Below are 115343 nucleotides of genomic sequence, written 5' to 3'. Positions count from 1 at the left end.
CGATCGCCATGGCATTCGGGTCGTGCTCGAACTGCGTAAAGATGCGGTTCCGAAGGTGGTCGAGAACCTGCTCTACAAACATACCCGCCTGCAAACCACCTTCGGGGCGATTTTTCTCGCCATCGTCGCCGGTCGACCGCGGGTGCTCGATCTCAAGAGCATGCTCAGTTTCTACCTCACGCACCGTCGTGAGGTGGTGGTGCGGCGGACCCAGTACCTGCTCGAGCAGGCCGAGGCCCGGGCCCATATTCTCGAAGGCCTGAAAAAGGCTCTCGATCACCTCGACGCCGTTATCGCCCTGATCCGCGCCTCGAAGACACCAGCCGAGGCCAAGCAGGGCTTGATCGACCGCTTCGAGTTCACCGCGATCCAGGCCCAGGCGATTCTCGACATGCGCTTGCAGCGGCTGACCCAGCTCGAGCGGGACAAGTTGCTCGAGGAACTTGCCGAGTTGCTGGCCAAAATCGAGCACTACCGGCAGATTCTCGCCTCGACGAGCATGGTCGACGAGATCGTCCTCGAGGAGCTGGAAGAAGTACGCCGCCGTTTTGGCGACGAGCGAAGGACGGAAATCGTCGAAGACGAGGGAGAAATCAGAACCCTCGACATGATCACCGAAGAGGACATGGTCGTCACCCTCTCTCACCGTGGTTATGTCAAGCGGACGGCGTTGGCCGAGTACCGCACCCAAGGCCGGGGAGGGAAGGGCATCCGCTTGATGGAAGTCCGTGACGAGGATTTCCTCTCCCGGGTGAGGATCGTCTCGACTCACGACACCAGCCTCTGGTTCACTTCCGCCGGCAAGGTCCATTCGTTGCCGGTCTACCGGCTGCCGGAGGCCGGTCGGGCGTCACGCGGCAAGCCGATCGTCAACCAGCTCGGCCTGGCCCCCGACGAGAAGATCCAGGGGCTTCTCGCCCTGAGAGACTTCAAGCAGCCGGGGCTGTTCGTCGTCACGGTCACCCGGCGCGGCATGGTCAAGCGCACACCTCTCGAAGCCTATGCCAACATCCGGGCGGGAGGCATCATCGCGCTCTCGCTGGTCGAGGGTGACAGTCTGATTTCGGTGAGGCTGGTCGGCGAAGACGACCATCTCCTCATCGCCACGCGGAAGGGGATGGCGATTCGCTTCCCCGCGAAGGAAGTGCGGTCGATGGGCCGGACGGCCCGGGGCGTCCGCGGGATCACGCTCAGGGAGGGAGACGAGGTCGTGCAGGCGTCCGTCCTCAAGGGCGGAGAGGACCTGTTGACCGTGACCGAAAAGGGCTATGGCAAACGCACTGCGGAGACCGAGTACCGTTCCCAGGGGCGCGGGGGCATGGGACTGATCAACCTCAAGGTCTCGGAAAAGACCGGCACCGTCGTATCGGCGATTCCGGTCCGGAACGACGACGAAATCATCGTCGCCACGCGACTCGGGCAGGTGATCCGTACGCCCGTCGAGCAGGATGGGCACAGCAAGATCAGCAGGCTGGGTCGATCGACCCAGGGTGTGAGAATCATCCGACTCAAGGAAGGGGACAGCGTTGTCGCCTTCACCCGCGCCAGCCAGGTCGCTGACGTGGAAGACGAAAAGGAATAGGGCGCGATCGGCCCGGTGAGGTGGCTGCGATGAAGTTCTTTATCGATACGGCGGATATCGGAGAAATCCGTGAGGCGCTCGACCTGGGTGTCCTCGACGGTGTGACGACCAACCCCTCCCTGGTGGCGAAGACCGGGCGGCCCTTCCGGGAAGTTCTGGAGGAAATCCTCGAAGTGGTCGACGGCCCGGTCAGCGCGGAGGTGACTTCCACCGACCTCGAAGGGATGAAGCGCGAGGCGACGGAACTGAGCGGGATCCACGAAAACATCGTGGTCAAGATTCCCATCATCCGCGAGGGTCTCAAGGCGGTGCGCTGGTGTTCGAGCCAGGGCATCCGAACCAACGTGACGCTCTGCTTCCACCCGCTGCAGGCGCTGATGGCGGCCAAGGCGGGGGCGACCTACATCTCCCCTTTCGTGGGACGGCTCGACGATATCTCCACCGACGGGATGGAACTGATCGAGCAGATCCGCAGGATCTACGACAACTATGGTTTCGACACCGAGATTCTGGTCGCCAGCGTGCGTCACCCGATGCACGTGGTGCAAGCCGGCCTGATCGGTGCCGATGTGGCCACGATTCCTTTCAAGGTCATCGCCCAGCTCGTCCAACATCCGTTGACGGATTTGGGTCTCGAGCGTTTTCTCGAAGATTGGAAGAAGGTACCTGGGAACTGATCGCGGCGGCGGATCAGCGCGATGAAGGACCAAATCCGCGCCATCGTGCTCGAGTGCCTGGCCGGAGGCGCGCCCGTACCCCGGGGCGTGCTGCTGAGGGCCGTGGCCGGGCAGGTCGGCGTGGAAGCCGCCAAGCGGCAACTCCGAGCCCGCGTTGCGGGAGTGCTGCGGGAGATGGAGCGGGAAGGGTTGATCGTCGATGGCGGGCCGGAGGTGTGGATGGCGCCTTCAACGGCCCCGGAGGACGGGTGAGTGGACAGGATTGAAGAGCTGCGTGAGCGACTGGCAGCCGCACGTCAAGGTGGTGGTAGCGCGAGAATCGAAAAGCAGCACGACGCCGGTAAGCTGACGGCTCGAGAGAGAATCGAGATTCTCGTCGATCCCGGTTCTTTCGAAGAAACCGACGCCATGGTGGTGCATCGCTGTACCGATTTCGGGATGGAGAAGCAGCGCATCCCGGGTGACGGCGTCGTGACGGGCTTCGCCCGCATCGAAGGCCGTCCCGTGGCTCTCTTCTCACAGGACTTCACGGTCTTCGGAGGGAGCCTCTCGGAGACCTACGCCCAGAAAATCTGCAAGGTGATGGACATGGCCCTCAAGATGGGCTGCCCGATGATCGGTTTGAACGACTCCGGCGGGGCCAGGATCCAGGAAGGAGCGGCCTCGCTGGCGGGCTATGCCGACATCTTCCTGCGCAATACCCTGGTTTCGGGCGTGATTCCCCAGATTTCCGCGATCATGGGGCCTTGCGCCGGGGGTGCCGTCTATTCTCCGGCGATTACCGATTTCACGGTGATGGTCAAGGACAGTTCCTACATGTTCATCACCGGTCCCGACGTGATCCGGGCCGTGACCCATGAGGAGGTGACCAAGGAGGAACTCGGTGGGGCGCTGACCCATTCTTCCCAGAGCGGCGTCTCGCACTTCGCGGCCAACGATGATCCACACGCCCTCGGGCTGATTCGACGCTTACTTTCCTTCCTGCCCCAGAACAACCACGAGGATCCGCCGCGTGTGGCCAGCGAGGATCCGGCGGACCGCCGGGAGGAATCGCTCAACGGCCTGGTACCCGACAATCCCAACAAGCCGTACGATATCAAGCAGGTGATCACGGCCATCGCGGACGAAGGCGACTTTTTCGAAGTCCACGAGAACTACGCGCGCAACATCGTCATCGGTTTCGCCCGCCTCGACGGTCGCAGCGTCGGCATCGTGGCCAACCAGCCGGCGGCCCTCGCCGGTGTGCTCGATATCGACGCCTCGAAGAAGGGGGCGCGGTTCGTGCGCTTCTGCGACGCCTTCAATATTCCGCTGATTGTCTTCGAGGACGTCCCGGGGTTCCTGCCCGGTGTGGCTCAAGAGCACGGCGGCATCATCGTCCACGGGGCCAAGCTGCTCTATGCCTTTGCCGAGGCCACCGTCCCCAAGTTGACGGTGATCACCCGCAAGGCCTACGGCGGCGCCTATTGCGTGATGGCCAGCAAGCATTTGCGCACCGATCTCAACCTCGCCTGGCCCACGGCCGAAATCGCCGTGATGGGCGCGGAAGGAGCGGTGGAGATTCTCTACCGTAAGGGTCTGCGTGAGGCGGACGACGCCGAGACGTTCAAAAAGCAGCGGGCGGACGAGTACCGCAAGGCCTTCGCCAACCCCTACATTGCAGCGCAGCGGGGCTACGTGGACGCGGTGATCGAACCGGCGGACACACGGTTGCGCCTGATCCAGGCCCTGAGGCGCTTGGAGACGAAGGTCGATCCCTCTCCGCCGAAGAAGCACGGCAACATTCCCCTCTAGCGACCCGTCGGCGAGGTCTTTTCGATGCGAGAGGAAGCTCGACGCCTCGTGCGGAAGAGGCTTTTTCAACGGGTTGCCAGCCCACCCCATGTCCTCGCGGCGGGAGTTCCAGGGCCCGCCGGTTAGGAGCCGCCCAGTGTTTCGGAAGATTCTCATCGCCAATCGCGGGGAAATTGCCGTACGGGTGATCAGGGCCTGTTGGGACCTGGACATCGGGACGGTCGCTGTCTATTCGAGTGCCGACCGCGGGGCTCCCCATGTCAGGCAGGCCGACGAGGCCTGGGCCATCGGGCCGGCCCCCGCCGCCGAGTCCTACCTGCGAATCGACAAGATCATCGACGTGGCCCGCGCCTCGGGGGCCGAGGCGATCCATCCGGGTTACGGCTTTCTGGCGGAGAACCCCGAGTTTGCCGACGCCTGCGCGGAGGCCGGCCTGGTCTTCATCGGGCCACCGGCTTCCGCCATGCGCGCGATGGGTGACAAAGTCGAGGCGCGGCGGCGGATGATCGAGGCCGGTGTACCCGTCGTACCGGGCACGGAAGGCGCCTTCGACGGGAACACCGAGCAGGCCCTGGCGGAGGCCGAGCGAATCGGCTATCCGGTCATCATCAAGGCCGCGGCCGGCGGCGGCGGCAAGGGCATGCGTGTTGTCGATGGCCCGGAAGACATGGCCGGGGCTCTCGAGCGGGCACGTTCCGAGGCGCAGGCGAGTTTCGCCAATCCCACGGTCTACATCGAGCGTTACATTCGCCGACCGCGGCACATCGAGGTGCAGGTTCTCTTCGACAGCCACGGCAACGGCGTTTCCTTCGGTGAACGGGAGTGTTCGATTCAGCGGCGGCATCAGAAGATCATCGAGGAATCGCCCTCCCCGGTGATCGACGCCGAGACACGCGAAAAGATCGGTTCGATGGCCCTGGCGGCGGCGCGCGCCGCGGACTACGTGGGTGCCGGCACCGTCGAATTCCTGAGAGACGATGATGGCTCGTTCTACTTCATGGAGGTCAACGCCCGCCTCCAGGTGGAGCACCCGGTGACCGAGGAGGTCTACGGCCGGGACCTGGTCAAGGCCCAGATCCGCGTCGCGGCCGGAGAGAAGCTGCGCTGGAGGCAGGACGAGTTGGTGCCTCGAGGCCATGCCATCGAGTGCCGAATCACCGCCGAGGACCCGGATCGCAATTTCATGCCCTGCCCCGGACGCATCGATGCGGTGCGCGTTCCGTCCGGTCCCGGCATTCGAGACGATTCGGCGATCAGCGCCGGCTACACGATTCCGATTCAGTACGATCCCATGATCGGAAAGTTGATCGCCCGCGGGGCGAGCCGCGGTGAAGCCATTCGGCGGATGCGTCGCGCCCTCGAGGAGTACCGCCTCGAAGGTATCACGACCAACATCCCCTTCCTGCGGCGGGTCATGGACCACCCTGATTTCGTCGCCGGCAACCTGCACACCGGTTTCATCGCGGAGCACGAAGAAGAGTTGCGGAGTGCCGGCGACCGCGGCGCGGACGAGATCACTCTCTGTGCCGCGGCGATTCACGCCTACCGCAGCCAGATCAAGCGCAGTCTGGAGCAGGACGCCGGCTCCACTACCGCCGGCACTTCCAACTGGCTCCGGCTCGGTCGGGCCAGGTCCCTGGGGAGACTCTCATGAGATTCAAGGCCTTCGACGGTGATCGGGAGTTGGACGTTGAGATCGAGCCTCTCGACGGGGGCTACGCCGTGACCATCGACGGTCAGCGCCGGGAAATCGACGCCGCCAAGCTCGAGGGATCCCACTACTCTCTGATTGTCGATCACCGGTCCTATGACGTGTCGGTCACGGCCGGAGAGGGGGGGACGTACACGGTGCGGCACAGCGGGCGGCAGCGTTCCGTGCGGCTGGTCGATCCCCTCGTGGCGGCCGCCGGGGCTCATCTCGATCGCAGCGGCCCGGCCCCGATCACGGCCGTCATGCCGGGGCGGGTGGTCAAGGTGATGGTGGAAGAAGGTCAGGAGGTCGCCGAAGGCCAGGGCCTGATCATTCTCGAAGCGATGAAGATGGAGAACGAGGTGGAGGCTCCCCGGGCGGGCAGGGTCACCACCCTGAAAGTGACTCCGGGGCAAAATCTGGAGTCGGGAGAGCTCATCGCCTTGATCGAGTAGCGCTCCACGCCCTTCGCCATGTGATCGTTCCGGCCCGCCCCCGGTGGGCAGGCACGACGCCCGTCTCCCGTCCTGCCGACAAAAGTTGCTTTATTTGGTAAGATTTCGTATCCTATTCCATATTCCTGTCTCGGGTTCCCCGATCGGCCGGGGAGGAATCGATGTCCGGAGGATCGCAGCACCCGGCGCGCGCCGTTCGCGAACTGCTCCGCGAACGGCGCGTCCTGCTGGGTCTGACCCAGGCGGAAGCCGCCCGGCGCGCCTCCGGCGACCGCCGGATCCAGCAACAATTCGTGGCCAACCTCGAATCGCGGGGCATCCCCAGTACGGCCCGCAAGGTCATCTCCTACGCCATGAGCCTGGGCATAGACCTGGCCGAGTTTCAGGCCCTCGCAGGCATGGATCTGCGCTGGTCCGACCACCTGGTCGGCCTGGACTGGTCCCAGGTCCAAGAGAACATCACCGCTGCTTTCACCGCTGGTGACGTCCGGCAGGCGATCGGGATGACTTACGCGGCCCTCGAGCGCGCCCGCGCGGAGCGCAATGCCCTGCAGGAGGGGCGGCACCTGTGGCTGCTCGGGATCTTCCTCGATCAAGGCGACAGGCCGTGGCTGGCCCGTACTTTCTTCGAAAAGGCGCTCCAGACCGGAGCCTTCGAAGGCCTCGAGCGCAACAAACTGCTCTGCGCACTGGCCAAGATCCACGCTGAACTCGCTTTGCCGGAAATCGCCATGGCGATCATCGGCATGGTCGACGAAACGGTCCACGAGCCGGGATCCCTCGACGAACTCTTCTACCTCTCCACCCGATCCACGCTGGAGTTCATCGCCGGTCGGTTCGACCAGGCCGTCGAGATCGACAGCGTGATCGACCAGCGCCTGAACGAACTCCACGACGAGTTGACCGGTGGGGACGGCGAGTACCCGGCGGAAATCTACGACTGGGCCTGGGGGCAGCAAGCCCGGTTCCTGCGGGCTCTGGCCTGGACCGGTGACCTCGGCCGGGCCGCAGGGGTGGCTCGACGGCTGGAAGCGCGGCGGGAGGAAGTCCCTGAGCGTCGAGCCCGGTTCCTGCTCGCCCTCGGCGAGTACTCCCTTGCCGCAGACCGGCTTTTCGCCGCCGATCGACAATTCACAGAGGCTCTCGACTTGAGCCGGCAAATCGACGATCGAGACTGGATCTTCCTGGCCAAGCTGGGCCAGGCGCGAGTCGCGCAGCGGCAGGGGCGTACAGCGCTGGTCCGAGAACTCTACCGCGACCTGCGACGGCATGAGCGGGACCGACCCCGCAAGCCGTACCAGAGGTCGTTGCTCGAACAACTCGCAGCAGGAATCGAGAAGACGAGGGGAACGCCATGAGGCGCTGGTTGCTCGTAAGCCTTCTGCTGGCCTGGTGCTGCATACCCTGGCATCACGCCTCGGCCGACTGCGGCAGCATCACCGTCAGTAACCCCGTCACCGGGAACCTGGAAAAGGTCTGGGCTGAAAACGACGGGCACGATTACGAGATCCACTGGGCCGAGCAGGTCAGTGGCGTCTGGACCCACGAGACCACGCTGACGTCCAACACCACGGACGACACCTGTCCGGGGTTGGCGATCAACGGCGATGGGGCGTCGGCCGTGGTTTGGCGCGAGTCGGGTACGAACGGCCGGGTCTACTACCGGGCCCGCCAGAAAGTCGGCTCCGATTGGGTCTGGCAGTCCTCCGCCGTGGCTGTCAGCGACGGCACCGCGGATGCTTCCCGTCCCTGGGTCGCCTGGGAGACCACAACCCCCTGGGTGGGCTGGCACGAGGTGGACGGGGCGGGGTCGATCTACCTGCGGGCGGGAGAAGGCCCCTCTCCCTGGCCTACGGGTTTCACCGTCGACGAGGTCGCCACGACCAGTTTCAACGGCGAACTGGCGGTGCAGATACACGCCGAGTCCGGTCACGTGTGGATTGACTGGATCGACTCGTCGACCCGGTTGGGGTGGTCGGAGTGGGATGCTTCCAGCGGCCTGTGGGGCGCCGTGCAACACGAAGACTATAGCGGCAGCAGTCAGATTCCCGTGGCCCGTCAGGCGATCCGTTCGACAGTGCTGGGAAGCTAGCGCGACAGCGACCGAGTCTTTTCGATGCGGGGAACCAAGCTTGCGAGGCCAGTACACCCGGCGCCAAGAAATCGCACGAGGCCTACTCTGGATTCGTTGGAAGCCTGCACCCGAGGGGAACACGACATAAAAAGGGGAGTGCACCGATGGGCAGCAGACAGTATTTCGTGGTTGGTGAGGGGGACGGCCGGAGGATCTATCTCGTAGGAGAGACCTACTGGGTCGTGTTCTCCGTCCGCGGCGTGGAACAGGAGAGGCTCGGCAGCCCGCCTCCCGCGGTGGCGGACGAAGCCACGCCGATCACCTTGGCACAGGCTCGGGCCCTGCTCGGCTATGAGCCCGTCGAGGCGTTGCTCCACTGATTCGGCGCGGGTCTTCCGAAGCCCTCAGCCCGATCCCTGCGAAATCGCCTGCCAGAAGTCCGGCCGGTGACGGCGGACCCACTGCTGTCCCTCGCGCAGCAGGTCCTCTTCGGTTTTTCCCCCTTGGGTCGAAGCCCGCTGGCCGATGTGGTGGACATAGGCCCTGCTGATGAAGATCGAGTACCCCTTCTGCGCCAGATCCCAGCACATCAGGTCGTCGCTGAACCAGTTGATCGGGGGGAAACCGCCGATGGCCTCCAGGGCGGCCCGGGGAATGTAGGCGCAGACCGGGGAGATACGGTTGACACCAATGATCTTGTCTTCCGAGTCGTAGCGCATGCAGTTCGCGGCCAGCGCGCCGCCGTTGGAGGCGCGAATGTTCTGCGGTCCCGCGATGAAGTTGGAGCGGCAGGCGACGAATCCGATCTTGGGATCCTGGGGCATCTTGCGCAGGATCTGGACGTCTTCGAGCAGGATCCCGATGGTGTCGGGGGTCAGTACGGCGTCGTCGTTGAGCAGGATCAGATCGTCTTCGGAGGCCTGGGCCGCGGCGAAGGCGAAGGCCTCCCCGTAGCTGTCGGCGCTTTCCGGCTGCCGGACGAGACGCAGGCGCGGGTTGGGCAGAAAGCCCTCGGGAGCGCAGGGGCCTTTCCAGGCCACTACCACTTCGTGTTCTTCCGCGTAGAGCGTGCAGGAGTTGATGCACATCAGAACGTCGGCCCAGAACCGGGGGCGACTGACCACCTCGCCCTGGCGCGCCGTACCGATGACGATGCTGGCCACGGGTTACACCTCGCTGCCCGCCCGGGTGCCGGAAGTTGGCGTGGACAGGCGGTCCAGCGCGATTGTAACCTCCCGCGGTGAGCACCGTTGGGCTTCCCCGGGAGAAGTCATGAAGCTTCTGTTTTGGATCGAGCCCCTGGTGGAGATGGGCCGGCCGCTGTGGAAGAGTGCCTGGATCACCGAGTTCGCCGCGGGCATGGCCCAGGCCCTGGGCCGGAGTGGATCTTCAGGGAGCGACGAGATCGTCGTGGCGGCCGGCGCCCACTTGCTGGAGGCGGTGGAGGTTCCAGCGGGCACGCGCGCGGTCGCCTTCGAGGAGCGGGACATGCGATCCGGGCTCGAGCGGCTGGACGCTCTCGAGATCACCAGCGGCTGGTACCTGGGCGCCTTCGACGAAGGTCAACTCGACCTGAGCGCCGACGTCGTGCGAGACCGCCTGGGCGGATTCGAGCCGGAGGTCGTCATCACTCAAAGCCCGGCTCCCTACCTGGGCCGGGCCTTCCCCCGGGCGCTGATCCTGCACCGCGAATACGGGCCCTTCTCCCGCAAGCCCTTCACCAAGACCTGGTACCTGGATCCCGCAGGCATGTATCGCCAGGGCTTTCCCCAACGTTTCGCCGGGGAAATCGCCGGCCAGCCGGCTCCCACCGAGGAGGAGCGCGCGTCGCTCGAGGCGTTTCGTCGCGGTTGTTTCGACCTCCTCGCGCGGCGCAATCCCTTTCGCTGGTGGCTCCAGCGACAACGGGACCGCTTCCAGCACCTGGTGCTGCTTCCCCTGCAGTTTTTCGGCTACTACGCCATCGATGCCAACTGTCCGTGGACCACTCCCTGGCATCAGCTCGTGGACATACTCGAGCGCGTACCACGGGAGATCGGCGTGGTGGTCACGACCCACCCGGAGTACAACCTGCTCGACGACGAGACGGTGGCCTGCCTGCGTCGGCGCTATCCTCACTTCCTCTTTCACGAGTACTTCGAAAACACCTATGCCTGCTCTCAGTACCTGCTGCCGGAAACCGACGCCCTGCTCACCGTCTCTTCGGCCCTGGGTTGGCAGGCCCTGGTGTGGAAGATTCCCCTGATCGCGCTGGGGCCTTGCTACCAGGCTCTGGCTCGAGGCGGTCTCGACGATCTGGAGTCCATCCTGGCTTCGCCCGTGGACCCTGGTGAGTGCTGGCCCCGCTGGTTGTTGGGCCACTACGCGATTCCTGAGGCCTATTTCCACGATGGAGCTTGGTTGCGCGGATTTCTCGAGCGCAGTCGCGCCCGTCATCGGCAAGACGCGCTGACGGCGACCTTCTTCGACCCCATCGCCCCCCTGCAAGAGATCCTCGAGCACCATCTCGCCCAGCTCGATACAACGATTCCCCACCCCGGCTATGCGCCCTCCCGCGATCGACTGCTCGAGCGCTATGCACGACTCCGTGCCCTCCACGCCGATCCCCCACCGAACCGTGTGGCCATCGAGCATGCTGTGGAGGAAACGCTGGCTTCGGCCCTGACATGGGCGCGCAGCGGTCGCTGGACCAGGGCTTCCGACAGCCTGGCCGGGAGCCGGTCCCATCTTCAGCGCATGCTCCAGTGGGTCGAGGCCAATCTCGCCCTGGTCGGGCAGGCCTCCGCCGCCCAGCCCGCCGCGGAAGCCGTCGAGCAATGGCTCGAGCAGGCCGAGAGCCTGGAGGATCCGGCGGCCGCGGCCCAGATCGTCGGGAAGGTCCTGTCGCTTCCCTCCCTGGGGGGGACCTGGCGAGCCCGGGGAGAGCGTCTGCTCAGTCGGCTGAATCGGCGGGCCGGTCGTTTCGCCGACTCCCTGGATCATCTGCTCAGGGCGCTGGCTGCCGATCCTTTTCAAGAAGTCGCCGAGGAGGCGATCGCCGAACTTCTGGTGCATCCCCAGGTCCAGGCCCGGGGCCGGATGGCGCTGCACGATCTGGGGCTTGACGAGCCTTTCTGCCTGCATCTGGCCCTCGCCCCACCGCCCGCGGATCAGCGCTGGCCGGGCTGGGCCGAGGCCCTGGGCCGGGTCGAGGCGCTCGTACTCTACGCCGGGCCTGCCGCGGCGGCTCCCGCCGTCGAGGGGCTGCGGGTGCTGGACTCGCCGGGAGGGGCCCTCACGGCTGCCCTGCTCGAAAGGGCGCTCGTGGTCTTCGTCGAAGACCCGGCCTCCGCAGGGGTCTGTCGCGCGGCCGGCGCTCCTGCCCTCTTCCTCGTTCGGGAGGGGTGGGACCGGGGCGCGGGCCGGTCCTGCTCCGTGGAGAGCCTGACCGGTCCCTGGGGGCGACTGCGGGATCTGGAGCCCGTAGATCTCCTTCAGCGGGTCGAGGAGCGTCTGCCGGGCCTGACCCGCCCTCCGACCCGGGACTGACGACCGCCGGTCGCGCAACATTCGGCCGCCTGGGGCGTGAGGGCTGTTTTCGATCCAGGAGGTCGACATGAGTGTCCAGCGTGGAGTCCGGCTCCGGGCACGCCTGCTGCTGCTGGTCGCCGTGCTCTTCGGCGCGGTGTCTCCAGCCCTCGCGGCGTCCGGCGGCGCCCGGGGCGAACGGCGCGAGTTCAAGATCTTGATGGATTCGAGGAAGATCGGGTACGAAACCTATACCCGGGTCCTCGATGCCCGGAAAGGGATCGAGCGCATCGAGGCCCAGGGCTCCGCCTTCATCGCCGGCAGACAGTTGCGCTCCCGCCAGACCTTGATCATGGAGGCGGGCACATTGCGGCTGCAGGAGTACCGGCTGAAGGTTTCCGTCATGGGGGTCGAGCAGAAGATCTGCATCTGTGGTGTGGATGACAAGGTGCACTTCGAGGTCCGCGTGGCCGGCCAGGAAAAACGCGCCTCCCCACCCACGCCGGAGGGGCTGGTGGTGCTCGACAATCTGGTGGTCAATCACTACGAGATCCTGCTCGACCGCTACGACTGGAAGAAAGGCGGCCTCCAGGCCTTCCACGCCGCCGTTCCCCAGGTGATGCAGATCATTCCCCTCACGGCCCGTGCCGTGGCGGCTCCCCGTGGCCGTTACCGGGGAAAGGACCTGGCCTTGCGGCAGTTGCGGGTGACGGTGGCGGGTCTGGTGGTCAACGTGTTGGCCAGTCCTGAAGTTCCCGGGCAGTTGTTGGCCGTGGAAGTGCCGCTCCAGAAGATCGAGTTTCGCCGCGACGGTTTCCAGGTGGTCGTTGCCGAGACCTCGGCGGCGGCCGGCGGGTTCGAAGAGCGCGAGCTTGCGCTGAAGAACGGCGAGATCACCCTCGGGGGCACCCTCACCTTGCCCGATCCCCGGCCCTCCGAAGAGCATGCACTCCCGGCTGTGGTACTGGTCCACGGCTCCGGGCCCAACGACCGAGACGAGACCCTGGGCCCCAACAAGCCCTTCCGCGACCTGGCCCACGGTCTGGCCCGTCACGGCATTGCCGTCTATCGCTATGACAAGCGCACCTTCGCCGCGCGGGAGGCCCTCGACACCGCCACCCTGACCCTGGAAGACGAGACGATCTCCGACGCGGTGGTCGCGCTGGGTCGGGTGCGGGATCAAAAGGAAATCGACCCCGGCCGGGTCTACCTGGCCGGGCACTCGTTGGGGGGGCTGGCCGCGCCCTGGATCGCTCAGCGTGATCCGCAAGTGGCGGGGATCATTCTGCTGGCCGGGGCGAACCTTCCCCTGGACGAGATGATCCTCGAGCAGACCGGGTTTCTCGCGCGCCGGCGGGGCGTCGCCGAGCCGGCGCGCGAAGAGATCGAGACGATGCGGGAGAGTTTTCGCCGGTTGCGCGCCGGGGAACTGCCCCCCGACGAGGTGATCATGGGGGCCGGAGTCCGTTACTGGCAAGACATCCTCGCTCGGGATCCGCTGGCCGCGCTGGCCAAGGTGTCGAAACCGGTTCTCGTCCTTGCCGGGGACAAGGACTACCAGGTCGGTCCGCGACACTACGAACGCTGGCTGGAAGCGTGCCGCGCGGCGAAGAACGACCGGTGCCGTGGCAGGCTCTTTACCGGCCTGAACCACCTTTTCATGCCCGTGACGGGGGAGTCGGACGGCACCGAATACCAGCTCCCCTCCCGGGTCGCCCCCGAGGTGATCGAGCACATGGCAGCCTGGATTCTCAGCGGCGGTGGGCGCCCTTAGGCCTCTGGCTTTATGAGTGAGCCGCCGTTATGATCGATCCACTGGCGGGAAGACCATCCGCAAGAGGCCGGAATGAAAGCGACGACTTGGGCATCGCTGTTGATCATGTTCCTGGCTTTCGCCGGGCTCTGGGCCCAGCCGGCCGGGGAAAAGCGGCGCGGCAAGCTCAAGGTCGGTGAGATCGCCCCCGATTTCCAGCTTCCAGGCTCCGATGGCAAGGTCCACTCTCTCAGCGAGTACCGGGGCCGGAAGGCGGTGGTGATCGCCTGGTTTCCCCGGGCCTTTACAGGGGGGTGAACCCTTCAGTGCAAGGCCCTCCGTGAGAGCGGCCGAAAGATCGGTGAATTCGAGGTGGCGCTTTTTGCGGCGAGCGTGGATGCGCCCGAGAAGAATGCCCGCTTCGCCCGGGAGCTCGAGCTGACCTACCCGATTCTCAGCGATCCGGGGAAGAAGGTCGCCAAGGCGTACGGGGTACTGCATCCCATCGCCCGTTTCGCCACGCGCACCACGATCTATATCGGCATCGACGGCAAGGTGCTCTACATCGACAGGAAGGTCGAGCCCGCCACCGCCGGCGCCGACATGATTCGCCGCCTCGAGGAACTGGGTATCCCCCGGCGTTCAGGGTCGGGGGCCTAGCAGCCCGCTCCAAGAGCCTCGTTCGCGCGCGGAACCGAGCTTCCGCCGGGTGTGCCGGCCTCGGTGTCCCGTCCCCTGGCCTCGAAAAGGCTGGATCGGTCGACTGCCGGGGTCCGCCGGATCGGAGTGCCTCCCTGCTGTTCGCAGGTTGTCGCCGCTGTTTGCAGCACCCATATTCTTCCCGAGGCCTGTCCGCCCCCGTAGGGAGGGGTGCGCAGGGACCGAGGGAGACCCCATGTGCGGGATTTGCGGGATCGTCGACCGAGAAGGAGGCGTCAGCGAGTCACTGGTGCTCGAGATGCGGGACCGCCTGGTGCATCGTGGGCCCGATGACGCGGGGCTTTACCTCTCCGCCGATCGGCAGGTGGCCCTCGGCCATCGTCGTCTGAGCATCATCGATCTCTCTCCCGCCGGACGCCAGCCCCTGGCCAACGAGGATGGCTCCGTGCAGGTGGTGTTCAACGGTGAGATCTACAACTATCGCCGGCTGCGGCGCGAACTCCAGCGCCAGGGGCACAGCTTCCGCTCTCACACGGATACCGAAGTTCTCGTGCACCTCTACGAGGAGATGGGCGACGATCTGTTGCGCCGCCTCGAAGGGCAATTCGCTCTCGCCTTGTGGGACGAGTCGCGACGGCGGCTGCTGCTCGCCCGGGATCACTTCGGCAAGAAACCCCTCTACTATCGTTTGACGGACACCGGTATCGCCTTCGCCTCGGAACTCAAGGCCCTGCTCGTCGATCCCCGCTGCCCGCGGCGCGTCGATCGCGAGTCCTTCTTCGACTACCTGACCTTCCAATACGTTCCCGAGCCGCGCACGATCTTCGAAGGGATTCACAAACTTCCCGCCGGACATGCTCTGAGTCTCGATGCGGGGGGAGCGCGTATCGAGCCCTACTGGAGCCTGACGGTGCCCGAATCCCGAAAGGACACGGGGCAGGGGATTCCCACCGAGACCCTGCGGCGGCTGCTCGAGCAGTCGGTGCGTGACCGGTTGGTGGCTGACGTTCCGGTAGGGGTGTTTCTCAGCGGCGGTGTCGATTCCAGTGCGATCGTGGCCACCATGGCCCGTCTCGGCGTCGGCGATATTCGCACCTTTTCCGTGGGTTTCGAAGACAAGGATTACGACGAGACGGAATACGCGGAGGAAGTCGCTCGACGTTTCGGGACGCGTCACGAGCGGATCGAGCTGGCCCCCTCATCGGCGGTGGAGCTGATTCCCGCCATTGCGGCCCAGTTCGACGAACCCCTGGCGGACCAGGCCGCCGTACCCACCTACCTGATGTGCCGCGAGGCCCGCAGGCAGGTCAAGGTTTGCCTCTCCGGTGAAGGGGGTGATGAGGCTTTCGGCGGCTATCCCCGTTACATGCTGGCGGCCGAGCACGCGAGTTATCTCGACAGCGTGGCCCGTGGGGAAAGCGCGTTTCGGCAGCTTCTCGAGCCGCCCCTCGCGCCCCACCCCGACAGCTACGTGCCTCTCCTGAGTTCGTTCACCCATCAAGAGAAGCGCGAGCTGTTGGACGAGTCGCTCTGGAGCGCCCTCGATCGGCGGCGGAAGTCTCCCTACCCGCACTTGGAGTCCCGTTTCGAGGACGGCGGCGGGATGGACTACCTTCAGCGCCTGCAGTACGTCGACCTGAAGACCTATCTGCCGGACAACCTGCTGGTCAAGGTGGACCGGGCCAGCATGCTGGCCTCGCTCGAAGTACGGGCACCGATGCTCGATCCCCGGCTTGTGAGTTTCGGCCTGGGGCTCTCGCGGTCGGCAAAGATCAGTGGCGAGATCTCGAAGCTGGCACTGAAGACGGCCTTTCGAGACGAACTGCCGGCGCGCGTGCTCTGGCGCCCGAAGATGGGCTTTTCGATGCCTCTCGAAAAGTGGTTCCGCGGTGATCTCGAGGAGTACACGCGGCAGTCTCTACTCGATGACCTGGAGCCCGGTGTCTTCCGCCGCGAGACCGTCGAGGCTCTTGCGAGCGGGGGCTGGACCCGTTCGCCCGCCCGGGCGTTGAAAGTTTGGACCCTGCTGATGTACCAGGAGTGGCGGAGGGCGATCCTGTGAGTGCCATCAGACCTTCCTCCTGTCCTGTTTGCGCCGGCGCCGGTGGCCTCGAAGTGCTTTCCGACCATCTGCACTGTCGAGCCTGCGGGGCTTACAGTCTCTTCCCCTCACCCGGGCAGGGACGCATCGAGCAGGCCGCGCGCCGCTACCAGATCCGCATGGCTGACACCGACGAAGGATTCGACTGGCGGCTCTTCTTCCTCGATTTGCTGCTCGAAGGAAGGGGAAAGATCGAAACTCTAGGTGCCCGGGACAGCCGTTTCGAGGGTGTTGCGGCGGCCCGAGGCTACGACCTGCAGGCCGAGGGAGAGAGGAAGGATGCCGCCCGTGCGCTGATCGCCTGGGACCTTCTGGACTACGATCCCCGACCGCTTGAAACCCTGGAAGCGTGCCGGAAGCGGCTGGGAGACGACGGTCTGCTGTTACTCCGCGTGCGGGACCGCGGAGCCGATGCGGCCCGGCGCCACGTCCCCGAGCGCCGGTCCTGGGGGTGCCTCAACTACTTCGAGCGGGGCACCCTCGAGAACCTGGTGTTGCAGGTTTTCGGGCAGGTGCCGTGGATCGTTCAGTGTCCGGGACCGGAAGGAGACATGCTGGTGGCGGTGGTCGACCGTCGGCGCCGGGTTTCTCCCGATGGCCGGAGAGTCCTGTTGATCGCCCATCCGGACGCCTTCGGTAACATCGATGATGCTCCCGGTCCCCGCCTGCGGATCGCCAAGACGATCCTCGGATTGAGAAACGAGGGGTGGGTCGCCGATTTGGCGATCACGGCCCATCCCCATTGCGAGGGTTACGATCTGGCCCATCTCTACCACCACGCGTGGCGAAGCCAGGACGGTCTGGCCCAGGCGAGCCGGGTGCTCTATGCGGGCATCCCGCTGGTCGTCTCCACGATCTACATGGAGCTTTCCGAATCGAACTTTGCCGTAGAGGTGCTTCCTCGCATTTTCCAGGCCTGGTCGGTTGAGGAAAGGGAAGCGCTGCTCGACAACCTGGCCCGCGGAGAGCTGGTCACCCGTGGATCCGACCAACCCGGCCGCATTCCCGTGGCCGAACCGGTGGTGGAAGCCCAGCGAGCCCTCTTCGACCTGGCGGATCACCTGGTGGGTTTGAGTCTCTCGGAGATTCGCACCATAGCCCACAGACTGGGGATCCACCGGCCCTTCACCATCGTGCCCAACTGCGCGGATACGTCCCTCTTCACCCGTGGATCCCGGGAGCGTTTCGTCGAAAAGTACGGGGTCGATGATTTTGTCATCTCCGTCGGACATCTCGAACCGCGCAAGAACCAGTTGATGCTGCTCTACGCCCTGGCCGACGCGGGGCTGCCGCTGGTCATCGTGGGGGCGGCCAACGAGATCACTCGAGACTACCAGGATCTCTGCCGCTACTATGCTCCGAGGGACACGCTTTTCATCTCCCAGCTTCCCCAGCACGAGCTGGCGGACGCCTTTGCCGCGGCGCGGGTCCACGCCCTGCCGAGCTGGAACGAAGGAGCGAGCCTGGCCAGTATCGAGGCGGCCATGTCCGGCTGCCGCATCGTGGTGGGCGACCGCGCCGGCGAATGGGAGTACTACCGGGGAGACGCTTTCTACTGTTCACCGGCATCTCTCGCATCGATTCGGCGGGCGGTGCTGGCGGCCTGGAACGACACGGACTCGAATCGCAGCCGCAGGCTCTGCGAGCGTTTTGCCGCCGAGCACTCCTTCGAGGCCCACGTCAAGGCTACCCTGGAGGCCTACGACGACGTGCTCTGCGGTAGGCGGCAGGAGGTCACCGCGGAAGGAGCCCACCGATGAGTCGGACGCGCCCCCATGTGCTGCTGACCTACCATGGATCCACACCGGCGACCCATATTCGCCAGTTGCTCCCTTTCGAGCGCCTTGCCGCCGAGGGACGGATCACCTTCGAGCAGCGTCCAGTCGCCCGTGTCGGCGAACGCTGCGTGGCTTCCGCCGATGTGATCGTCGCGCAGCGGCTCGAGCATCCGCGGGCGATGGAAATGGTCCGCATGGCCCGGCTTCGCGGTCGTCCCGTGATCTACGACACGGACGACAACTGGGTCAACGGCCCGCCCGAATATCATCCGGCCTACGAGTCCTATCGCTCGGTTCTCGTGCGATCGACCGTCGAACGCTACCTGCGCCTGGCGGACATGGTGACCGTATCCACCGAAGCCCTGGCGGAGACGTTCGGCCGCTACAACCCGGCGATCCGTGTCGTCCACAACACGATCGACCTCAAGCAGGTACCGGCCCGGCGCTCCGCTCCCGCGGAACGGGTCACTCTCGGCTATTCCGGAACGCGCACCCACGAGGGTGACTTCGAGATGATCGCGGGAGTGCTCCAGCGACTGCACGCCAAGTACGGCCAACGCCTGCGACTGGTCTTTCTCGGCTTCGTTCCCGAGTGCCTCCGGCGGGCCGGTTTGCCGCTCGAGGAACTCGGCTTTCAGGACGATTACCCGGCCTATTTGAAGACCCTGGCGGGTTGCGGGATCGATATCGCTCTCGCTCCCTTGCTGGTTCATCCCTTCAACGATTGCAAGTCCGCGATCAAGTACCTGGAATATGGCTCCGTAGCGGCGGCCGGGGTCTATTCTCATGTGCGGGCCTACCGGGACACGGTGCGCCATGGTGAGACGGGCATGCTCGTCGATGAAGATCCCGAGGCCTGGTATCGGGTCCTCGAGGACTTGATCGAGGATCCCGCACGTTGTCGAAGCATGGGCGCCGAAGCCCGGAAAGATGTCGAGGAACACCACGACATGGCGCAGGCCTGCGAGAAGTGGATGGCAGTCTTCGACGAGGTGCTCGCCCGCAAATCCCTTCCAGGCCGGAACGCGACCCCGGCGGCGAAGAAAGTGTTCTATATCGGGGCGGGGATGCTTTGGCCGCATACCTACTTCGACGAGATGCTGGTACGAGCTTTTTCCGATGCGGGCTTCGAAGTGGTGTACTGGCCCCTTCAGCCGCCCAAGCTCTTCGCCGGCCATGCGGTGCTCTGGGAGCGCTACGAGGAGGGTCACCGGCGCCGGTTGGCGGAGGAAGGCTACCCGGTGGATCGGACTTTGCTGGCGCTGCGCGAGGAAAAGCCCGACCTGGTTTTCGCCATCCAGGGCTACGCGCTGCCCCGTGACATCCTGCGTGAGATCAAGGCCCAGGGCGTGCCCAGTGCGGTCTGGATGATGGACGAACCGTACGAAACTGTGCGCAGCCGGCGGATCGGTGAGTTTTTCGATCATGTTTTCGTGCAGGATGCGGCCACGGTGGAACATCATCGCCGGCATGGCAATCCCAACACTCATTTCCTGGCCCACGGCTGTGACGCGGTCGGTGTTCATCGGTCGCAGCCCGTCGTCGCACCGCGATGGGATCTTTCGCTGGTCGGTTCGGCGTTTCCGCACCGGGTCGATCTGGTTCGCTCGCTGGAAGCGTCGCTGAAGGTTCTGCTCGTTGGTTCCGGATGGGAAGAGGTGGCGCGGGAGAAGGGTTGGGAACACCTGGAAGGCGCTGCGCCGGAGAAGGTGGCCGCGATCTACCGCGAGAGTCGTATCAACCTGGTGATTCACAGGCGGGAGGAGGAGTGTGCTTTCGGAGGGCCGGTCACCGCCGCTCGCTCTCCCAACGGTTCGCTCTTCCACATCGCAGGCTGTGGCGGCTTCGTCCTGGTGGATGACAGCCGCGAGACATTGAGCGAGTTCTTCCGTCCGGGCCGGGAAGTGGCCACGTTCCACGGGGCGGAAGATCTCCGAGCCAAGGTGGCGCGATACCTGCGTGATGACGAGCAGCGCCGGGCGATCGCCGCCGCCGGGCAGGCCAGGGCTCACGCGGAGCACAGCTACACCGATCGGATTCGCCGGGCGGTGCAGGTCATGGACGCCGATTACGTCGAGCATCAGCCGGAGGTGAGTGTTCAAACGATGCTGACCACGGGCCCGCTCGACCGGCGGATCCGGGCCGGACTGGTGCGGTGCAGGGTTCTGGAAGTCGGCGGCGGGGCACCGGGCGAGCCTCGGGGCGGCGCCTTGCTGACGGCCGCCGCCATGCAGGCGGACTCTCCCTACCTGGCCGTGGTCTCGCCTGGAACGAGAGAGCTTCCCCGGGTGCTCGAGCGGTTGCGCGACGAACTGGGCCGCAGCCCGGACCATGCGGCCGCCGTCGCTTTCGGTGCCGAGGGTTGGCTGGCGGTGAACTTCTCGCTGCGGTTGCTGTGGCGGCTCGGCGGGTTCGACGAGCGTTTCAGGACTCTCGACGCGGCGCTTCGGGACCGGGTCTATGCCCTCGAGCGCCAGGGACTGCGCTGGGCGGAGGTGGCATGGGAGGGCCGGCCGATCGCCGCGCTGGAGGGTTCCGATCCATCGGACCGGCAGGCGGACGACCGGCTGATGGAGAGGAAGTGGGGCGCGGATCCGGGCCGACGCCTGACAGCCGGGCGGTTGTTCGAGGCCAGCCGCGTCTTCGAGGAGTGGGAGCACGTGGGCACCGCTCATCGCCTGGTGTTGGCGGCGGTGGAACTCGACCCGGGCTGGGCGGAGAGCCGCAAGCGTCTGGCTCAATCCCTCTTCCGTCTCGGCCAGGGGCGGCAGGCCGTGGCCGAGGTGGAGCGGGCCTGGGCCGACGGGGAGGACGATCCGGAGGCCGGTCTGTTGCTCGCGCTGGCCCGCTTCGCCGTCGGACGCGTCGACCAGGCCCTGGCCATCTACCGGAAGTGCGAGAACCTGGAGGCACCGTGGCCCATTCGCGCGAGCATTCAGGCCGGGATCGCTCGTTGTCTGCGGCGGCAGGGGCTGCCGGAGCAAGCCCTCGAGCGCCTGGAACGCGCGCTGGTCTTCGACCCGATCTATGTCGACGCTTTCCGGGAGAAGGCCGCCTGCCTGCTCGAAACGGGGCGCGGTGCCGACGCTCTCGAGGCTATCGAGCGGGCCGTCGCTCTGCGTCCCCGCGATCCCGCTCTGCAGGCCGAGCGCGCCCGGGTCCTTCAGCAGATGGGACGGATCGCCGAGGCTCGCCGGGTTCTCGACGACGCCCGATCGTTGCTCGCCCCCGCGGAGGCCCGATGACCCGGCCCCTCGTCTCGATCGTGATTCCCGTTTTCAACCGCTGGTCCCTGACCCGCCATTGCCTCGAATCGCTGGCCCACGCGCTGCCGGCCGTTGACGAGGCGGAGGTCGTGGTGGTCGACAACGCTTCGCGGGACGCCACCGCAGCCAGCCTCGAGCCGGAGTTCGGTGAACGCCTGCGGCTGGTCGCCCTGCATAACCAGGAGAACCTCGGCTTCGCGCGGGCCTGCAACCAGGGAGCGGAGGCCGCCACCGGTCGCCACCTGCTCTTTCTGAACAACGACACGGAGATCTCCCGGGGCTGGCTCGAACCACTGATCGAGGTGCTCGAAAGCGACGACCGTGTGGCGAGCGTGGGAGCGCGACTGCTCTATCCCGATCGTACGATCCAGCATGCCGGTGTCCTGCTGGCCCGGATCGAGGGAGGCGACCCGCTGCAAGGGGTCCATGTCTATTGCCGCCAGCCTGCCAACCTGCCGGAGGCCAACCAGGCGCGGACGTACCAGGCCCTCTCGGCGGCATGCCTGGCGGTGCGTCGATCGGCTTTCGAGGCTCTCTCCGGCTTCGACGAGGCCTTCTGGAACGGCTATGAAGACGTGGATCTCTGCCTGCGATTCGGCCAGGCCGGCTGGCTCAACGTCTACCAGCCCCGGAGCGTGGCGATCCACTACGAGTCGATGAGTGGTCCCGAGCGCTTCAGCCGGGTGAAGGAGAATATCGAACTCTTTCACCGCCGATGGCTGGGGGTGGTCGATCCCGATGTGATCGTCGACGGTGCGGGCCGCTGCACCGACAGCGGGGCGGGCCGCGTCCGAAGCTACGAGCCGACAGCGGCTCTCTCGACCGGCTGTACCACGACCCGCCTCCCGCAATGATCGCCCAGGCCGTCATCTTCGACATGGACGGAGTCCTCGTCGATTCCGAACCCCTGAAGTTTCAGGCCTACAGGGAAGTCTTTCGGCGCCGCTACCAGGTGGAGATCACCGTCGACGACCCGTCCTGGCACGGGGTGGGGGAGGCTGCCGCCGTCGCCGCTTTCGCCCGGTCGACCGGCGTGAGCGTGGACGATCCGCAGGCTGTCATCGCCGATAAAAGGGCGGTTTACCTGGAACGACTCGCCAGGGAGGGCGTGCCCTATCGAGCCGGCGCCGTGACCCTGATCGAACGTCTCGCGGCGAAGGGTGTGCCCCTGGGGCTGGCCACAGGGTCCGACCGGCGGCAGCTCGCGGCCGTGCTCGGACCACGACGCCTGGAACGTCATTTCGCAGCCCTGCTGACCCGGGACGACGTGGCGCGCGGGAAGCCCGATCCGGAGATCTATCTGGAGACAGCCGCGCGGCTGGGCCGAGCACCGGGCCGTTGCGTGGTGATCGAGGACACCCACGCGGGCATCGCGGCCGCACGGGCCGCAGGCATGGCATGCATCGCTCTGACCGGTACCCAGCCGCGGGATCTGCTCGGGGAGGCCGACAGGATCGTCGACCACCTCGATCAGGTCGCGGCCCTGCTGGCCGTCTCTTGAAAAGGCCCTCGCGGGAGAAAGACGGCATTGACGGACTGCGGTCTCAATCCGCAGCGTCCCGGGCCTCCGCAAGTCGAAGATGAACCACTTCACAGAGCCTGTCCGCCGTAAAGGGTTTTTCCAGTACGCACTCGTTGCCGGCACTGTCCGGTCCGGGCGCGTAGCCCGTGACGAGTACGCCGGCCAGTCCGGGCTTGATCCGGCGCATTTCTTCGAGGGCCTGGGGACCCCCCAGGCGCGGCATCACCTGGTCCAGGATCGCCAGATCGATCTCGCTCGCGTGATTGCGGAACAGCTCTACGGCCTGGTGGCCGTCACGGGCACACAGCACCCGGTGGCCTGCGCTCTCCAGCACTTCGACCATCAGGGCGGAGACCAGCGGCTCGTCTTCCGCGACGAGGATCGTCGAACTCACCGTTCCATCGAACGCGGCGCTCGGTTCCCGGGCCTCGGCCTCGTCGTGTCCGGAAGCCGGAAGGTACAGGTCGAAGCGGCTGCCCGCCCCCGGCTTGCTGGAGGCGTGAATCGCTCCTCCGTGCTGTCGCAGCGTACCGTAGACCATGGACAGGCCGAGGCCCGTTCCCGCCCCCGGGGGCTTGGTGGTGAAAAAAGGTTCATAGATTCGGCCCAGCACTTCCCGGGGCATGCCTGTCCCGGTATCGGTGATCGTCAGTCGTAGATAGGGTCCGGGAGAGTCGAGACCGAGGCCGCCGCAGCGGGAGGCGGAAACCTCCTCCCGAGCCAACTCGACGGAGATGGTACCGCCTTCCGGCATCGCGTCCCGGGCGTTGACCAGGAGATTGAAGAGAATCTGCTCGATCTGGGACGGATCCGCTTCGATTCCCGGAACATCTTCGCTGCATGAGAATTCGATATGGATCGTCTCGCCCAGCACGCGTTGCAGCAGGTCCAGTGATTCTCGGATCAGGATCTCGGGCCGTATGGGCTCACGCTGCAGCAATTGTCGGCGGCTGTAGGCCAGCAGGTGCCGGGTCAGACGCGCCGCCCGTTCGGCGGCGAGCTGGACCTTTTCCATGTGCTCCGCGGCATGCGAACCTGGATCCAGAGCGCCGAGAGCCAGGGTCGTGTGGCCCAGGATCGCCTGCAGCAAGTTGTTGAAATCGTGGGCCACGCCGCCGGCAAGCTGGCCGATGGCCTCCATTTTCTGGGCCTGCAGGAACTCTTGCTCGAGAAGCTTGCGCTGCGTGATATCGAACCTCACGCCCTCCATCCCGGTGCAGTGGCCCCGGTCGTCGAACAGGCCCTGGCCCTTGTCCTGGATGTGGATCAGCGAACCGTCTCTCCGGCGGACGCGGTACTCGATCAGGTAGGGCTGGCGCTGCGCGATGGAGGCCGTAATCCCATCGAGATAAAGACGGCGGTCCTCCGGGACGACCAGGTCGAGGAAGGTGGGATCCTCGCCGTCGAGGAAGTGCTCTGCCGGGTAGCCGCAAAGCGTTTCGATGCCGGCACTGATGAAAGTCGGCCGCCACCCGGGAGGCGGGTCGTAGCGGTAGACGGCACCTGGAATGTGGCTGAGGATCGAGGCGAACTCCGCTTCGCGGCGACGCAGTGCTCGCTGGGCGGCAACGCGTCGAGTGATGTCGCGAACCAGCAGGATCAGCCTTCCGCTAGGGAGCTTCCCCAGCCGCCCCTCGTAGTGTCTCGTCTCGTCGCCGAAAGGGAGGGCGTACTCGAAGGTTCGAAAAACGCCGTCTTTGCTGGTGGCGCGGATGTGATCTCCGATCACCGCCACGGTGGACGGGGGCAGAATCTCTTGCATGCGCCGGCCGAGGAAAGTCTCGGGTGGTACGTAGGTGGGTATCTCTCGAGACGCCTTGTAATCGACGATGGTGCCGCCGGGTTCCAGCCAGAACACCAGGTCGGGGAGGTTTTCCAGCAGAGATTCGAGTTCTCTGGAATCTTTTCGAGTCATCGCGCTGGGGATCCGCCGATCGGGGCTCGATGGGGCGGGCAGGCTCTTTCCGCGTCGCCGGCGGGAGACAGCCCGAGAGCGTCATCGACTATCTTGCGGAGCATCGCCATCTGTTCCGCCCCCAGGCGCTGGCCGATGAGACTGGCCAGGTAGACTCCCACCATACCACCCGTCGCGACGGGGATGACGCCCAGGGCCCAGGGGGTGCGGCCGAGGGTCCACTGGGAGAAGCCGTAGAGCGAGCCGACGAAGAGCAGGAAGGCGAAGAAGAAATGGAGAAACATGAAGAAGGTCCAGACGCTGGGACTGGGGGAAAAGCGCCCCCGCAGATGGCAGCCCTCCTCTCGCGCTTCGATCGTCAGGCTCAGCCAGGGAGACCAGATCTTCCGCCGGGCGTCATCGACCCAGATCTCGGCATGTCGCGCCAGCGAACGGCCGTGACAGGGGCAGTCCGTGCGGGCGATGCTCAGCTCGAGTCGACGCATGACCTCGTCGCAGGCCAGGGGAAGGTCGAGGTGGAAGGTCGGTCGCATGGCGGCTGAATCTACCGCAAAAGGGGGGCTGCCGACCACTGGAATCGCGGCGGCTCAGGACTCGATGTCGATCACCCTGCCGACGATTTCCTGGGCTTCGCGCTGGATCCACTCGAGATGGTCCCGGCCCCGAAACGACTCGGCATAGATCTTGTAGATGTCTTCCGTACCGGAAGGCCGCGCCGCAAACCAGCCGTTCTCGGTGACGACTTTCAGCCCGCCGATCGGGGTCTTACCCTCGGGTGAATGGGTCAGGCGGGCGATGATCTTCTCGCCGGCCAGGCTCTCTGCCGCCACGTCCTGGGCCCTCAGGGCCGCCAGGCGCCTTTTCTGCGCCGGCGTGGCCGGAGCATCCGTTCTTTCGTAGACGGGTTCTCCAAAGCGGCTCGTCAGGCGCTTGTAGTGTTCGCCGGGATCGGCCCCCGTGACGGCGATGATTTCCGCGGCAAGCAGGCCGGCCGCCAGGCCGTCCTTGTCCGTGGTCCATACCGAACCGTCGCGGCAGAGGAAACTGGCACCCGCGCTTTCCTCGCCGCCGAAGCCGTATTCTCCGCTCAGCAGGCCGCTGACGAACCATTTGAAGCCCACGGGAACCTCGGCCAGGCGTCGGCCCAGGTCCGCTGCCACCCTGTCGATCAGGCTCGAGGAAACCAGGGTCTTACCCACGGCGGCGGAGCGGGGCCATCGTTCCCGGTGCCGGAACAGATAGTCCACCGCCACGGAGAGATAGTGGTTGGGATTCATCAAGCCCGTGCCCGGGGTGACGATGCCGTGGCGGTCGGCATCCGCGTCGTTACCGAAAGCGATGTCGAACCGGTCGCGCAGATCCACCAGGGAAGCCATGGCATAGGGAGACGAACAGTCCATGCGGATCTTGCCGTCGTGGTCGATACGCATGAAAGCGAAGGCCGGATCGACGCGTGGGTTGACCACCTCGAGCGACAGGCCGTAACGCTCGGCGATGCGTGGCCAGAATTCTCTGCCGGCGCCTCCCATGGGGTCGACGCCGATGCGTACGCCGGAGGCGGCGATGGCTTCCATGTCGAGGACCTTGTGCAGGTCGGCGACGAAGGGCTCGATGAAGTCACGCTCGTGCACGTGGGGAGAACCCAGCGCCTTGTCCCAGCACAGGCGGGGGATCTCCGCGACGCCCTCTTCGAGGGTCGCGTTGGCCTGGTCCTGGATCCAGCCGGTGATCCGGCCCTCGGCAGGACCTCCATGGGGCGGGTTGTACTTGAAGCCGCCGTCTTCCGGTGGGTTGTGGGAGGGGGTGATCACGACTCCATCGGCCCGCGCCGCCCGGGGGTCGCGGTTGTGGACCAAGATCGCCCGGGAGATCACGGGGGTCGGTGTAGCGCCCCCGCCGGCCTGGATGACGACTTCCACGCCATGGGCCGCGAAGACCTCGACAGCGGTGATCAGCGCGGGGTCCGACAGGGCGTGGGTGTCCTTGCCGATGAAGAGGGGGCCCTCGATGCCCTGGGATTGTCTGTGTAGGCAGATCGCCCTGCAAATGGCCAGAATATGGTCTTCGTTGAAACTCCGACGCAGTGACGACCCCCGGTGCCCGGAAGTGCCGAAGCTCACCTTCTGGGTGTCTTCGGCGGGATCGGGGTGCGCAACGTAGTAGGTGCTGACCAGGCGCGGAATGTCGCTGACGTTCTCCGGCGGGACCGGCTTGCCGGCCAGGGGATGGAGCTTCATCTTCTCGCCTCGCAAAAGCTGGGACCAGGCTGTGGGGTCAGAATTCCCGGACCTGGTCGAGTAGGCTCTCGATGGTCGTTCCTCCATCGATCAAGCGGATGATACGTTCTTCGTCTTCGAGTTTGGCCGCGGCGCGCCGGAAAACTTCTTCCTCCGCCTGGCGGGGGATGACCACGAGACCGTCGTCGTCCCCGAAGAGATAGTCACCGGGCACGACGCCGACACCGGAGATACTGACCTTGACTTCCGTGGCGGCCACCCGTCCTCGGCCCTTGATGTCTCGTGGTGAGGTGCCGCGGGCAAAGATCGGCAGCTCGGCGTTGCGTGTGAAAGCCGCATCCCGGGTCAGGCCTCCAATCACCACGCCGGCCAGGCCCTGGCGTAGGGAGAGGCGGGTCATCAGCTCGCCGAAGTAGGCGAACGTGTCGCTTCCCTCGACGACGAGGACATCCCGGCCGCCGAGGCGATTGAGAAAGCCGAGGCCGACGCGAATCCGCTCGTCCGTCGTGTCCACCGTCTCCAGCCGCAGGGTGCGGGCGCGGCCGAAGAGACGCGCGCCGGGGCGATTGGCCGTCAGCCCGTCGATCACCTGCTGCCGATAGCCGAGTTCATCGAGGACGTCCGAGAAGATGCCGCTGCAATAGCGCGAAGGATCGATCATGGGGCTGTCTCGGCGCGCTGGCAGAAGGCGGCCAGGCGGTGGGTGTGCTTGACGTACTCGGAATCGGGATCGAGCCCGGTCGCCACCGCGCGAGCCAGCTCCAGGTCTTCGACTTCGTCGATGTCGATTTGCTCGAAGCGATCCAGCTCGAGGATCTCGGGGCGCTCACCGACGCGTGTGCCGCGGGAGAGAATCACATCCCGGCGGGTGACGTACAGTCCCATCCCTTCCACCAGCAGGCGTGGGAGCGTGAAGCTGTTGGGGATGTGTTCGAGATCGTATTGCGGCCTGAGGGGCTGGCGATGCCAGAGGTAGAGCGCCTGGTCAGAGGCACCGAAAGCCGAGTCCGCCCGGCCGGAGAGTACCGCCTCGATACCCTTCCGCAGTGTCGCCTCGCGGCAGAAAGGCATCGGTGGCAGGTGCTGGACGAGCACTTCGGCCTCGATGGCGGACGCTTCCCAGGTCAGCAGCGCGTTGCCGTCCGTCGCGTTGGTGGCCAGTTCGGCGGGTCGCAACAGCGCGCGAAAGCCGGCCGCCCGGGCCCGCGCGGCCATTTCCGGAGAGTCGGTGTCGACGTAGATCGAGGAGGGTTCGAGGACCTTGCCCAGGTTGGCTGCGGCCACCAGGAAGAGTGGAACACCGAGCAGGAGCCGATTGTTCTTGCCCTCCACCCTTCGACTGGAGGACTTGGCCGGTATGACGCCGGCGACCTGGGGGAGAGACCATTTCATCTCACTTCAGCTCCCGGCCCACCGCCCGGCAGATCGTGATCAATTCGTCCTGGAGAGCCGCGAAGGTCGCGTGGTCCAGGGCCTGGGCCCGGTCGCAGCGGGCCTCTTGGACGGCCGGATGAACCTCCACCATGATCGCGTCGGCGCCGAAGGCGGCGGCGGCTCGCGCCAGGGCGCCGACCCCGGAAGCGCGGCCGATGGCGTGGGATGGATCGAGCAGCAAGGGCAGGTGGCTGTTTTCCTGGATGTAGACCGCGGAATTGAGGTCGAAGACGAAGCGGCTGCGGGGTTCAAAGGTGCGGATGCCCCGCTCGCCCAGGATCACGTTGGGGTTCCCGGCCGCAAGAATGACATCGGCCGCCTGTAACCACTCCCGGGTGGAAGCCGAAAAAAAACGCTTGAGCAGGACAGGTTTCGAGCTGCGGCCGCAGCGACGTAGCAGCGCCAGGTTGAACATCGCTTTCGAGCCGACCTGGATCACGTCTGCGATTTCCTCCACGGCGTCGAAATGGGAGGTGTCGTAGACCTCGGTGATCAGCTTCAGGCCGAATTCCCTGCGGATCGAAGCGAGCACTTCGAGTCCTTCGAATTCCAGGCCTGGAAAGCTGTAAGCCGATGTACGGGGCTTGAACAAGCCGGCCCTGAAGAGGCGAATCCCGCGGTCCACCAGGAAGGAAGCCGACGCGCGGAGTTGAGCTTCCGATTCGGCGGCGCAGGGGCCGGCGATCAGGAGGGTCGAACCGTCCCCGATGCGCAGGCCCCCGCCGATTTCGATGATCGTTTTTTCGGGGCACACCTTGCGGGATGCCAGGGGCCAGTCTTCGTGGAAGTCGATGACCTCACCCAGGTCCTCGTCGGCGGGTAGAGGACTGCCCGGACCCTGGGAGGGGAAGATCAACAGCCGTCGGCCGCGGAAGACCACCAGTTGTCCATCGGTGAGTTGCGCGAGCCGGGCGGCCCGTTCCGGAGAGACGGTTTCCTTCAACTGCAGGATCATCGGTGCTCCACATCCACTCACAAAAGGCGGAGCAGATTATGCAGCGAAATGCAGCCTGCGTAACGCCGGCTTTCCGTTTCGGTGACCGGGACCACGAGGATCGGTCGTCCGGAGGACTCCACGGCCCGCACCAGCTGGCGCAAACTCTGGCCACGGTCGAGGGTCAGCGGTCGTGGGTTCATGATCTGCGAGGCGGTCAGCGAGTCGAGGTCTCCAGAGTGGCGGAGGAGGGCTTCTCGCAGATCGCCGTCGGTAATCAGGCCCACCAGCAGTCCCTCGGAATTCAGAACGAGGGTCGCTCCGACCCGGCCCCGGGCCATGCTGCGAACGACTTCATCGACGGGAGCGTGGCGATCGACGAGAGGCACGGCCGCTTCGGGCATCATGAAGAATTCCACACCCAGGTCTGCATTGGCCCGGAGCAGGTCCATCTTGCGGTGGATCACGCTCTGCCCGCGGAAGAGAAAGGAGCCGGAGACGATCACGTCCACGCCCAGAACGCGCAGCGCCGAGGACACATCGGCGTCCACGCCGCCATCGACATGCAGGGGCATCCTCGGGTGGCGCAGGCGAAAGTCGCGAATCCTGTCGAAGACCGCGGGGTCGAAGCGGCCACCGGAGCGGCCGGGCGTGGTGGTCATCAGCAGCACGTAGTCCACGCCGTGGATCAGGGGTTCGATTCGACGAATCGGGGTTGTTGTCTGCACCGCCAGGCCCAGCCGGCCGGGAAAGGCTCGCAGGCGCCGCAGGTCGAAATGCTCGGCGGTCTCGAGCTGCACCGCGCAGTAGTCGACCCCGGCTTCGGCAAGCAGGGGCAGGCACTGTTCCGGCCGGCGGGTGACCAGGTGAACCTCGAGGGGCAGTCCGGTCATGCGCCGCAGCCGGGAAACCGTCGAAAGTTCCAGCGGCGCCCGGTCCATGTGGTCGTAGTGAATGATCTCCACCGCGGCTTGTTCCAGTTGCCGGACCAGGCCGAACACCTGTTCGGGGTCCGAGCGTTCCGTGGCCAGTACCGATCCCGCGATCTGCATCGTGTCTCCTGCTCGGCGCGTGTCGCCGGGGAGGCGTTACCTGTTGGAAAACCTAGGTTTGGGATTCCCTGCGCGCAAGCGCGGAAGATCTCGGGCAACCCTGATCGAGACGAAACAGGCGCTTGCGGGAGCGAAAAGGAGGTGGACCGGCAAGTGAACGGGACTTATGCATTGGGAAGGGGCTTCTGAAGGCCACTGGATTCCCTCCCCCGGGGAAGGTGGAAAGAGCATGCCTGCTGGAGATTTCGAGCTACGACTGCCTGCCCTGATCGGCGCCTTGAGAAGTCTCGTCCGGGTGGCCCTCGAGGCGGAAGTGCGGGAGATGGGCGAGGATGCGGAGAGCCACTTCGTCGCCCACGCGGCCCAGGCGCGGCGGATCCTCGAGTCCGGAGGCGGCGTCTTGGCTTCCCTGCTGGAACTCTTCGACGCGCGTGCCGCCGAGGAGAGTGCCGAGCAGGTCGAGAAACTCGGTCCGGTGTCGGCCCACGCGGTGGCGGATCACCTCTTCGTCGTGCAGATGGAACTCCAGCACCTGGCCAGTCAACTGGCCAGCAGCGGCGATCACCACGCGGGCTGGGCGCTGCTCTCCCACTGCAACCATGCCCTGGGCTCGTTCATCAAGGCGGGTATCGCCACCGAGCAGCTCCTTTGTCGACGCCTGGGGCAGCGATCCGAACTGTCGGCCCTGACCGAGTCGCGGCAGGCCATCGATCTTCGCCGACTTTTCGCTTATTTTCGACGTCGCATCGCCGCCGACGGCCCCCCTGAAGCCACCTCCATCGTGGAAAGACTGCTGGACGGAGCGCAGGCCATCGCGGCGGTGCTCGAATCGGAGTCGGGCCCCTCCCTCAGGCTCGCGGACCGTCAGAACTTCCTCCGACTCCAGCGCCGGATCTGGCGCTGGGAAGAGCAGCGACCCCGCGACCCCGCCCGGGGCATGGAGATCTGGCAGGACCTCTACGGCCTGAGTGAACTGCTACTCCAGATCAACCAGCGCGAGGAACTGATCCAACATGATCGCCAGGTGGTCGCCGAAGCCCTCGACCGCATGGCGGACCGGGATCACCCGCCGGATCCGGTGGAGCTGGCGTCCCTGCTCAGGGACCTCTGCGGGCGCTGCCAGGAACTCGATCGGCTGCTCGAGCGTCCTGCGGGTCTGCAGGCCTACGAGCGACTTCGCCAGTTGCTCGGCCGCCTCGAGGAGGAACTGGCTCAGGCCGAGGGGGCCGGATCGTTCTCGTCGGAGGCGCCGCAGCCGGTCTGACGGCAAAGCCGGGCAGGCCCTCGTTTCGGCCCGCCGCACGCCGGAAAAAGGACCCTGCCGCTCCGGCATGTCCCCCACGTTCTTCGGCCGCGGGATTCTCGTGACTTCGATGTAAGATCGGCCTCGGTGCGGCGCCCACCCCGCCGCCGGAGAGACCCGACCGATGGCTGATTCGAGGCCGGCGGCATCAGCCGGCCCCCCCCAAGAGAGGATGCCTTCCTGGATCAGCGTCTCCCTGCGCCTGGGAGGGCTGCTCATCCTGCTCTACTCCTTCCTCGTGAGCATCTCGCTGCTGGGCAAAGGCTTCAAGCTCTTCGGCAGTGGATTCGTCGAGGACATGATCGCCTCGGCCGCCTTCCCGTTGGTGGGCCTGTTCACCGGTATTCTCGCCACCACCCTGGTCCAGTCCTCCTCCACCACGACCTCTGTCGTCGTGGCCCTGGTGGGAGGCGGCGTCATGCCTTTGCACACGGCGATCCCGGTGATCATGGGGGCCAACATCGGCACTTCCGTGACCAATACCCTGGTCAGCCTGGGGCACGTGGCCCGTGGGCGGGAGTTCTACCGAGCCTTCTCAGCCTCGGTGGTGCACGACTTCTTCAATATCTTCGCTGTTCTTGTGCTCTTTCCCCTGCAGTGGATGACGAATTTCCTCGAGGGCTTCGCGGTTTTCCTCACGAGGGCTTTCGAGCAGGTGGGCGGGCTGACGTTCAGCAGTCCACTCAAGGCGCTGACCCATCCCGCCGTCGCCGGTCTCGTGGAACTGCTCGGGCATCGCCCCTGGTTGCTGGTTCTCGTCTCCTTGGGGTTGATGTTCTTTGCCCTGCGTTATCTCGTGGTCATCCTGCGCTCACTGGTCCTGCGGAGGGTCGAGGCCTTCTTCGACCATGTCATTTTCCGCAGCGCTCTGCGGGCCATGGCCTTCGGCTGCCTGCTGACGACGGTCGTGCAATCCAGCAGCATCACCACTTCCCTGGTCGTGCCGTTGGCCGGTGCCGGTATTCTCAGTTTGCGCCAGATCTACCCCTATACCTTGGGAGCCAATGTCGGCACCACTTTCACAGCTCTGCTCGCGGCGCTCGCGGTGGGCAGTCCCGCGGCCTTGACGGTCGCTTTCTCGCACCTGTTCTTCAACGTGCTGGGGATTGCCATCATCTGGCCCGTCCCCGCCGTCAGAGAGTTGCCGATCAAGATGGCGCGACGCTTTTCGTGGCTCGCCCGTCGAAATCGCTGGATTCCCGTGGTCTACATCATCACGTTCTTCTACCTGCTACCCCTTGCCTTGCTGTGGATCTTGAGGTGATCTGATGTTCAAGAAACTGATCGAACTCCTTGGCCGGGAGAGTCAACTCAACCAGGCCTTCGAGCGCTCCCGCGAGATGCTTACCGAGGACCAGGAGATGTTCGAGGCGGCTGTGCGCTCACTGAGGGAAAGCGACGACGCCCGACTCGAGATCGACATCTACGCCAAGGACCAGATGATCAACGCCTACGAGCGCGAGGTGCGTCGCAAGGTCATGACGCACCTGGCCGTGGGTGGTGAGCCGGACATCCATGCAGCCCTGGTGCTCGTCAGCATCGTCATCGACATCGAGCGCATCGGTGACTACACGAAGAACATCGTGGAGCTGGCGTTGCATCATCCGGAGCGATTGACCTGCGGCCCCTGTGAACCGGACATGCGCAAGATCGAGACCACGGTGCGCACCATGTTCAGTCTGCTGATCGCCGCCTTGCCCGACTCCGACGAGGACAAGGCGCGCGAGGTGATGAGCGAGCACTGGTGGATCGCCCGGCGCTCCGATGAGATCGTCAACCGTCTTCTCGAAGAAGACGATCCCACTCTGCCGGGCAAGGAGGCTGTCGCCACCACCCTCTACGCTCGCTACCTCAAGCGCATCTCGGCCCACCTGAAGAACATCGCCTCCTCGATCGTCAACCCTTTCGACCGGATCGGTTACCGCGGTCAGAACTGACCTCCCCCGGCGACCCTCACCACGACTTCCCGGTCTCCGGATCGGGAAGCCGGGGGAGCCTTCCAGGGGTCCAGGGGGCGCCGGCGGCTTCGAGGTCGTCTTCGATCTTTTTCAGTCGTATCGTCAGGGCTTCCTCGATACGGTGGTAGAGTTCCGTGAACTCTTCCTGGGCAATGCGATAGTTCCGGAGATGGGTGCCGGTGGGCGCAGCGGTTGCGGTCCAGTGGCCGTCGACGATGCGCTGGACCCGCTCGAGGATACTTGGCGGCGTCGGCTCCTGGTGCCGGCGTAGTACGGGATCTCCGGCCAGTTTCTCTCGCAGGTCCGCCAGGTCGGCACGCAGGTCCGTGATCCGCTGATCGATCTCCGCCTCGGCGCCGGGCGCCAGGAAACGGGCCTTGGCCAGGTAGTCGAGGCGCTCCGTGGCCTCGTCGAGGCATCTCAGCGTTCCCAGGACCACCCGCTGGAGGTCGGCGGTCTGCTGCTGGAAGGCCAGTAAGGCGGCACGGTCGGACGCGGCCAGGGTCGCGGTGCCCAGGGGGAGGGCCGCGAAGGGCTGGGCGATGCCGGTCGGTTGAAGCTCGCCGTCCCTCTCGACGGCCATTTCCACCACGTAGGCTCCTGGAAGGACCATCGGTCCCAGGCGATCTCCGCTGAACGGACCTCGCTCGGGTTCCGTCAAGCGTACCGGATCGGCGGGGGGGTAGCGCAGATCCCAGGCGACCCTGTGGAAGCCCTCGTCAATCGGTCCTTCGAGGCGGCGGACCACCCCGCCCTCGCTGTCTTTGACCGTGAGAATGACCCGCGGCGGCTTTTCGCGGGCTTCCGCACGCAACTCCTCCCAGGAAGGGTAGGGAGGCGTCTTGCCGGCCTTGATCCACTCTTTCTCTTTCTGCTGGCGGCGTTCTTTCCGCGTCATGATTTTTTCGGGCAGGTAGTAGGTGAACACCGCACCGAACGGCGGATTGGGAGCCGTGAAATAGCTATCGCCCTGGAATGCCTTGCCGTCGAGACCGAGCCGCGCCTCGGGCATGAACATCCAGGCCTGTCTGACCGGGAAGAGCATCCTGGAGTGCTCGAGACTCTCACGATCGACATGCCGCAGGGGGCTGTAGTCATCGAGGATGTAGATGCCGCGCCCGAAGGTGCCTACCACCAGGTCGTTCTCTCGACGCTGAATCTCCAGGTCGCGCACGGCAATGGTGGGAAAGCCGCCGGTCAGCGGGATCCAGTGGGACCCACCGTCCAGGGTGAAGAAGAGCCCGAACTCGGTGCCCGCAAAGAGCAGGTCGGGCTTCTGGTGATCCTGGACCACGGCGTAGACCGAACCCCGTTCCGGAAGGTCACCCGCAATGGACCGCCAGGTGCGACCGCGATCGTCGCTTCTGAAGAGGTAGGGCCGGAAGTCGCCCGCCTTGTGATTGTCGAAGGCGGCAAAGATCGTATTCGGATCGTGGACGCTGGCCTCGAGCCGGCTGACATAGGACATCGGGGGGCAGCCCGGGACAGACTCCACCCTGCGCCACGTGCCGCCCCCGTCTTCGGTGACCTGCACCAGCCCGTCGTCGGTCCCGGCGTAGATCAGCCCCTCGACCAGGGGCGATTCACTCAGCGAGACGATCGTCCCATAGAACGATGTGGACATGTTCTTGGCTACGGCGTCGACGGACCAAACGCGCCCCATGATTTCGAGCTGGTTGCGATCGATCTGCCGGGTCAGATCGGGGCTGACGGGCTCCCAGTTGTCGCCCCGGTCATCACTGCGAAACAGCCGGTTGGCGCCAAAGTAGAGTCGCGTTGAAGAGTGTGGGCTGAGTATCAGGGCCGAACTCCAGTTCCAGCGCAGCGGCGCCTCGTCCTTGCCCGGCTGAGGTTGGATGTCGACGATCTCTCCGCTGCGCTTGTCGAATCGCACCAGCCCGCCGTACTGCCACTGGGAGTAGACGATGGCGGGGTCCCGGGGGTCGACGACCGTCTTGAAGCCATCGCCGAAAACCGTGACGAACCAATCCGCGTTGGTGATCCCGTTGCGGCTGGTGTTGCGCGAGGGGCCGCCCAGGGTGGCGTTGTCCTGGGTGCCTCCGTAGACGTTGTAAAAAGGAAAGTCGTTGTCCGGAGTCACCTTGTAGAACTGGGTGATGGGAAGGTTGGCCTTGAAACTCCAGGTTTCGCCCCGGTCGAAGGTTTCGTAGATTCCACCGTCGCAGCCGGCGATCATGTGCCGTGTGTCTTCCGGGTCGATCCACAAGGCGTGGTTGTCGACGTGCTTGGCTCGCTCGCCGACCTTGCGGAAGTTCAGGCCGCCGTCCTCGCTCACCATCATCCAGGTGTCGAGCGAGTAGACTCGATCGGGATCGAGCGGATCGACGACGATCTCCTGGTAGTACTGGGGCGACGAGGAGATGTAACTCGACCGCTTGACCCAGTTGTTTCCACCGTCGTCGGAGCGGTAGAAGCCGGCTTCCTCTCCCGCGGCTTCGACAATGGCATATATTCTGTCCGGCCGGCTGGGCGCGATGGCCAGGCCGATGCGTCCCAGGTCGCTGCCCGGCAATCCACTCTCGAGGCGGTGCCAGCTTGCACCGCCGTCGGTCGACTTGTAGATCGCCGACTCGGGTCCTCCGTTGATCAACGTCCAGGTACGCCGGCGGCGTTGATAGGCGGCGGCGTAGAGCACATCGAAATCCCGCGGATCGGCCACCAGGTCACTGACGCCGGTGTCCGGGCTGATATCGAGGATTTTCTTCCAGCTTTCCCCACCGTCTTCGGTGAGGTACAGGCCGCGGTCGCCGCCGGCTTTCCACAGCGGCCCCTGGGCGGCGACGAGCACGCGTTGAGGATTTCTGGGATCGATCAGGATCTTGCCGATATGTTCCGAGTTTTCGAGACCCATGCGCCTGAAGGTCTTTCCCCCGTCGACGCTCTTGTAGACGCCGTCGCCGTAACCAACGCTGCGTTGGCTGTTGTTTTCTCCCGTGCCGACCCAGACCACCAGGGGATGTCCTGGAGCGATCGCCAGGCAGCCGATCGAGTAGGAAGCCTGATCATCGAAGATCGGCACGAACGTCGTTCCCGCATTCTCTGTCTTCCAGACGCCTCCCGAGGCGGCGGCGACGAAGTAGCGGCTCGCGTCCGCCGGGTCCACCGCGATATCGACGATGCGGCCGGAAGTCAGCGCCGGGCCGATGGCGCGGAGTTCGAGGCCCGAGAAGGTGGCCGCCGAAAGAACGTCTTTCTGGGGCGCGGTTTTCTTCTCACCGCTGTTCTGACGTCTTGCGGCGGGGGTTGAGGGGGCGGCGAGAAGAAGGGCGGCGAAGATAAGGGGAAAAAGGCGTCTCAAGGCACAACCTCCAGAATTCCGGGACCCGGCGAAATCATCGGTCGGCTATTCTAGCGGTTGGAGGGAAGCGCTGCCGTGGTCTTGAATTTGACCATCGTTTCCGGCGGCCAGACCGGTGTCGATCGGGCCGCCCTCGACTGGGCCCTGGAGCACGGCGTCGACCACGACGGCTGGTGCCCGGCGGGTCGGCTGGCCGAAGACGGGCCCCTGCCTCAGCGTTACAGGTTGCGCGAGACGGCATCGGCGGATCCCGGCGAGCGTACCGCGAGAAACGTGCGCGACAGTGACGGAACACTGGTCTTCTGCGTCGATCGCCGGTTGAGTGGAGGGAGTGCCCTGACGGCCTCCATCGCCCGTCGGACGGGGCGTCCCCTGCTCGTCGTCCCCCGGAGTTGGGGTGTCGATCGGGCCGTCGGCGAGGTCGGGGATTTCATCCGGCGATACCGGATCGGGCGTCTCAACATAGCCGGTCCCAGGTACTCGGAAGAACCCGAAGCCGGGGCCTGGGCCCGGCGGGTCCTCGAGGCGCTGGATCTTTCCGGGTGAGGGCACGGCCCGTCCCCGGCGGGAGGGTCGAGCCTGGCGGCGCCCCGTTCAGGTCGAGTTGCAGGTGTCGGTCACCGGTGGCGCAGGCAGCTCGTCCTTGACGGCCAACTCCCGGATCTTCCGGATCAGCAAGGCTTGATCGCAGTGGCGGCTGGGTTCGCGGGCCAGTTCGTGGGCATTGGTGCATCCCCCCCAGCAATAACCAACGGCCGGGCAGTCGCGGCAGCCCTCGTCATGCAGCACGGGCATGGTGTCGAGGACCATCTTCCGGTGCCTTTCGAGCATCGGCTCGATGGGGTCATCGAGGGTTCCGAGGGGCTCCCAGTCGTAGTAGTCCGAGTAGAGGGTGCCGTCGTCGTTGACGATCAGCTTGTAGCCACCGCGGTATTTGCAGCAGGGATCCGTGCGGAGCGTGGGATTCCGCAGTGTCGCCAGGTAGGTCTGCTGAGGTCGTGGCTTGAGGCGCGTGGGGTGAATCGTCTCGAAGGCGATTCGATTCCAGGGTACACCGAGCGCCATCAGCCGCCGCTGGAAATCCTGGAACAGCTCGATGCTCGCGAACTCGTCCCGAATCGCGCCCTGCACGAGTACCTTGCCGTTCAAACCCTCCCGGCCGAGTCGCTCGAGATTTGCGAGGGTTCTTTCGAAGGGGTTGAAGTCATCCCGAAACGGATGCCGTTGGGCGTTGTGCTGGGATTCGAGACCATCGAGGCTGACTACCAGGTCATCACAGGCTCGGATCAACTCGAGATGGGCTTCCTCGAGAGGCATCGCCAGGTTGGAGGTGGCATCGCAGCGGATTTCACCGGCAACTTCCCGCAAGCAGGCGAGCGTCTCCAGGCAGAGGTCGGGCCGTAGCAGCGGTTCGCCGCCAAGAAAGGTCAGCTTGAGCGATTCGATTTCGGGACGGGCTTCGCGAAAACGGCGTACGAAATCCGCCAGGCGCCTGGGATCGACCTCGGCCCGCGCTTCCGGTACCAGCTTGTCGAGCACGGTGCAGTGGTTGCAGCGCAGGTTGCATTCCCAGGTGACGATCAGGGTCAGCACCAGGGTGCGACGGGGCCGGAACAGGCGCGACAGCAGCGCCTGCCGTTCCTGGCCGGCCAGGAAGAACTCCCTCTCGAGGGCTTGCTCGTCGGCTTCCACCGGGAGGCGACGCCCGGTCACCGTATGGTAGAGCCCGCCTTTCCCCTCGACGCCCAAGGGGACGACGTAGCGGGAAAGGCGCCGTTCGTCGTTGAGGGACAGGTGCGGCATCGAACTCTCGCGGATCCCGGCGCGGGACCGAACGTCAATCTACCGCGTCCAAGCCAGGACGCCAACTCCGGCGGATGGTCAGGAAAACGCTTCTCGCAGGATATCGGGGCTCAGTGCGTTTTCGAGAGTGGTGGGTCGCGAGAAGAGATAACCCTGCACATAGTCGAGTTCGAGCTTCTCCAGGGTCTCCAGTTCCGCTTTCGTTTCGACGCCCTCGGCCACACAGGCCGCATCGATCCGGTGGGCGAGCTTGACCAGCGTGTAGACCAGTTCCTCTCGGGCCGGGTCTTTGTCCACCGAGCGCACCAGGGAAAGGTCGATCTTGACCAGGTCGGGCCGGGTATCGAGGATCGACGAGAGGCTGGCGTAACCTGAACCCACATCATCGAGAGCGATGCGGATACCCACCTGCCGATAGTGGTGAACGGCCTTGTGGAAGAGTTCGGAATTCTGGATCGATTCCTGCTCGTTGATTTCGAGGATCACCTGATGGGGATGGAGTCCGCAGGCCTCCAGCGTCTTTTCCAGGGTCCGGCCGCTGAAGGAGGGATCGAGCAGGGCGGAAGGCATGCAGTTGAGGAAAACCACCTGGTTGGCGGGAATGTGCCCTGCCAGTTCTCTCAGGGCGATGCGCCGACAAACGACATCGAGTTCAAAAAGACTGTTGGCTTTTCGGGCCACGCCGAAGAGATGGGCCGGCGATTCCCAGATCGACCCGCGAGGGCCGCGCGAGAGAGCTTCGACACCGTAGACCGTGCGGCTGGGGAGGTGCACGATCGGCTCGAAGACCGGCCGGATCCTTTCGTGGATCACCAGGGTGGCGAGTTCGCGGAACTCCTCGAGTTCGCTTGCCTCGGCGTAGATCCGACCGTCTCGGCGGGCCTGTTCCAGGGCTACGGCGATGGTCTTTCCCGGTCGAACTGCCGCGTTGTGGGGAGCCAGTCCCCACCCGACGTCGAGCCGCGGAGCGGGCCTCAGGTAGGGGAACACCAGTTGTTGCCGATGCTTCTCGATTTGGCGTCGCAGGGTCATGGCCAATCCGGGAAGACGGTGGTCGAAAAAGTCCTGGTCACCCGAGGGACGGAAAAACATGACGACGATCTCGCCCGGGCCGTGGGTGAATCGATCCTGTTCAGTCACTGTCCCGCCAAGCGTGGATTGAACGAGTCTCTCGACCTGGGCGGCGACCTCCGAGCGGGCTCCGGCGCCGAAGCGGGCTTCCACGGCGTCGAGGGCTTCCATGCCGACGCGGATCAGGCCGATAGAGCCGGATCGGGCCAGCAGTTGATCGAGAGGTCGCGCGGCGCCCGCGAAGACCTGATCGATTTCCCGGGCGAGATCGGGCAGCGTTGCACGAGGCGACTTCTTGAGCTTCGATTCGGCCATCTTTCCCCCAATGGGTGTCACCGTGGATCTCAGTTCAGAACTAGCCGAAGGTGACCATAACCATCGTCGATCGACATGTAGAGATCGAATACCTGGTTGCCGTCGCCGGCCAGGTCAGCGGTGGTTTCCAGCGGCTCGGGGTGCGTGATGTCGAAAACGCCCTCCTCCTCCGTCAGGGCCGGGAGCACGTTGCCGCAGATGATGTTGACGACCTCGCCGAGGGCATCGTGCTGAACGTCCTCGGCGGGAGGGGTATCGGTGCCCATGAAGTTCGCGGCCAGGTCTCCCAGCAGGTCCCGGCTCAGGCGGAGTGTCATCTCGCCCACGAGCGGCCCGGAGAAACGCACTTGCATTCCGGCCCAGAGGGTTCAGGGTCGGGGAGGCTGTCGAGAGGGGCGGCCATCATGAAAACCGAGTCCAAGAAGGCCTGCTCGCATAGCTCAAAAATCACTGTCATCGGGTTCGTCACGATCAGGGTCATCGGTCTCTCCTGTCAGGCGCATGACGGTGCGTCGCAGTTCGTGCGGCTTGATCGGCTTCCTGATAAAACAGGCTCCACGGCCTTCGATTCGGTGAATACGGGTGGGACTGGCTTCGCTGGATATGACGATGACATCCAGGGGTTGGTGGGCCGGGTGAGCGCGCACTCGTTCGAGCAATTCCTCGCCGTTCATCACCGGCATGTTGATATCAGCCAGCAGGAGATCGACGCTCTGCCGATCGAGCACCTCGAGCGCCTCCTGGCCGTTTTCAGCCTGGTGGATTTCCCCGACGGGCACGTCGGCCATTTGCAGGGTGCGAATGATAGCCGCGCGCATGATCTTGCTGTCGTCGGTGATCAGCACATTGAGCGCCATCAGAGTTCCCTTTCCCGGCCTAGTACGACCAGCGAGACCTTGCCGGTGGAAAGATCGAGTTTCATGGCTCGCGACACCTCGCCCCCCACATCCTCCGAAGCGATCAGAATGCCGTTCTTCCACAGCAGCTTCTTGAGAACGACGGCATTGCGTTTCCCGATTTTGAACAAGTCGTCCTGGCTTTTGTTGGCCCGCAGGCTGGCGCCCCCGGCGACCTTCAACTCGATGCGTTTCTTGTCGGCGCCGAGAGCGTAGGCTTTCTTGAAGAGCCGGGGTACGCCGGTGTCGACGAAGATGAATGGGTTCTCGTCGGCCTTGGCCTTGTCTACGGCGGAGTTGGGGAGCATGGCATGCAGGAGACCGCCGACCTTGACGATGGGATCCCAGATCGTGATGCCCAGGCAGCTTCCCAGGGCATGGGTCACGATCTCCCCGCGGCCGTCCGCGGAAACCGCGACGTCACCCACACCCACCGAGATGACCGGCATCGCGCCCCTCAGGCTTTCCGCCGGTAGGTGGCGGGCGCAATGGACTCGTAGGGATGGTCAAGGCCGGTCAGGCTTTCGGAGTGGCCGATCAGCAGGTGCCCACCGGGTCGGAGCAGGTCGTGAAAGCGGTTGACCAGGTGCTCCTGGGTCGGTTTGTCGAAATAGATCATCACGTTGCGGCAGAAGATGGCGTCGAAAGGGCCTTTCATAGGCCAGCGAGCCATCAAGTTGAGGCGGGCGAAACTCACGGGCTTGCGCAGGATCGGGTTGGCGACGTAGACCCACTCCCCTTGATTCTTTTCTGCCTGGAAGTACTTGCGCACCAGGCTCTCATCGAGTCCATCGAGCGTGTGCCGCGGGTAGCGACCAGCCTTGGCTTCGGCGAGGACGCGGTCGGAGATGTCGGTGGCGAGGATGCGAATGTCCCACTGCTGGAAGTCCCTCAGGCTTTCCGCCAGGCAAATCACCGTGGTGTAGGGCTCCTGTCCCGTCGAACAGCCGGCAGACCACAGGCGCAGTCGGCGCGAGGCCTGGGCCTCGGGGACGACCACCTCCGCCAGGTAGCGGAAATGAGCTTCCTCTCGGAAAAAGCTGGTCTTGTTGGTGGTCAGCACATCGATCATCGCCCGCAGTTCATGACTCTCGGGATTCCGGGTCACGAAGTCGCGGTACTCGGGAATCGTCGAGATGCCGCAGGCCTTCAGCCGCTGCCTCAGGCGCGAGGCGACGAGGGCTTCCTTGCCATCCGGCATGGCGATACCGGCGTGTTTGTGGATCAGGGCCCGGATCCTCTCGTAGTCTCCGGGCGAAAGCTTTGTGTCGAGGGTGATCGGCGCTTCCGAAACGGCGGTCGACATGGGCAGCCAGGGCTCCGGCCGCCGGAAACCCGCCCGCGAGCGGCGCGGGCGGAGCCGGCAACACCCCGTATCGGTACGGAATCCACCGGACTTGACAGCAACACCCCCGGGCCCGGTGCCCATCGGGCTCCAGGGATGGATGCCCCCCCGGCCTGCGGACGGTGGAGCGGCCGCAGAGAGGAGGCTGTCGGACCGTGACAGCCGGGCGCCGACGCTGGATCAGGAATCGGGGTTGAGGATATCCTCGAGTTCCTTGCCTGCGCGGAACTTGACGACCTGCTTCGGCTTGATTTCGATGGCGGCGCCCGTCTGGGGATTCCGGCCGACGCGTCCCTTGCGCTGGCTGACGGTGAAGGTGCCAAAGCCCACCAGCGTCGTGCGCTCACCGGCCTTCAGGGAGCGTGCCACGCCATCGATCATCGATTCGATGGCCCGTGCCGCCGCTGCCTTGGTGATCCCCGCATCTGCTGCGATCTTGTCGATCAGTTCCGCTTTGTTCATGGCCGCTCCTTGATGTGGCGGGCAGAGATCCGCCGGTTGTTGGACCCAGACACACCGTTTTCTGCCGCTCTTGTCTATCATGTCTCGAGCGCGGCGGTCAACGGTCGTCTCGCCCGATCTCCGCGCCGTGGGGGGATTTCCCGGGGGCGCGGGCGTCCGGGTAGGGGATAATCGGCAGCGACGCCAGGTGACGTGGACGCCGCCGGCGCGACCCCCGTCAGGGGCGGGAGGCCAGATGCTGGATCGTCAGGAGATTGCCAAGCTGCTGCGGGAAGTCCGTTCCGGGAAAACAGGTGTGGCCCAGGCGGTCGAGCGCCTGTCCACCCTGGGGACTGCACAGCTCTCTTCGGCCCGCATCGATCACCAGCGGCCCAGCCGGCGGGGGATTCCCGAGGTGATCCTGGGGGAGGGGAAGACCACCGACCAGATCCTGGAGATCGTCGAACACCTCTTCGACAAGGGAGCGACGGTGTTGGTGACCCGCCTGCTTCCCGGCCCGGGGAAGATGCTCGCCGAGCGCTTTCCGAGGGGGAGGTACGATCCGCTTTCCAGGACTTTTTCCTGGCTTTCGCCAGGCAGGGGGCGCCGCAAGGTCAAGGGCCTGACCATCGTCAGCGCGGGGACGGCGGACTTGCCCGTGGCCGAAGAGGCGGCGGTCACGGCGGCCGTGTTTTCCCTGGACGTAGAGCGCATCTACGACGTGGGGGTCGCTGGGCTCCATCGCCTGCTCGAGCATCTCGAGGTTCTGCGGCGCGCGAAGGTGGTCATCGTGGTGGCCGGGATGGAGGGGGCTCTGCCCTCCGTGGTGGCGGGGCTGGTGGACGCTCCGGTGATCGGCGTTCCGACCAGCGTCGGCTACGGCGTGGCCCAGGGCGGCATGACCGCCCTGATGGGTATGCTCACTTCCTGCGCGGAGGGGCTGACCGTCGTCAACATCGACAACGGCTTCGGAGCGGCCTGCGCTGCAAGGGCGATCATCAAGCGGAAGTAGATGCCGGGACGATGGTCACGGATAAGTGTGAAAAACCCGTTGCAGAAAGACTTGCATCAGAGTAAAATTCATCCAACTATGCTTTAGAGTCCGAGGGTAGTCCCGCGGGGGGATCCCTACCCACGATGTACAGCGGACGCCGGAAGGTCGCGGGCAGGCATCCAGGGGCTCGGCAGTCGGGGTTTGCGGTCGGACCAGGCGCAGGAAACGCATGGCTCCAGGCAGCTACAGGGATTATCTCGAGGAGATCCGTCGGGCAGCGGACCTTGCCGCTATCGTCGGTGAGACGGTCAAGTTGCGTCGCGCGGGCAACGCCCTGGTCGGCCTGTGTCCCTTCCACCAGGAGAAGACCCCCAGTTTCCGGGTCAGTCCCGAAAAGGGGGTCTTTCATTGCTTCGGTTGCCAGGTCGGTGGAGACGTCTTCACTTACATGGCCGAGTTGCATGGTATCAGCTTTACCGAGGCGGCCGACCTCCTGGGCGAACGCTACGGCATCCCCCGTCCCCGCGTGACGGGCCGGGAGGAGGACCACTCCGGGCGCCGCCGCAAGCGGATTCTCAAGGCCCTCGAACTGGCCCAGCACTTCTTTGCCGAGCGGCTGGCGGCGCCGGAGGGAGCCCGGGCGCGGGAGTATCTCGGCCGCCGAGGCTACGGTGCCGAGGCCATCGCCCACCACGGTCTGGGCTGGGCCCCGACCGAGTGGGACCGGCTGCTCCGTCATCTTGCCGGCCAGGGCTTTTCCGGTGACGAGATTTCCGAGGCCGGTCTCGCGCTTCCCCGGCGCAGCGGCGGTGGGTTCTACGATCGCTTCCGCGGTCGGCTCACTTTTCCCATCCGCGACACCGCGGGCCGGGTCGTCTCGTTCGGCGGGCGGGCCCTCGGTGACGACGAGCCCAAGTACCTCAACGGACCGGAGTCCCCCGTCTATGACAAGAGCCGTACTCTTTTTCGCCTATCCGAGGTTGCCCAAGAGGTTCGTAGGAGTGGCCAGATCGTCATAGTCGAAGGATATTTCGACGCGCTGGGACTTTCCGCCGCGGGTATTCCAGGCGTGGTCGCGGTCTGCGGCACCGCCCTGGGGCCCCACCACGCCGACGTCATCCGCCGCTGGGCCGAGAAGGTCGTGCTCTTTTTTGACGGCGATACAGCCGGTCGGAAGGCGACGATGCGAGCTTTGGGGCCGCTGCTGGGCGCCGGGCTCGGAGTCCGTGTGGTGGCTGCGCCGGCCGGGAAGGATCCCGACGAGATGGTGCGTGCCGAAGGGGTGGAAAGAGTGCGGGAGATGATCGACGAGGCCGCCGATCTGCCCACTTTCCTCGTTTTGGAGGCGCGGCGTAGTTTCGATCTCGAGGCGATCGATGGGCGCGTGGCGGCCGTGGAGATGATGCTCGAGCACCTGGTGCTTCTGCCGAGTGCCTTGGCGCGGGCCGAGGCGGCCAGCCAGGTGGCGGCGGGGCTGGGTATCGAGGACCAGTTGATGCTTGCCGAATTGCAGCGGGCGGCGCGGGCTCGACGCAAGGAATTCCGGACGCCGCGGGGCAGCCGAGAAGCCGCCCCGGTGCGGATCGCCCCGGCAGAGGCGGTGGTGCTGCGTTTCCTCGATGGCCTCGTCGATGAAGACGAGCGCCGCGAGCTGCTGACTCGAGTGCAGGATCTGCCGCCGCAGGCGCTGGGTTCGGTGGCCCGGGCGGCCGTGACCCGGTGGAGCGAGGGTTTGGCGCGGCGGGAGCATTGGGATCTGCGCCGGCTGGCGGAGACCGCTGCCGAGGGCGAACGCCAGGCCATCCTGGCCCTCGCCTTCGAGGCTACGGCGGAGCCGGACCGCGAGGACCTGGAGGCTGCCCTCGTCAGCCTGCAGGGAGCCGCTCTCCGGGCACGCCTGAAAGAGGTGCAGCAGAAGATCGGTGCCGAGGCGGACGCGCACAGGCTGGAGGCCTTGATGGCCGAGAAGGTCAGCCTCGCCAGGGAGATTCAGGGTTTGAAACCCGTGGGAGACCGGGGAGCGGTTTCGTGAGGGAGAGAACCTCGAGGAGGAGTAGCCAGAGTCGATAGCAGTGTGCGCGAATGGCGCGAAAGGTAAGTGATGAGTTTCGTGGTCCGGGCATGGCGGCTCGGGTCGCGACCAGCGGTGGCTGACGCCATCGAGACAGGTTTTCCAATCCTGGTGTCATCCAGGTGGGAGATCGTAAATTGCGGATCGATGAGAAGTACGAGGAGGTCAAAGCCCTCCTCGCCCTGGGCAAGGAAAAAGGCTGCCTCACCCGCGACGAGGTCAAAGAGCAGCTGCCGGAAGAGTTGCTCGCCGACACGGCGGAGATGGAGGAAGTCTACGAGTTCCTCAAGACCCAGGAAATCGACGTGCTCGACCCGGAGCAAGAGACAGAGCGAGAGGACAACGAACTCTCGGATGCCCTACCCGGGCGACGCAGCGATCTACGCCGGAAGAACGATCCGGTGCCGCAGGTCGAGCACGAGCGAACCAACGACCCCGTGAGGATGTACCTCCGGGAAATGGGAACGGTACCCCTGCTCACGCGGCAGGGAGAAGTGGAAATCGCCAAGCGGATCGAAGAAGGAGAGCTGAAAGTTCTCAGGGCCCTCTCGCGCAGCCGCTTTGGCATCGATGAACTGCTGGCGATTCCCGACAGACTCAAGCAGCATCCCAAAGCCGTCGAAGAGTTCTTCGACATCAGTGAAGACACGGTCAAGGGCAAGGCCGGCAGCCTGCCCCGAGACGAGCTGATCCGGCGGAAGGTCACGCGTGCCAACAAGCGCATCGCGAAGATCCGGACACTGGTCAAGGAACTCGACGCGGTGCAGAGCCGGATGGGGCGCCTGAAAGTAGGGGCCAAGGCGCACAGGGAGGCCACCGCCAAGGCGGCCAAGCTCCAGGACGATGTCGCTCGGGCCATTCAGGAAGTGGGTCTGCACCAGAATTACATCGAGCGGCTGGCCAAGGAGGTCAAGGACGCCAACCGGCGTGCGGTGCGTCACCAGCGGATCGAGGATGACCTCAAACGTCGTCTCAAGAGCGCTCGTGACGCGGGTGTGCGTCGGGAACTGCGCCGGAAGATCGAGGACGCCCGCGATGAGACCCGCATCATCGAGGCGGAAATGCGGGCTTCCTTCGAAGATCTCTCGCGCCTGGCCCGGGAGATCATGCAGGGAGAGGCCGAGGCGGCGCTGGCCAAGAAGGACCTGATCGAAGCCAATCTGCGCCTGGTGGTGTCCATCGCCAAGAAGTACACCAACCGTGGCCTCCAGTTTCTCGACCTGATCCAGGAAGGCAATATCGGCTTGATGAAGGCCGTGGACAAGTTCGAGTACAAGCGGGGCTACAAGTTCTCTACCTACGCGACCTGGTGGATTCGCCAGGCCATCACCCGGGCCATTGCCGACCAGGCACGCACGATCCGTATCCCGGTTCACATGATCGAAACGATCAACAAGTTGGTGCGCACGGCCCGCGCGTTGGTGCAGGAGCTTGGCCGTGAGCCGACACCGGAAGAGATCGCCCGCCGGATGGATGTGCCGGCCAGCAAGGTTCGCAAGGTTCTGAAAATCGCCCAGGAGCCGATCTCACTGGAGACGCCCATCGGGGAAGACGAAGACTCCCATCTGGGAGACTTCATCCAGGACAAAAAATCCCCTTCTCCAGTGGAGGCGGTGGTCAGGATGAACCTCAAGGAACAGACGGGAACCGTTCTCAAGACCCTGACTCCAAGGGAGGAGAAGGTTCTGAAGATGAGGTTCGGCGTTGACGAAGGCAGCGAGCACACCCTGGAGGAAGTCGGGCAGTCCTTCGCGGTGACCCGGGAGCGGATTCGGCAGATCGAGTCCAAGGCCCTGCGCAAGCTTCGTCAGACCTCACGCGCGCGGCTGCTCAAGCCCTTCCTCGGGGGAGGGCCCGGAACCAGCCCGGCCCCGTGAGCTGATCATCGCCTCGGATCCCAACACCAAGAAGGCGGCCCGTCGGGCCGCCTTCTTCGTGACGCTTGCCGGCGAGTGCTACTCGCCGTCGTCTCCGATGGCCTCGTCGGGGCAGGAGTCCATCGCTTCCTGGCAAGCTTCGAGTTCTTCGTCGTTGGCCGGCTGCTTGACCACGTAGGCGTGGTCGTCGTCGTCGGTCATCTGGAAGTTCTCGGGAGCTGTGCCGATGCACACCTGGCAGCCGCCGCAGTTCTCGTCAACGTAGAACTTGCCCGCAGCGTTCTCGGGATGCTTGGCAGAAGGATCAGCCATGACGTTGTCCTCTCTTGCGAATGGGTGAGAGTGCGGTGAAGACGACAAAACCTGCGCGGTAAGTTAGCTTGATTTTCGGCGGAAAACCACAGGGCAGGGCGCCTAAATTGCAAAAAACAGGTGTAAGCAGGGGGCGCTTAGATCCCGGGTCTGCTGGTCCTGGAGCGGCTCGTCCCGGTACGGGTCGGCCTCGATCTGGAAGAGGATCAGGGCTTCGGCGTGCTCCGCGTCGAGCCACTGCTCGAGCTGCTTACTGGAGGCCGGTGGTCCGTTGCGGTCGAAAAGGGCGATGCCGTAGTGGTCCGGAGCGAGAGTCGAGGCGGGGACGACCGCCTGGTACTCGGTACAACTGCCCTCGTCGCTCGCCAGAGTGCCCCCCGTGGATAGCAAGAGCTGGTAGAGCACTTTGCGGCTGCCGTCCGCATCCTCGCGGAACAGTATCGCCGCCGGCGGTCGGCTGACCCTGCAGGCGACGAAGCGCAGCATCAGCTTGTCGCTGCGGGCCGCTTTCTCGCCGTCCGCCAGGGGAATGAAACCACGGCGGTCCCGGTCCCGCGGGATCACCGCCTGGCTGGTGGAGGTGTTGGGCAGGAGGAAGTCGCGTCCGCTGTTCCTGCCCAGCCGAAGGGCCGAAACGGTGGCCAGTTCGGCCGAGGGGCCGGGAATCTCCATCTCGGCCAGGGCTGCGCCCACTTCACCGGTGGCCAGGTCCTCCACCAGGACGCGGACCTGGTACACCCCGGGACCGGGAAGCGAGCAATGATCGCGAAGGATCAGCATCGCAGGCGGAAAGCGCGCCGGCGCCTGCCGGGCGCGAACCTGGTGCTCCCGGCCGTCGCCCAGCCGGCAGATCGTTTGGTTGCGGCTGTCTGTGACCAGGCCCTCCCAGCTCAACTCCGCCTGGAAGGTGCCGCCGTGGGCCTTGAAGAAGAGGTCGGCAAGTACCACCGAGACCTCGATCGGCGTGAAGTAGCTCCGGCCCTCCTTCTGCGGGTAGGAGGCGGTCACCCGTACCTCTGGAAAGCGGTGGGCCGTGGGTTCCATCAGTGCCGCCAGGCGCTTGTACGTCCTTAACTTGTCCCGGTCCAGCAGGGTGAAGCCCGAGGTGGAGCGAATCCGGTAGTGCCAGTACTCGGGATGGGCCTTGGTGTCCAGGGCCACGGTCACCGAATGGCGTCTCGATCCCCGGGCCGGGGGAGCGACGGGAATACTGAAAAGGTAATAGCAAGAAAGCTGTTCCACAGCCCGGTCGAAGCTCACCGAGAGTCGGCCCGCCGACTCGATGAATTCGCCCCCCGTGGAGGCGGAGAGGTAGCCCAGCAGACGGGAGCTGGCGTCGGCCCCTCTCGATCCCAGCAGGCCCCTGGCATCCACCGTCCAGATGGCGAATCCTCTCTGGGCGGCCAGGAGAAGGTCGGCGGTATAGGCCATCCAGAGCTCCTCGGGCAGATCGAACCAGCCACTGCTGAAGAGGATCACCGCCTTGCGGCCCGGGAGGGACGCGTGGGAGATCAGCACGCTCTCCAGGGCGGCCAGGGAGGGGCGGGGGTCGGTTTCGAGCGCGGCCAGGACGCTGGTGGGCGCCGCCACGTCCTGGAGCCCTGTCAGGGAGCGATCGGCCGACAGGTCCAGGCCCGGCAGCGAGATCTCCATCGCCGGCAGGCGGCGGTCCGGCAGGCGGCGGGTATCCGGGTCGAGGAAGCCGCGCAGGTCCGGCGACCGGATGGCCTGCTGGGGATCCCGGGCGATCGCCTCGAGCCTCGCGGCGGGGGACTGGCGGGACGGCCCTTCCGAGAGCGTCCGCCGAAGCCGCGTCGCGGTCTGGCGGATCGCCTCCGGCCGGGAGCGAAAACCGTCGGTAAGGGACATCAGCTGGCGCCGAAAAGTGATGACCTTGACCCGCAGGTCGTGCTGTTCGGCCGCACCGGCCAGGTCATCCAGGGCCCGGGCCACGGCGAAGCGCATCCGGGCATCGAGGAAGTTCAGGTCCACCAGCACGATGAGTGTTGGGCGTTGCTCCGCCCCGCCTGGATCTTCGCCGGGGGCCGGGCAGATCTCGTCGAATTCCACGCGGCTGTCGGTTTCGGGATCGAGGTGGGAGCCGTCGATCCAGAGTCGAAAGGCCGACCGGGGGATGCCTCGGACGGAGCCCCACTGGCTGCCCCGGGGATCGATGACAGAGACATCGACTTGCACGCGGTGGACCTGCTGGAGGTCCATTCTCCCGGTGCGCTCCACCGGAGCCTCTTGGCCCACGGAGGCGCCAGGCCAGGGACCCGGGAGAAAGGCAATCAGGCAGAAAAGAAGGGAGAAACTCCCCATGTGCTGTGATAAACTACCGGTTTTGGGGTCCATAGCTCAGATGGTTAGAGCGGCTGACTCATAATCAGCTGGTCCCAGGTTCGAGCCCTGGTGGGCCCACCACGAGGGATCGTCGGGTAGTCGGAGGATGGACTTTGAACGATAACATCCAGCGTCTGATACGCCTCCAGGAGATTGCGTTCGAGATCCGGGACCTCACCGCTCGCCGGGACGCCGTGCCCAAGCGGCTGGCTGAACTCGAAGCGGCCTTCCAGGAGAAGATAGAGGAGATCGGGGCCGAGCGCTTGACCCACGAGACTCTCGTCAAGGAAGTTGCGGAGCTTCGCGAGGCCGAGCAGGAGAATCGGCAGCGTCTCGAGCGGGCTCAACGAAAGCTGATGGAAGTCAGCAACCAGCGTGAGTACAGCGCTGTACTCAACGAGATCGACACCACCAAGACCCGTCTGGCCCAGATCGTCACCGAGATCGGGGGCCGCGAAGAGCGGATCGAGGAACTGTCCGGGCCCGCGGCCGAGGCCGACGAGCGGATCGCCGCGGAGCGGGAGCGCACCGACCAGGAGCGGAGCGCCATCGAGCAGGAGTTGAGCGTCATCGTCTCCCGTCTCGACGAGCTGGCCGCCCAGAAGGAGGATCTGGTCGCCCGGCTTCCGGCGCCCTACGTCCGTCGCTTCGAGACGATTTTCAAGGCGCGGCAGGGCGTGGCCATGGCCAAGATTTTCCATGGAGCTTGCGGCGCCTGCCATGTGCGGCTCCGGCCCCAGGTGATCAACCTGGTTCAGCGGGGGGAGGAGCTGGTTTCCTGCGAGAGCTGCAGGCGCTTCCTCTACACCGTTCCCGACGTAGCGGCCGAAGCGGGGGACGAGCCCGATCCTCCCGCAGGCCCCAGTAGCAAGGAGGGGGTTTCCCGCCCGGGGCATTCCGCCGCCACAGGATCCTGACGGCCATGCGCATCGAAGCCTGGGTCGACGGGGGTGCCCGAGGCAATCCCGGTCCTGCCGGCTGGGGTGTTCACCTGCTGCTCGACGGGCGGGAGATCCTGGATTTGTGGGGCTTTCTGGGCGAAACCACCAACAATGTCGCTGAATACCGCGCCCTGATCGCCGCCCTGGATGCGGCCGCCGATATCGGTGCCGACCAGGTCGTGGTGCGCACCGATAGCCAGCTGATCCAGCGCCAGGTCACTGGGCGCTACAAGGTGCGTCAACCCCATCTCCAGGAGCTTTTGGCCCAGGTCCGGCAGCGTGCGGGCAAGTTGGCGTCTTTCGAGATTCATCACGTGCCCCGGGCCGAGAACAAGGCGGCGGACGCGCTGGCCAACCGGGCGATGGATCTCCGCTCCTCCGGCTCGGAGCGCCTTGCCGAACCATGAACACCTCCGCGCGGGTCGGTGAAGTGTTGGAGAAAATCGACCGCGCAGCACGGCGGGCAGGGCGGGACCCCGCCGAAATCGAACTCATCGCCGTGAGCAAGACCCACTCCGTCGAGCAGATCGACGCGGTACGGGCGGCGGGCGTCCAGAGTTTCGGCGAGAACCGCATCCAGGAAGCCCTGGCGAAGATTGCCCGGCGTCCCGATCTGCGGTGGCACTTCATCGGCAGGCTCCAGCGCAACAAGGCCCGCCGGGCCGTCGAGCACTTCGTGCTGATCCACAGTGTCGACTCGTTACGACTGGGCGAGGCTCTCGACCGTATCGGCGGAGAGACCGGGAGGGTGGTGGAAGTCCTGGTAGAGGTGAATCTGGGCGCTGAAGCGAGCAAGGGCGGCGTTTGCCTCGACCGGCTCGAAGACCTGGTGCGGGGACTGGCCAGGTTCGAGCACCTCGAGCTGCGGGGCCTGATGACGGTTCCGCCCCCGGCTTCCGACCCTGAGGAGACGCGCCCTTTTTTCCGCCGGCTGGCCGAGGAGCGCCGGCGCCTGAGAGCACTGGGCCTTCCCAGGGCCGGTTTCGAACACCTCTCCATGGGGATGTCGGCGGATTTCGAGGTGGCCATCGAGGAGGGGGCGACGATGGTGCGTATCGGCTCGGCTCTCTTCGGACCGCGAGGTCGCGTCTCCCCCTGAACGAGACTGTCTTTACAGCTTCTCCGTCAACCCCTATCGTTGCGGGGGTGAGAACGCCGCGTCCGCCCGGCGCGGTTCCCGACGCGGGGAGATGCCAGTCATGCCGTTGACTCCGCTCGATATCGAGGCCCGCTCTTTCAGTCGCCAAGTCTGGGGTTTCCACCGTGGCCAGGTGGCCTCCTTCCTGCGCGCCTGCGCCGACTCTCTCTCCCAGGCCAACCTGGAGAAGGAGGACCTCCAGCGGTCGCTGCAGGCCTTGCGTGCCGAGGTCGACGATTTTCGGCAACGGGAGAAGACCCTGATCGAGGCCCTTGCCGCCACCGAGCGGCTGGCCGAGGAAAAGCAAGCCATGGCTCAGGCGGAGGCCGAGCAGATCATCGCCGAAGCCCGCCGTCACGCCGAACAGATCATCTCCCGTACCCGCTCCGAACTGACTCGCATCGAGCAGCAGATTCTGCGGCTCAAGGTGGAGCGGGAGACCTTCGAGCATCGTCTGACCGGCCTGCTCGACGAGCACCGGAGGCTGCTCGAGTTGCGACGCCAGGAAGTGGGCGTGGCCGAGCGGCTTCAGCCTCGCAGTACCGTGCCTCCTCCCGTGGCCCCGTCTTCCGGGGGCGAGCAAGCCCCGTGAGTTCCCCGGCGGACGCCGATTTCCTTCTCGTCGGCGCGTCGGAGCTGGTGACCTGCGCCGGGAGGGCTCCAGCCGCGGGAAGGGAGCAGTCCCGGGTCGCGGTGATCGAGGGCGGAGCCCTGGCGGCCCGCGCGGGGAGGATCGTCTGGGTCGGTCCCGCCGCAGAGGTGGAGTCCCGGATCCGTATGCTCGACGGGGCCCGTCGGCTGGACGTGGAGGGCCGGGCCGTACTGCCGGGCCTGGTGGATACCCACACCCACCTGGTCTGGGCCGGTGGGCGCGCCGATGAGTTCGAACGACGACTGGCGGGGGCGAGTTACGGCGAGATCCTGGCCGGCGGGGGCGGGATTCTCCGCACCGTGGAGGCGACCCGGTCCGCCGGTTTCGAAGAACTGCGCGAAGTCGCTCTGCGTCACATGGAGGCGCTGGCTCGCTTCGGGGTGACCGCGATGGAGGTCAAGAGCGGCTACGGTCTCGAGACGGCCACCGAGATACGCATGCTGGAGGCGGCCCTCGCGGCGGGGCGTCAGCGGCCCTTCGCCCTGACCAGTACCTTCCTCGGTGCTCACACGTTGCCCCGCCAGGCACGGGGTTCGGCCGCCGCCCGAGAGGAGTATCTGGCCCAGGTGACCGACGAGATGATCCCGGCCGTGGCACGTCGCGGTCTGGCCCGCTTCGTCGACGTCTTCATCGATCGGCATGCCTTCAGTGTGGAGGAGGCGCGCCGGGTATTTCTGGCCGCCCGGGACCACGGCTTGGGCATCAAAGTCCATGCCGGTCAGCTCGCCGCCGATGGGGGCGCCGAACTCGCGGCGGAGATGGGCGCGGTTTCCGCCGATCATCTCGAGCATCTCTCACCGAGCGGGGTCGAGGCCCTGGCCCGTGCGGGGACCGTAGGGGTTTTGCTGCCCGGCGCGACCCTGTTTCTGCGCAGCCACGACTATGCCGATGGGCGGCGGATGGTGGACGGGGGCATGGCGGTGGCGGTGGCGACCGATTTCAACCCGGGGAGTTGCCCTTCCCCGTCCTTGCCCCTGATGATGCAGCTCGCCTGCCTGTATTGTGGCCTGAGCGTCGATGAGGCCATTGTGGCGGCGACCCTCAACGCCGCGGCCGCGTCGGGCCTCGAGGGCCTTACGGGAAGCCTCGAGCCCGGCAAGCGCTGCGACCTGCTGATTCTCGACAGCGCCAACCGCAGGGATCTGCTCTACCACCTGGGTTCACCACCTATCTGGCGGGTCATCGCGGCCGGGCACGACGTGGGAGCCGTCCCCCCGCCTGCTGCCTGAGGTCGCGGGCGGGCTTTCGGTCATCGTTCGTGGTGGACCTGCTCTTCTTCCAGGGCTGGTTCGCGGGAGACGATCTTGGCGTCGATGGTCGCGGGCCCCTGGCCCGCGGGCGCTGAGCGAGCCGCGGTTCTGCGCGGTGAAAGATGCGGACGGCGATGGCGACGGTCGACGTCGCGGAAGACCCCCCGAGCCAGAAGACCTCCCGAGCAAGATGTCGGCTGGTTTCACATCCTGAGCGACTCGTAGGTCTCGTCGAAATCCCAGACCCACTGGTAGAAGCCCAGGTCTACCTCCACCTTGTGCTGCACCTTGACTGTGACCGAGCTGCGTGAGCGTTTGATCTTCACCTTCTTTTTGTCCAGAGGCAGGCCCAGTTCCTCGGCCTTGTCCAGGATACGCTTGCGCAAGGCGGCTTCGTCCCAGCGTCCGCCGCGGGTGGCGGCGAAGCGGGCCTGGCTTTCGCAGTAGTCATGAAACTCGTACACGGCAACCTTGGCCGGGATGATCCGAACAGCGGCGAAGACGCCGGTGGCCATCAGGGCGATCCATACGATGACGCCGAGTCGGCCGTTGCCACGTTGGTCGTACACGTCGTCCTCCCTCGAAATCGAGCGATCCCGCAGGTTCAATCTAGGTGCCGGCCGCCTTGGAGGCCAGCCCTTCGGGGCCGTGGCGATCGGGGCGGTGGATCGGGCGCGAGTCTCCACGGAAGGGGCTTTCCGGCGGAGCCCTTCGTCACCCGCGGAGGGCCTCGAAGAGCGATTCGAGGTAGGATGGCCGGTGATGAGTTCCGATCGCTCCCCGGACCCCCAGGAGATTCTGCGCCGGACGAGCCGCACCTTCGCGCTTTCGCTGGCGGCCCTGCCGGGGGTCATGCGAGAGCCCGTGGAGGTGGCCTATCTGCTGGCTCGGGCCGCCGACACCATCGCAGACACAGGCCCGGTGGCGGTCGAAAAGCGGATCGAAGGGCTGCGGGCGCTTCGGGCGGCTGTCGCGGGGGCCGGGTCCGGACCGCCGGATTTCGCGGGTGTCGGACCGGGCTCGGGGCGTGACGATCCGGTGGCCGCGGCGGAAGCAGCCCTGCTGGACGGCATTCGGCCCTTGCTCACCCGGCTGGAGGCTCTCGATCCGGCCGATCTCGGCGAAGTTCGCCGGGTCGTCGCCCGCCTGTTGCGAACGATGGAAGGCGAGTTGGCGTGGTTTCTCCCCGGGCAGCGCGCGGGTGTCACGGCCTGGCCCGATGCCCCGGCACTGGAAGCCTACACCGACGGCATCGCCGGCTGTGTCGGACCGTTCTGGATGCGACTGGTGCGGCGCCACGTACACGCCTTCTCGCCAAGGGAGTTTCGCATGTTGGAGGTCGAGGCCCGGCGCTATGGGCGAGGTCTGCAACTGGTCAACATTCTGCGCGACCTGCCCCGTGATCTGCGGCGGGGAGTGTGCTTTCTTCCCCTGGACGAGCTGGCAGCGGTAGGGCTGCAGCCCGGAGATCTGCTGCGGGGGGAATGGGTCGCGCCCCTGGCCCCCGTGCTTGAACGCTACGGGAGACGCGCTCGCTGCGGCCTGGTCGCAGGCCTGGCCTTGGCGGCGAGGATCCCCGTTCGGTCGTGGTCCGTACGGATCGCCACCGCCCTTCCCGCCGTGCTGGGGCTGCGCACCCTCGAGCGACTCGAGGGCCACCCCCGGCGTCTCGATCCGGCGGCGCGCATTCGAATCTCCCGGAGAAGCGTCCGATGGGAGATGCTACGCACCGCTTTTCTTTGCCTCCTGCCGAAGGGGCCCCGCCTGCTGGTGTAGGCTGGGCCTGCAAGTTTCCCCGTCTGAGCGCGTAGGAGGCTGTCGCTCGAGCGGTAAACCGGAGAAAAACCATGGATACCAAGTCCCGCTGGCCCCACGAGGCGCCAGAAATCCAGATTCCCAGACTCTCGCAACTGCCACGCAAGACGATCCTGGCGATTGTCGTTGCCGTGGCCATCGTCGTGCTGGCGTCCCTTTCTTTCTACCAGGTCGGCCCTGACGAGGAAGCGGTCGTGCTGCGCCTTGGCAAGTACCGAGGTTTTACGATGGAGCCCGGTCTCCGCGTCGCGATTCCTTTCGTCGACAGGGTCTACAAGGTTCCCACCCGCCGGCAGCTCAAGCAGGAGTTCGGTTTTCGCACCCTGCAAGCAGGACGGGTGACGCGATACTCCGGGAAGGACTATCCGGAAGAGTCCCTGATGCTCACCGGTGACCTGAACGTGGCGGATGTGGAGTGGATCGTGCAGTACCGCATTGGTGATCCCTACCGGTTTCTCTTCCGGGTGCGCAGCGTGGAGGAGACTTTCCGGGACCTCTCCGAAGCCGTCATGCGTGAAGTGATCGGGGACCACAGCGTGGACGAGGTGCTGACCATCGGCCGCGCCCAGATCGCAGAGGACGCCAAGAGGCGGCTGCAGGAACTGTGCGACAAGTTCGACACCGGCATTCAGGTCGAGCAGCTCGTCCTCCAGGACGTCAATCCTCCCGAGCAGGTCCGAGCCTCTTTCAACGAGGTCAACCAGGCCGAGCAGGAGAGAGAAAAGTTGATCAACATGGCCGAGGCGGAACGGAACAAGGCGGTCCCGAGAGCCCAGGGCGAAGCCGCCGAGCAAATCAGCCGTGCCGAAGGTTACGCCATCGAGCGGGTCAACAACGCGAAGGGAGAGGCGGCCCGTTTCCTTGCACTTTACGAGGAGTATCGTAAGGCGCCACGGGTGACCCGGAGGCGCATCTACCTCGAAACCATCGCCGCGGTGTTACCGGCCATGGGCGACAAGATTGTCGTGGACGAAAAGCTGAAGAACATGCTTCCCTTGCTGAATCTCTCCGGAGGGTCCGCGTCTCCGCCGGTTTCCGCCGCCCCGAAAGGAGGTGGACGATGAGAGGCCGGCTTTTCGTGATCATCGTTCTCCTGGTTGCGCTGGTCTTCAGCGGTCAGGCGTTTTTCATCGTCAACGAGCCCGAGCAGGTCGTGATCACCCGTTTCGGCGCTCCCGTCGGTGATGCCATCTCCGAACCGGGGCTGCATTTCAAAGTACCCTTCATCGACAAGGTCAATAGTTTCGACAAGCGTTGGCTGGAATGGGACGGCGACCGCAACCAGATTCCGACCAAGGACAAGAAGTATATCTTCATCGATACCTTCGCCCGCTGGCGCATTGCCGATCCGCTGAAATACCTGCAGGCCGTGGCCAACGAACGCGGCGCCCAGTCGCGCCTGGACGATATCATCGACGGTAAGACCCGTACGGTGATTGCGAGCTACGACCTGATCGAGGTCGTGCGCTCGAGCAACCGGCCTTTCGAGGTCAGTGAGGAGCTCAAGGAACTCGCGCCGCCCCAGGTGCTCAAGGTCTCCGCCGGGCGTACCCGTCTCGAACAGGAGATCCTGGAGATGGCCGCCGAGGTCACCCCGGACTACGGCATCGAACTGGTCGATGTCCGCTTCAAGCGAACCGAGTACATCGATGCCGTCCGCTCCGAGGTCTACAACAGGATGGTCTCTGAACGACGCCGCATCGCCGCGCGCTACCGCTCGGAAGGCCAGGGTAAGAGTGCTGAGATCCGCGGCGAGATGGAAAAGGAACTGCGGGGCATCCGGTCCGAGTCCTTCCGCAAGGCCGAGGAGATCCGGGGTAAGGCCGATGCGGAAGCGACGCGGATTTACGCGGAGGCTTATAACCGGGATCCCGAGTTCTATGCGTTCCTCAAGACCCTCGAGACCTGGAAAGATTCCCTGGACTCCGATACGCGCATGCTGCTGACTACCGACGCCGAGTTCCTCCGGTATCTCAAGAAGGCGCGCTGAGGGGGCGTCGCAACGGAAGAGGGCGGATGAGGGGACTCCGGAGGGAGTCCCCTCATCGCTCCTGTCGCTCGCGGGTCGCGACCAGCCCGCGCGTGATTTCTTTCATCATCTGCAAGATGTTGTGCGACGCGTTGGCCCGGGAGGGTGTCAGTGAACGGGTCAGGCCGGCCCGCTTGAGCACCTCCGGATCGACCGCGAGGATTTCCTCCGGCCGGAGGCCTGAAAGGCCTTCGACAAGGATCGCCACCAGGCCCCGTACCAGGTGGGAATCGGCGGAAGCGGAGAAATACACCCGCCCTTCTTCGAGACGACCGGTGATGTGCACACCCGAAACGCAACCCGGGACCCGGTTGTCGGCGCGGCGCTCGGTGGGGGGCAGTTCATCGAGAGCATGGCCCCGTTCGATGAGGAGTTCGAAGTACTCCTCGGGATCGTCCACCTCCCGGAATGTCTCCAGGATCTCTTCCAGCTGAGCGGGCGTAGGGGACATCTGCAGACCTCCGGCGGCTGGCATCCGCCGCATGAGTCTCGCCCGCCCGGGCCCGCGGGGCAAATCCCCCGGTCAGGGTGTTTCGGGCCGGCTCCGCACTTCCCGGCCGCAGCCGTCGACCACGGTCACATGGTAGAAAGCGGTGCCGGGAGAGGCGTCCGACCAGGAGGTCGCAGCGGTGTCGAGCACCGGGGGCTCGAAATCGACGCCGCCCGGTTCCGTCGCCCGGCGGATCCGGTAGCTGGCCGCACCCGGTGTCGGCCGCCAGCTGAGGACGGTGCCTCGCCGGGTCGCGTCGATACGAAGACCTGCCAGGGGCTGGGCCGCCTCCGCGACATCCACCGCCCGGTGGGCCGGGCTCGAGACGTTGCCGCGGCTGTCGATGGCGCGGACTTCCACGTGGTGGCGGCCCCCGGCCAGGGCGAGGGTCAGTTCGAAGGCCTCGGTCGACTGATCGAAAGCGCCGTCGGCGGGGTAGACCAGGCCGCGCTGCCAACCGCCGTTGTCCACACGGACCTCGACACGCGCGATGCGGCCCAGGCCGATGGCTCGGCGCGGGGTGACGTTGAGTGGGTTGGCGTTGGGCAGTCGGCCGACGCCGGCGGTGCCCTTGAGAACGACAATGCCGTCGCAGGAGGGGTCGGGCGAGTCGATTTGCAGGCTGATCTCCGGGGGGGCCTCGAGCAGGTCCGGGGTGCCGTCGCGATCGGAGTCGAATGTCCCCACCTGGCGCCGGGTGGCCGGGCTGGCCGCCAGGGAGGTGTCCCGCATCACATCGGCTTCGGGGGTCAGGCAACCCAGCTCGCAGTTCTCATTGGTGCCGGCCAGGTAGCCGCTGCTATCGGAGCAGGCGCACTGGGAACCGGCGAACTGGTCGAGGGCGTAGAAGACGTGGTGGAGTTCATGCCGGAGTACCAGGTCGAAGCGAGCGGCTCCCCAGCCGCCGACCTTCGAGCTGAGCACGGCATGGGGTCCGCCCAGCCAGGCCCAGGCGAATCGTCCGTCGGCGAATCGTCCGTCGGCGTCACGCTCGGCATTGGCCACGAAGAGGTTCACCGCCCAGTCGCTGCCATCGGCGATGCGGGTCCGGTCGGCCAGGGCGCGGGAGGCGACCAGCGGCGAGGTCTCGCCCAGGCCGAATCCGGCGAGGATCTCGCCGATCCAGCGGGCCGCGCCATCGGCCCGGCCCGGGTGGCCGGGGAGCGTGATCGGTTCGACTTCGGTCCTCAGTCGCGCATCGGTGCGCCCGGAAAGCAAGTGCACCGTGAAGACCAGGTCGGCGCCGGGATAGAGCGTGACCAGATCCGCGCAGACCTGGAGAGTCTCGGCGAGAATCTTGGTTTCCAGGGCTTCGGTCCAGTTCTCCGCTTCCGGGCCCTGGCGATCCCAGCTCTCGGGAAGCAGCAGGTTCAGACTGATCCGTCCGGCCAGGTACTCGCTGGTGTTCTGCCAGGTCGCCCCCAGCGGTCGCCCGGCTTCGCCTTCCTCCGGAGTCTCGTCGAGTGGAGGGAGATCCCACCACTCGGGGGCCAGCAGGGCGTCCTGGGGCGGAGGACTGCCGGGAGGCGGTTCGAGGTCGACCGTGGGGGTCGTCAACTCGAGAACCAGGGTGGCCATGCGTGCTCCCGGATCCAGGGAGCCGCTCTCGATCCGGGCCCGGGCCTGGCTGCCGTAGATCCGTAGACGCGCGTCTCGCTCCAGCGCCGGTGCCCCTCCTGGACGCAGCCGGGCCAGGGCCACTTCCAGCTCGGGTACCCAGGCGACCAGGCGGCCGCCACCGAGACCGAGAAGTTCTTCGAGCTGCTGGGGGTCCATGCCCTCGGCGGCGATCAGTACCTTTTCCGCTGCGGCCCGGTCCTGTGGGGCTCCCTGGACCTGGACCCAGGGAAGCGACAGGCCGATCAGGACGATCGCGGTGAACAGAGACGGGCGGTAGGCAGGCCGACAGTGATGCGGATCCATGATTCTCCCCGGGGAGCCGTCCTCCCCGGGGCAATATGGGTTCCTGTCTCGCCTGTTGGCTACGTCGGGACTGGTCCGACCTCAGGGGGTGGGGGGGAGGGTTTCGAACACCTTCGCTATTTTTTCGATAGCCTCGTCCACCTGGTCGGCGGTGATGCAGAGGGGAGGGGCGACCCGGATGGTGTGCGTATGGGTTTCCTTGCAGAGCAGGCCCTCGGTTTGCAGGGCCTCGCAGTAGCGGCGGGCCCCGCCGGCCTCCGGGTTCAATTCGATGCCGATCCACAAGCCGATCACCCGCAGTTCGCGGACGGCGGAAGCGGCGATGGCCTCGAGGCCCTGGCGGAAACGCGCCCCCATGGCCGCGGCACGGTTGGGTAGATCTTCGTCGATCAGCACCTTGAGGGCTTCCCGGGCCACGGCTGCCGCCAGGGGGTTGCCCCCGTAGGTCGAGCCATGGTCGCCGGGGTTGAACACGCCCATGAGTTCGTCGTCGGCGAGGAAGGCCGAGACCGGGTAGAGCCCGCCGGAAAGCGCCTTTCCCAGGATCAGGCCATCGGGCCGCACGCCCTGTTCGTGCTGGTAGGCGAAGAGCTTGCCTGTCCGGCCGAGGCCCGACTGGATCTCGTCGAGAATCAGCAGCACCCGTTCCCGCCGGCAAACCTCCTGGAGCCGGGTCAGCGTGCCTGCCGGAGGGACGATGATGCCGCCCTCGCCCTGCACGGGTTCCATCAGCACGGCCACCGTGTTGGGGCCGATGGCCTTTTCCACCGCATCCACGTCGCCGTAGGGCAGGATGCGGAACCCCGGGGTCAAGGGGCCGAAACCGTCCTTGTACTGGTCCTCGGACGAGAAGGAGACGATGGTCACGGTTCGTCCGTGGAAGTTGTTCTCGAAGACGATGATCTCGGCCTGGTCGGCCGCCACCCCCTTGACCTGGTAGCCCCACTTGCGGGCCGCCTTGATGGCGGTTTCCACGGCTTCGGCGCCGGAGTTCATGGCCAGCACCTTCTGGTAGCCGGCCAGGGTGGCCAGCTCTTCGCAGAAGGGGCCGAACTGATCGTTGCGGAAGGCGCGGGAAGTCAGGGCGAGCTTTCGGGCCTGCTCGACCAGGGCCGATACGATCCGCGGGTGATTGTGGCCCTGGTTGACGGCGCTGTAGGCCGCCAGGCAGTCGAGGTAGCGTCGCCCCTCGACGTCCCAGACGTAGCAACCCTCACCGCGGGTCAGGACCACGTCGAGGGGATGGTAGTTGTGGGCGCTGAAGCGGTCCTCGGTGGCGATCAACTCGGCAGGTGAGGGGGCGTGTGTCACGGCGGTTCTCCTGGAAGCCGATGGTCTTCGGGCGGGTCACTGGCCTGGGCCATGATGCCACCGGTGGTGCCGGAGGCAAGCCGGTCACGGAAGGCCATGCGGTTGGGTATCCTTGAGGGGGGAGGGGGCCAAGGAGGCGAAGCGTGGCCGCGCGCAACGAGGTCGTCGACTACCTCGAGACCTATCTCGAACCGGGCGCTGTGCAGGACTACTGCCCCAACGGCCTGCAGGTGGAGGGACGCGAGTCGATCCAACGCCTGGCGGTGGGTGTCACGGCCTGCCAGGCCCTGATCGAAGCAGCGGCGGCGTGGCGGGCCGACGCTTTGCTGGTCCACCACGGCATTTTCTGGAACTCCGCCCGGGGTGTGCGTGTCGAGCGCTCTCTGCGCCGCCGCCTGGAGGGGCTGTTACGGGCCGAGATCAACCTGCTGGCCTACCACTTGCCCCTCGACCGGCATCCGGAGGTGGGTAACAACGCGGTTCTGGCCCGCCGCCTGGGCGCCGTCGACGTGGAGCCGGCGTTCCCCTCGGGGGGCGTTCCCGTCGGTCTGGCCTGCCGGCTGGCGCAGAACGTGGACGCCGCGGAGTTCTTCGGCCGTATTGCCCGGGCCACGGGACGTGATCCCCTGGTGGTCGACGGCGGCCCGGCGCGGCTGCGGAGCTTCGGCGTGGTCACCGGGGCCGATCCCCGCTCGGCGGAAACCGCCGCGCGGATGGGTCTCGACCTCTTCCTGACCGGCGAGAGCAGCGAGGCGATGGTGCATCTCGCCCGGGAAGAAGGCCTGCACTTCGTCGCGGCGGGGCATCACGCCACCGAGCGTTTCGGCGTCCAGGCTCTCGGCGAGCATCTCGCCCGTCGCTTCGGCCTCGAGCAGCGTTTCATCGAGATCGGTTCCCCCGTCTGAGCCGCCGTTCGCCGCGAGCCGTTTGCCGCTCTCCGGGAGTCCGTGGCGATGCCGTGCCCGGGCTCGCGAGCCGGGGGGGGCGCGGCGTGGGCGGATGCCCTGCTTCTCGCTTCCGGGATGTCCCTCCCGGAGTGGTCTTGGCGTGACCGGTTTTCCCGTCTTGGATGACCGGTGTGGGCCCGGAGCCCGGGAGTCGCTTCACTGTGGTGCCAGCCAGAGATCCGCCCGACACGACCCGTCCTCCTGCAGGAGCGCTGGCGCGCCTGGGGGAGGAGCTTGCCACCCGGCACTACGGTCTGTGGGTGCGGCGGGAGGTGCTGGATTGGGCGCGTCGCTTCATCCGTACTGGAGCCATCCGCCCGCGCCGGCGGGTGGAACAGGCGGCGGTGCAGCTCTTCGTGGAAGGAGTCGCCCGGCGGGAGGGGCCGGATGCCGCGGCCGCGGCGGCCTGGGCGTTGGTCTTTTTCTGCCGCCACGTGCTCGCCTGCCGCGGGCCCTGGCTCGACGCCCTGCTCGAGGCGCACCCGTCTCTTCGCTGGCCCCGTTCGCTCTCCCGGGCCGAGGTGCGGCACTGGTTGGCCCGCCTCGACGACCGTCTGCAACTGGTCGCTCTGCTGATCTACGGCTCGGGGCTGACCCTGGGGGAATGCCTGACCCTGCGCCTGCGCGACCTGGACCCAGCGTCCGCCCGGCTCCGCATCGCCGACGGTCGACGACGGCAGCGTGTCACCTGGATCGCCTTCCGCGCCGGGCGGCCGCTCGGGCGACAGATCGCACGGGTGCGACGCCGTCACCTGGAAGAGCGCCGCCGTGGAGGCGGCTGGGTGCTGGTTGCCGACCCGGGCGACGCGAGGCCGCGCAAGACCCGGCGGTTGGAGTGGCAGTTCCTCTTTCCCGCCGAGTCCCCCCCATTGCCTGCTGGTGTGGTCGATTGTCGACGTGGCTTGCCCGGCCATCGAGGGCGGGTGGAAGCCCGGTTGCGGGAGGGGGCCCGGCGGGCCGGCCTGGGGGGCGCGGTGGGAGCGCCCAGTCTGCGCCACGCCTTCAGCGCGCACCTGTTGGAAGACGGCGTGGAGCCGGAGCACCTGCGGGCGTTGCTCGGGCTGGGAAGGCTCCGCCTGCCCGAAAAAGTCCTGGCCCGCATCCGCTCGCCCCTCGACGCCCTGTGACGGCGCCCGCAGCCCGTCTGCCGCGGCCAGGGAACGGGTGGCTCGTGCAGCGTGGAACGACCGCCGCCCCGGTGAGTGATAGGATCCCGGCCGGGCCGGGTCGTCCGCGTTTCCGCGGACACCGTCCATGCCGTCCCGTGGAGGCGCAGGGATGTGGAGTCGAGGCGCACGCGCCGGGCCGCTCAGCGACGCCTGGTTGCTTGTGGGGCCCACAGGTTCGGGCAAGTCGCCGACTGGAGAGCTGCTGGCCCGGAGGACTGGGCGCTTCCACTTGGACTTCGGCCATCACCTGCGGGAGATCGCCGCCGGTCGCCGGGTCGTGGACCTCAGCCCCGAGGAAGAGGCTTTCGTTCGGCGGCTGTTGGCCGCCAGGTCCCTGTTTCCCGACGCGGATTTCCCCCTCGCTGCGCGCATCGTCGAGGGGATCCTCGCGCGGCGGGCCGGGGATCGAAAGGTGATTCTCAATGGCATACCGCGACACGTGGCCCAGGCCCGGAGGATCGGCGGCCTGCTGGAAATCAGTCGCGTGATCGTGCTCCATTGCCCGGCAGAAGTCGCCGCAGGCCGTGTGGCCCGCCGTCGTCGGGGATCGAGCGAGGACCATGCCGGGCGTGACGATGACGCTCCGGAAGATGTTCGGGAGAAGCTGCGCCTCTACGAAGCCGAGACGCGGCCCCTGGTGCAATGGTACCGGCGGCGCGGGGTACGGGTCCTGTCTCTTCCCGTCACGCTTACGACCACGGCCGAAGACCTGGTCGCCGGCCTTGGCCTGTCGGACCCGGACGGCAGGGGCTGAGCCTGCGGGTCGGGACGGCGTGGAAGGTGTGCCCCGGGGCGGCAACACCGGGTGGGGCGCGGTGGGCGTTCAGCGCGCACCGGCGGTGACTTCTCCGGGGAGGGGAAACCAGCGCAGGCGCTCCAGGTTCTCTTCGAGGGCCGGGGGGGGGAGCGTGCGCGGCCCTTGCCGGCGACGTTCCGCGAAGATCTCGCGGGCCTGTTCGAGGTAGCGTTGAAGGCAACTCTCGGGCTGGCCGACATGCATCGTCGGGTACTCCAGTTTGCCCCGCTCGTAACTCAGATCCGTCAGGCCGAGGCCCGGCTTGTCGCGCCAGTGTCGGTGCTGCCAGAGACCCGTGTCCGAAGAGAACTCGTAGTCGTCAAGCAACAGGTAGCCGCCTTCCGCCACCAGGTGCACGGCATCGAGGATGTAGCAGAAGGCCTCTTCCGAGATGAAATAATTGAAATTGACTCTCACCCATCCGGGCTTGATGCCTTCGCAGCCGGCGCGGATCACTTCTTGAAAACGCATCGAGCGCTGGATGTCGATACCCAGCAGGCGGTGGCCGTATGGCCCGGCGCAGGAACAGCCGCCACGGGCTTGGATGCCGAAGAGATCGTTGAGCAAGGCGACGACGAAGTTGTGGTGCAGGAAGCGTTCGCCGTGTCGGATCAGGAAGGAGACGATCGACAGCCGCTGGGAATCGTGGTTACCGAGAATCTGGATCTTGGGGTTGCGGCTCCAGGACTCGATGGCACGCCGGACGAAACCCGCTTCCAGTTCTTCGATCAGGTCCGTACCGACGGCCTGCTTGAGCTGGAAGACCAGGCCGGCTCGAATCGATTCGATGATCGCCGGTGTGCCCCCTTCTTCACGATGCGCGGGGTCGGAAACGTAGTCGTGCTGGAGACTGCTGACATAGGAAACCGTGCCCCCCCCGGGATCACTGGGCACGGCGTTCTTCAGCAAGGCTTTCTTGACCACCAGCACACCGGGAGTTCCGGGTCCGCCGATGAACTTGTGGGGCGAGATGAAGATCGCGTCCTTGTAGGCCAGTTCACCTCCCGCGCCGTCGTGCCGCGGGTTCATTTCGATTTGCACGTAGGGCGCCGCGGCGGCGAAATCCCAGAACGCCAGCGCACCATAGCGGTGGAGAAGGATGGAAATGCCCCGAGTGTCGGAGACGATGCCCGTGACGTTCGACGCCGCCGAGAAGCTTCCGATGAGCAGCGCACGGTGCTGGTAGCTCTGCAATTCACGCTCGAGGTGCTGCTGGTCGATGCGACCGTCGGCGTCTTCGTCGATCACCACCACGTCGGCGATAGTTTCTCTCCAGGGCAGCTCGTTGGAGTGATGCTCGTAGGGGCCGATGAAGACCACCGGCCGTTCATCGGCCGGAATCCGCCGGGACAGGCCATAGCGCGCGTCCAGCTCCGCGGGAATGCGCAGGTTGAGAACACCGATCAACTTATTGATGGCTCCCGTCGCTCCCGAGCCGCAGAAAATGACCACGTCGTCGTCACCGGCGCCCACGCTCTCGGCGATGATGGCGCGGGCCTGTTCCCGGAAACGGCTGGTTTGGCGTCCCGTGGTGGACGTCTCGCTGTGGGTGTTGGCGTAGAGGGGCAGGACCTCTCCGGCGATGAAGTCTTCGATGAAAGACAGCGAGCGGCCGGAGGCCGTGTAATCGGCATAGGTCACGCGGCGCAGGCCGTAGGGGCCATCGAGGGCGCGGTCCTCCCCGATGATGGAATCACGAATCCTTTCGATCAGGCGTCGCTGAGCCGCGTTCATGGGCCGATGTGTCCTCCTCGGCGTAGGGGGCCAACCATAGCGCACAGCCGGGGACGGCGGCCAGCCGTCCCCGGTCGAACTTGCCCGCCGCGGTTCGGACCGGGGTTACGGCTCTCGGCCGCCCTTGGCTTCGAGCTTCCAGCAGGGATCCTCGAGGGGGCGCAGCACGACCCTGCTGACGGGAAGATTCCCGCGGTCCGAGTGCAAGCCGCGGAGATAGCGCGTGGCTCTCTCGCGCCCGAGCAAGCGACGGGCGTCGTCCTCGTTCAGGCGCTGGCCCTCGATGATGAATGGAATCCTCAGCGTGCAGCCTCGACTCCATTTCGAACAGCCCCAGGCCTCCTTGCCGGCGATGACGTAGCCCGGGTCGGGATCGGCCCGCTCGAAGCAGGCAGGGCAGACCCGCCACTTTCCGAAGGCCGGCGGGGGCGCTCCCTCCGGAAGGGAAGGGGCGGGCTCGTCTTCGACGGGCTTGAAATCGAAGGTCAGCAGGCGCTTGGCTTCGAGATCCAGCACCAGCGCCGCTCGAAAGGGCTTGCCGTCCCGCTTGCGGAACCCGTACAACCGTGGCGTGCGCCCCGCCGTGAGCAGCGCCCGCACCTCGTCGGCTCCCAGGCGCCGGCCGGCGATCCTGGCTGGAAGTTCGAAGTCGTCTCCCGGGCAGCGCCAGGCTCCCGAGAGCCAGCTCACCGCCTCGCCGCAGCGCGGGCAGGCGCCGACCGATCCGGCGGCGGAACGCGCATCCCGCGCCGCCACCACGACCCGCCTGCCGTTCCACTCCAGCCGGCCGGTGAACCGGGTTCCGTCTCGACGTTCGAAGCCTTCGAGAAGAGTCGAGTGGCCTTTCTCGAGCAGTTCCCGGACGCTTGATTCGGGAATACGGCGTCCGCTGGTTTCGGCGAAGACCACGAAGGGGCAGTCGCGGCCCGTATCGCAGGAGTAGACCCGGCCCCGCTGCCGGACGGGTTCGCCGCAGGCCGGGCAATCACCGAGGGCCTCGGAACCGGGAAAGAAGAAGCGGATTTCCCCCTTCTCGTCGATTTCGAGCCCGGCCTGGAATTCCTTGCCGGCCCGTGAGCGAAAACCCTTGACCGGTGGGCAGCGCCTTGCGCTCAGCAGGGCGCGCGCCATCCGGTCGGAAATCTCGCGCCGGGCGATGGAGCGGGGAATCGAGAGGTTGCAGGCCGAACAGCGCCAGCCCCGGGCACCGGCCAGCACTTCCCCTTCGCAGCAGGGGCATTTTCCGAAAGGCTCTCCCTCGGCGGCTTCCGGCCGCGAAAGTGTGGCGAGGCCCGCGTCGGAGATCTCGGCGGAAGCGATGGCCTCGACGACCCGGCGGGTCAGCGTGCGGATCGCTTTCATGAACTCCTCGCGGTCGTGACGCCCTTCGGCGATGGCCACCAGCTGGGCTTCCCAGGCGCCGGTCAGCCGTGCCGAGCGCAGCTCGTCCACCGGCAGGCATTCGATCAGGGCCCGGCCCTCTTCGCTGGGCACCAGGCTGCCGGCCTCGCGGCGTACGTAGTTGCGGCGCAAGAGAGTCTCGATGATCGCCGCCCGGGTGGCCGGGGTGCCCAGGCCGTTCCGTTTCATGGCCCGCTTGAGTTCCTGCTCTTCGAGTCCTTCGCCGGCCCGTTCCATGGCTCCCAGCAAGGTGGCCTCGGTGTAGCGCCGCGGCGGTTTGGTACGGCCTTCGCGGATCTCGTGCGCGGCTTGCCGGGCCTGCATACCCGGCTCCAGGGCGGGCAGGATCACCTCCCGTTCCTTCTTGGTCGAGCGAGGCGGGTCGATGGCTCTCCATCCTGGAGCCAGGCAACTGCGCCCCCGGGCGATGAAGTGGTCGTCACCGATGGAGGTTCGGGCCGCCATGACGGAAAACAGCGCGTCCGGCAGGAAGACCGCGAGAAAGCGGCGGGCCACCAGATCGAAGAGTTTCTTCTCGTCCGGGTCGAGACCCGCACGGCGGGGATCGCTGCCCGTAGGGATGATGGCGTGGTGGTCGGAGACCTCGGCGTCATCGATCACGCGTTTGCCCAGTTTCGGTGGCCAGGTTTCGATGATTTCCCCCGCCGTCTTCTCGTAGGGGCCGAATCCCAGGCTCCTGATCCTTCCGGGCAGGGTGTCGACCAGGTCGCTGCCCAGGTGCCGCGCGTCGGTCCGGGGATAGGTGATGACTTTCTTTCTTTCGTAGAGCGACTGGGCCAGGTCGAGGGTCTTCTGGGCCGACAGGCCGAAGCGGGCGTTGGCTTCCTTCTGCAGGGCGGTCAGGTCGTAGAGCAGGGGGGGCTTTTCCTTGACCCGGCGGCCGTCGGCCCGGGTGACGATTCCATCGCGACCCTCGATGCGGGAGCAGATCGCCTCCGCCGCCTGTTTGCTGTCCAGGCGATCCGCCTGATCCCCCTTGACTCCCGGCCGGGTCCAGGTGGCCAGAAAGGATCCGTCTTCGACGGCGAAGCGCACCCGGACCTGCCAGAAGGTCTGTGGCTCGAAGTTCTCGATTTCCTGTTCACGCCGGCAGATCAGGGCCAGGGTCGGTGTCTGCACCCGCCCCAGGGAGAGCAGCCGGGAGTCGGAGCCACGGCGGGCCCGGAGGGTCATGGCGCGGGTCGCGTTGAGGCCCACCAGCCAGTCGGCTTCGCTGCGACAGCGGGCCGCGGCTTCGAGAGCGGTGAAGTCGCTGCCATCCCGCAGGCGGTCAAAGCCTTCCCGGATCGCCTGGTCGGTCATCGAGGAGATCCACAACCGCCGCACCGGCGCTTTGCAGCCCGAGGCCTGGCGGGCGTAGGCGAAGATCAGTTCGCCCTCCCGGCCCGCATCGCAGGCGTTGATCACCTCTTCGAGGTGGGGGTCGGTGAGCAGGGCACGCAGGGCGCGCCACTGGTCTTTCGAGTCTTCGCGGGGAGAGAGCCGGAACGAGGAGACCAGGATCGGCAGGTTCTCGAGCCGCCAGGAGCGCCAGCGCTCGTCATAGGCCGCCGGCGGCGCCAGCTCGAGCAAGTGCCCCAGGCACCAGGAGATCCGTGTCGCACCCTTGCCGATGAAGCCGTCACCTCGGCCGGAAATCCCCAGCACCCGGGCGATGTCCCGGGCGACGCTCGGTTTTTCGGTGACTATGAGGCGAAAACCGGCCACGTGAATCTCCGCCCGGCGGACGGTGCCCCGGGTGACGACTGGATGATACGCGACCGTCCGCGGCGTCTCACTCTCCTCGCAAGGCCCCGTTCCGGACCGGGGAGGCACCGCGCTTTGGTTTTGAGCGCAGTTCGTCCGATAATCGGCAAACTCCCCGGAACGAGAGGGTCACCACGAGAGGATTCGATCATGGAATACAGACGGCTGGGTAGGTCGGGCCTGCAGGTGTCGGCCCTGTCTTTCGGCGCCTGGGTCACCGTCGGTCAACAGATCGACGAGAGCGCCGCCCAGGAGTGCATGGCCGCGGCTTTCGAGGCGGGAGTCAACTTCTTCGACAATGCCGAGGTCTACGCCGATGGCCAGGCGGAGATCGTCATGGGCCGCATTCTGCGCAAGATGGGCTGGAAACGTTCCGACCTGGTGCTGTCGACGAAAATTTTCTGGGGGGGCGGCGGGCCCAACGACAGGGGCCTTTCCCGCAAGCATATCGTCGAAGGAGTCGACGCCGCCCTCGAGAGGCTGGGGGTGCGCTACGTGGACCTGGTCTTCTGCCATCGGCCCGACCTGCACACGCCGATCGAGGAGACCGTGCGGGCCATGGATCACGTCGTTCGCCAGGGAAAGGCTTTCTACTGGGGCACCAGCGAGTGGAGCGCGGCGCAGATCATGGAGGCGTGGGCCATCGCCCGCCGCGAGCGGCTCGAGCCTCCCACCATGGAACAACCCCAATACAACATGCTTCATCGTGAGCGGGTCGAGGCGGAATACCTGGCGCTCTACGATTCCATCGGCCTGGGGACGACGATTTGGTCCCCCCTGGCCAGTGGCCTGCTCACGGGCAAGTACAACGATGGCTGCCCCGAGGGCACGCGGGCGTCCCTCCCCGGCTACGAATGGCTCCGCGAACGGCTCGTCGGACCGGGGGCCGAGGCCTCCATCGCCAAGGTGCGGGCCCTGGCTCCCGTGGCGGAAGAGCTGGGATGCTCCCTCGCCCAACTGGCGCTGGCCTGGTGCCTGGCCAACCCTCACGTGAGTACCGTGATCACCGGCGCCTCTCGTCCCTCCCAGGTCACCGAGAACATGGCCGCCCTGCCTGTCGCCGCACGGCTGACGCCGGAGATCATGGCTCGGATCGACGAGATCCTGGGCAATCGTCCCGATCCACCCACCGACTGGCGCGCCTGAGGCGGACGATGCCTCGCCAATCCGGAGGAAATGAATGATGACCGGCTCCCGCCTGTTCGTTCGTGTCGTGACCCCACTCCTGCTCATCACCTTGGCCGCCAGCGGGTGCCGAAAGGAGGACCTTTTGCCTGCTCCCCCCCAGACCCGGATCGAAGAAGTGGTCGAGGAGATCCACGGGGTCCGTGTCGTCGATCCCTACCGTTGGCTCGAGGATCAGCAATCTCCCGAGACCCGCGCCTGGATCGAGGCGCAAAATGCCTACACCGACTCCTTGCTCGGTGATCTCCCCGGTCGCGATCAGCTCTTGCAGAGGCTCACACCGCTGATGCAGACCGACAGCGCAGGGGTTCCGATCCAGCGGGCCGGGCGCTACTTCTTCCTGCGCCGGGCCAAAGATCAGGACCTGTACGTGATCTACATGCGGGTGGGTGTCACCGGTGAAGACCAGGTGCTGATCGACCCGCATCCCTGGACCGAAGACAACACCCGTTCGGTCGACCTGGTCGACGTCAGCGACGACGGCAGGCTGATGCTCTACGCCGTACGTCAAGGCGGTCAGGACGAGGTGGAGTATCGCGTCTTCGACGTGGATCGGCGGGAAGATCTGCCGGACGTGATGCCGCGCTCGCGCTACTTCAGCGCGGAGTTCACGCCTGACGGAAAGGGCTTCTACTATGCCCGCTACACGCAAGAGGGGACCACGGTCTACTACCACGCCCTGGGCGACGATCCGGCGCGGGACACGGCCCTCTTCGGGGAGGGTTTCGGTCCCGGGGAACTGATCGTTCCCGCGCTTTCCGATGATGGCGCCTTTCTCTTCGTTCACGTGCTCCACGGCTCGGCGGGGCCGACCGAGATTCACATCAAGGATTTGCGACACGGCGGGCCTTTCCGCGTAGCCGTTGCCGGCCAGCCCTCACGGAGTTTCGGACAGATCGTCGAGGGCAAGCTGGTGGTGCAGACGGATTGGCAGGCGCCCTCGGGTCGGGTGATGGTGGTCGACGCCCGTGATCCGGGCCAGGAGAAGTGGCGGGAGATCATCCCCGAGCGCGAGAACGCCGTGATTCGCTCGATGGCTCTCGTCGGTGGGCGGCTGTTCGTCAACTACCTCGAAAACGTGGTCACGCGCCTGCGCTCATTCGACCTCGAGGGACGAGAGCTGGAAGAGATTCGTTTCGACGAGTTGGGTACGGTGAGCAACCTTCAGGGGCGCTGGAAGGATGCCGAGGCCTTTTTCTCCTTCCAATCCTTCCACATTCCCAGCACGATCTACCGCTACGACGTGAGCCGTGGAGAGCGCAGCACCTGGTTCCGGGCCGACCTGCCGGTAGATCCCGATCAGTACCGGGTCGAGCAGCTCTGGTTCGAGTCGAAGGACGGTACCCGGGTGCCGCTCTTTCTCGTCGGACGCAAGGGCCTGGAGGGGGATGGGCCGCGCCCCCTTCTGCTCAACGGCTACGGGGGGTTCGACGTCAGCAAGCTGCCGCGTTTTTCCCCTGTCATCATTCCGTGGCTCGACGACGGAGGTCTCTACGCGGTGGCGAATATTCGCGGAGGAGGCGAGTTCGGCGAGCCGTGGCATCGTGCCGGCATGCTCGAGAACAAGCAGAACACCTTCGATGATTTCATCGCCGCGGCCGAGTTTCTGATTCGGCGGGGGTATACGGATTCCGACCGGTTGGCGATATCCGGTGGCAGCAACGGCGGATTGCTGGTGGGTGCGGTGATGACCCAGAGGCCGGAGCTGGTACGTGCGGTGATCTGCGCCTACCCGTTGCTCGACATGGTGCGCTATCACAAGTTTCTCGTTGCGCGCTTCTGGGTGCCCGAGTACGGCTCCGCCGACGACCCCGAAATGTTCAAGACGATCTACGCCTACTCGCCCTACCATCATGTCCGCCCGGGTACCGAGTACCCGGCGCTGCTGATGATCACCGGTGACGGTGACACCCGGGTCGCGCCCCTCCACGGCCGGAAGATGGTGGCGGCGGTCCAGGCGGCGAATGCGTCGAACCGGCCGATCTTACTGCGCTACCACACCAAGGCGGGTCATGCCGGCGGCACACCGGTCTCCGAGCAGATCGAGGACGCGGTCGACACCTACAGTTTCCTGGCCTGGCAACTGGCTGGTCGTTGATCGAGTCCCGCCCGTCGCCAGGACTCGGTCAACGGGGCCGCTAGTCGATGAAGCGGATCCAGCCGTATGGGTCTTCGAGGCGGCCGTACTGGATGCCCGTCAGGCGATCGTAGAGCTTCTGGGCCATTTCGCCCACGCCTCCGTCGCCGATGACGATTTCTTCGTCCTCGTAGAGCAGCGATCCGATGGCCGTGACGACCGCCGCGGTGCCCACGGCGAAGACCTCGTTCAGCGAGCCGTCCGCCGCCCGCTCCTTGATTTCACCGATGGAGATCGGGCGCTCTTCCGTCTTGAGGCCGAAATCGGGCGCGAGGCGAAGGATCGAGTCCCGGGTCACGCCGGGCAGAATGCTGCCCGTCAGGGGGGATGTGGCCAGGGTGTCGCCAAAGCGGCAGAAGACGTTCATGCCCCCCAGTTCCTCGATGTAGCGCCCCTCCCTGGCGTCCAGGTAGAGCACCTGGGAGCAGCCCTTCCGCCGGGCGATCTCTCCGGCCAACAGGCTCGCGGCGTAATTGCCCGAGGTCTTGGCAAAGCCGATGCCGCCGACCGCCGCCCGGACATACTCGGTGGTGACGTGGATCTTGATCGGTTTGAAGCCCGTGGGGAAGTAGGGCCCGACGGGACCGACGATGACATAGAAAAGGTATTCGGAGGAAGCCTTGACCCCCAGCGCCGCTTCGGTGCCGATCATGGTGGGGCGGACGTAGAGGGCGCCCCGGCCGTCTCGCGGAATCCAATCGCGCTCGAGGCTGACCAGTTTCTCGACGGCCCCGAGGAAGAAGTCGGGATCGACGGTGGGCATACAGAGTCGTCGGGCCGAGTTGTTGAAGCGCTCGGCGTTTTTCTCCGGCCGGAAAAGGGCGATCCGGCCGTCCTCCCAGGCGTAGGCCTTGAGGCCCTCGAAGACTTCCTGGGCGTAGTGCAACACGTTCGCCGCAGGGTCGAGTTTCAGGGGGCCGTAGGGGATGATCTCGGCATTTTCCCAAGGCCCCGGATCCTTCCAGCGGGCGATGAACATCCTGTCCGAGAAGGTGCGTCCGAAGCCGGGATCCTTCGTTTTTTCCGCAAGGGTCTCTTTCGGGGTCAGCCCGGCGTCCCGGATCTTGATTTCCATGGAAAGCTCCTGGGAATGGCGGCGGGAACGCCTCATCTTCCCGTAAGATCGGTCCCGTCGCAACATGGACGCCCATCCATCGAGGACCGGGATGATCGATCGCCTGAGGGGCTGCTTGAAGCCGGCGAGGGGAGCCGCGTTCTCCAGGGGGGGGCGACTCCTGCCCGCCGCGGTGCTGGTGCCCGTGGTCTGCCGCGAGTCCGGCGCCGGATTGCTTCTGACCCTGCGCACCTCGCATCTCGCGCAGCATCCCGGGCAGGTCAGCTTTCCCGGGGGCAGGCGCGAAGATGGCGAGTCGGACCCCGTGGTCACCGCCCTGCGGGAAGCCCGGGAGGAGATCGGCCTGGATCCGGCGCGGGTCGAGGTGGCCGGCGTTCTACCGACCTACGATACCGTGACGGGCTTCTCCGTGGTGCCCGTGGTCGGCCTGCTCCGGCCTCCGCTCGACCTGCGCCCCGATCCCCGGGAGGTGGCCGGGATTTTCGAAGTCGCCCTGGAGACGGTGCTCGACCCGGCCTGCTACAGCCGGCAGGCTACTCGATACCAGGGTGAGGAACGCACCTTCTGGGTTCTCGAGCATGACGAGCAGCACATCTGGGGCGTGACCGCGGGCATTCTCCACGGCCTGTGCGAGCGGCTGGGAGGGCGCTCGGGCGGCATGGCGTGACCGCCCCCGCTGCCGGATTCTACGGCGCCTTTTCGGCGGACTCCGTCGGCGTGATCGGCATCGTGAAGGGCCTCGAGACGTGGTCGTGATGGATGTACCACCGCCCTTCGTGCTTGCCCAGAACCGAGGTGAGCCGGCCGCTCAGGGTCCGCTGGGCGCCACCGCTTTCCACCGTCATCGTCCACAGGCAGTAGATCGCCGCCAGGTGCCGGTCGAGCTTGTTGTGAACATCGCTGAACTCGATGGCGATCACCTTGTTGTGGGCGAAGAAGGTCTCCCAGCCCTGGCGGATGGTGTCCTTGCCGGTCATCTCGCCGGCCACGAAGTAGCCCGTGGGGGCGGGCTCGTCTTCGTACAGGGCCATGATCGCTTCGACATCCGCGGCCTTCAGGGCGGTGGCGATCTGGTCGAGTACGCCGGTGACGGCCGCGAGATCCGCCGCGGGATCACCCGGCTCCGGGCAGCCCGGAAGGAAGAGCAGCGCCAAGAGCGCCGCGCAGACCGTGAGAATGGGCCTGGCGTTCATCGTCACACCTCCTTCGGTGTCGATCCTGGAAGATCGGGAGACCACCATACAGCAGCTCGAGGCCGAACTGGAAGCCTGGCTCGAGGCCCCCGTTTTCAGTGAATTTCGTAGTCCGCGATGATCGGGCGGTGATCGCTGGCGACGCGGGACTCGCGCAGGCGGCAGCGCCGGGCCGAGAGGAGCTTGAGGCGGCCCCGGGAATAGAGCCGATCGAGCCCGCCTCGAGGGGCGAAGGAGGGGTAGGTCTTGATCGAACGTCCTGTGCTGAGTTGGGTGTCGAAGTGGAAGCCCAGGGCCTGGGTCAGCACCGGCTTGAGCAACGAGCGCCAGTCGTTGAAATCGCCCCCGATCAGGCAGGGCGTGTCCGTGGTCAGCGAAGCCAACTCGCGGGAGCGCAGCAGCAAGCCGATCTGGAGTTCCCGCTCCCGGGCGGAGAGGCCGAGGTGGAGGTTGAACACCTCCAGCACGTTGTCGCTCCGGGATCCGCCCCCCAGCCACAGCGTCGTATGCTGGCAACCGCGACGCTTGCGCGAGCCGATGGTCAGGTCGATGTTGCGTTCCCGGGTGATGGGAAAGCGGCTCAGCGTGGCGTTACCGTAACGTCCCTTGCGCAGGCTGACGTTGTGGCCCACGGCAAAGTGAGGATAGCCGAGCTGGATCGCCAGTTCGCACGCCAAGTCCAGTTGCTTCGAACGCGGCACCCCCTGGTCGACCTCTTGCAACAGGACCAGGTCGGCGTCGTGGTGGGAGAGGATGCGGACGATGCGCTCCGGCCGGAATCTCCGGTCGATGCCGATGGCGCGGTGGATGTTGTAGGTCACGACTCTCAGGCGCATGAGATTCCCGGCTATCCATCATGGAGCCCGCTTCACCGGCGGACCGGCCCGTCCGGATGGAACGGTCCGGCGGCCGCCTATTTTCAGGACCCGGACTCCCGCCACGCAAGGCCCCCGGACGATCGGCGCGACCGGCATGATCGGAGCCGCCCGTGACCGGGGACCCGGGTCCGCAAGGCTGCGCTGCAAGAACGGCCGCGAGGCCGGCAAAGGGTTTTACCAGCGACCCAGGATGTGGAAGTCGGCCCGCGTTCCTTCAGCGGGTCCCACGTGCACAGTGGCGAAAGGGGGGCGGCAGCGCAGGCTGCTTCCTCCGGAGCCCATGGGGACGACCCGGTAGTCACCTTCGGGCAGCTTCTCGGCGCGGTAATAGAAGCGCTCGCCGATCTTCTCCGGGGCGACTCTCAGCTCTACGCGGAGCAGGTCGTCGGGTCCCTGAAAGACGACTTCCCTGACCAAGGCGGCCTTGCCCTCGAGCGCTCCGGCCACCGTGCCGCCGGGAAGACGGCCGAGATCGAGGGGCGGCTGGACCGGCCCCCGAGGCGCGACGACGGCGGGGATCTCGGGAGGAACAGCGGCGGAGGGTGCGGGGGGCGGATCCACGGGGCTGGGGAGAGCGTCCGGCGTCGGCGCAGGCGAGGGCGCGGCGCGGGGAGCCGCCGGCAGCGCGGGTTCGGGAGGCGTCGGGGGGCGCGTGGGCTGGGCCGGAGACGGCGGCCGGTCCCGGAGCGTTCGCCACGGGACGCGCAATCGAAGCTGCCGGACGCCACCCTCCGGGAAGACCGCCAGCGCCTTGCCGGGCTCCTCGGCGATCAGGGTGGCCGCGGCGCGATCGAGGGCGAAGGACTCCAGCGGGGCCAGGGAGCCGGGAGAGAGGAAAACCACCGAGGGCGGGCTTTCCACCAGGGCCACGGGCGGTCCTTCCCCGGCGGGCAGGGCGAGTTTGACGACCTGGCCCGGCAGGGTGATCTCGGCCCGCAGGGGCAGGGAGCCCCGCTGGCGAGGATCCCCGGTGTTCACCGCCATGACGCGACGACCGGTGGCCACCACCAGGCGGGGGCTGTCCTCGCGGCTGGCGAAGGCGGTGATCCGATTCCCGAAGGGGAGGATATCTCGCGAGAGAAAGGTGCCGAGGGAGTACGAGCGCAGGTCCTTTCCGACGGCCACCAGCAGGGCGCCTCCCCCGGGAGCCGGCCCCAGGGCGGCCGGTCGTGCCGGCAGAGGGCGGTGGATCCAGCGCTCCTTTCCGCCGAGGTCGAGCAGGCCAAGTTCGAAGCCTCTCCTGCGTTCCCGTGGCGCGACGGCGGTTCCGGCCACCAGGTGAAGGTCCGTGGGGACGAAGCGCAGCGGGATCTTCAAGAAGGGGGTGGTCGACACGGTCGAACCCCGCCTCTCGTAGGCTTGCACCTCGCCGCCCCTGGGTCCGGGCAGCCCCAGCACCAGCAGGTCATCGTCGCAGGCCATGGACACGGCTGCCGGTCGGGGCTGGAGGAGCGTGCGGCGGGAGGGTAGCAGCAGCACGCGACCGGCCTCGAGAAGGAGCGTCGGACCGCCCGCGCCCCGGCACGCGATCGCGGAAACCCCGTCTGCCTGTTCGGAGGCAGGGACGGGAATGCCGGCACACAGCAGTGCGGTGGCCAGGAAAAGGCTTGCTTGCCGGGCGGGTCGCTTCACGGCCCGTCTTCCCAGATGCCGACCTGGAACAAGCCCTTGGAGTTCGCCGCCCCCCTGTACATGCCCGGGGTGTTGAACTCGAGGGCCAGGGTGCCGTCCCGGCCCACCGCGATCACTCCTCCCACGCCGGGCTCGAGCACGTCGTGGATCATCCTTCGCGCGGCCTGCTGCACGTCCATGCCTGCCAGGCTCATCAGGGCCGAAATCGAGTGCGCCACGCTGTGACGGATGAATGCCTCACCCACTCCCGTGCAGGAAACCGCGCAGGAGCGGTCGTCGGCGTAGGTGCCGGCGCCGATCAGCGGCACGTCACCGACGCGGCCGAAGCGTTTGCCGGTCAGTCCACCGGTGGAAGTGCCCGCCGCCAGGTGGCCGCGGCGGTCGAGGGCCACCACCCCGACCGTGCTCCTTTCCTCGTTCGCCGGGCCATGGTGACGGGACCGCTCGAGGAATTCGAGCCACTGCCGGCGGCGCCTTTCCGTGTCGAAGAAGGCGGGATCCACGCGCTCGACGCCTGTCTCGTCGGCAAAGGCCTCGGCTCCTTCTCCCACCAGGAGGATGTGACGCGTGCGCTCCATCACCCGGCGGGCCAGGGTGATCGGGTGGCGAACGGTGCGCAGAGCCGCCACGGCGCCGCAGGCCAGGTCCTCGCCTCGCATCAGAGCGGCATCGAGTTCGTGGCGGCCGTCATGGGTGTAGACCGCTCCGCGGCCCGCGTTGAACAGGGGATCGTCTTCCAGTCGGCGAATCACGGTCTCTACCACGTCCAGGCTGGCGGCACCTTCGGCGAGCATGCGCCGCCCGGTCTCCAGGGCGTTGGACAGGCTCCGGCGGTAGGCCTGCTGGAGATCTTGAGGACTGTCTCGCGGGATGGCTCCCGCGCCGCCGTGAATGGCCAGGGCCCAGGTCCCGGGAGGCTCGGGCTCCGGGCTCGGGGCGGGAGCGCAGGCCCCGGCGAGGACGAGCGCGGCAACCAGGAGGGTCATCGACGACAGCCAGCGGGCAGCGGCCATGTTGCGACTCCCGAAAGGGCCCCCGCCCGCTCCGGCCTGGTGGTTCGAACTAGCGGGGTTCCTCTTCCGCTTTCGCGGCGATCTCGTCGAAATAGGCCAGGCGTTCATCGGCCTCTTCGACGTCCAGCTTTTCGATGGCGAAACCGGCGTGAACGATGACGTACTCGCCGATCCGGGGACATTCGACCAGGGAGAGGTTGACCGCCTGGCGCACTTCACCCAGGGCGGCGACTCCGCGTTCACCGTCGACTTCGATCAGGCGCATCGGTACGGCAAGGCACATCGGCAACACTCCGGCTTGATGCCCGTCGGGTGCGACGAGTATACCCCGGGGCACGAAAGAACCCCGCGCCAGGGCCACGAAGTGGCGCCGGCGCGGGGCGCTTTCGGCGGGGTTCGGGGGTTCAGAGCCCGATGTAGAAAACCCTGCGGGTACGCCCGATCTCCTTGCCGTCACGCACCAGGCGCACCTCCACGGTCCAGTCGCCGTAGAGGTTGTGGCGGGTGATCCAGGTTCCGCTGACGGGGAGCATCACGGAGGTGAACGTGCTCATCCGCAGTTCCTGCGGATCGAGGCTGAAACCGCCGTCACCGATGTGGGGTCCGAACAGGCCGAAGGGCATCGGCCTGACGACCTTCACGGGAACGGGGGAGAGATCCGGCCGCTCGACCATGCCGCCTGGCGCGGCGTTCGGGTCCACCGGGGTCGTCATGGTCTGGTAGAGGCTGCCGTCAGGCAGAATGAAGCGCGTGACCACGTCCAGGCCGTCAGAGCCGAGACTCCGGCGGTCCATCACCGTGACCACCCAGACCGCCAGGGTCTGGTGGGCGTGGAAGGGGCCGTTCCAGCCGGGGTGCAGACTCACCCCCTCGCCGGCCGCTACTTTCGCGGGGTCGATGTCGGTGACCAGCACGCCGGTCAGGGGGGCGGCATCGGCCGGAGACGCGGCCATCAGTGAAGCGCGGGGCGTCCGCCGCAGCATGCTGCGGCCGGGAAGTTCCGCCAGGGCCAGCGGCGCCGCCAGGGCCAGGAGGGCGATCAGGGCGCTGCAGCGCGCCATGCGGGGGGTGGTCGTTGTCGGCATCTTCATGGATCCCTCCCTCAGTCCAGGTTGACGCGGTAGAACGCGCCGCTGGAAGTACCCACGACAAGGCCTTGCTGGGTACCGTCGTTGTAGTCGAAACTGGGATCTCCCACGGTCTTGCCCGTTTCCACGAGGAAGGTGCGGACCGTGTTACCGTTGGAAGCGTCGAGTTCGTAGAGGTAGCCGTCCGTGGAGCCCACGTAGGCCAAAGTGTTGGAAGTGCCACCGACCCAGCGCAGAACCAGGGGTCGGGAGGGGCCGCCGAGGCTGATCGACCAGTAGCTCGAGTCCTTGAAGCGTCCATCGCCGCCGATCTGGATCCCGTGCACGGTCGTGTCGGTGGTCCATAGCACCCAGTTCTCGTAGAAGCCGTTGGGCTGACGAGCGCCGGTACTGACGGCGATACCCTTGACGGGGCCGTCCCCGGTGGTCGTGGTCAAGGTATCGAGCTGCCGGAGGGAGGATCCGTCACGCACCGTTGCGCTGTAGAGATAGAGCTCGCCGAGAGTGTTGCCGAAGATGATGAAACGATCCGTGTTGCGTCGGACCATGGCGGGTCGGGCGTCGATGTCGCCGATGCCGGTGATCGTTCCGTAAGGCGGCGAGTCGAAGGCGGGTCCGGACTTGACTTCCAGGGCGACCACCGATTCTCCACCGTCTGATCGGACGGGTACGAAGACGATGTTGTTGGCCGTGTCGCGGTAGATCACCAGCGGTGATGCGTTGGCGATGCCCAGCCCATCGACCCCACCATCGTAACTGTCGTGGAGCGTGGCCAGGTCGTGGGAGTAGAGCAGGACCTTGTTGTCGGTGGCGCCGCAGCGGGTGACGACGATCACCGCGTCGTCATCGTTGTTGGCATTGGAGTCGAAGGCGTCCACCATGATCACCGGCCCGGCCTGGAGAATGCCGCTGGTGCAGCCGGCATCCGTGACCGCGTCGGCGCTTCCTTCGAAGGTGGCGGTTCCGTCGTCGAGGGCGTAGCGGTAGACCCGCCCGTCCTGGGCGGTGAGGAACGCGGTCAGGTCCATCGCCGGGCCGGCGTCCAGATCGCCGACCATCGGGCGATCCTGGACCGCTCCTCCGACGAGGGGAGACGACCACGACCCGCGGATGCCGTCACTGGCCCTGAAGCGGTGCAGCAGTTGATCGTTGCCGATACCCACCACGTGCTGCAGGGGGACCACGCCGACGGGAGCCAGGCTGGACGCGCTGGTGGTGAAGGCCCACTTGACCTCCGCCGCGGAGCGAGGGTGACCGACGGTCTCGGTACCGCTGGCGTAGTTGCGGGCGGTGTCGAAAGCAAAAGCCGAGAAGTAATAGGCCAGGTCGTTGGTGACCGTGTTGTCGGTGCATTCGAGGGCTGACGAGGTGGTCACGCAGGCCACGACGCTGGCGCCTACGGCGTCGCCGACCCCGTAGGTCGTGCCGTCCACCGGCGAGTCCGGTACAGGTGATCCTTCGTGGCGCAGGACCAGCGTGCCGGCGTAGTCGCTATCACCGGGCGTCGCCCACTCCAGCGCCACCTGCATGTCACCGGAGGCCGTGGTGAGCTTGGTGACGGCGTCGGGTGGCGTGGTGTCGACAGCGGGTGTCGTCCGCTCGCCGCCTCCCGGGTCGACCACAAGGCGGTCGCCGCCGGGGTGGAAGGAGCCGGCCAGGATCCAGGAACTCCCGACCAGCAGGACGCAGCAGAGTGCGAGTTTCTTTTTCATGGTTTTGTTCCCCTTCCCCAACTTGTTGGAAACAGGCCTCGTTGCGCACAGCACAGGGGGCTTTGGGGGCCGGGCCCGCGCCCGAGGTCCAGTGCCCGGAAAGATACGCTGATGGCGTCAAGTTGTAAGAAAAAAAGTCATGATTCCGGGTACAATCCGACAGATCTTGAAATTTATCGTATCCGTGTGATCCTGTTCGAAGCCTGTTGCTGGAAGGCGCTTGCATCCGCGGAAGAGGGCCCCCCGGCTTCTCAGATTGAGAAGCACCCCGCTCCTGGCACTCGCAGATTGAGAAGATTCAGCTCCGGCCGCTTCCCGGGATCTTTCTATCCTGTTGAAAGAGATGAGTTTGTCATTTCGGTGAGTCTTGGCATCCCGATTGCTTCTAGGGAGGGCAGGCAAGCAGGGCAAAGAGAGCACGCTAGAGCTTCTCGTTTCTCGGGCCGGGCGGAATCGTCCGGCCTTCCTGTTTTTTTCCCCAAGAATTTGCTTCCGCGAATTTGCTTCCGAGAGTCTTCTTCCGGGGGTCTTCTTCTGAGGATCTTCCGCCGACCTCCTACCCGGCTTTCCCGGGGCCTGCCCGTCGGTGTCGCCGGTTCTGGCATACGGGGCAGAAGAAGGTGCTTCGCTGCTGCTGGACGATTCTCCGGATCTTGCCGCGCCGACAGCGTCGGCAACCTTCGCCTTCACGGCCGTAGACTTCGAGCATCGCCTGGTAGTCCCCCTGCTCACCCCGGGCGTCCTGAAAGTCCGAGAAAGTCGTTCCGCACTTTTCGATCGCCGCGTCGAGGATCTCCCCGATGGCCCCGAAAAGGCGCTGGATCTCCGCCGCGGAGAGCCGGCCGGCCGCTCGGCGGGGGGCCAGGCCCGCCCGGTGGAGGATTTCGCAGGCATAGATGTTGCCCAGGCCCGCGAGGCGGTCCTGGCGTAGCAGCCAGACCTTGAGTTCCTGCCGGCTGCCTGCGAGAAGTCGCCGGAGGACCGGCGCGGTGAAGGCCGGCGAGAGTGGATCGATGCCCCCCGGCTCGGCCTCCTCGATGCGGCGCAGCCAGCGCAGGGTGCCGAATCGCCTGGGATCGATGAAGTCCACGACGCCGTCTTCGAGGACCAGGGTAGCCCGGAGATGAGGCCCCCGGTCGTCCCGCTTCGGCTTCCAGATCAGGCGCCCGGTCATTCGCAGGTGGCAGGCGAGAAAAGCCCGCCCCGGCGCTTTCTCGGGCTGTTTTCGCCCCACTTCGAAGAGCACTTGCTTGCCCACCCGCAGGACGCGGTGGATGCGGCTGCCGGGCAGGCGGGGTGCCCGGCCGGGTTTCAGGCGCGGATCGAACACCTGCAAACGCTTCAGGTGGCGTCCGGTGACCTGTGGCCTGAGCTGGCGGACCACTGTTTCCACCTCGGGAAGTTCGGGCATGACCGGGAGTCTCCGTAACGAACCGGGCCTCAGTCTGAGCAACCCCGCCCGGGCCGGCAAGGAAAAACGAAAAGCTCGAGGAAGCGTTGACCTTCCCGCCCCGGCTACCTAACTTGAAACTGGGGAGCTTGGAGTCTGGCGAAGATGATCTGTGACGGCCACCGGGCCGCATCTCGAAGCAAGACGGCCTCCGGGAAAAGCGCCGGGCCGCGGGAACGCGGTTTCACCCTGCTCGAGCTGCTGATGGTCACCGGGATCATCGGTGTCCTCAGCGCGATCGCCATTCCGTTGCTTCAGCGAGCCATCGTGCAGTCGGAATTGAAGGCCGTGGTCTCCGAGGGTCGGACGATCCACACCGCGTTCAAGAACTATTACCTGGACAGGAGCCAGTATCCCAGCACGGCGGGCGCCGATGCCTTCGAGCTGGACACCTTCGAACCCCTGCGCCGCAACCGCTACTACGTCGGCAACCTGGGGGCGCGGCTGCTTGGTGAGCAAGCCGATGCCTACGGGTCTCCCGACGACCAGGGGCAGAACCAGGAGTTCTGGCTCGAGATGACCTTGAGCAAGGACCAGAGCATTCGGTTCCTGATCTGCGACTCCGACAATGCTCCCTTGTCCGGAGGAACCTATCTCGACGGCGTCTTCGCCTACGAAAACGGTGTTCAGAAGAACCTCTGATCCCCCCCCGACGAGGTCCATCAAGTGAGCGTTCTGGCCCCTGAACCTGTTGAAGCCCCGCGAGAAGAGCAAGACGTCACCGGGGGGTCCCCGGCTCTCGACTCCGCCGCCTCGGAGGAGTTCACGGAAAGCGCGGAAACTGCCGCGGGCGAGGACGAGTCGACCCAGGCTGTCGAGCCTCCCCTCGACCCGCGCCGCGTGGCGGCCCTCGAGCCGTTTCTGGGAAAGCTCCAGCAGCTGCTGGCCGCGCACCGGGACCTCGAAACCCCCAGCCAGCTTCGCATCGGCGAAGACAGCCTGCACATCACCCGGTGGGAGCGCGAGACCTGCCTGCTCGTTCTCGAGAAGGGCGGGGCCGGAGAGCAGGGCTGGGTGTTGCGCGTGGCCGACGCGATTGCCGTGCAGGCCCGCTGCCTGGTGCTTGTGGACCAGTTGCGTCAGGTGGGGGCATCGGGGGCCACGGTTCCGCCCGGACTCCGGCGGGAGGTCGTGCTGACCGAGGCGGTGGGCAAGGCGGTGGGGCGCGAACTCCAGAAGGTCATCGACCGCATGGTGGTCTCGGGGGAGATGGCGCCGGCCAAGCGGCTCTCCCAGCTTCGGAATCGCCTCAAGAGCGTCACGGATGCCTTGCGGGATGTGCTCGATGACGACGAAAAGGCCGAAGCCGAGGAACTGGCCCAGGAGTTCCTCGCCGTGCCCGGTGACGCGATCCTCCCCGAGCCCAAGAAAAAACGCCGCCGCCGCCGTCCTCGAAGCGAGGCCTTCGGCTCCCAGGCGGTGATTCACTCGGCCCCGATCGGCGGCACGGTAGAGACGGGCAAGGTGCGCCTCTACACGGCCGTCCTGCTCACCCTGGCCGCGGCCTGGGCCGTGCTCGTGTTCTGGCCGATGATGCAGAAGCCCCGGATTGAACGCCTGGGCCTCGGCGATTTCCGCACCGTCACCGAGGTCCGCGAGATTCTGGTTCGGCCGCCGAGCCTCTTCGTGACCCTCGATGCCGCCCAGTGGGATCGTCTCGGCCCGGCTCAGCGTAACTTCGCCATCTCCGCCGCCTCGCGGGTGGCGGAATCGAAGGGCTACACGGGGGTGGTGTTCACCACCAGTGATGGACGCAGGGTGGCCGAGTGGTTGCGCGAGAAGGGGGTGACGATCTTCCCGCCGGGGCAGACCGACAGCTAGCCGTCCGTCGCCGGAGTCTTTTCGACGCCGGGGGCCTGGCCCGGCGAGCCTCGGCGTTCGCAAAGCCGGCTGCTTTCCTTATAATTCGCCGACTACCCGGGTTTTTCGGACCCGGGTCTCTGGAGCGCGGCCGGCCCGACGATGATTTCCGAGAAGATCCGTAATTTCAGCATCATTGCCCACATCGATCACGGGAAGACAACCCTGTCCGACCGGCTGCTCGAGCTGACCGGGGCCGTGGCCAAGCGAGACCTGGTCGAACAGGCCCTCGACTCGATGGACCTCGAACGAGAGCGTGGTATCACGATCAAGTCCCACGCCGTGACCCTGCCTTACCGGGCCCGGGACGGTCAGGAGTATCGGCTCAACCTGATCGACACCCCCGGTCACGTGGATTTCAGCTACGAGGTTTCCCGCTCCCTGGCGGCCTGCGAGGGAGCGCTTTTGATCGTCGATGCCGCCCAGGGGGTCGAGGCCCAGACGCTGGCCAACGCTTACCTGGCGGTGGAGAACGACCTGCAGATCGTGACCGTGGTCAACAAGATCGATCTGCCCTCCGCCGAACCCGACCGTGTGCTCGAACAGGTGGAGGAAATCATCGGTTTGCCGGCCGAAGAGGCTTTGCTGGCCTCGGCGAAAAGCGGCCAGGGTATCGAGGAGATCCTCGAGGCCATCGTCGAGCGCATGCCGGCTCCCCAGGGTGATCCCGAGGCGCCCCTCAAAGCGATGATCTTCGACTCCTGGTACGACAGCTACCGTGGGGCCTACATGCTGATCCGGGTGATCGACGGGACGATCACCCCCGGCCAGCGGATCCTGCTGATGGCGACCAGGGGCGAGTACCAGGTCGAAGCGTTGGGGATCTTCTCCCCCAAGCAGGAGTCCTGCGATGCCCTCTCCGTGGGTGAGGTGGGCTGGGTGGTCGCCGGCATCAAGCAGGTCCACGAGGTCAAGATCGGCGATACGATCACCGAGGCGCTTCGGCCGACCGCCGTGGCCTTTCCGGGGTTTCAGGAGATCAAGCCTCTCGTCTTCTCGGGGCTCTACCCCTCCGATCCCGCCGACTACACGACATTGCGCGACGCTCTCGACAAGCTGCGGCTCAACGACTCCTCTTTCGAGTTCGAGCCCGAAGTCTCCGACGCCCTGGGGTTCGGGTTCCGCTGCGGCTTCCTGGGGTTGCTGCACATGGAGATCATCCAGTCCCGGCTGGAAAGAGAGTTCGACCTGGACCTGGTGACCACCGCACCGGGGGTCCCCTACAAGGTCAAGCTCAAGAACGGCGAGTACCTGGAGATCCACTCGCCGGCCAAGTTGCCGCCGGTCCAGGAATACGAGTGGATCGAAGAGCCGTTCATCAAGGCCACGATTCTCACCCCCCAGGACTACGTTGGCCCGCTGCTGAAGCTGCTCGAGGAACGTCGCGGCGAGCAGCGTGAACTGCGCTACGTGGGGCCGGGCAGAGTGTTGCTGGAATACGAGTTGCCCCTTGCCGAAGTGGTCACAGACTTCTACGACCGCCTCAAGTCGGCCAGCCGGGGCTACGCGAGTTACGACTACGAGTTGATCGGTTGGCGTCGGTCGAACCTGGTCAAGCTGGATCTGCTGGTCAATGGACAGAGCGTCGATGCCCTCTCCGTGATCATGCATGCGGACGAGACCTATCGCCGGGGTCAGAAGTTGGCCTCCAAGCTCAAAGAGTTGATTCCCCGCCAGCAGTTCGAGGTGGCGATCCAGGCGGCGGTGGGTTCCCGGGTGATCTCCCGCACCAACGTCAAGGCCCTGCGCAAGAACGTTCTGGCCAAGTGTTACGGTGGTGACGTCAGCCGCAAGCGCAAACTCCTCGAAAAGCAGAAAGAAGGAAAGAAGCGCATGAAGCAGGTCGGCCAGGTCCATGTCCCCCAGGAGGCCTTCCTGGCGGTGCTGAAACTCGAAGACTGACGCCTCCCCTGCTGCGTCGCGGGGAATCCTCCGCGCCGGCCGGCGGTGGAGTTGCCGGGCGAAACGCCGCTTTTCGACACCGGCCGGCTCTCTTGCGCTCCACCCTTGGGTTCGGTGAACCGGCACGGTGCCGGCTTGCAGTCTCGAGCCCGTCTTCGCGCGCCGAGGAAAGAGGCACCATGGAGAACCCGACGAGGGAGCGCGCCCCGGGGCCGTGTGCTCGCGGCCGCACCGCGACCAATGGACCCGATCCCCTGCCGCCACCCGGCTGAGGCTGTTTCCCCGTGGCCGGGGGGCTGTTATGCTGCCTGCCGTCCGAGGCGGCGCGGCGGCAGGCCGCGGCACCGCTCACCGGAGACGGACCGGTCATGGAGACAAGCCAACGTCAGAGTGGGGCAGGGCTGAGGGTCTTGCTGACCCTGGCCGGGGTCGTGGTCGTCGTCGCGGGTCTCAAGGCGGCGGCGACGCTGCTTCAGCCCCTGCTCGTCTCCGTCTTTCTCGCGGTCCTCAGTCTTCCCCTGCTGAACTGGTTGCAGAGCCGGCGGGTTCCACGGGCGCTGGCGGTGATGCTCACCTTTTTGTCGGTGCTCCTCGTGCTCACGGGGATGGTTACCCTCGTCGGCGGCTCGGTCACGGGTTTCTCGGAGGCGGCGCCGCGCTACCAGCAGCGTCTGCAGGTCATCGTCGATTCCCTGACCACCTGGCTCCAGGCCCGCGGGATCGAAATCCCGCGGGAGGTCACCACCGAGATGATCAACCCGGGCATCGTGATCAAGATGGCCGGAGACCTGTTTCGCATCGCCACTTCCCTGCTTTCCAAGACGGTCCTGATCCTGCTTTTGATGGTCTTCATTCTCTTCGAGGCGGCGGTTCTGCCAGGCAAGCTGCGTGCCGCCTTCGGTAACGGGAGGGAGGAGCACGGCTGGTATTCCCGGATCCGGGTCGAGATTCAGCGCTACCTGGTGATCAAGACCATCATCAGCATGGCTACCGGCGTGATCGTGGGGCTGAGCCTCTGGCTGCTGGGAATCGACTTCCCCCTGCTCTGGGGACTCCTGGCCTTCATGCTCAACTACATTCCGCAGCTCGGCTCGGTGCTCGCGGCCCTGCCCACGGTGCTGCTGGCCGTCGTCCAGTACGGTGTCGGCCGGGCCATCGCCGTGGCGGTGATCTACACCGTGGTGAACATGCTTCTGGGCAACGTGGTCGAGCCCTACTTCATGGGCCGCCGGCTGGGCCTGTCGACTCTCGTCGTCTTCCTCTCGATGGTCTTCTGGGGCTGGGTCTGGGGGCCCCTGGGGATGTTGCTTTCGGTGCCCCTGACGATGATCGTCAAGATCGCCCTCGAGAACAGCGGCGATTTTCGCTGGGCCGGCGTGTTGCTCGACGCCCAGCCTCCCGACGCTTCCTGAAGGGACACGGCGGCCCGCCTCGGGCGGCACCGGGAGTTCCCTCGCTTTCCCGACCGCGGAGAACGCACCCCTTCCAGGCCTCGCTGGAAGAAGGTGCGCCCGGCGGTCGGCCGTGCCGTGCGCGGCTCAGGGCGTTTCCTGGCCGCAGGGATTGACCGCCACCACCTTGTAGAAGAAGTGCTTCGCGTTGGTCAGGGCATCCCGGTCTTCGATCCAGGTTTCGGGGGTCTGTCCCAGGTCCAGCGCGCCGGCCATGTCCGGCGATTCCGACCGGCGGACGATGAAGTGGGCCGTGTCGGGAGTCGGTTGCCAGCTCAGGCGGGCATGGGCGTCGTTGACCTTCGCGACCCGCAGGGAATCGGCGGGGGAGCCGGCGGCCGGTCGGGAGGTGGTATCGATCGCCGACAGCCGGTTGTCGTTGTCGTCCAGAAGCCCGCCGTTGTTGGGGCCCGATGAACAGGTTTCGTCGTTCTCCGCGCGCACCAGGTACCACACGGTGGTGTCCACCGGAGCGTTGTCGTCCTGGTAGAACGTGTCGGTCAGGCCCGCGGCGACCAGGGTGCCGCTGTCCGGTACGAAATCCGGGGTCGTGCCGCGGTAGAGGGCATAGGTGCCCGAAGTGCCCGTGCCCCACGAGGTCGCGGCTTCCCACTCGACCCGGATGCCCGCCGTTCCGCAGGCATCGACATCTTCCGCGGCATTCAAGCCCCGGCCCGAGGGGGCCGCCCCGCAGTCGCCGCAGGCCGTGTAGTCGGCCAGGGAGCCGTCCTTGACGATCAACTCGTCCACATTCCAGCCGCTGTACTGCGCGGAGCCGTCGGCATCGATGGAGAAGCGAAGCTGGATAAAGGGTTTTCCGTCGGCGAAGGCGCTGATGTCATAGCGTTGTTCGGTCCAGCCGTTTTCGGTGATCGTCGCTCCGCCGTTGTTCCAGACGACGTCCTTGCCGTTGCTGATGACGGCCAGTTCCGCGTTGTCCGAACTCTGGACGTTGAGGTAACGGCGGAAAATCAACTCCGTGTTCTGGCAGTTGCTGCAGAGGATGCGTCCCGAGGCGGCGGCGGAGTGGGCGTTCGGTTCGTAGTCGCCCGCGTAGGATCCGGTTCCCGAGAGATCCAGGCCGAGCACCGAGGCGCCGACGAACGCGGCGCCGGGGTCGGGGTTGCCGCGGCTGCCGCCCTTGCCCGCAGGAGACGCGATTTCCCATTCGGTGCCGAGGATCCACTCGCCGACCCCTTGCTCGAAGCCCTCGTAGAAATAGAGGCCGGGGACTTCCATGGTGCTGAAGTGGAAGGGACCGTTGCCCGTGTCGAGTTGCAGGTCGTTCCCGTACGCGTCCGTGCCTCCCACCCTGAAGAAGACGGTCTGACAGGCATCGAAGCCGTCGATGAAGACCGTATGACTCGTACTCAGGGCACTGTCTTCGACAAGGTTGCCCAACTGGGCGTCGGGTCCGTACTCGAGACGGGTCGTGGAGGGCTCGTCCGTGGTCCAGGAGATTTCGGCCCAGCTGTGGGCCAGGCGAGAGATGGCCACGCCGCTGCCGACCGGCGCCGCGCAGTCCGTGGTGGAGGTACGCGAGGTGGTCGCCGGCGAGCCCGTGCCGTCGTCGGCGTCATGGTAGGTGGCGGTGACCAGGTTGCCGTCACCGGCCTGCAGCAGACCATCGCCCGCGATCGCCGCGCCGGGAGCCATGTCGATCGAGCCGACGAAGCGGGCACTGTTGGCGTTCTCCTCGGTGAGGACGATCCACTCGCCGTCGGGCTCGGCGGAGCTCGATACCTTGACCGAGACGGTCTCGACGAGACCGGAGTCGGTGTTCAAGTCGAGATCGGTGACCGAAACCGTGACCGTGTCGGAGCAGGCGTAGATCGACTGATCGAGGGTGATCTGCCCCTGATGGCAGGGTGCGATGCCAATATCCGCGAAGTCACCGTAGGTTTCGAAGCGATAGTACTGACCGTTGTTGTCATCGGTTGTGGAGTTGGCCAGGCTGTCGGCGCTGGTCACGTCGTAATAGTAGACCGTGCACTCCGCGAGGCCGGTCAAGGGGACGGCGTGCTGGGTGACCCGGGCGCTGTCGCCGGCCTCCAGGCCCGGGGGCCGCGTCGTGTCGTAGCGCACGAGGCTGTCCGACTGCTCATCGGTGGTCCAGCGGATGGTAGCCGACGTGTTGTCGATGTCCGTCGTTTCCACAGCGCTGATCACCGGTCCCCGGCAATCGACGGCGGAGGTGTCGGTCTTCTCCACGTTGGTGCCTCCCTGGCCGTCGTCCGCGTCGATGTAGGTCACCACGACCGTGTCCCCGTCGGCGACCTGGATCAGGCCGTCGGTGGTCGGCGGGCCCGGATCGGTGCTGATCTCACCCTTGAACACTCCAGAGGTGGCGGAAGTCTCGGTGAGAGTCACGCTTTCTCCGTTGGGTTCTGTTTCGGAGGTGACCTCGACGACGTGGGTACCGGTGCCTTTGAGGTCCGTGTCCGAGAGGGTGATGTGGAGCACGTCGCTGCACGCTGTGGCGGTTTCCCGGATGCTGATTCTTCCATCGGACGAAGCACTCTGCAGCACCGCCTCGTAGGCATCGACGCGGCCTGAACCATAGGTGTTGTCCTTGCCCGGCTCACCGAGGTCGATGGACGTGTCCTCGAGGATCGCCTTGAGGTCGTCGTGGGTCAGGCCGGGGTTCGAACTCTTCATCAGGGCCACGGCACCGGCCACGTGGGGGGTGGCCATGGAAGTACCGGATTTGATCGAATAACCGCTGCAGAGGTTGTGCGACTTGGTGTCCACGCCCGGGGCCGCCACGTCCGGCTTGATCAGGCCCGGCGGGTAGGGGTAGTCGTTGTAAGGCGGTACGTCCTGCCAGGTGACCGGTCCACGGCTGGAGAAGGAAGCCGCCTGATCGCTGCAGTTGGTGGCGCCGACGGTGATCACCCGGGGCACGTCGCCCGGCGTCCGGATATTGTCCGGTTCGTTTCCGGAGCCTTCGTTGCCGGCGGCGATGACCATCGCGGTTCCGAGGTCGATGGTGTTCTCGCAGTTGGTACGCCAAGTGGCGCGGTCGGGGTTCTGGTCGTGAGGCCAGCCGAGACTCATGGAGATCGCGTCGGCGCCGTTGTCGGCGGCGTATTGCATGGCCTCCCACACATCAGGTTCGTCGGAGAACTGCAAGCCCACCCGAAGAATCATCACCCGGGCATCGGGGGCCATGCCGGCCTGGGTTCCGGCGGTGCCGTCTCCGGCCACGGTGCCGGAGGTGTGGGAGCCGTGTGAATCGTCGTCGTTGGGATCGTTGTCGCCGTTGCCGATGTCGTAACCGATCAGGTCGTCGACGTAGCCGTTACCGTCGTCATCGATGCCGTTCTGGTCGTCGGGGTCCATCACCACCCCGTCGCCGTCGAGGTCTTCTCCAGGGTTGACCCAGATCTGGTTCTCGATGTCTGAGTGGCTCCAGCAAGTCCCCGAGTCGATCATCGCGATCACGGCCCCCTCACCAGTGTTGCCCAGCTCGTTCCAGACTCGCGGAGCCTGCATCAGGTCCACGCCGCATTCGATCTCGTCCGTGCCGGCGTTGCCCCGGTAGCGGGTGAGGGGATTGTCGGGAAGGATTTCAGGGGTCATCCGGGGGCCGATGAAAACGTCCCGCTTGGGTTCCCAATTGAGGTGATCGACTTCCGGATAGGCGGTGATCTCACGAATCAGGCCCACGGGCAGATCGGCGGCCACGATGTTGCCGATCCAGAGGAAACGCAGCCGTCGCACCTGGCCGGCCCGGTCGGCTTGTTCGAGTCGCAGGCGCAGGCGGGCCTGATGCTGACGGGCGAAGTTTTTCAGCGCGTCCGCGAGAATGCGCCGCCGCCGGTCAGGATCCTTGATGCCTTCGGCGTGGGCCCTGAGGGCCTCGCCATGGAGTTGTTCACCGAGGATGATGCTGACGGGGATCCGTTCGCCGGGCGCCGCGTTGCGGATCACCTCGGCCAACTCGCCACGCCACTTGGGCGAGTCGTCTTCGGCGGCGAAGGGCGACGGAACGAGGCCCGCGAGCAGGCACAAAACGAGAGCTACGGTCAGGTGACGGGGGGCGTGGAACATCTCGGACCTCCAGAGGATTGCCCTTTATGTACCCACATGCCGGGCCAAGGCAAGCGTGTCTCCGGAGGCTCGATTTCCGGGGATCTCTCCGCTGGACGCGACTTCAGTCCATGGATGGCCGAAAAGTTCCCGGGGCGGGGGCCGGTCAGGGGCCGGCCTGGCAATTTGCCGTCGTGTCCTGGCGGCCCAAGCTGCACAGGCCCAGTCCGTCCGCGTCGCGCAGCGTGCCGTCGGAGCGGTATCCATGGGCGCCGTCGACGCCGCCCTCTGCCGCCGCGATCAGCCACCAGGTGAACTTGCCCGGGGGGGGATCGGGCAGGGCCCTTGAATCCGCACCCGAGAGGTCGAGATCGCAGGACGCACCGAAATACGTGTAGAGGGGTAGATCGTCCGAGTCGCCGTAGAAAAGATTGAAGCGACTGCCCGGACAGCTGGTGACATCCCACTGGAGATCGACGAATCCCGCCTCGATGCCCCGGGCGGCCAGCATCGGCGAGCCGGGAACGAAACGCCCGTCGGGAACCGGTGGAGGTGCGATGGAGCCGGCCTGGCAGGTGGTCGGCGAGTAGACCTCCAGCTTGTCCACGTTCCAGCCGCAGAAGCTCCGCGTGAAACTGCTGATCACGCCGAATCGCACTCGGGCATCGGCGACCCCCGCGAGAACACTGCTCAGGTCGAAGACCTCGAGAGCCCAGTTCTTGTCCGACAGGGTCAGGTGGGGATTGCGCCAGATCTCGTTCCACGCGCTGCCGTCGAAAGCCTCGAGCAGCGCCAGATCGGCGCTGTTCTCCTCCACCCCCAGCCAGCGCCAGAAGCGCAGCTTGACGGTGTTCTGCCCCGAGGCATCGAAGGCCGGGCTGGTGGCCCACTCGGAGATGTCCGGTTCGTAGTTGCCCGCATAGCTTCCCAGGCCGCTGAGATCGAGACCCAGGACCCGGCTTCCTTCCCAGGCCACTTCCGGATCCGGACCGCCGAGCAGGGACCCGCCAAGGCCCTGGGGCGGGCCGATCTCCCATTCCCCTTCGAGAATCCAGGGCTGAAGAGTTTCGAAGTCATCGCTGAAAAGCACCAGGTCCGGGCCGCTGGCTGCCGCGGAGCGGCGCACCAGGTTGCCGTCTTCCACGCCGCCGCAGGGGCCACTGCCCGCGGCACCCGTATCTTCGGCGCGGACCACCCAGTAGTGGACCACCCCGTCATCGAGACTGCTGTCACTCCAGCTCGCGCCGTCGACGCAGGCGGCGATCCGGTTGGAAGGGTCGGGGACGAAGGCCGGATCCGTACTGCGGTAGATGTTGTACCGCACCTGGCTGCTGCAGCGAGGCGCAGCGGCGTTCCAGCGCAGCTCGATGGTGCAGGTCTGCTGACCGAGGTCTCGAGCCTCCGTCAAGCCGTCGAACGCCGGGGGATCGACACAAGAGCCCGTGGGCGTCGCGTCGGCGCAGGCCGAAGCGTCGGAAACGCCGCCACAGCCGTTTTTCGAGCGCACCTGGTAGTGATAGGTCACCCCGCCGGATACCGGTTCGTCCAGGTGCGTGGTCGTGGGGACCACCGCGATCTGTTCGAAACCGGCGCTGCAACTCTCGCGGGAGCGATAGACCAGGTATTCGATGCCGTCGCTGGTCGCGTCCCACCGGAGCTGGACCTGGTTGTCGGCCGCCGCCGCGGCGGTCAGGCCGGTGGGGGCGGGGCCGGGGGCACAGGCGTCACTGCCCGTCGCTCCCGAGACCACCAGGGCGAAGACCGCGTCGTCTTCCGGGGTTGCCGTGTGCTCGTCCTGGTTGATCTCCACCGCGCGCACCTCGATGCGCCAGAGTCCGGCTTCCGGGAAGGGAACGAAGACGTTCTCTACCGTGTTGAGATCGTCGGGGGTTCCGCCGGGAGCCGATGCCGTGCCCACGTCCAACCCCTGGTTGCCGTAGAACAGCTCTCCCGTCGGTGCGGTGACCAGCAGATCCAGGTCGTTGATGCGGTGCATGGCCGCCGAAAGCGTACCTGGGGGATCGGTGTAGACCATCGTGATCTTCAGCTCGCTCTCGCCGGCGATGACTTCCACGTCGTAGAAGGCGCTCTGTCCCACCTGTAGTGCCGTGCTCTCGTCGATCACCATCGAGCGGGCGGCGGACTCCTTGGCGCTGCGCACTCCCGGTCGGCCCCATCCCTGGTGGGTGCGGGTCAGGTCGTGGTCGCTTCCCGTGAAAGGGTACTGGCGGGCGCTGTTGATCAGCAGCGCCTTGCTGGTGGCTGCATGGGGGCGGCGCTGGAAGACGTTCTCACCCACCGGATGGGTGTTCCAGACATTCTCCGACCACATCTGGATCTGCAGGCCGAGGATGCCCGCAACGGCCGGGGTGGCCGCTGACGTGCCGTTGAAATCGGGTCGGTAGCCCCCGGTGACGGTGGTGTAGATGTGATCGCCCCAGTAGCAGACGTCCGGCTTGATGCGACCGTCTTCCGCGGGCCCGATCGAGGACGCCCCGCCCCAGAAATCGTCTGCCGGATCGAGACTGTTACCGTGCTTGATCGCGCCGACCGATATCACGTTCTTGGCCCAGGCTTCCGGGCGGCTGGAGCGGGTGCCCGAGTTGGACTGGGACTGGGTGATGGCCAGGTCGAGCTGCCAGACGATGTCGTCCATTTCCTGGGAGTAACTGGTGTAGGCCGTGGTCCGGGTGTGCCCCCAGGAGTTGGTCTGGAACGACGCGTAATAGGGGTAGTCGAGAAGCTGCCGGGTGTGGGCGAAGCGGTCGGTCAGTTCGTCCTTGTCGGCGAAGATTCCCTGTTCGGCGCAGGAAAGCAGACCTTCGGCCCGGGCGTCGCCGTCGCCATCCCGTCTCCCGTTGCTGAAGACGATGCCGTAGGTGCTCGAGCCATGATTCATCAGGTCGTGGGGGCCGTGGAGCATCACTCCGTCGAAATCCTGGTGGGCCTCGTCGAAGCCGGAGTCGAGCACCTCGCCCCGCACCCCCTGCCCGCAGGTGCCGGCGTCGTTCTCGATCCACACGCGGCCGGAATCTTCCCGCAGCAGGTCCATGTCGGTCTCTGACGGCGTCTGGGGGTCGACCCACAGCAGCCGGTCGCTGCGGGCGAGGACCTCGAGCTGCACCCGGTCGGCGAGGATCTCGAGGGTTCTGCCGCTCTCGGCCAGGGCCAGGACTTCCGCGCCCAGGGCGCGGGCCCGCTCGGCGAGAAGGGTCTTGGCCTCGAGGCCCCAGCCGGCCACCGTCAGGCGCAGGGGGCGCCGGTCGTCCGGCGGAGCTTCGAGCACCCAACGCTGGACCTCCCGGGAAAGGCGGTACCAAGGATGGAAGGGCACGATCGCCTCCACGAATTCAAGGGTGGCGATTGTCTCCACGCGCGCAGGATCGCAGCGCAGCAGGTGCCCATCCCGGGGAACGGTGGCCAGGATTTCGGCGCCGGCCTCGGCCAGGGCGGCGCGGAACTCGGGCAGGCTGCGGGATGCGAGGGCCACGACGAAAAGCCGGCCACCCGCCGGCAGGCGCCAGGCGGCGGGCGCCGGGGGAGCCGGCCCGCCGGGAACGATGACGCCAGCCCGCAGGCTGACGCCGCCTCGGCGCAGCCGGGCCGGAGCCCAGTGCCCGCCGCCGTCGCGGCTGAAGCTGTCGTAGCGGCTGCCGTCGGAGCGGGTCCAGGTGGCGAACAGGGCCCGGCCTCGGGGATCGGCACCGGCGGGGCCCGGCTCGGCCCGCCCGGGGAAGCGATCGAGCGCGCTCCAGGGGCCAGGGGTTCCATCGCGCTCGACGCGCACCAGGACCTGGCTGGTACCCTGACTCTCGAGCACCCGCACCTCGACCTGTGCCGCCGATGCGAGGCTCCACCCGCACAGGAGGCTCCACCCGCACAGGGTGATCAGCGCCAGCCGGGATGCGGCGGCCCCCAGTTCTCTCGGAACGCAGCGAAGCATGGTCAATCCCGGCTTCCCGTGGAGCCGCCCCGCGGGCAAGCCCCGAAAACTCTGAACTATAACGCAATTTTGCGAACCAGGTCGCGCTCCGCGAAGGACGCGCCCCCAGCTCCTGGAAGGAAAAAAGAGCTCCTCCAGGGGCGCCTGGGTAAGGAAGAGGGGTTCCCCGGGCTGTCTCGAGTCGACGCTGTCGGGGAACCGGAAACCGCGGGGTCAGCTGATGCACTTCTCCCGTGCGGCGCGGAAACTGCCGAGAATCAGCCGGAAACCCTCTCCGAGATGGCCTCCGCAGTCGTCGGCGAGGACCCGGACTACCGGGTCCGTCCAGAACTCCTGGCCGCAGCGAAAATCCGGTCGCCGGCCCGGCTAGAGAGAAGGCAGCGCCCCCTCGGCCTGAACCCGGTGAGGGGGCGTCCGGGCCGAGCGCAGCCGCTCAGTTGAAGGCGAGTCTCAGGGTGTTGTTCGCCGTATCGATGTCGTTGGCGCCGACGGGCTCCACGGACAGCTCGAAAACGTCACCCGCGAGGAGATCCAGCAGATCGATTCTCCCCGACGGGAGATTACACAGGCAACTCCTCCATCCGTCCTTGCTGTCGCAGTTCTCGATCATCGTCTCGCACTCGCCCTTCGTGGCCCCGACGTAGCACGACCCTGTACGGGACTGGACGTGGCAGCCATTTCCGCAGCTGCTTGAGCTATCGGAGCGCGGACCGTACGAGAGTTCTCTTGAGAGTCATGATCGTCTCCTCCACGGCGTGACGGCTACTGAATCGTGACCGTCGGAACGTTGTTGTCCAGGTTCGTCTCGTCGAAGCCGGGAGAGGGAGTGACACTGAAGGTCAAGGTGTTACCGGCAATCAAGGTCAGCAGACTCGAGCTGGCCGCACCGCCGTCGGATCGATTGCAGCTACAGCCATCGAGCGTGTGCTTGGCTTCGCCTTCCTCCGGACAGAGTTTCTTCAGCCAGCCGCAGGAGCCCTCGTAGAGGGTCGGGTCCTTTCCGATCGTGTAGTGGCACTTGCCCGTCCCGCAGCTACCACCGCACACGGCGTCGCAGACATCGGCGGGGTGGATCGTCTCCCCGAGGTTGATCGGCGTACCCGGGACCTGGTCATTCCGCTTGTGGGTCAGCAGCAACGTGTAGGTGAACTCCCCCTGGGTCGAACTCCAGCTCGCGCCATAGCTGACGGACACCTCGTATTGATTGCCGCCGACGGCGGTCACGGTGATGCCCCCTGCCCAGACATCGCCGTCCGCCCGCGCCATGCCGGCGCCGAAGCCAGCGGCGAGAAGGAGGGGCGAGACGAGGGTCGGTACTTCGCTCATTCAAGCCTCCTTTTGAATGGGCGAGACCGGCTGCTGGACCTTTTCCGGAGATGCCCCCTCTTCCGACCAGGCTTCCTGGATCCGGGGTACGGCACTGCTTTCGTCCGCTGGCCCGGTCGGCGCACTCTCGATCGACAGGACATGTATACCCCCCCCCATGTCAAGGTCTCATGTAGAAAAGACATCGCTGGTCGATCCGATCCGTTCGCAACTCGAAGCGAGAGCCTGTATTTTGCATGGCTTTCGCCGCCTGCCGGCCTCGGGCAGGGGTTTTGGGGTCCCCGTTGGGAAGTGCGGCGTGCTGGGAATGGACGAAATCCAACTCGCTGGAGCGTGGTGGATTCTCGGCTTCCGTCCGAACGCCGCGAGCTGTTGCCATGTTGGCTCGCCCCGGCACCGGTCGGAGGTGGATCCGGGAAGAAGGCGGTGGCAACCGGGTTCAGGGCGCTTTCGGCACCTCGCGTCCCGGTGTCCAGGGGACGCCGGCTTCGTCCAGGCGCTTCTCGAGGGCCGGCAAGGCCACGTCGATGAGCTGGTGCAGCTTTTCGCGCAAGGTGGCGAATTGCTCGAGTGCGATCTCCAGGCTGCGGCGGTGGGTCGGCGTGGGGCCGTAGGTCGACAGGCGATTGCCGGTGATCACCACGTCGAGGCGCCGCATCACCGATGGTGCCATGGGCTCGCCGATGCTGCGCCGGGAGGTGTTGCCGCCCATCGCCTCCTGGACCCGATGGAGCTGCTGCTGGAGATCGCGCACCGCCATGTCCAGCTCGCCGCCCGGCTCGATGGCAGAGCGCTCGAGGGCATCGCGCAGAGCCGCGACGCGGCCCGAGGCCTCGGCCAGAGAGAGGCCCGCGCCAGTGACCGCTCGCTGAAGCTCTGCTGCCTGCTGGAGGAAGGCAACGGTCTGCTCCGGGCTGCTGCCGGGGAGTACACCCTCGCGCATGCGCACGACCTCGAAGGTCTCGGGACCCGCGAGGGGGATGACTTTGCCATCGACGCGCTTGACCAGCGTGACCGTGTAACTGCCGGGCGCCGCGAGGAATCCCCTGGGTTCCTCGTCGGGTCCGTTGCGACGTCCGGCTCCCAGGGCCCGGCGATTGGGAAAGCGCAGGTCCCAGGCCGTGCGATGAAAACCGGCGCTGGTCTCTCCCTGCAGGCGACGGACCACCTGACCGTCGACGTCACGGACCACGAGCAAGACCTGGGGCTCTTCTTCCCGGCGTTCGGCTTCCAGTTCGTCGAAGGAAGGCACGGGAGTGTCGGCGCCCTTCTTCTTCAGTTCTTTCTCCCGCTTCTGCCGCTGCTCGGTGCGGGAGACGAGGTCTTCGGCCAGGTAGTAGGTGAACACTGCGCCGAAGGGCGGGTTCTCGGCGGTGAAGTAGGAGGCGCCCTGGGAGGCCTGGCCCTTCTGCCCCAGGGGGCGTCGCTGGATGTACCACCAGGCCCTGCGAACGGGAAAAAGCGTCGCCTCCGCGGCCAGCATCGTCTCGTTGACCTGCCGTAGCGGTGTGTAGTCGTCGAGGACGTAGAAACCCCGACCGAATGTCGCCCCCACCAGGTCGTTCTCACGCCGCTGGATCGCCAGGTCGCGGAAGGGGATCGTCGGCACCTGTCCGGTGAGCTCGATCCATCGCCCGCCGCCGTCGATGGTGAAGAACAATCCAAACTCGGTGCCGGCGAAGAGCAGTTCCGGCTTGACGTGATCCTGGACGATGCGCCAGACCACGTGATCTTCCGGCAGGTCGCCGGCGATCGAACGCCAGGTCTTGCCGCGGTCGGTGCTGCGATACAGGTAAGGAGTGAAGTCACCCTGCTTGTGAGCATCGAGGGCCACGTAGAGCGTGTCGGGATCGTGGAGATCGGCCTTGATGTCGTTGACGAAGGCGCGGGCCGGCGCTCCGGGCAACGCGTCGACCTCGATCCTCCGCCACTGCTGCCCTCCATCTTCACTGATCGCCAGCAGACCGTCGTCGGTGCCCACGTAGAGCAAACCCTCGACCAAGGGTGACTCCGCGATGGAGGTGATGGTGTTGTAATGGGACATGGCCGCCAGGTCCCAGCTCGAATCCCAGCTCCACTGCCGCCCCATCAGGGGTAACAGGAGGCGATTTTCATTGCGAGTCAGGTCCCCGCTGACAGGCTTCCAGCTATCGCCCCGATCATTGGAGCGCCACAGCCTCTGGCTGCCGTAGTACAGCCGCGTGGGTGCGTGGGGGCTGATCAGGATCGGTGCGTCCCAGTTGAAACGCTCGGGGGGATCCCCCGGTTCGGGTTGAGGTTGAATGTAGACGATCTCGCCGGTGGTTCGGTCGTAGCGGACCAGGTTTCCCTGCTGCCACTCGGAGTAGACGATGTCGGGGTTGCCCGGCTCGACCGCCGGCTGGTGGCCGTCGGCGTAGAGCGTGATGAACCAGTCCGCGTTGCGAATGCCGTTGACCGTGTCGGTGCGGGAGGGACCGCCCTGGGTATTGTTGTCCTGGGTACCGCCGTAGACGTTGTAGAAGGGCAAATCGTCGTCGACGGCCAGCTTGTAGAACTGGGTCACGGGCAGGTTGGCCACGAAGCGCCAGCTCTGCTCCAGGTCATAGCTTTCGTAGAGTCCGCCATCGGTACCCGCCAGCAGGTAGTCTGGATCGTTGGGGTCGAAGGCCAGGGCGTGATTGTCGCTGTGCTTGGCGACTTCTTTCATTTCGCGGAAGGTCCGGCCGCCGTCCTCGGTGACCTGCACCCGGACGTCCAGCAGGTAAACCCGGTCGAAGGCGTGGGGCGAGGCGGCCAGCTCGTTGTAGTAGTGGGGTCCGGTGGCCCGCCCGACGGCATCGGACATCTTGGTCCAGCTCTCGCCCCGATTGGCGGACCGGAAAAAGCCCCCCGTGCGGCGCTCGAGTTCGATGACGGCATAGAGCACATCCGGGTTCTGCGGGGAAATGGCCAGGCCGATTTTCCCCATGTCTTTTTCGGGCAAACCCTTCTTCAGCCGCCGCCAGGTTGTGCCCCCGTCCGTGGATTTGTGGATGCCCGACCCCGGCCCGCCGCTGATGTACGCCGCCACGGTGCGCTGCCGCTGCCAGGTGGCGGCATAGAGCCGGTCCGGGTCACGAGGATCGACCACCAGGTCGGTCACTCCCGTCCACCGGTCATCGCCGAGAATCTTCTCGAAGCTCGCGCCGCCATCGGTGCTCTTGTACAGGCCGCGTTGACCGCCCTCCGCCCACAGCGGGCCCTGGGCGGCAACGTAGAGCACCCGCGAGTCTCGTGGATCGACGATGATCCTGGAGATGTGCTCGGTTTTCTCGAGGCCGAGCTTCTCCCAGCTTTCCCCGCCGTCGCGAGAGCGGTAGACGCCATCGCCCCAGCCCACGTGGCGGCCCCCTACGTTTTCGCCGGTGCCCACGTAAATCACGTCGGGGTCGTTCGGGTCGATGGTCACGCAGCCGATGGAGTAGGCCGTCTGTCCGTCGAAAACGGGAGTCCATGTCGTGCCGCGATTGGTGGTCTTCCACACCCCACCGGAGCCGACGGCCACGTACCAGGTGCTCTGGCGTTCGGGATGGATGGCGATGTCGGCGATGCGTCCCGACATCAGCGCCGGGCCGATGGCACGCAGCTCGAGGCCCTCGAAGGTCGACGCGTCGAGTCGACTTTCGTCCTTTTTTGCGGATGCGATGGACGGGGCGTGGCCGGGGAAAAGGAGGCAAAACAGGGTCAGAACGAAGAGGCAGCGGCGCATGGTGATCTCCGTGAAGAACTCGGCAGAGATTACCAGAGTCTCCCGGACCCGCCGAATCGGGGGTGGCGGTCCTGCCGTCAGCTCTCGTCGCTTCGGGGTCTGCGCCGAGCTTGCTTGAGCCGGGCGAGGCGGCGTTTATCTTCCAGGCGCCGCCGCCGCTGGGCTTGCGGTATCGCCGACGCCAGCCGGGGGGGATCCCGGTGCAGGGCGCCGGCCAGCAGCTTGGCGAGTCGCCCGAGAGCCTCCCGCCGGTTGGCGTGCCGACTGCGGTGCTGCGAGCAGGTCACGCGCAGCACGCCCCGGCGGTCGATCCGCGTGGCGAGCTTGTGGGTGATGCGGGCCTTCTGCCGGGGCGTGAGGCTGGGACTGGCGGCGACGGGAAAGCGAACGATCACCCGCGTCTCGACCTTGTTCACATGTTGGCCGCCGGGGCCCCCGCTGCGGGCGAAGGTGATTTCCAACTCCCGCAGCGGGATGCTCAGCGCAGGGGTGATTTCGAGCCGATCCGGCCCCGCGTCAGCCATGGGGGCGACCGGTCAGGATCCGTCCTCGGCATCCTCGGCCATCTGCCAGGCGGCACCCTTGGCCGCCAGGCGATAGCACAGCCAGGAGAGGATCAGGAAGAAGAGCACGCTGACCGCCTGGCCCCAGAAACCCTCCAAGTAGGCCAGCATGCCTGTCCACTGCCCGGCCTCGGCCAGGTGCTCGAGGTCGATGAGGTTGATCGGCTGGCCCAGAACGGGAAGCTTGCCGAATGCGCCCACGGTGCCGACGATGGCCGCTCCCGCCATCACGCCCGAAGCGATCAGCGTGCCCTGTTTGGCCCGGGCCTTGCGCACCTTTTCGCTGCCTCCGGAGTTGGAGATGATCGCTCCCACGCCGGCACCGGCGAAGACGGCCATGTTGATTTCGATGGGCAGGTACATGCCCAGTCCGAAGGCCAGGGCCGGCACCGAGGCCATTTCCAGCAGCACCGCCATCACGCCGCCCAGGGCGTAGAGCAGCAGGGGCTGCTCCTTGCCACCCATCACGCCCGAGACGATGGCGGCCATCAGGTTGCCCTGGGGAGCCGGCATGTCGGGATTGGGCACCATGCGCCCGCCCTCCTCGACAAGGAAACCGTAGGCGTCATTCATCACCCAGATGATCGCTCCTACGCAGAGCGAGGCGACCACGATACCCAGGTACTTCCAGCGCTGCTGTTGAAAAGGGCTGGCGCCGGTCCAGAAGCCGATCTTCAGGTCGGAGACGAAGGCTCCGGATGTGGACAGGGCCGTGCACACCGCGCAACCGATGATCAGGGCGATGGTCTGTCCCAGGGCGTCTCCGCCGAGGCCCGCGGCCACCAGGGCCAGGCAGGCGATGATCAGGGTGATCAGGGTCATGCCCGACACCGGGTTGACGCCCACGATAGCGATCGCACGGGCGGCGACGGGGGTGAAGAGAAAGGCCAGGACAAAGGTGATCAGCGTGCCGATCAGGGCGTACTTGATCGAGCCGCTGACCCACCAGAACAGCAACAGCATGCCGACGGCGGCACCGACCTGGATCAGAAAGGTGTTTTTGGGGGAGATGTCCCGGTCGGTTCGCAGCGCCGCGTCGATCGGGTGGCTGCCCACCAGGCCTTTGAAGGCCAGCGTCAACGAGGAGAGGATGATCTTGCCCATCTTGATGATGCCGATCAGCCCCGCGATGGCGATGCAGCCGATGCCCACCGGGCGGGCGTAAGTGCCCCAGATGTCTGCCGCATTCATTTCTGCGATCAGGCGACTGGTTTCCGGAGCCACCGGGAGCTGCATGCCGGATCCGACGTAGAAGATCATCGGTACGAACACCAGGTAGGACAGTACCGACCCGGCGGCGATGATGCCGGCGTAGCGCGGACCGATGATGTAGCCCAGGCCGAAGTACACCGCCGTGGCGTTGAGCCGCAGCTCGAAGCGCTTTTCCGCCAAGGCCCTGCCGAAGCGGCCGAAGAGGTGCTGCGAGCTGAGGTGGCCGTTCCAGAGATGCACGAACTCCACGAAAAGGTCGTAGACGAAGCCCAGGCTGAAGGCCAGGCCGAGGACGATGCCCGCCGATCCCTTCGCCTTTTCTCCGGTGGCCAGGACGTTGACGATGGCGGTGGCCTCGGGGAAGGGGAGTTGGCCGTGGAGTTCGACACAGAAGTAACGCCGGAGGGGGATCAGCAGCACCACGCCGAGGAAGCCGCCGAGCAGGCAGGACAGGAAGATCTGCAGGAAGTTCGGGTTGAGCTGATTGATGTAGAGGGCGGGGATGGTGAAGATAGCCCCGGCGACGACCACTCCCGAAGCCTGCCCCAGGGACTGGATGATGACGTTTTCGAGCAGGGTGTTGCGCCGGTCGGTCATCATGCGCATCAGGGTGTTGCCGATGGCCACCGCGAGGATCGCGATGGGAATCGACGTTTCGATCACGTTGCCCGTCTTCAGCCCGATGTAGGCCGCGGCGAAGGTGAAGAGCACCACCGCACCCAGGCCGAGCAGCACCGAGCGCAGCGTGACTTCGGGCGTCGAGATGTCGGCGGGTACAATCGGTTGGTAGACCTCGCCCGGCTTGAGTTCACGAAAGGCGTTCTCTGGCAGTACGCTGCTCTTGTCCTGTTGGGCTTCCATTTCTGTCTCTCCCGGTTCGATTCCCTGCGACTGCAATCTCTGTCGTGTCCGGCCCGTCAAGGGGCGACCCAGATCCTGTCACGCACCTCGAGGCGGGTGTCGTCGAAGTACACGGCTCTTCCCGCGCCTCCCGGCCGGAAGTCGGTGACGATGTCCACGTGTTGGGCCGAGCGGTTGAGCAGGCCCTCGCGGTACAGCTCGTCGCAGCGCCGCCGGCCTTCCCCGGAGGCGGGGTCGTCGACGAAGCACTCGGGGTAACTCGCGCCGATGGCGATGTGCAGGGTGCCGCCCACCTTCTCGACGAAGAGCGGATGGCGCAGCACCTTCTCGATGCCAGCGTTCATACCCAGGGCGATTTCACCGAGGCGATGGGAGCCGTCGTCGGTCTCGATGATCTTGGCCAGGGCGTCGCCGCCTTCGAGGGCCGAGTATTCCTGGATCACGCCGTCGACGAAGCGCAGGTAGACACCGCGAATCGTCGTTCCGCCGTAGAACACAGGCATGTCGACGAAGATTTCGCCTTCCACGCTGCGGGCGTCGGGGCTGGTGAAGACCTCTCCGTCGGGGAAGTTGCGCTTGCCGGTGCACTTGATCACGTTGCGGCCGGCGATGGAGAGTCGCAGGGTCAGCTCCCTCCCGTCGGGATGCGCGGTGACGACCCGGATGGTGCGGGTGCGGGACATCAACTCGTGCAGCGGCGCTTCGATACGCTCGAGCTGCAGGGGGTCGGTGGTGGAGGCGGAGACGATCACCCGGGTGTACTCCTCGAGACTCATCTCCTCGAGATCGGCGAAGGCCTGGGTCGGGTAGAGGGTGATCACCCAGGGCTTGAGCAGCCGGATCTCCTTGATCGGTTCGTCGACCCGCATCACCGCCTGGGCCGTTTCTTCGGGCAATCCGGTGAAAAGGTCGGGGCATTCGGCGCCGAGGACCTCGAGGTACTTGGTCATCGCCTCGTAGCGCTGGCGATGCCAGGCCGGGACCCGCTCGATCTGCGCGATGGTGCCATGGCGCGCGATGGACGCGCCCCAGACCTTGCCCCGGTCGTTGTCCGGAGCCACCAGGTTCAGATCGGCGACGGCTCCGGCGGCGAAGACCTTGTCCTGGAGGATCGAGAGCAGGGGCCAGGTGATGGGCTCCCCCTTGAGCATCACCACGTCTTCGGGGCGGATGCCTCCCAGGGAGTGGTCGAGAAGGTAGTCGGCCCAGGTTTCCAGGTCTTTTTTCGAGATGCCGCTGTCCATGGCTGAAGTCTCCGCGGAGAAAGGCGTTGGGGGGGGAGCCGGATTCTACCGAGCCACCCCGCGGGAAGGAAGCGCGGGGCCGGGGGGGCGCGGGGCTCATCGCCGCGGTCTGCGGACAGGTGGCGGGCTTAAGGCACCGGTCGGCTCCCGGGGCTCGGGGTATGATGTCCCATGCGCCTGGTCCTGATCGCATTGAATCCCACTGTCGGCGACGTGGAGGGCAACGCCCGCCTCATCGAGGAGGGCCTGGCCACGGCCCGTCGCCAGGGAGCCGACCTGGTCGTCTTTCCAGAGCTGGCGGTCTGCGGCTATCCTCCCCGGGATCTCTTGCTCGAGGGGGCCTTCATCGAGGCCTGCGGCCGGGCCGTGGCGAATTTGACACGCCTGACGGCGGACGGGCCCGCCGCGGTGATCGGTTTCCCCCGTCCTGTCCCGGGAGGGCTGGCCAACAGCCTGGTTCTGGCCGCCGGTGGCCGCCAGGCGGCACTCTACGACAAGCGCCTGCTGCCGACCTACGACGTGTTCGACGAGCACCGTTATTTCCGGCCGGGCGACCTGCCGGTGGTAGCCGAGATCGCCGGACGGCGCGTGGGGCTTTCCATCTGCGAAGATTTGTGGAAAGGGGAAGACGCGGGTTTCGCCGCCCGTTATCGGGAGGGGAGTGACCCCGTCGCCGACCTGGCGGCCCGGGGCGCCGAGATCGTCGTCTCACCGTCTGCCAGCCCCTTCGTCCTGGGCAAGCAAAGGCGACACCAGCGGATCCTCGCCGCGCACGCGCGGCGCCACCGCGTGACGATGGTCTCCGTCAACCAGCTCGGGGGCAACGACGACCTGGTCTTCGACGGGCGTTTGAGCGTCTACGCACCGGGGGGAGCGTGCGTCGCGGGTTCCCGGGCCTTCGATTCCGAGCCCCTGGTGGTGGAGTTGCCCGCTGTCGCCGACGATACGCCGGGGGCGGAGGAAGAGGGCGACCTGGATCTCGAACTCTTCAAGGCCTTGCGCCTGGGCATCGCGGACTACCTGCGCAAGACCGGGTTCGACAAGGCGTTGATCGGCCTGTCGGGGGGCATCGACTCGGCGGTCACCGCCGCCCTGGCCGTCGCCGCCCTGGGGCCGGGGCGGGTGCGCGGGGTGGCCCTGCCCGGTAAATACTCCTCGGAGCATTCCCTGCGCGACGCCGAGGAACTGGCTCGGCGCCTGGGGATCGCCTACCAGGTGATTCCCATTTCTGCTGCCTTCGAGGGGTTCCGCGAGCTTCTCGACGCGGCCTTTCGCGAAAACGGGGAGGCCCGGCTCGGCGAGCGCCTGCCGGACCTGGCCGAAGAGAACCTTCAAGCCCGGGTCCGTGGCACGGTGCTGATGGCCCTTTCCAACCGCAGTGGCGCCATCGTGCTGACCACGGGTAACAAGAGCGAACTCGCGGTGGGCTACTGTACCCTCTACGGCGACATGAACGGTGGCCTGGCGGTGCTCTCCGACGTGGCCAAGACCCAGGTCTACCGCCTTGCCCGGCTGCTCGATGCCCGTCCGTCCGAGTGCGGCCTGGCCGGGCCGCCGATTCCGGAAAGCACGATCACCAAGCCACCCAGCGCAGAGCTGGCTCCCGACCAGCGGGACAGCGATTCCCTGCCGCCCTACGACGTGCTCGACGAGATCGTGCAGCGCTACGTGGAAGATCGGCACTCGGCCGCGACCATCGCGGAGGCCACCGGCTTCGATCCTGAACTCGTCGGTCGCATCGTTCGCCTGATCACCCGCAACGAGTACAAGCGCAAACAGGCCGCCATCGGCCTGAAGGTTACCTCCGTCGCCTTCGGCCGCGGTCGCCGCATGCCCATCGCCCAGGGCTGGACCCGCTGAATCCGATGGCGCGGAAGAAGGCCAGGTCCGCTTCCCGCCCGTCGTTCGTGGCGCGTTTTCTCGCCACGGTCGAGGGGGTCGGCAATGCCCTCCCCCATCCCGCCACACTTTTCGCGTTTTTTTCCCTCGGACTGATCGTACTCTCCTGGGCGGCGAGCCGGATGGGACTCGCGGCGGTCAACCCGCGGGATGGTGTGACCGTCCTGCCTGTCAACCTGATCTCGCGTGACGGCCTGCATTGGATCCTGGACAACACCATCGTCAATTTCACCGGATTCGCCCCGCTCGGCACGGTCCTGGTGGCGATGCTCGGCGTCGGGGTGGCGGAAAAGAGCGGCCTGATCGGTACGGCCCTGCGCTCGCTGGTTCATGCCGCGCCACGGCGCCTGCTGACCTTTGCGCTCGTCTTCGCGGGTGTGATGTCCAACATGGCCAGTGACGTGGGCTATGTCCTGCTCGTGCCGATGGGGGCGGTGATCTTCCTCTCGGTCGGCCGGCACCCCATTGCCGGGTTGGCGGCCGCCTTTGCCGGGGTCTCGGGTGGATTCAGCGCCAACCTGCTGCTGGGGACCATCGATCCGCTGCTGGCCGGCATCAGCCAGGAAGCCGCCCGCATCATCGATCCGGCCTACAGCCTGTCTCCCGCCTGCAACTACTACTTCATGGTGGTCTCGACTTTCCTGATCGCGGGGGTCGGGACCTGGGTTACCGAGAGCATCGTCGAGCCGCGGCTCGGATCCTACCGGGGGGCACCGGCCGACGACGGCGACGAAGTGCGAGCCCTGACCCCCGAGGAAAAGCGCGGTTTGCGATGGGCGTTGCTCGTCACCCTGCTGCTCGCGGCGCTGGTTCTCATCGGGCTCCTGCCCGCAGGTGGGATCCTGCGCGAGGCCGAGACGGGCAGCATTCTCCACTCTCCGTTCATGCACGGGATCGTCGTCTTCATCTTTCTCGGCGGATTCCTGGCCGGACTGGCCTACGGCCTGGCGTCCGGCTCCTTCCGCAGCGACACGGACGTGGTCCAGGGTATGAAGGAGTCGATGGAGACTCTGGGGCTGTTCATGGTCCTCGTCTTTTTCGCGGCCCAGTTCGTGGCTTATTTCAAGTACACCAACCTGGGGATCATCTTCGCCATCAAGGGGGCTGATCTGCTCCGGGCCTCGGGCCTCGGGCCGATCCCCCTGATGCTGGCCTTCATCGTCTTGACGGCGATCATCAACCTCTGCATGGGCAGCGCTTCGGCCAAGTGGGCTTTCATGGCCCCGATTTTCATTCCCATGTTCATGCTGCTGGGCTACTCACCGGAGCTGGTGCAGGGGGTCTACCGCATCGGTGACAGCGTGACCAACCTGATCTCTCCAATGATGTCCTTCTTCGCCCTGATCGTCGCCTTCGTCCAGCGTTACGATCCCAGGGCCGGCATCGGGACGGTGATCGCCGCCATGCTGCCCTACTCGATGGCCTTCCTGCTGACCTGGATGCTGCTGCTCGTGGCCTGGCTGCTGGCGGGCATTCCCCTCGGTCCCGGAGCCGGACTCTACCTCTCCGAGTGACGCACACCGGGCATGGGAACTACAGCCCAGGCGCGTGAAACTTCCAGGTATGAGACGAGGCCCCGGTGGGAAGCCGCCGCCCCGGCCGGCGATCGGCGGGTCGGCTCGATTCGGGCGGATCGTCGGCTCGGCGGCCGTTCCGGGCGATGACAACGGCAACCAGCGCGAAGTGGGCCATCGTCAGGCCTTCCCGACAGGCAGATCCATGAAGACCTCGGCGCCGCCCTCGGGCCGGTGCCGCGCGACGGCGCGGCCGCCGTGGGCTTCCGCGATGCGGGCGACGATGAACAGGCCGAGGCCGGTGCTGCCGGCCTTGATCGAGGCGTTGCGCACCGTGGGGCGGGCCCTGGAGAAGACCTGGTCGACGGGAAGGGGATCGAAACCGGGCCCGGTGTCCCGAACGCCGATCCGTATGCCTTGCTCGCCATCAGGCTCGGCAAAGAGGGTCACCCGTCCGCCGCGGGGAGTGGCGGCGAGAGCGTTGGAGGCCAGGTTCCACAGGGCCCGTTCGATCAACAGGGCGTCCGCGTGCAGGGGGGGGAGATTCTCGCCGGCCGCTGTCTCGAGGGCGATCCCCCGGCGTTGGGCGAGGGTCGCCACGTGCTCGGCGACCTCCTCGAGCAGCCCCGGAACCAGGACCACCCCCCGCTGGGGAACGATCGGTCCTTCCTCGGCTCGAGCCGCTGTCAGCACATTGACCAGGTAGAGGTTGAGTTTCTCGCAGGTGTCGATGACCTGGTCCAGCGCGGCCCGCAGGTCGGGGTCGTCGCTCTCCTCGGCGAGGGACTCGCAGCGCAGTTGGATGCCGCCCACGGGGGCCTTGATGTCGTGGACCACCGCCGTGAGGTGGGAAAGGCGGTCGGAAAGACCCTCCGAGCGGTGCAGAGCCTCGTCCCGCTGCAGCCTCAGGCGTCGCTCCCGTCGGCTGCCGATGACGACGAAGCCCCCTACGCTGAGCATCACCAGGGCCAGGCCACCGGTACCCAGGGCCGAGACCAGCGCCAGGTAGCGCCGCCGGGCATCCTGCAGGGGTTCGAGCGAGGCTCCCGCTGCGAGCCAGAGTTCGCTGGCGGCGGGACCGGCTTCGGGCAGGTAGGCGATTTCGAAGCCCGGGTGCTTGTCGTCCGGTGACCAGGTGCGAAACAGCGCCGCCGGGCGGGGTGCGCCGCCGGGAGGCGGGGGGTCCGCGGGGAAGGTGTGGTGGAGCAGGCGACCTTCGCGGTAGACCGCCAGGGGAGCGTGGAGATCCCGGGAAGTCTGCTCGAAGAAGAGTCGGCCGACCAGGATGCCGGCGCGCACCGTACCCAGTCGCCGCCCGGCGGCGACGATCGGCTCTTCCACCACCACAGCCAGGTCCCCGGCGATCACCGCGGTGCTTTCCCGCGCTTTCGTCCCCGCCGGAGGCGGGGCGGAGGCCAGGGCGATGGCGGCCAGGGGATTGGACCAGGTCAGCGTCTTGCCCGCGCTGTCGGTGATGACCAGGTAGTAGGCGCCCAGATCCGCACGGAACGCGCCCAGGGCGGCGTCGAGCCGGGAAGGGTGCCGCGCGGCCAGGGCTTCCTGGATCGCGCGGGATTCGGCCACGGCCTTGACCGCGATGCGCCCCTGGACCACGTGGCGGTGCATCAGGAGCCGGGCGACCTGTGCGAGTTGCTGGGCGGCCTCCCGGCGGCCCTCGTCCAGCCGCTGCATTTCATGGCGCCAGGAAAGGCCGAGGATCACGGCCAGCGCCCCGGCGACGGCCAGGGCCACCACGGTCAGCAGGCGCAGGGGGGAGGCGGGGAGGGCGTGAGAACTCACGGGGATTCCGTTCCCGGGGGCGCCTGGTACTGGGCCAGCTTGCGATAGAGAGTGGCGAGGGAAATCCCGAGGGTCCGGGCCGCTTCCTTCTTGTTGCGGTCGACCCGGTCGAGCGTGTGAAGGATCAGCAGTTGCTCGGCCTGGGCCAGGGTCGTGTCGGCGGGCAGGGTCAGCCCCGCCTCGCTGACCGTCGCTCCGCCCGTGATCCGCTCGGGGAGATCACCCCGTCGCAGCAAGGGACCTTCGGCCAGGGTCACCGCCCGGGAGATGGCGTTCTCCAGTTCCCGCACGTTGCCCGGCCAGGGATAGCGGCGGATCGCTTCGAGGGCCCCCTCGTCGAAGCCTTCCAGGTCTTCCCTCCCGGCCCGCGCGCGGGTCACACCGAAAAAGTGGCGGGCCAGGAGCAGCACGTCGTCTCCCCGCTGGCGCAGGGGGGGGATGTGCAGGGTGATCACGTTCAGGCGGTAGAACAGGTCTTCCCGGAAACGACCTTCCCGCACCTCCACCTCCAGGTCGCGGTTGGTCGCGGCGATGACCCGGGCGTCCACGTGTCGAGTGGCGGCGTCACCCACCCGCTGGATCTCGCGGTTCTGCAGGGCCCGAAGCAGCTTGACCTGCACCGAGGGGGAGACCTCGCCGATCTCGTCGAGGAAGATCGTGCCTCCGTCGGCCTCCTCGAACAGTCCGCGCTTGTCCCGGATCGCCCCGGTGAACGCCCCGCGCACGTGGCCGAAGAGTTCCGATTCGAGCAGGTTTTCGGGAATCGCCGCGCAGTGGACCTTGACCAGTGAGCGTTCCGCCCGGGGGCTGAGCTGGTGCAGGGCCTCGGCGATGACCTCCTTGCCGGTGCCGGTTTCCCCGGTCAGCAGCACCGTGGCCGGGGAGGGAGCGATTTTCTCCACCAGGCGCAGCACCTTCTCGAAGGCCGGGGAGGAGCCGATCACACCGGAGAGATCCCGCCGTCCCCGCAGCGCGTGGCGCAGGCGTCGATTCTCGGCCGCCAACTGGTGCTGGCCGAGGGCCAGGGCCAGGGCCTTGCGCAGGGCCCGGGCCCGGGGCGGCTTGACCAGTACGTCCACCACGCCGTGCTTCATCAGGTTGACCGCGTCCTCCACCGAAGCCTGGCCGGAGACCACGAGGAAGGTGGTATCCGGGCTCAGCTCGCGCAGGGCCAGGACGAATTCGAGGCCGTTCATGGCAGGCATGGCGAAATCGGTGATCGCCACCGCGGGCGGCCCGGAACGCGCGGCCTCGAGGGCCTGCTCCGGGTGGGTGAAGGTGTGCAGCTCGTGTCCCTCGCGTCCCAGGGCGGCGGCGATCGCCTCCCCTGTGACCGGGTCGTCGTCCACCACGAAAACCAGCGCCACGTGACCTCCTCGCGGCAATTCTACAGGGGGCGCCGGGCGAGGGCTTCAGGGACAACCCGCCGTGGGGGCGCAGGCGTTGTGGGCTGTGACGCGGAGGTAGCGGGCGACTCCCGGCGGAGGCCGGGGCTCTTCCCACTCCGGTCGGTGAGCCTGACGGCACATCGAGCGATCGAAGCCGCCGTCGGCGAGCAGGTGATCGACCCGGCCGTAGATCAGCTCGTAGGTGGTTCCCTCACCGGCCTCGGCGGCCTGGTCGTCCCATTCGAATCGTGGGCCGGACGCCCTGAGCCACGGGTCGGACGGGGGGGCGAAGGCGCCCGGATCGTCGGGGGCGCAGTCCAGAGTATCGGGAGCCCCGTCCGCGTCGCCGTCCGCCGCCAGGCGAATCCACACCCGGTCGAAGTCGGCCGCCCCGCCGCTGCCGGCATTGTGAACGAAGCGCAGTTCGAGGGTCTCGAGGTCGGCCGGCGTGGTGACGCCCGCGGCCAGCAGGTCGAAGAATTGCACCTCGCCGTCGCTGGCCGGGTGGACCACCAATCCCGTGGAGTGCCAGCTTCCCCCGCCCACCCGCCACTCCACGGCGGCCGTGCCCAGGTAATCGGGGGGGGCGGAGGATTCCACCTCGAGCAGGGCCTGCTCGAGGCCCAGGCGGACCCGGGCACCGAACCCCCGCACCTGCCAGCGCCGGCCCGGCAGCAGGGTCACGCGGCCGTCTGCGGGCGCCGGGGCGTTGGGGATGTCGGCCCAGGCATCGTCGGCTTGCAGCTCGGCCAGGCTTTCGCTGGAATCGTCCCCGGCGCCGAAGAGCAGCGGGAGCGCCACGGAGGGACGGGCCGGGGGGCGTGCGGTCGTAGAGGGCAGGGCCCAGTTCAGCATCGAGGCGAAGAGTTCCCACTCGCTGTCCGGATCGATGACCGGGCCGTCGGCATCCCGGTCGCCGGTGAACATCCAGTCCCGGTCACTGCCCTCTTCCACCTCCAGGTGCAGGTTGGGATAGATCACGCGGCCCGCGCCGAAACCGTGGCGCACGATGGCGAGGGTGCCCTGGTGCGGGCCCGGTGCGTCGTACCAGCCGCTTTCCACCACCGCCTGCTGCTGGGAGGGCGGCAGATGGAAGAACCCTTCCCCCTGGTACCAGGTACTCCAGGTGCCGACGCCGATTTCCGGGTCATCCATCCGCAGGGGGGTCAGGGCGTGTTCGGGCCAGGGGGCGATCTCGTCCAGCGGTCCTTCCAGGCTGCCGAGGAAGACATCGAGAGGATAGTCGTAACTCTGCCCCGACCAGAGCACCGTATCCGCCGCGTAGAAGGCTCCGGCGGAGATGCCCATGTAGCCGCCTCCCGCCGCCACGAAGTCCCGGATCTCGGCTTCGACCCCCGAGAGCTGGCTGACGTACCCAGCCGCCCAGCCGCCAGGCATCACCAACAGGTCGAAGGCTTCCGGGTCGAGGGCGGCCCACCACACTTCCCGGGAGCCGATGGCCAACGGGGCGGCGCCCGCCGCTTCCAGCGCCCGGGCCAGGGCGGTGAGCAGGGCGGGGAAGGCGCCACCCGCGGCGGAGCGTGTGGTGTAAAGGGCGATCCGCCGGCCGGGATTGGCGGCGGGCAGCCGGTGAGCCGGTCGGCGATCGGCGCCGGTGGCGGTCCATTCCACCAGGGAGAGCAGCAGGCCCTGGTCGTGCTCCGCGTCGGCGCTCGACAGCCGGCGGTCGTCCCGGACCGACCAGTCGCCCTCGGAACGTACGTCCACCGCCGGCAGGGGGCCGGAGAGGACGCCCCGGCCCGCGCCGTAGAAGAAGCGCAGCAGGGCGGGCTGCTGCTCTTCGGGGTCGCTGCTCCGGCCCGTGGACCAGCGGGCCAGAATCTCGCCGTCGCCGCCGCTGAAGAAGGCCGCACCGGGGCCGACGAAGACCGTGCGCCGGGTGGTGTCGCGCCATCCCGCGGCCCAGCTCTCCTCGGTGACCAGGGTAGCGAGTCCTTCGCCCACGCCTCCAAGGGGGCCCCGGGCGCGGCCGTCCCAGAGTGCGAGACCCGGCATCGGGACCGTGCCGTCCCAGTCCTCCTCGGCGCTGGCGTAGCGGGCTCCCGCCCCGAGACCGACGAAACCGCCCCCGCCGGCCACGAAGTCTCGGATCGCCTGTTCGAGGCCGCCGCCGCCGATCTCGTCCCGGTAGCCGGAGCTGCTGCCCTGACGACCTTCGGGCAAGACGAAGACATCGAATGCGCTGGTGGTCAGCAAGCCCAGAGCCAGATCGTTCGAGGTCACGGTCAGGGGCAGGTGACCGCCCAGGGCAAGGCCCCGGGCCAGGGGCAGCAGCGTCTCGCCGTCTGTGGCGGCGTCGGCGTAGATCGCCACGCGCAGAGGGGGGCCCTCACCGAGGCACAACGCGCTCCCTGCCAGGCCCAGCGCGGCGAGCGCGACGCCCCACCTTCGCGGGAGCGCGGTGGGCGGGAATTTCAGAAATTTCAAGACGCGGAACATCGGCATCAGGTACAGCGTGGCGGCGGGCCACGCAACCCGATCCCGGGCCGGAGGGATGTTCCGGGATGTCTTGGGGGATCGGCGGGCACTCGGCCGGGCCACGCCACCGCGCAGGCCGGCTCTGCGGAAACCGTGGGACCATGCGAGCCCGGCAGATGCGGCATCCCGGCGAGACCGGCAGGAGACGGACAAGGGGATGAAAATAGGGAATAATCCCTCCTGCAGAGCGTGTTCCGCGACTCGGCGAGGGGGAGGGCAAAGGCGACGATGAGCGACAGCGAGCGGCTCGACCCCAGGACCGAACAGACGTTCCGCGTCCGACTCGAGGAGGTGCGCGACGGTTTGCGCTCCCTGCTCGACGTCAACCGTGGCGGCACCCGGCCGGTCAGCCTCGACGAGCCCATCGGCCGCATTTCGCGGATCGACGCCATTCAGCAGCAGAAGATGGCCCAGGCCAGTCGCGGCATGCAGCAACAGAGGCTGCGCCTGGTCGAGGCGGCTCTCGAGTCGATGGAGGCCGGCACCTATGGCATCTGCCGCCTGTGCGACGAGCCCATCGGCCTCGCCCGCCTCGAGGCCCGTCCCGAAACGCCCTTTTGCCTCGACTGCCAGCAGGATCGCGAAGACGAGCGCGCCGATCCCCGCGCCTGAAGTCGCTCCCCGCCCCAAAAAAGCGCCCCCCGGGGACAGGGGGGCGCTCAGGCACGAAGAGGGGGAGGGGGATCAGTTGACCGAAATCGAGATCTGCTTGGGCTTGGCCTCTTCGCGCTTGGGGAGAGCGATCTCCAGCACGCCGTTTTCCATCCGCGCCTCGGCCTTGGAAGTGTCGAGGGTGTTGGGCAGACGGAAGGCTCGCTGGAACTTTCCGTAGAAACTCTCGCGGCGGGTCACCTGGCCCTTGCTGAACTCCTCCTTGTGTTTGCGCTCGCCGCTGATGGTCAGCACGTTGTCCT

90 protein-coding genes and 1 tRNA gene (2 of these 91 cut by a window edge) are annotated in these 115343 nt (G+C 66.3%); 46 read left to right on the top strand and 45 right to left on the bottom strand.

Annotated elements, in window-relative coordinates; all coding sequences use genetic code 11:
- From gyrA to Q9Q40_05615, 9 genes are all read left to right on the top strand, one after another.
- Positions 1–1582 carry the 3' portion of a DNA gyrase subunit A gene (gene gyrA, locus Q9Q40_05655; GenBank protein MDQ7006696.1) on the top strand. Its footprint begins 890 nt before the window's first position, so 1582 of the gene's 2472 nt are visible here — the last part of the coding sequence; its start codon lies beyond the left edge, outside the window; it ends in the stop codon at positions 1580–1582.
- A gap of 29 nt (positions 1583–1611) precedes the next feature.
- A complete protein-coding gene (gene fsa / locus Q9Q40_05650) occupies positions 1612–2259 on the top strand; it encodes a fructose-6-phosphate aldolase (GenBank protein ID MDQ7006695.1) in 648 nt (215 codons plus the stop codon).
- A 21-nt stretch (positions 2260–2280) separates the two neighbouring features.
- Entirely contained in the window at positions 2281–2511 is a 231-nt protein-coding gene (locus Q9Q40_05645) for a hypothetical protein (GenBank protein ID MDQ7006694.1), read from the top strand.
- Positions 2512–4053 carry an acyl-CoA carboxylase subunit beta gene (locus Q9Q40_05640; GenBank protein MDQ7006693.1) on the top strand — a complete coding sequence of 514 codons (1542 nt, stop codon included), beginning with the start codon at positions 2512–2514 and terminating at the stop codon, positions 4051–4053.
- A 136-nt stretch (positions 4054–4189) separates the two neighbouring features.
- The gene (gene accC / locus Q9Q40_05635) at positions 4190–5707 is read left to right on the top strand and encodes an acetyl-CoA carboxylase biotin carboxylase subunit (protein ID MDQ7006692.1); all 1518 of its coding nucleotides are present in this window, start codon (positions 4190–4192) and stop codon (positions 5705–5707) included.
- Positions 5704–6198, top strand: a complete 495-nt coding sequence (locus Q9Q40_05630; GenBank protein MDQ7006691.1) for a biotin/lipoyl-containing protein — start codon at positions 5704–5706, stop codon at positions 6196–6198. Before accC ends, Q9Q40_05630 begins: the two co-directional genes overlap by 4 nt.
- 161 nt (positions 6199–6359) lie before the next feature.
- The gene (locus Q9Q40_05625) at positions 6360–7556 is read left to right on the top strand and encodes a helix-turn-helix transcriptional regulator (protein ID MDQ7006690.1); all 1197 of its coding nucleotides are present in this window, start codon (positions 6360–6362) and stop codon (positions 7554–7556) included.
- Complete coding sequence (locus tag Q9Q40_05620; GenBank protein MDQ7006689.1) at positions 7553–8290, top strand: hypothetical protein; 738 nt, start codon at positions 7553–7555, stop codon at positions 8288–8290. The genes Q9Q40_05625 and Q9Q40_05620 overlap by 4 nt, the downstream gene beginning before the upstream one ends.
- Positions 8291–8436: 146 nt before the next feature.
- A complete protein-coding gene (locus Q9Q40_05615; protein MDQ7006688.1) occupies positions 8437–8652 on the top strand; it encodes a hypothetical protein in 216 nt (71 codons plus the stop codon).
- 24 nt (positions 8653–8676) lie between these two features.
- Here the strand turns inward: Q9Q40_05615 and Q9Q40_05610 are convergent, their stop codons facing one another.
- Positions 8677–9435 carry a hypothetical protein gene (locus tag Q9Q40_05610; GenBank protein ID MDQ7006687.1) on the bottom strand — a complete coding sequence of 253 codons (759 nt, stop codon included), beginning with the start codon at positions 9433–9435 and terminating at the stop codon, positions 8677–8679.
- Between the two features lie 109 nt (positions 9436–9544).
- On the opposite strand from Q9Q40_05610, the gene Q9Q40_05605 reads away from it, so the two are divergent.
- The 8 genes from Q9Q40_05605 (at position 9545) to Q9Q40_05570 (ending at position 22838) form a co-directional block, all read left to right on the top strand.
- Positions 9545–11800, top strand: coding sequence for a hypothetical protein (locus tag Q9Q40_05605; protein ID MDQ7006686.1), 2256 nt, complete (start codon positions 9545–9547; stop codon positions 11798–11800).
- 67 nt (positions 11801–11867) lie between these two features.
- Positions 11868–13553, top strand: coding sequence for an alpha/beta fold hydrolase (locus Q9Q40_05600; protein MDQ7006685.1), 1686 nt, complete (start codon positions 11868–11870; stop codon positions 13551–13553).
- A gap of 105 nt (positions 13554–13658) precedes the next feature.
- Positions 13659–14192: a peroxiredoxin gene (locus tag Q9Q40_05595; protein MDQ7006684.1), complete on the top strand. Its 534-nt coding sequence runs from the start codon at positions 13659–13661 to the stop codon at positions 14190–14192.
- Positions 14193–14427: 235 nt separating this feature from the next.
- The gene (gene asnB / locus Q9Q40_05590; GenBank protein MDQ7006683.1) at positions 14428–16254 is read left to right on the top strand and encodes an asparagine synthase (glutamine-hydrolyzing); all 1827 of its coding nucleotides are present in this window, start codon (positions 14428–14430) and stop codon (positions 16252–16254) included.
- Entirely contained in the window at positions 16251–18053 is a 1803-nt protein-coding gene (locus tag Q9Q40_05585) for a glycosyltransferase family 4 protein (protein ID MDQ7006682.1), read from the top strand. The genes asnB and Q9Q40_05585 overlap by 4 nt, the downstream gene beginning before the upstream one ends.
- Positions 18050–21316 (top strand): glycosyltransferase, encoded by a 3267-nt coding sequence (locus Q9Q40_05580; GenBank protein ID MDQ7006681.1) that lies wholly within the window; start codon positions 18050–18052, stop codon positions 21314–21316. Before Q9Q40_05585 ends, Q9Q40_05580 begins: the two co-directional genes overlap by 4 nt.
- On the top strand, positions 21313–22191 hold the full coding sequence (locus Q9Q40_05575; GenBank protein MDQ7006680.1) for a glycosyltransferase family 2 protein: 879 nt from the start codon (positions 21313–21315) through the stop codon (positions 22189–22191). The genes Q9Q40_05580 and Q9Q40_05575 overlap by 4 nt, the downstream gene beginning before the upstream one ends.
- Positions 22188–22838, top strand: coding sequence for an HAD family phosphatase (locus Q9Q40_05570; GenBank protein ID MDQ7006679.1), 651 nt, complete (start codon positions 22188–22190; stop codon positions 22836–22838). The genes Q9Q40_05575 and Q9Q40_05570 overlap by 4 nt, the downstream gene beginning before the upstream one ends.
- Positions 22839–22881: 43 nt before the next feature.
- Here the strand turns inward: Q9Q40_05570 and Q9Q40_05565 are convergent, their stop codons facing one another.
- From Q9Q40_05565 to Q9Q40_05535, 7 genes are read right to left on the bottom strand one after another with little or no spacing between them, the layout of a single operon-like run.
- Positions 22882–24774 carry an ATP-binding protein gene (locus Q9Q40_05565; protein ID MDQ7006678.1) on the bottom strand — a complete coding sequence of 631 codons (1893 nt, stop codon included), beginning with the start codon at positions 24772–24774 and terminating at the stop codon, positions 22882–22884.
- Positions 24771–25307, bottom strand: coding sequence for a hypothetical protein (locus tag Q9Q40_05560; protein ID MDQ7006677.1), 537 nt, complete (start codon positions 25305–25307; stop codon positions 24771–24773). Before Q9Q40_05560 ends, Q9Q40_05565 begins: the two co-directional genes overlap by 4 nt.
- 54 nt (positions 25308–25361) lie before the next feature.
- Complete coding sequence (gene pgm / locus Q9Q40_05555; GenBank protein ID MDQ7006676.1) at positions 25362–27011, bottom strand: phosphoglucomutase (alpha-D-glucose-1,6-bisphosphate-dependent); 1650 nt, start codon at positions 27009–27011, stop codon at positions 25362–25364.
- Between the two features lie 37 nt (positions 27012–27048).
- Positions 27049–27672 carry a hypothetical protein gene (locus Q9Q40_05550; GenBank protein ID MDQ7006675.1) on the bottom strand — a complete coding sequence of 208 codons (624 nt, stop codon included), beginning with the start codon at positions 27670–27672 and terminating at the stop codon, positions 27049–27051.
- The gene (locus Q9Q40_05545) at positions 27669–28403 is read right to left on the bottom strand and encodes a hypothetical protein (protein ID MDQ7006674.1); all 735 of its coding nucleotides are present in this window, start codon (positions 28401–28403) and stop codon (positions 27669–27671) included. The genes Q9Q40_05550 and Q9Q40_05545 overlap by 4 nt, the downstream gene beginning before the upstream one ends.
- Before the next feature lies 1 nt (position 28404).
- Positions 28405–29400, bottom strand: coding sequence for a 3-deoxy-7-phosphoheptulonate synthase (gene aroF / locus Q9Q40_05540; GenBank protein MDQ7006673.1), 996 nt, complete (start codon positions 29398–29400; stop codon positions 28405–28407).
- Between the two features lie 17 nt (positions 29401–29417).
- Positions 29418–30431 (bottom strand): CBS domain-containing protein, encoded by a 1014-nt coding sequence (locus Q9Q40_05535; protein ID MDQ7006672.1) that lies wholly within the window; start codon positions 30429–30431, stop codon positions 29418–29420.
- 229 nt (positions 30432–30660) lie between these two features.
- Between Q9Q40_05535 and Q9Q40_05530 the strand changes: the two genes are divergently transcribed.
- The 3 genes from Q9Q40_05530 to Q9Q40_05520 all read left to right on the top strand — a co-directional run bounded on the left by Q9Q40_05530 (position 30661) and on the right by Q9Q40_05520 (position 33671).
- Positions 30661–31695, top strand: a complete 1035-nt coding sequence (locus Q9Q40_05530) for a hypothetical protein (GenBank protein ID MDQ7006671.1) — start codon at positions 30661–30663, stop codon at positions 31693–31695.
- Between the two features lie 211 nt (positions 31696–31906).
- A complete protein-coding gene (locus Q9Q40_05525; GenBank protein ID MDQ7006670.1) occupies positions 31907–32998 on the top strand; it encodes a Na/Pi symporter in 1092 nt (363 codons plus the stop codon).
- Positions 32999–33002: 4 nt separating this feature from the next.
- Positions 33003–33671 carry a PhoU domain-containing protein gene (locus tag Q9Q40_05520; GenBank protein ID MDQ7006669.1) on the top strand — a complete coding sequence of 223 codons (669 nt, stop codon included), beginning with the start codon at positions 33003–33005 and terminating at the stop codon, positions 33669–33671.
- A 16-nt stretch (positions 33672–33687) separates the two neighbouring features.
- Here Q9Q40_05520 and Q9Q40_05515 read toward each other — a convergent pair whose 3' ends face one another.
- Complete coding sequence (locus Q9Q40_05515; protein MDQ7006668.1) at positions 33688–37011, bottom strand: glycosyl hydrolase; 3324 nt, start codon at positions 37009–37011, stop codon at positions 33688–33690.
- A gap of 75 nt (positions 37012–37086) precedes the next feature.
- Between Q9Q40_05515 and Q9Q40_05510 the strand changes: the two genes are divergently transcribed.
- Positions 37087–37557, top strand: coding sequence for a putative molybdenum carrier protein (locus tag Q9Q40_05510; GenBank protein ID MDQ7006667.1), 471 nt, complete (start codon positions 37087–37089; stop codon positions 37555–37557).
- Between the two features lie 48 nt (positions 37558–37605).
- Here the strand turns inward: Q9Q40_05510 and Q9Q40_05505 are convergent, their stop codons facing one another.
- From Q9Q40_05505 to Q9Q40_05475, 7 genes are all read right to left on the bottom strand, one after another.
- Positions 37606–38814, bottom strand: coding sequence for a radical SAM protein (locus Q9Q40_05505; protein ID MDQ7006666.1), 1209 nt, complete (start codon positions 38812–38814; stop codon positions 37606–37608).
- Between the two features lie 78 nt (positions 38815–38892).
- Positions 38893–40200 (bottom strand): EAL domain-containing protein, encoded by a 1308-nt coding sequence (locus Q9Q40_05500; protein MDQ7006665.1) that lies wholly within the window; start codon positions 40198–40200, stop codon positions 38893–38895.
- A 29-nt stretch (positions 40201–40229) separates the two neighbouring features.
- Positions 40230–40553 carry a chemotaxis protein CheX gene (locus Q9Q40_05495; protein MDQ7006664.1) on the bottom strand — a complete coding sequence of 108 codons (324 nt, stop codon included), beginning with the start codon at positions 40551–40553 and terminating at the stop codon, positions 40230–40232.
- 87 nt (positions 40554–40640) lie between these two features.
- Positions 40641–41057, bottom strand: a complete 417-nt coding sequence (locus Q9Q40_05490; protein ID MDQ7006663.1) for a response regulator — start codon at positions 41055–41057, stop codon at positions 40641–40643.
- Positions 41057–41545 (bottom strand): chemotaxis protein CheD, encoded by a 489-nt coding sequence (locus tag Q9Q40_05485; GenBank protein MDQ7006662.1) that lies wholly within the window; start codon positions 41543–41545, stop codon positions 41057–41059. Before Q9Q40_05485 ends, Q9Q40_05490 begins: the two co-directional genes overlap by 1 nt.
- Before the next feature lie 8 nt (positions 41546–41553).
- The gene (locus tag Q9Q40_05480) at positions 41554–42402 is read right to left on the bottom strand and encodes a protein-glutamate O-methyltransferase CheR (GenBank protein MDQ7006661.1); all 849 of its coding nucleotides are present in this window, start codon (positions 42400–42402) and stop codon (positions 41554–41556) included.
- A 219-nt stretch (positions 42403–42621) separates the two neighbouring features.
- On the bottom strand, positions 42622–42903 hold the full coding sequence (locus Q9Q40_05475) for an HU family DNA-binding protein (GenBank protein MDQ7006660.1): 282 nt from the start codon (positions 42901–42903) through the stop codon (positions 42622–42624).
- Positions 42904–43141: 238 nt separating this feature from the next.
- Between Q9Q40_05475 and larB the strand changes: the two genes are divergently transcribed.
- The 3 genes from larB to rpoD all read left to right on the top strand — a co-directional run bounded on the left by larB (position 43142) and on the right by rpoD (position 47824).
- Positions 43142–43894, top strand: coding sequence for a nickel pincer cofactor biosynthesis protein LarB (gene larB, locus Q9Q40_05470; protein MDQ7006659.1), 753 nt, complete (start codon positions 43142–43144; stop codon positions 43892–43894).
- A 211-nt stretch (positions 43895–44105) separates the two neighbouring features.
- Positions 44106–45908 (top strand): DNA primase, encoded by a 1803-nt coding sequence (gene dnaG, locus Q9Q40_05465; protein MDQ7006658.1) that lies wholly within the window; start codon positions 44106–44108, stop codon positions 45906–45908.
- Positions 45909–46084: 176 nt separating this feature from the next.
- Complete coding sequence (rpoD, locus tag Q9Q40_05460) at positions 46085–47824, top strand: RNA polymerase sigma factor RpoD (GenBank protein ID MDQ7006657.1); 1740 nt, start codon at positions 46085–46087, stop codon at positions 47822–47824.
- A 78-nt stretch (positions 47825–47902) separates the two neighbouring features.
- Here the strand turns inward: rpoD and Q9Q40_05455 are convergent, their stop codons facing one another.
- Together Q9Q40_05455 and Q9Q40_05450 are read right to left on the bottom strand one after the other, a co-directional pair.
- Entirely contained in the window at positions 47903–48136 is a 234-nt protein-coding gene (locus Q9Q40_05455) for a ferredoxin (GenBank protein MDQ7006656.1), read from the bottom strand.
- Between the two features lie 102 nt (positions 48137–48238).
- A complete protein-coding gene (locus tag Q9Q40_05450) occupies positions 48239–50374 on the bottom strand; it encodes a hypothetical protein (GenBank protein MDQ7006655.1) in 2136 nt (711 codons plus the stop codon).
- 109 nt (positions 50375–50483) lie between these two features.
- Here Q9Q40_05450 and Q9Q40_05445 point away from each other — a divergent pair.
- From Q9Q40_05445 to hutI, 6 genes are all read left to right on the top strand, one after another.
- A tRNA-Ile gene (locus Q9Q40_05445) sits at positions 50484–50560 on the top strand.
- A gap of 32 nt (positions 50561–50592) precedes the next feature.
- Positions 50593–51396, top strand: coding sequence for a C4-type zinc ribbon domain-containing protein (locus tag Q9Q40_05440; protein ID MDQ7006654.1), 804 nt, complete (start codon positions 50593–50595; stop codon positions 51394–51396).
- 5 nt (positions 51397–51401) lie between these two features.
- Positions 51402–51827, top strand: coding sequence for a ribonuclease HI family protein (locus tag Q9Q40_05435; GenBank protein MDQ7006653.1), 426 nt, complete (start codon positions 51402–51404; stop codon positions 51825–51827).
- Positions 51824–52519: a YggS family pyridoxal phosphate-dependent enzyme gene (locus Q9Q40_05430; GenBank protein MDQ7006652.1), complete on the top strand. Its 696-nt coding sequence runs from the start codon at positions 51824–51826 to the stop codon at positions 52517–52519. Before Q9Q40_05435 ends, Q9Q40_05430 begins: the two co-directional genes overlap by 4 nt.
- Positions 52520–52619: 100 nt before the next feature.
- A complete protein-coding gene (locus tag Q9Q40_05425; protein MDQ7006651.1) occupies positions 52620–53150 on the top strand; it encodes a DivIVA domain-containing protein in 531 nt (176 codons plus the stop codon).
- Positions 53147–54439: an imidazolonepropionase gene (gene hutI / locus Q9Q40_05420; protein MDQ7006650.1), complete on the top strand. Its 1293-nt coding sequence runs from the start codon at positions 53147–53149 to the stop codon at positions 54437–54439. The genes Q9Q40_05425 and hutI overlap by 4 nt, the downstream gene beginning before the upstream one ends.
- A gap of 224 nt (positions 54440–54663) precedes the next feature.
- Here hutI and Q9Q40_05415 read toward each other — a convergent pair whose 3' ends face one another.
- The gene (locus Q9Q40_05415) at positions 54664–55029 is read right to left on the bottom strand and encodes a hypothetical protein (GenBank protein ID MDQ7006649.1); all 366 of its coding nucleotides are present in this window, start codon (positions 55027–55029) and stop codon (positions 54664–54666) included.
- 193 nt (positions 55030–55222) lie between these two features.
- On the opposite strand from Q9Q40_05415, the gene Q9Q40_05410 reads away from it, so the two are divergent.
- From Q9Q40_05410 to hflC, 3 genes are all read left to right on the top strand, one after another.
- Complete coding sequence (locus Q9Q40_05410; protein MDQ7006648.1) at positions 55223–56236, top strand: squalene/phytoene synthase family protein; 1014 nt, start codon at positions 55223–55225, stop codon at positions 56234–56236.
- A gap of 71 nt (positions 56237–56307) precedes the next feature.
- Positions 56308–57339, top strand: coding sequence for an FtsH protease activity modulator HflK (gene hflK, locus Q9Q40_05405; GenBank protein ID MDQ7006647.1), 1032 nt, complete (start codon positions 56308–56310; stop codon positions 57337–57339).
- Positions 57336–58265, top strand: a complete 930-nt coding sequence (gene hflC, locus Q9Q40_05400) for a protease modulator HflC (GenBank protein MDQ7006646.1) — start codon at positions 57336–57338, stop codon at positions 58263–58265. The genes hflK and hflC overlap by 4 nt, the downstream gene beginning before the upstream one ends.
- A 52-nt stretch (positions 58266–58317) precedes the next feature.
- On the opposite strand, the gene Q9Q40_05395 is transcribed toward hflC, so the two are convergent.
- From Q9Q40_05395 to rocD, 3 genes are all read right to left on the bottom strand, one after another.
- Positions 58318–58755, bottom strand: coding sequence for a SufE family protein (locus tag Q9Q40_05395; protein MDQ7006645.1), 438 nt, complete (start codon positions 58753–58755; stop codon positions 58318–58320).
- A 72-nt stretch (positions 58756–58827) separates the two neighbouring features.
- Positions 58828–60717: a hypothetical protein gene (locus tag Q9Q40_05390; GenBank protein ID MDQ7006644.1), complete on the bottom strand. Its 1890-nt coding sequence runs from the start codon at positions 60715–60717 to the stop codon at positions 58828–58830.
- 81 nt (positions 60718–60798) lie between these two features.
- Positions 60799–62028: an ornithine--oxo-acid transaminase gene (rocD, locus tag Q9Q40_05385; GenBank protein MDQ7006643.1), complete on the bottom strand. Its 1230-nt coding sequence runs from the start codon at positions 62026–62028 to the stop codon at positions 60799–60801.
- Between the two features lie 143 nt (positions 62029–62171).
- On the opposite strand from rocD, the gene Q9Q40_05380 reads away from it, so the two are divergent.
- The 3 genes from Q9Q40_05380 (at position 62172) to Q9Q40_05370 (ending at position 64898) form a co-directional block, all read left to right on the top strand.
- Complete coding sequence (locus tag Q9Q40_05380) at positions 62172–62933, top strand: Nif3-like dinuclear metal center hexameric protein (GenBank protein ID MDQ7006642.1); 762 nt, start codon at positions 62172–62174, stop codon at positions 62931–62933.
- A 203-nt stretch (positions 62934–63136) separates the two neighbouring features.
- Positions 63137–64102: a tyrosine-type recombinase/integrase gene (locus tag Q9Q40_05375; protein ID MDQ7006641.1), complete on the top strand. Its 966-nt coding sequence runs from the start codon at positions 63137–63139 to the stop codon at positions 64100–64102.
- A 151-nt stretch (positions 64103–64253) separates the two neighbouring features.
- The gene (locus Q9Q40_05370; GenBank protein ID MDQ7006640.1) at positions 64254–64898 is read left to right on the top strand and encodes a nucleoside monophosphate kinase; all 645 of its coding nucleotides are present in this window, start codon (positions 64254–64256) and stop codon (positions 64896–64898) included.
- 69 nt (positions 64899–64967) lie between these two features.
- Here Q9Q40_05370 and Q9Q40_05365 read toward each other — a convergent pair whose 3' ends face one another.
- Both Q9Q40_05365 and Q9Q40_05360 read right to left on the bottom strand, forming a co-directional pair.
- Positions 64968–66674, bottom strand: coding sequence for an aminotransferase class V-fold PLP-dependent enzyme (locus Q9Q40_05365; GenBank protein ID MDQ7006639.1), 1707 nt, complete (start codon positions 66672–66674; stop codon positions 64968–64970).
- Positions 66675–66779: 105 nt separating this feature from the next.
- A complete protein-coding gene (locus tag Q9Q40_05360; protein ID MDQ7006638.1) occupies positions 66780–69803 on the bottom strand; it encodes a DNA topoisomerase 3 in 3024 nt (1007 codons plus the stop codon).
- A gap of 189 nt (positions 69804–69992) precedes the next feature.
- On the opposite strand from Q9Q40_05360, the gene Q9Q40_05355 reads away from it, so the two are divergent.
- Entirely contained in the window at positions 69993–70988 is a 996-nt protein-coding gene (locus Q9Q40_05355) for an aldo/keto reductase (GenBank protein ID MDQ7006637.1), read from the top strand.
- Positions 70989–71022: 34 nt separating this feature from the next.
- A complete protein-coding gene (locus Q9Q40_05350) occupies positions 71023–73125 on the top strand; it encodes a prolyl oligopeptidase family serine peptidase (protein ID MDQ7006636.1) in 2103 nt (700 codons plus the stop codon).
- 40 nt (positions 73126–73165) lie between these two features.
- On the opposite strand, the gene Q9Q40_05345 is transcribed toward Q9Q40_05350, so the two are convergent.
- Positions 73166–74239: a branched-chain amino acid aminotransferase gene (locus tag Q9Q40_05345; GenBank protein ID MDQ7006635.1), complete on the bottom strand. Its 1074-nt coding sequence runs from the start codon at positions 74237–74239 to the stop codon at positions 73166–73168.
- A gap of 91 nt (positions 74240–74330) precedes the next feature.
- Between Q9Q40_05345 and Q9Q40_05340 the strand changes: the two genes are divergently transcribed.
- Positions 74331–74906 carry a CoA pyrophosphatase gene (locus Q9Q40_05340; GenBank protein MDQ7006634.1) on the top strand — a complete coding sequence of 192 codons (576 nt, stop codon included), beginning with the start codon at positions 74331–74333 and terminating at the stop codon, positions 74904–74906.
- Between the two features lie 19 nt (positions 74907–74925).
- Here the strand turns inward: Q9Q40_05340 and Q9Q40_05335 are convergent, their stop codons facing one another.
- The 8 genes from Q9Q40_05335 to mutM form a co-directional block, all read right to left on the bottom strand.
- Positions 74926–75432: a nuclear transport factor 2 family protein gene (locus Q9Q40_05335; GenBank protein MDQ7006633.1), complete on the bottom strand. Its 507-nt coding sequence runs from the start codon at positions 75430–75432 to the stop codon at positions 74926–74928.
- Positions 75433–75527: 95 nt separating this feature from the next.
- A complete protein-coding gene (locus Q9Q40_05330; GenBank protein MDQ7006632.1) occupies positions 75528–76268 on the bottom strand; it encodes an endonuclease/exonuclease/phosphatase family protein in 741 nt (246 codons plus the stop codon).
- A 216-nt stretch (positions 76269–76484) separates the two neighbouring features.
- On the bottom strand, positions 76485–77942 hold the full coding sequence (locus Q9Q40_05325) for a hypothetical protein (protein MDQ7006631.1): 1458 nt from the start codon (positions 77940–77942) through the stop codon (positions 76485–76487).
- Complete coding sequence (locus Q9Q40_05320; protein ID MDQ7006630.1) at positions 77939–78955, bottom strand: isoaspartyl peptidase/L-asparaginase; 1017 nt, start codon at positions 78953–78955, stop codon at positions 77939–77941. The genes Q9Q40_05325 and Q9Q40_05320 overlap by 4 nt, the downstream gene beginning before the upstream one ends.
- A gap of 49 nt (positions 78956–79004) precedes the next feature.
- The gene (locus Q9Q40_05315) at positions 79005–79238 is read right to left on the bottom strand and encodes a HypC/HybG/HupF family hydrogenase formation chaperone (GenBank protein ID MDQ7006629.1); all 234 of its coding nucleotides are present in this window, start codon (positions 79236–79238) and stop codon (positions 79005–79007) included.
- 121 nt (positions 79239–79359) lie between these two features.
- The gene (locus Q9Q40_05310) at positions 79360–80046 is read right to left on the bottom strand and encodes a hypothetical protein (protein MDQ7006628.1); all 687 of its coding nucleotides are present in this window, start codon (positions 80044–80046) and stop codon (positions 79360–79362) included.
- An 11-nt stretch (positions 80047–80057) separates the two neighbouring features.
- Positions 80058–81755 carry a hypothetical protein gene (locus Q9Q40_05305; protein MDQ7006627.1) on the bottom strand — a complete coding sequence of 566 codons (1698 nt, stop codon included), beginning with the start codon at positions 81753–81755 and terminating at the stop codon, positions 80058–80060.
- A 556-nt stretch (positions 81756–82311) separates the two neighbouring features.
- Positions 82312–83166, bottom strand: coding sequence for a bifunctional DNA-formamidopyrimidine glycosylase/DNA-(apurinic or apyrimidinic site) lyase (mutM, locus tag Q9Q40_05300; protein ID MDQ7006626.1), 855 nt, complete (start codon positions 83164–83166; stop codon positions 82312–82314).
- A 144-nt stretch (positions 83167–83310) separates the two neighbouring features.
- Here mutM and Q9Q40_05295 point away from each other — a divergent pair, with 144 nt between their 5' ends.
- The 4 genes from Q9Q40_05295 (at position 83311) to Q9Q40_05280 (ending at position 88379) form a co-directional block, all read left to right on the top strand.
- Entirely contained in the window at positions 83311–83847 is a 537-nt protein-coding gene (locus Q9Q40_05295) for a type II secretion system protein (protein MDQ7006625.1), read from the top strand.
- Between the two features lie 24 nt (positions 83848–83871).
- Positions 83872–85026, top strand: a complete 1155-nt coding sequence (locus Q9Q40_05290; protein ID MDQ7006624.1) for a hypothetical protein — start codon at positions 83872–83874, stop codon at positions 85024–85026.
- 141 nt (positions 85027–85167) lie between these two features.
- Positions 85168–86967 carry a translation elongation factor 4 gene (gene lepA / locus Q9Q40_05285; protein ID MDQ7006623.1) on the top strand — a complete coding sequence of 600 codons (1800 nt, stop codon included), beginning with the start codon at positions 85168–85170 and terminating at the stop codon, positions 86965–86967.
- Between the two features lie 368 nt (positions 86968–87335).
- Positions 87336–88379, top strand: coding sequence for an AI-2E family transporter (locus Q9Q40_05280; protein MDQ7006622.1), 1044 nt, complete (start codon positions 87336–87338; stop codon positions 88377–88379).
- Between the two features lie 126 nt (positions 88380–88505).
- Here the strand turns inward: Q9Q40_05280 and Q9Q40_05275 are convergent, their stop codons facing one another.
- The 8 genes from Q9Q40_05275 to Q9Q40_05240 form a co-directional block, all read right to left on the bottom strand.
- Positions 88506–92471 carry a S8 family serine peptidase gene (locus tag Q9Q40_05275; GenBank protein MDQ7006621.1) on the bottom strand — a complete coding sequence of 1322 codons (3966 nt, stop codon included), beginning with the start codon at positions 92469–92471 and terminating at the stop codon, positions 88506–88508.
- Between the two features lie 145 nt (positions 92472–92616).
- Positions 92617–96393, bottom strand: a complete 3777-nt coding sequence (locus Q9Q40_05270) for a S8 family serine peptidase (protein MDQ7006620.1) — start codon at positions 96391–96393, stop codon at positions 92617–92619.
- Positions 96394–96826: 433 nt separating this feature from the next.
- A complete protein-coding gene (locus Q9Q40_05265; protein MDQ7006619.1) occupies positions 96827–97003 on the bottom strand; it encodes a hypothetical protein in 177 nt (58 codons plus the stop codon).
- A 152-nt stretch (positions 97004–97155) separates the two neighbouring features.
- A complete protein-coding gene (locus tag Q9Q40_05260) occupies positions 97156–97719 on the bottom strand; it encodes a hypothetical protein (GenBank protein ID MDQ7006618.1) in 564 nt (187 codons plus the stop codon).
- 439 nt (positions 97720–98158) lie between these two features.
- On the bottom strand, positions 98159–101449 hold the full coding sequence (locus tag Q9Q40_05255) for a glycosyl hydrolase (GenBank protein ID MDQ7006617.1): 3291 nt from the start codon (positions 101447–101449) through the stop codon (positions 98159–98161).
- Positions 101450–101526: 77 nt separating this feature from the next.
- A complete protein-coding gene (gene arfB / locus Q9Q40_05250; GenBank protein MDQ7006616.1) occupies positions 101527–101973 on the bottom strand; it encodes an alternative ribosome rescue aminoacyl-tRNA hydrolase ArfB in 447 nt (148 codons plus the stop codon).
- Positions 101974–101985: 12 nt separating this feature from the next.
- Positions 101986–104085: an oligopeptide transporter, OPT family gene (locus Q9Q40_05245; GenBank protein MDQ7006615.1), complete on the bottom strand. Its 2100-nt coding sequence runs from the start codon at positions 104083–104085 to the stop codon at positions 101986–101988.
- 56 nt (positions 104086–104141) lie between these two features.
- Positions 104142–105329 (bottom strand): aminopeptidase, encoded by a 1188-nt coding sequence (locus Q9Q40_05240; GenBank protein ID MDQ7006614.1) that lies wholly within the window; start codon positions 105327–105329, stop codon positions 104142–104144.
- A 171-nt stretch (positions 105330–105500) separates the two neighbouring features.
- On the opposite strand from Q9Q40_05240, the gene Q9Q40_05235 reads away from it, so the two are divergent.
- Both Q9Q40_05235 and Q9Q40_05230 read left to right on the top strand, forming a co-directional pair.
- Positions 105501–107189 (top strand): NAD+ synthase, encoded by a 1689-nt coding sequence (locus tag Q9Q40_05235; GenBank protein ID MDQ7006613.1) that lies wholly within the window; start codon positions 105501–105503, stop codon positions 107187–107189.
- A gap of 5 nt (positions 107190–107194) precedes the next feature.
- Complete coding sequence (locus Q9Q40_05230) at positions 107195–108742, top strand: AbgT family transporter (GenBank protein ID MDQ7006612.1); 1548 nt, start codon at positions 107195–107197, stop codon at positions 108740–108742.
- Between the two features lie 180 nt (positions 108743–108922).
- Here Q9Q40_05230 and Q9Q40_05225 read toward each other — a convergent pair whose 3' ends face one another.
- The 3 genes from Q9Q40_05225 to Q9Q40_05215 are packed head-to-tail and all read right to left on the bottom strand — an operon-like array spanning position 108923 to position 114378.
- Positions 108923–110542, bottom strand: coding sequence for an ATP-binding protein (locus Q9Q40_05225; GenBank protein MDQ7006611.1), 1620 nt, complete (start codon positions 110540–110542; stop codon positions 108923–108925).
- On the bottom strand, positions 110539–111909 hold the full coding sequence (locus Q9Q40_05220) for a sigma-54 dependent transcriptional regulator (protein ID MDQ7006610.1): 1371 nt from the start codon (positions 111907–111909) through the stop codon (positions 110539–110541). The genes Q9Q40_05225 and Q9Q40_05220 overlap by 4 nt, the downstream gene beginning before the upstream one ends.
- A gap of 45 nt (positions 111910–111954) precedes the next feature.
- Entirely contained in the window at positions 111955–114378 is a 2424-nt protein-coding gene (locus Q9Q40_05215) for a BPL-N domain-containing protein (protein MDQ7006609.1), read from the bottom strand.
- 279 nt (positions 114379–114657) lie between these two features.
- On the opposite strand from Q9Q40_05215, the gene Q9Q40_05210 reads away from it, so the two are divergent.
- Complete coding sequence (locus tag Q9Q40_05210) at positions 114658–115041, top strand: TraR/DksA C4-type zinc finger protein (GenBank protein MDQ7006608.1); 384 nt, start codon at positions 114658–114660, stop codon at positions 115039–115041.
- Positions 115042–115113: 72 nt separating this feature from the next.
- Here Q9Q40_05210 and Q9Q40_05205 read toward each other — a convergent pair whose 3' ends face one another.
- A protein-coding gene (locus Q9Q40_05205) for an Hsp20/alpha crystallin family protein (protein ID MDQ7006607.1) crosses the window boundary here: on the bottom strand, positions 115114–115343 show its 3' portion. The gene runs 190 nt beyond the window's last position; only the last 230 of its 420 coding nucleotides appear in the window; the start codon falls outside the window, past its right edge; it ends in the stop codon at positions 115114–115116.

The sequence above is a fragment of the Acidobacteriota bacterium genome (genome assembly GCA_030949985.1).
In the GTDB taxonomy this organism is placed as follows: Bacteria; Acidobacteriota; Polarisedimenticolia; order J045; family J045; genus JALTMS01.
Note: the sequence above shows the minus strand (reverse complement) of the source record. Positions and strands in the feature narration are given on the sequence as shown.

Coding starts and splice junctions, on each gene's coding strand:
- fsa (MDQ7006695.1), top strand. CDS start 1,612: ATGAAGTTCTTTATCGATACGGCGGATATCGGAGAAATCCGTGAGGCG.
- Q9Q40_05645 (MDQ7006694.1), top strand. CDS start 2,281: ATGAAGGACCAAATCCGCGCCATCGTGCTCGAGTGCCTGGCCGGAGGC.
- Q9Q40_05630 (MDQ7006691.1), top strand. CDS start 5,704: ATGAGATTCAAGGCCTTCGACGGTGATCGGGAGTTGGACGTTGAGATC.
- Q9Q40_05625 (MDQ7006690.1), top strand. CDS start 6,360: ATGTCCGGAGGATCGCAGCACCCGGCGCGCGCCGTTCGCGAACTGCTC.
- Q9Q40_05620 (MDQ7006689.1), top strand. CDS start 7,553: ATGAGGCGCTGGTTGCTCGTAAGCCTTCTGCTGGCCTGGTGCTGCATA.
- Q9Q40_05615 (MDQ7006688.1), top strand. CDS start 8,437: ATGGGCAGCAGACAGTATTTCGTGGTTGGTGAGGGGGACGGCCGGAGG.
- Q9Q40_05605 (MDQ7006686.1), top strand. CDS start 9,545: ATGAAGCTTCTGTTTTGGATCGAGCCCCTGGTGGAGATGGGCCGGCCG.
- Q9Q40_05600 (MDQ7006685.1), top strand. CDS start 11,868: ATGAGTGTCCAGCGTGGAGTCCGGCTCCGGGCACGCCTGCTGCTGCTG.
- asnB (MDQ7006683.1), top strand. CDS start 14,428: ATGTGCGGGATTTGCGGGATCGTCGACCGAGAAGGAGGCGTCAGCGAG.
- Q9Q40_05580 (MDQ7006681.1), top strand. CDS start 18,050: ATGAGTCGGACGCGCCCCCATGTGCTGCTGACCTACCATGGATCCACA.
- Q9Q40_05575 (MDQ7006680.1), top strand. CDS start 21,313: ATGACCCGGCCCCTCGTCTCGATCGTGATTCCCGTTTTCAACCGCTGG.
- Q9Q40_05570 (MDQ7006679.1), top strand. CDS start 22,188: ATGATCGCCCAGGCCGTCATCTTCGACATGGACGGAGTCCTCGTCGAT.
- Q9Q40_05565 (MDQ7006678.1), bottom strand. CDS start 24,774: ATGACTCGAAAAGATTCCAGAGAACTCGAATCTCTGCTGGAAAACCTC.
- Q9Q40_05560 (MDQ7006677.1), bottom strand. CDS start 25,307: ATGCGACCGACCTTCCACCTCGACCTTCCCCTGGCCTGCGACGAGGTC.
- pgm (MDQ7006676.1), bottom strand. CDS start 27,011: ATGAAGCTCCATCCCCTGGCCGGCAAGCCGGTCCCGCCGGAGAACGTC.
- Q9Q40_05550 (MDQ7006675.1), bottom strand. CDS start 27,672: ATGATCGATCCTTCGCGCTATTGCAGCGGCATCTTCTCGGACGTCCTC.
- Q9Q40_05545 (MDQ7006674.1), bottom strand. CDS start 28,403: ATGAAATGGTCTCTCCCCCAGGTCGCCGGCGTCATACCGGCCAAGTCC.
- aroF (MDQ7006673.1), bottom strand. CDS start 29,400: ATGATCCTGCAGTTGAAGGAAACCGTCTCTCCGGAACGGGCCGCCCGG.
- Q9Q40_05535 (MDQ7006672.1), bottom strand. CDS start 30,431: ATGCAGATCGCGGGATCGGTACTGGCCACGGAACGCTCGGACCCCGAA.
- Q9Q40_05530 (MDQ7006671.1), top strand. CDS start 30,661: ATGCCTGCTGGAGATTTCGAGCTACGACTGCCTGCCCTGATCGGCGCC.
- Q9Q40_05525 (MDQ7006670.1), top strand. CDS start 31,907: ATGCCTTCCTGGATCAGCGTCTCCCTGCGCCTGGGAGGGCTGCTCATC.
- Q9Q40_05520 (MDQ7006669.1), top strand. CDS start 33,003: ATGTTCAAGAAACTGATCGAACTCCTTGGCCGGGAGAGTCAACTCAAC.
- Q9Q40_05505 (MDQ7006666.1), bottom strand. CDS start 38,814: ATGCCGCACCTGTCCCTCAACGACGAACGGCGCCTTTCCCGCTACGTC.
- Q9Q40_05500 (MDQ7006665.1), bottom strand. CDS start 40,200: ATGGCCGAATCGAAGCTCAAGAAGTCGCCTCGTGCAACGCTGCCCGAT.
- Q9Q40_05495 (MDQ7006664.1), bottom strand. CDS start 40,553: ATGCAAGTGCGTTTCTCCGGGCCGCTCGTGGGCGAGATGACACTCCGC.
- Q9Q40_05490 (MDQ7006663.1), bottom strand. CDS start 41,057: ATGGCGCTCAATGTGCTGATCACCGACGACAGCAAGATCATGCGCGCG.
- Q9Q40_05485 (MDQ7006662.1), bottom strand. CDS start 41,545: ATGCCGGTCATCTCGGTGGGTGTGGGTGACGTCGCGGTTTCCGCGGAC.
- Q9Q40_05480 (MDQ7006661.1), bottom strand. CDS start 42,402: ATGTCGACCGCCGTTTCGGAAGCGCCGATCACCCTCGACACAAAGCTT.
- Q9Q40_05475 (MDQ7006660.1), bottom strand. CDS start 42,903: ATGAACAAAGCGGAACTGATCGACAAGATCGCAGCAGATGCGGGGATC.
- dnaG (MDQ7006658.1), top strand. CDS start 44,106: ATGGCTCCAGGCAGCTACAGGGATTATCTCGAGGAGATCCGTCGGGCA.
- Q9Q40_05455 (MDQ7006656.1), bottom strand. CDS start 48,136: ATGGCTGATCCTTCTGCCAAGCATCCCGAGAACGCTGCGGGCAAGTTC.
- Q9Q40_05435 (MDQ7006653.1), top strand. CDS start 51,402: ATGCGCATCGAAGCCTGGGTCGACGGGGGTGCCCGAGGCAATCCCGGT.
- Q9Q40_05430 (MDQ7006652.1), top strand. CDS start 51,824: ATGAACACCTCCGCGCGGGTCGGTGAAGTGTTGGAGAAAATCGACCGC.
- Q9Q40_05425 (MDQ7006651.1), top strand. CDS start 52,620: ATGCCGTTGACTCCGCTCGATATCGAGGCCCGCTCTTTCAGTCGCCAA.
- Q9Q40_05410 (MDQ7006648.1), top strand. CDS start 55,223: ATGAGTTCCGATCGCTCCCCGGACCCCCAGGAGATTCTGCGCCGGACG.
- hflK (MDQ7006647.1), top strand. CDS start 56,308: ATGGATACCAAGTCCCGCTGGCCCCACGAGGCGCCAGAAATCCAGATT.
- hflC (MDQ7006646.1), top strand. CDS start 57,336: ATGAGAGGCCGGCTTTTCGTGATCATCGTTCTCCTGGTTGCGCTGGTC.
- Q9Q40_05395 (MDQ7006645.1), bottom strand. CDS start 58,755: ATGTCCCCTACGCCCGCTCAGCTGGAAGAGATCCTGGAGACATTCCGG.
- Q9Q40_05390 (MDQ7006644.1), bottom strand. CDS start 60,717: ATGGATCCGCATCACTGTCGGCCTGCCTACCGCCCGTCTCTGTTCACC.
- Q9Q40_05370 (MDQ7006640.1), top strand. CDS start 64,254: ATGTGGAGTCGAGGCGCACGCGCCGGGCCGCTCAGCGACGCCTGGTTG.
- Q9Q40_05365 (MDQ7006639.1), bottom strand. CDS start 66,674: ATGAACGCGGCTCAGCGACGCCTGATCGAAAGGATTCGTGATTCCATC.
- Q9Q40_05355 (MDQ7006637.1), top strand. CDS start 69,993: ATGGAATACAGACGGCTGGGTAGGTCGGGCCTGCAGGTGTCGGCCCTG.
- Q9Q40_05350 (MDQ7006636.1), top strand. CDS start 71,023: ATGATGACCGGCTCCCGCCTGTTCGTTCGTGTCGTGACCCCACTCCTG.
- Q9Q40_05345 (MDQ7006635.1), bottom strand. CDS start 74,239: ATGGAAATCAAGATCCGGGACGCCGGGCTGACCCCGAAAGAGACCCTT.
- Q9Q40_05340 (MDQ7006634.1), top strand. CDS start 74,331: ATGATCGATCGCCTGAGGGGCTGCTTGAAGCCGGCGAGGGGAGCCGCG.
- Q9Q40_05335 (MDQ7006633.1), bottom strand. CDS start 75,432: ATGAACGCCAGGCCCATTCTCACGGTCTGCGCGGCGCTCTTGGCGCTG.
- Q9Q40_05330 (MDQ7006632.1), bottom strand. CDS start 76,268: ATGCGCCTGAGAGTCGTGACCTACAACATCCACCGCGCCATCGGCATC.
- Q9Q40_05320 (MDQ7006630.1), bottom strand. CDS start 78,955: ATGGCCGCTGCCCGCTGGCTGTCGTCGATGACCCTCCTGGTTGCCGCG.
- Q9Q40_05315 (MDQ7006629.1), bottom strand. CDS start 79,238: ATGTGCCTTGCCGTACCGATGCGCCTGATCGAAGTCGACGGTGAACGC.
- Q9Q40_05310 (MDQ7006628.1), bottom strand. CDS start 80,046: ATGAAGATGCCGACAACGACCACCCCCCGCATGGCGCGCTGCAGCGCC.
- Q9Q40_05305 (MDQ7006627.1), bottom strand. CDS start 81,755: ATGAAAAAGAAACTCGCACTCTGCTGCGTCCTGCTGGTCGGGAGTTCC.
- mutM (MDQ7006626.1), bottom strand. CDS start 83,166: ATGCCCGAACTTCCCGAGGTGGAAACAGTGGTCCGCCAGCTCAGGCCA.
- Q9Q40_05295 (MDQ7006625.1), top strand. CDS start 83,311: ATGATCTGTGACGGCCACCGGGCCGCATCTCGAAGCAAGACGGCCTCC.
- lepA (MDQ7006623.1), top strand. CDS start 85,168: ATGATTTCCGAGAAGATCCGTAATTTCAGCATCATTGCCCACATCGAT.
- Q9Q40_05280 (MDQ7006622.1), top strand. CDS start 87,336: ATGGAGACAAGCCAACGTCAGAGTGGGGCAGGGCTGAGGGTCTTGCTG.
- Q9Q40_05275 (MDQ7006621.1), bottom strand. CDS start 92,471: ATGTTCCACGCCCCCCGTCACCTGACCGTAGCTCTCGTTTTGTGCCTG.
- Q9Q40_05270 (MDQ7006620.1), bottom strand. CDS start 96,393: ATGCTTCGCTGCGTTCCGAGAGAACTGGGGGCCGCCGCATCCCGGCTG.
- Q9Q40_05265 (MDQ7006619.1), bottom strand. CDS start 97,003: ATGATCGAGAACTGCGACAGCAAGGACGGATGGAGGAGTTGCCTGTGT.
- Q9Q40_05260 (MDQ7006618.1), bottom strand. CDS start 97,719: ATGAGCGAAGTACCGACCCTCGTCTCGCCCCTCCTTCTCGCCGCTGGC.
- Q9Q40_05255 (MDQ7006617.1), bottom strand. CDS start 101,449: ATGCGCCGCTGCCTCTTCGTTCTGACCCTGTTTTGCCTCCTTTTCCCC.
- arfB (MDQ7006616.1), bottom strand. CDS start 101,973: ATGGCTGACGCGGGGCCGGATCGGCTCGAAATCACCCCTGCGCTGAGC.
- Q9Q40_05245 (MDQ7006615.1), bottom strand. CDS start 104,085: ATGGAAGCCCAACAGGACAAGAGCAGCGTACTGCCAGAGAACGCCTTT.
- Q9Q40_05240 (MDQ7006614.1), bottom strand. CDS start 105,329: ATGGACAGCGGCATCTCGAAAAAAGACCTGGAAACCTGGGCCGACTAC.
- Q9Q40_05235 (MDQ7006613.1), top strand. CDS start 105,501: ATGCGCCTGGTCCTGATCGCATTGAATCCCACTGTCGGCGACGTGGAG.
- Q9Q40_05230 (MDQ7006612.1), top strand. CDS start 107,195: ATGGCGCGGAAGAAGGCCAGGTCCGCTTCCCGCCCGTCGTTCGTGGCG.
- Q9Q40_05210 (MDQ7006608.1), top strand. CDS start 114,658: ATGAGCGACAGCGAGCGGCTCGACCCCAGGACCGAACAGACGTTCCGC.